This window comes from Bacillus cereus group sp. BceL062 (assembly GCF_051780025.1).
Lineage (GTDB): Bacteria > Bacillota > Bacilli > Bacillales > Bacillaceae_G > Bacillus_A > Bacillus_A toyonensis.
The window spans coordinates 230,687-346,029 of record NZ_JBPWGY010000001.1 but is presented as its reverse complement, the minus strand read 5'-3'; the positions used below and the strand labels follow the sequence as shown (position 1 = coordinate 346,029).

The following is a 115,343-nucleotide window of genomic DNA, read 5'->3' as shown; positions in this document are numbered from 1 at the left end:
AAACCATAAACGCAAGTACAGTCCAAATTTTACGGCTATAATCGCCTTTATCTGCACAATGTGCTTCCAGTAAGTTTAATACATACTGTTTGTCGATTAAATGATCTGTTTTACTTTCGTTTATAATATTTATAGCCCAGTCATGCATTTCATCTTTTAACCAGTGACGAATTGGTACCGGGAATCCAAGTTTTTTACGATCTAACACGTGATCTGGAACAATTCCGCGTGCTGCTTCACGTAAAATAGCTTTCGTAGTTCCGTTAGCAATCTTTAATTCAGTTGGAATTTTAGATGCAACATCGAATACTTCTTTATCTAAGAACGGTACACGAAGTTCTAATGAGTTTGCCATTGTCATTTTATCAGCTTTTAATAAAATGTCACCACGTAACCACGTGAACATGTCAATGTACTGCATTTTACTTACATCATCATAATCTTTAATCTCGTTATACAATGGTTTCGTGATATCCATATAGTTAACACTTTCATTGTAGAACTTCATTAATTCCGCTTTCTCTTCTTCACGGAAGATTTTCGCGTTTCCATAGTAGCGCTCCTCAATTGGCGTACATCCACGCTCTAGGAAGCTCTTTCCTTTAAATCCTTCTTTAAGAGCACCGCTTAATGCTTTTAGAACGCTCTTACCTGGGCTAGGAATGTACGAGAACATTTTTAGTGAGTTTGGCTCACGGTAAATGTTATAACCACCAAATAGCTCGTCTGCGCCTTCCCCTGAAAGAACAACTGTTACATGTTTACGTGCTTCTTTTGCAACGAAGTACAATGGTACAGCTGCTGGATCTGCTAAAGGATCATCCATATGCCAAATAATTTTTGGGAACTCATCCATAAATTCTTTCGCTGAAATAAATACGTTATGGTTTTTAACGCCTAATTTCTCAGCAGTTTCTTTCGCAACATCAACTTCACTGAAACCACGTTGTTCAAAACCAACAGAGAACGTTAAAAGGTTCGGATTCATTTCTCTTGCGATAGAAGCGATAATAGATGAATCGATACCACCAGATAAGAATGAACCTACTGGTACATCACTTCGCATATGTACTTTTACTGAATCGTATAATACATCACGAATTGCTTGGATATGCTCTTCTTTCGTTGCGCTTGAAGCATTGAAATAAGGCTTCCAGTAGCGATGGATTTCCATCTCTTTACCGATTTCCTTTACGAAATAATGACCAGGCTCAATTTTATTAACATCAATTGTTAATGTTTCTGGTTCTGGACCATATTGGTACGTAAAGTAATGTTGTAGTGACGTTGGGTTTACCCCTTTGTCTTCCATTACATGCATAATACTTTTCTTCTCAGATGCGAAGAATGTAGTATCACCTTGTTGCGCGATATATAATGGTTTAATACCAAAGTGGTCACGTGCACCGAAAAGTTTCTTTTCTTCACGATCCCAAATCATAAATGCAAACATACCACGAAGATAGTCTACACATTTTTCTTTCATATGTGCATACAATGCAATGATAACTTCTGTATCAGATTGCGTTGCGAAAGTCGCACCTTTTTCAAGTAACATTTCGCGTAATTCTACATAATTGTAAATTTCACCATTAAAAATAATTACATATCGATCATTTTCATAAGTTAGCGGCTGATGTCCTGCCTCTAAGTCAATGATACTTAAACGGCGGAAGCCAAATTGTACATGTTCATCACGAAAATATCCTTCGTCATCTGGACCGCGGTGGAAAATCATCGTGTTCATATTTTCAAATTGATGTTTTTCTGTTTCTGAAAACTCTCTAGGGTTTTCACATAAACATCCTACAAAACCACACATACTTCTTACCCTCTTTCGGTTTTCATTCTGTTTCTATACTACTATATCAACCCTATTTATACTAGCATAATCAACTCAATATGGCGACCAAAAACTATAAAAAAATCACTCCATTTCACATTTTTAACTTTTTTTTATGAAAACTTGAAAATTAGGCAATCACCTTTCTCCGCTTTTGTCATATGATATTGCAAATTGATTTCTAGGAGGGAATACCATGAGTGAAGAAAAAAAAGATTCTTCTCGTCCACCGGTTCGCAATTATTTAAAGCAAATTGATGATTTTTTTGAGCAAACACCTCTTCGCAATGTAATCGCTGATTTGAATCATTTTTTCCAAAAAGGAAATCGTTTATTAACATTCCCTGTAGATTTATATGAAGTTGATGAAGAACTCGTTGTTACCGCTGAACTACCGGGTATACAAAAAGAGCAAATTCAAATTGAAATACAAACCGAATACTTAAAAGTCTCTGTAAAAGAAGAAATACTTGAAGAGGCAGAAGAACAAACATCTCATAACTATTATCGCCGAGAACGGTCTATTTCAGAAGCCGCAAGAATGATTAAATTGCCTTATTCCATTAATAAAAAAGCAGCGAAAGCTTCCTATCAAAATGGTGTGTTAGAAATTCGTGCACCGAAACTTCCACAACAGCATGACATTTTATCTATAGACTAATGTAAAAAAATAAGGGTGCTACGCACCCTTATTTTTAATCCACTAATCGCTTCATATCACGTATTATATCTTCGTACGGTGTATTACTAATACCGCTATACTTTTTCATTACTTTTCCATTTTGATCAATTAAATAAAATGATGTACCATGTATTACTTGACCGTTCTCTGGCTTATCTACAAGTGATTGGAAATTATCTTTTGAAAACTTTGTAATATCTTCTAACGAATAACCCGTCAATAAATTCCAATTACTAGTATCTTCTGTAAACTTTTGAATGAAAGCTTTCAGATTTTCTGGTTTATCAAGATCTGGATCTACACTAAACGAGACAAACTGAACGTCTAACTTCTCTTCCTTTGCCATCTTCTGTAATTTTGCCATATTAGCAGTCATTGGCGGACAAACTGTTTGACAGTTTGTGAACATAAAATCTGCAACCCATACTTTCCCTTTTAAATCTTTTGTACCAAATTGTTTTCCATCTTGATTTGTGAATTGGAAAGTTTCTAAATCCCAATTTAATGGTTTACGAAGCTTTGAGCCTGATCCACTACATCCAGCGAGTACAAATAGACAAAATACAACCATAAGACCAATTAGTTTTTGATAACGCTTCATTTATAAACCTCTTTTCTCTATCCTAAATTTAAATAGGTTATGCTCATCATAACAAAAGTTAACACTACGAGAAAATTGTTTACTGCATTTGTTCACGAAATCGTACGAATTTACGTATGATACTTCTTAATTTCAAGCGAATTACTAGACAAAATATGTTTTTTCACTATTATTTCTCTAAATCGTATTCGCAAAACAAAGCTCATTGTTAAAATTGTAAATACCTCTCCCTATTTTTTAACAATTAATTAAACATTAATCCATGTTATACACTGTATTCCTTAACAACATTTCGGTACAATACAACTACAACGATTTTAAATGAGGTGATGTTCATGGCAAAGCGCTATGAAAATATGGATAATGTCAGTACAAAAAAATCAATTCGTTCTTTTTTAAGATGGCGTAAAGAACGAAAGCTGAACAAAAAAGACTTTTCTTTTTTAGTAGAACAATCACCTGTTAAACAAAATGCATTTTTGCAAAGCAATGTTGAAAAAACGACAGTCACATGGGTTGGCCATTCTACTTTTCTTATCCAAACGAATGGACTTAATATATTAACAGATCCAGTATGGGCAAATAAATTAAAGTTAGTTCCGAGGCTTACTGAACCAGGTCTTACTATACAAGAACTACCTAAAATTGATATAGTCCTTATTTCACACGGTCATTATGATCATTTAGATTTTTCAACTCTTCGTCAGTTAAATGATGATGTTCTATATCTTGTACCTATCGGATTAAAAAAATTATTTACTCGTAAGAAATTTACGCATGTAGAAGAATATAAATGGTGGGAAAGTACGACGATTAATGAAGTTTCTTTTCACTTCGTACCTGCTCAGCACTGGACGAGAAGATCCTTATTTGACATGAATACATCTCACTGGGGTGGATGGATTATTGATAATGAAACGACTATGGAAACCATTTATTTTTGTGGCGACAGCGGCTATTTCCAAGGTTTCAAAGAGATTGGAAAGCGCTTTTTAATTGATATTGCTCTTATGCCAATTGGCGCTTATGAACCAGAATGGTTTATGAAAGTATCTCATGTTTCCCCTGAAGAAGCAGTGCAAGCTTATTTAGATTTAAACGCGACACATTTTATTCCAATGCATTACGGAGCTTTTGCACTTGCTGATGAAACACCTCGCGAGGCAATAATAAAACTTCGAAGTAATTGGAATTTACGTATGTTACCGTGGGAACAACTGCATGTACTCTTTTTAGGCCAAACTTTTACTTATAATAGCGACACAAATAAAAAACAAGTACAAGAAAAAATCGAAACTTTACAAGTGTAATGTAACTACTTATTTTCTATATCCATCATATAATATAGAAAATCATAAAGGGTGTTTTCTATGAATGAATATTTACAGACTCGCTACATCATTAGCGTGAGCGCCTGTATAGCCCTTCTCATTTCTTACTTTCTATTCACATAAAGTGAAACTTTAATCAGTGGGGGTTGTTCATCATCCCCACTGATTATTAGCCTTCACCAATCGGGCATTTACGGACCGTTGATCTCACACCTAACTTCTTTGCTTTCTCTGAATTTTGAGGTGAGGGTCTTACTGTCCGTTAATGCGGGATAAAAAAGCTACTTGAAAATATATTTTCAAGTAGCTTTTTTATTACTCTGCTAAATACATAAATCCAATTGCACCCGGACCTGTATGAGTACTAATAATAGGCGTTGTATAGAAAATTTCTGATTGAGAAAATCCACTCACTTTTTCCACCGCTGCTTTCATACTTTCAGCTAAAGGAATTGCTTTTGCATGCGGAATCGCAACAGCTTTTACAACTTTTCCTGCTGTATCTTGCTCAAATAACTTAGCTAACGTTTTTACAATTTGGCCTTGACTGCGCACTTTCGTTACAGGGTTATAAACACCGTCTTCAAGGCTAGCAATTGGCTTTATATTAAGTAGCGAACCGATAAACGCTTTTCCTTTACCGATACGTCCACCCTTCACTAAGTTTTCTAATGTATCTACCACTACATATAAACGAGTATTCTTTCTCACTTCATCTACACGTTTTAAAATTTCTTCTAGTGAGCGTCCTTCATTTGCCATTTTTGCAGCTTCTATTACTTGATATGCTAAAGCATGTGTAATAAATTGTGAATCAACAACTGTTACTTTTGTATCAGTCATCGATGCAGCACTATTTGCAGTCGCAACAGTACCACTCATTCCACTTGTCATATGGATAGAAAGTACTTCACTTCCATCTTCACCTAGCTTGTCATACATTTCTACAAATGTACCCATAGCTGGTTGTGATGTTTTTGGTAGTTCCTCTGATTTAATCATTTCTTCAATAAACTCATCAGGTTGTAAATCAACGCGATCTAAATATGTTTGTCCATTTACAGAGATTGATAATGGTAGAACATGAATGTCATACTTCTCGATTACATCTTGTGATAAATCTGCCGTTGAATCTGTTACAATTTTAATTTTTTGCATACTATCCTTCTTCCCTTTCCAATACGCTCTCCTTGTTATTATACTAGCATTCCTAATGCTTTCAACAATTTCGAACGAAATTTCATCAAATTAATTATATTTTTATACCTAAAATAAAAAGACAGAGTATTCCTGACTCTGTCCTGCTCTAATTTATGCGTTTTTTTCAAGGGTATTTGTTTTATATACATTTAAATAATCATTCCACTTCAAACATTTTTGTAAATATTCACGGAAAGAATACGAAAATCTTGGGTGCTTTTGTTTTTGAATTTTTGCAATAAATAATTGAAGACGAGACTGAATTAGAAACGATAATGGATGCTGCGCCTGTAGGACAGGGATTTCGAATATTTTAATACAATCCCCTGTTGAATGAGTGAAATAAAAACTTTTCGTAATCACAATATCAATCCTCTTTTTCATTGGATTTTGAACTTCCTCTACTTTACGCTGTAACACGTTGTTTAAAGTGGAGACTCCTTTGAATACAAAAGTATCCTTAGATGATCCCTTTAGTCCTTATGGTTAGTAGATTTATTCTCTATTCATCTCCACCTAATCCATCCCCCGTCCTAATTATCACGTGAGACGGGAATCTCGTTATCCGTAAATTGCTTAATACATTCAGTATAAACTTATAAAGGTGCAAAGTTTGTCTAAATTTTGGAGATTCTATTATTTTTTTCTTCTTTATATTGTATACGTTTATAGCCATAGTATAACAAATAATTAAAAAAGTGCCTTTATAACGAGGCACTTTTCGACTGTATTTCTTCTTCCCGTTTCTTTTTTCGCTTACTAACAATCTTTGATAAGGCAATACTAATTTCATAAATACAAATAAGCGGTACCGCAACTAAACTATGAGATAAAAAATCTGGCGGTGATATACACGAGGCAATGATAATCAATGCTACGTAAGCATACCTTCTTATTTTTATTAGAAACTCCGCTGTAAGTATGCCAATACTCGTTAAAAACATTACCACTACAGGTAATTCAAAAATCACAGCAAATGGAACTGTTAAATTAAGTACAAAATGAAAATACTTTTCTGTCGTAAACATCGTATTAAACATTTCATTACCTATCGTAGTTAAAAAATGAAATAAAAACGGCATTACAATAAAATATCCAAAACTTAAACCTGCAATAAATAATATAGACAATACCGGTATATACATTACAGTCATCTTTTGTTCATTTGGATGTAAACCTGGTTTTACAAATAACCAAATTTGTATAGCAGCAAAAGGAATTGTACAAACGATAGCAAATACTGTAGCAATCGAGAAAAAAATCCACAATACATCACTTGGACCGAGAACAGTTAATTTCATTGGTAAATCTTTTACAAGCCAAAAATAAATATCCTTCGTAAAAGTAAATCCAATAATTAAAAATAATACAAAGGATAACACTGTATAAATTACTCTTTTGCGAAGTTCAACGATATGTTCTACTACACTCATTTCCCGATCTTCCATCTCGTTCACCACACTTTACTTATCCATTACGAGGAAAATCCATTACATTTTTTCTTTCTTTTCCTTCTCTTGAAATGCGTCATCAGTCAATTCTTTCGTTGATTTTTTGAATTCTTTTAACGTTTCCCCTAAAGCCTTTCCGATTTCCGGCAATTTTTTAGGCCCAAATAATATTAGTACAGCTACTAAGATTAAAATTAACCCTGGAAAGCCAATATTTGAAAACATTTCCCCATCCCCTTTATTAGTAGATTTCTTGTCCTACTATTGCATAATTTTATTTTGTCAAAAAAGTTTGAAAACGTCAACAAATCCATCGTCTTTTGTCAAAAAAATTCAAAAATATAATCAATTATACAAATTTCATTTTCTATTGTCTTTGTGTATGATATGGTAAGAGAAACGACATATTATTTTATCCCGCATTAACGGGCAGTAAGACCCCACCTCAAAATTTAGCGAAAGCAAAGGAGTTAGGTGGGGGGCGGGCTACCCGTAAAAGCCCGATTGGTGAAGGCTAATAATCAATGGGGATGAACACCCCCCCACTGATTAAAGTTTCACTTTATGATAGTAGAAAGGATTTGCATTATGACTGAAAAAATGACACGAATGACACATTTTGTGAAAGAAGAAATTGCAAATGCAATAACACATGGTATCGGTGCCATTTTAAGCATCCCTGCCTTAATTATATTAATTATTCATGCGTCTAAACATGGTACTGCATCTGCTGTTGTTGCATTTACCGTTTATGGTGTAAGCATGTTCTTACTGTACTTGTTTTCAACGTTGCTACATAGCATTCACCATCCAAAAGTAGAAAAATTATTTACTATTTTAGATCACTCAGCCATCTATTTATTAATCGCTGGCACATATACTCCTTTTCTACTCATTACACTTCGTGGACCTTTAGGTTGGACGTTACTCGCAATTATATGGACACTTGCAATTGGCGGTATTGTCTTCAAAATTTTCTTTGTACGCCGTTTTATAAAAGCATCAACTTTATGTTACATCATTATGGGCTGGCTCATAATCGTTGCTATTAAACCACTTTACGAAAATCTAACTGGACATGGTTTTTCACTACTTTTAGCAGGTGGCATTTTATATTCAGTCGGGGCAATCTTCTTCCTTTGGGAAAAGCTACCTTTCAACCATGCCATTTGGCACCTCTTCGTTTTAGGCGGTAGTGCAATGATGTTCTTCTGTGTACTCTTTTACGTCTTACCTGCAGCGTAATAAAAAAGGTTTCAGCTTGATGAAAGCTGAAACCTTTTTTTTTACTTATGTAATTGTGATGCGATAACATCCTGTGTATGCTTCGTTAATTCTTTAATATCCATATTCGCATACTCTTCAGGTGTAATCGGCTTAGAAATCGTTACTGTTGCATGAGCTGGTTTCATACGATTTCCATTCGCTTCAAACATTTTATATGTACCATCTAACGTTACAGGTAAGATTGCTACACCAGATTTTACTGCTAGGTGAAAACTACCAGCTTTAAACTCTCCAATTTCGCCACCCTTACTTCTCGTTCCTTCAGGGAAAATTACGATAGAATGTCCATTCTTTAATAGTTCAATTCCATCTTTAATCGCTTGAAGAGATTGACGACGATCATTACGAACCATAAATACACAATTCATAAGTTCCATCCAAGTTGGTACAACTGGAAACTTCTTAATCTCTGCCTTTGAAACGAATCCAATTGGTTTATTTAAGTAACCTAGTAAAACAGGAATATCCATATTACTTTGATGATTACTTACAACTAGTACCGGCTTGTCTTTCGGAACATTTTCAAGCCCTTTTACTTCTACTGCCCCACCAGCAACACGTACCATTTTTTTACCAAACCAATTTGTCGTTTTATACACAGCATTATCTTTTTCTTGAGGTGACATCGTATTTACTTGTTTTTTAAGACGCCACATTCTCGGTGTAATCGCAATTACAATTAAAATTAAATAAAAGATTTTAAAAAACGTTTGAATCATACAGAACCCCCACCTATTATCATTCCGACCTTCATTATACTAGACAAACGAAGGAAAAAGAAGAAAAAATGTCCAAACAACAAGTGTTTGGACATTTTTAAGTATTCTATATTAGAAACGTTTTGCTAATTCACGTGCGTTAGCAATTGCTGCTTCTTTAATTTCTTGTGCTTTTTCAGGATTAGCATTCATACCTTCAACTGCAATATATTCAGTTTCATTTACACCAATGAATCCTAATACTGTTTTCAAGTGATTACGACCGAAGTCTACAGCTGCGTATGCTCCTTCAGAATAAACGCCACCTGTTGCTTGAATGTGAAGTGCTTTTTTGCCTTCTAATAAGCCAACTGGACCATTTTCAGTATATTTGAATGTTTTACCTGCGATTGCTAAGTTATCTAAGTATGCTTTTACTACTGGTGGATAGCTAAAGTTCCACATTGGAGTTACGAATACATAACGATCTGCATGCATAAATGTTTCTAAGTTTGTGTTCATTGCTGCAACTTTTTGTTGTTGAACTTCTGTTAAAGTTTCAAAGCCTTCACCTGCTGCAAATTTACCCCAAGCAGCAAATACATCTGCATCAATTGCTGGTACAGTCGTATTGAATAAATCAACTGTTACAACTTCGTCTTGTGGATGCTCGTTTTTATAAGCTTCGATGAAAGCTTCTCCTACTGCCATTCCGAAAGAACCTTCTGCTGAATTTGGATTTGCTGTGATAAATAGTACTTTTGTCATTGTATTCTCTCCCTTTAATTTTATCTTTAATTTGAGATTTATAATTCGAAAGTAAATAACTTACCTTATGTAAGTATAATACAAAATCTCTCGCTTCATGTCAATAAAAAATAGCTACTTTTTTTTCGTAAGTTAATAAGTTGTTTTGTAATTTATAAATTATATATTTCCATTTAAAATGTTAACTAAATAAAAAACTACCTCCATATTTCATGGAGATAGTCCTTCATCAACCTTTATTTTTGAAAAATATGTTTCACTTTTTCAGCTGGAATGTTACTTCCACCTCTACCTTTTACATCTTCAATCATCATTGTAATGACCATATCAGGTGCATTTAAATCAAATGCAGCGAACCAGCCTAGTTCTTTTCCTTCGGCCTCTTTAGATACTTTTAGTTCCGCTGTACCTGTTTTTCCAGCAAGGGTCATACCATCAATTTTAGCAATTTTCCCTGTACCATCCGGATCATTAATTACTTTAGTCATAGCAGTTTTTAATATATCCTGATTTCCTTTTGAAATGACATTTTCTTTCCAAGCTTTTGGTTGTTTATCTGTTTTAATGATATATGGTGACGGAATTGTTCCATCATTTACAATTGGCGCATATGTTAAAGCTAGATGAAGAGGAGTCATTAACACTTGTCCTTGACCATATCCTGTATCTGCCATTTGAATATCATTTTTAATACCATCATTTGCGATTTTAGAAGCTGGGAATCCATATTCAATTGGTAATTTCTCATCGAATCCGAATTTTTTCGCTTCACTCATAAATTTATCTTTTCCGATTTTCAAAGCTTCTTGTGCGAAGTAAATATTATCCGAATATTTCATTGCCTTATCCAAATCAATCGGATTTGCATCTTTCACACGTGTTACGTAATAATTGCCCCAAGAAGAATCTTTTGTCCATTTCAATCCTTCAATTTTCAATTCTTCTTTTGGATCAATCGTTTTCGTTTCAAGACCGATTGCAGCTGTAATTGGCTTAAATACAGAACCTGGTACCGATAATTGTGTAAATCGGTTCGTCATCGGTTTTTTCGGATCATTATTCCAAGCTTCACGTTGTGCTTTCGATGTTCCTCGTGCAATTAAATTAGGATCATATGCTGGACTACTTACGAGTGCAATTGTTTCTCCACTTTTCGGATTAATTGCCGCACTTGAACCAGCTTCGCCCTTCATTTCATTATACGTTTTTTCTTGAACAGCACTATCGATAGTTAAAGTTACATTTTCTCCATCAACAGCTTCTGTTTTTGCTAAATTTTTAATTTCTTTTCCTTGTGCATCTTCTACAAAGACACGGCCACCTTTTTTACCGCGTAGCTTTTCTTCCAATACTTGCTCTAATCCAGCTTTACCAACTGGCTCATCAGCTTGGTAGCCTTTCTTTTGTAGCGTTTTTAAATCTTCAGCATTTATCTTTCCGATATAACCAGTTAGATGAGCTGCCGCTTCCCCTAACGGATATGTACGAACATTTACAGGTTTTGTTGCAACACCAGGTAAATCAATATACGTATTTTGCGTTGCCCCTTCAGGTAAAATTCCAATTGGTACAAGATACCCTGGTTTTACCCATTTAGCAGTTAGTTTTTGATCAATTTCTTCTACAGACATATTTAACAACTTAGCTACTGCTTCTTTCGTTTGCGGAGCAGTTTCATCTAATTTTTCTGGAACGATTCCGATCTCAGAAGCTTTCCCATTCGTCGCAAGACCTTTTCCATTACGATCGTATATTTCACCACGTTTTGGCTCTGTCGTTTGCATACGCACTTTACTATCTTTTGTCATGCCAGGGAAAATGAAATCAGGTGTCCAATCTATTTTCCAAGATTCTTTATCTCCATCTTTTTCTTTCACCATTTTTGCTTCATGACCAAAAGTGATTTTACCACCAACTGTATCCATGCTTACTTTAAAAGGAACAGGGCCTTCATCTTTTTTATCTTCTTTTACTTCCCCTGTTTCTACCTTTAAGTCTTTCACTTCAATACCAGAATAAATTTTTTCATATTTCTCAGTAAACTCTTTCTTGGAAATATCTTTTTTTGCATTTTCTGATAATTGATCGTACATATCTGCAAATTTTTGTTTATTCCATGATTTCACATATGTATCAAACGCTTCTTGTGGTTTTTCTTCTTTACCACATCCAACTAACATGAATGTTAAGCAAAGAAAAAGAATCCCCCATATTTTTCTCAACTGATTCTCCTCCTCTTTCTATATTAATACTTTTGAAAATTTTAGCATTTTTCACATGCTACCTTTCATTATAGCACTATTGAATACCATCTATAAACTTACATTTATAAATACAAATAAAAAAAATTGATGCGAATACTCACATCAATTTTTATTATTATTGTTGTTTCTCGTATACATGGTAATAATACGTATACGGATTTTTTTCATCCGTTAAACCTTTTTCTACAAAAATCTCTTTCCAATTTGTCATATCCATTTCTGGGAAGAATGTGTCTCCTTCAAATGCGTGGTGGATTTTTGTTATATATAACTTGTCTACATACGGTAAAAAGAGATCATAAATTTGCGCTCCGCCAAAAATAAAAATCTCTTCTTCATTTTTACATAGTTCAAACACTTCTTCTACAGTATGAGCTACTTCGCAGCCTTCTACATGATACCCTTCATTACGAGTTACAATAATATTACGTCTTCCAGGCAATGGTCTACCAATTGCTTCATAGTTCTTTCTCCCCATAATAAGTGGGTGACCCATCGTCGTTTTCTTTACATACTGTAATTCACTCGGTAAACGCCAAGGTAAGTTATTATCTTTACCAATTACTCTATTCTCGTCCATTGCGACCATAAATGAAACAATCATCTTGTCATCTCCTCTACAATTACACTGCAACCGGTGCTTTAATCGCTGGGTGTGGATCATATCCTTCAATCGTTAAATCTTCCATCTCAAAATCAAACACAGATTTCACATCTGGATTTAATGTAAGTTTCGGGAACGGACGTGGTTCACGTGCCAATTGTTTTTCTACTTGTTCAAAATGATTCGTATAAATATGCGCATCTCCAATTGTATGAACAAATTCTCCTACTTCAAGACCACATTCATGTGCAATTAAATGTGTTAGTAGTGAATAACTTGCGATGTTAAATGGAATTCCAAGGAAGATGTCGCCACTTCTTTGATATAGCTGACAAGAAAGTTTTCCGTCCGCTACATAAAACTGGAATAGCGTATGACAAGGCGGTAATGCCATACTCGGTACGTCTTCAGGATTCCAAGCAGAAACGATTAAGCGACGTGAATCTGGCGTTTTTTTAATCATTTCAATTACATCTTTTAGTTGATCCAGTGTTTCACCAGCCGTCGTTTTCCAAGCACGCCATTGCTTGCCATATACGTCTCCTAAGTAGCCATATTTATTCGAAAAATCATCATCTTCTAAAACATTCTTTTTAAATAGGTCCATTTGCTCATCATATTGCACTTTAAATTCCTCATCTTGTTGTGAGCGAAGACCGAAATCTGTCATATCAGGCCCAGTATACTCGTCACTTTCTACCCAGCTCTTAAATGCCCATTCATTCCAAATGTTATTATTATGCTGCAATAAATAGCGAATGTTTGTATCACCTTTCATAAACCAAAGTAGTTCACTTGCTACAAGGCGAAATGGTACTCTCTTTGTGGTTAATAAAGGAAATCCTTTACTCAGATCAAAACGCATTTGATATCCAAATACAGATACAGTTCCTGTCCCTGTACGATCTTCTTTCTTCGTACCGTGCTCCATTACATGGCGGCATAAATTTAAGTATTCATATTCAGCATGTTTCATATGTAGAAAAACCTTCTTTCAATCTTATATGAAATTTATCATAACATGAAAAACAACAAATTTAATAATCTTGATAAATAAAAATTATTTTCAGTAATTCTTACAAAATTATTAACTTTCCATATTTAAAAAGGTTTTCATTTTCTATTACCGAAAGTATAGTGCGGTAGGACAAAATTTAAATTTGGAGGTTAGAATTATGTCTAAAATTGAAACTCCTGTTATGACTTCGTTACAAACTACGGTTGAAAAAATGATGAAGGATTTAAAAGTTCCTGGTGCTGCTGTAGCTGTTATAAAAGACGGTGAAGTTATTATTTCAGAAGGTTTCGGCTATCGAAATATAGAAACAAAAGAGGCTGTTACACCGAGCACCCGGTTCGCAATCGGTTCCTCAACGAAAGCTTTTGGCACACTTTCATTAAGCTTGTTAGCACAGCAAAAAAAGTTTAATTGGGATACTCCTGTCCAGTCTTATATACCTAACTTCTCTTTATGTGAACTACTTGCTACCTCACAAGTTACAGGACGGGATTTAGCCTCTCACCGCACTGGAGTGAGTCGTCATGATGCTCTTTGGTACAGCTCTTCCTTATCTCGAAAAGATCTCGTTGAAAAAATAAAACATTTACCACTTGATGCACCGTTCCGAACAGCATTTTTATATAACAACTTAATGTATGCGACAATTAGCTGCATTGTTGAAAACATTACAAATCAAACGTGGGAGCAATACGCTACAGAACATATTTTAGAACCTTTAAATATGAGGCATACAAACTTCTCTGTTACAGATTCACAAATTACAGAGGATTATGCTTTACCTTACATTGAAAAAGACGGTGAAATAAAAGAAGTTCCATTCCGTAACATCGATACAGTTGGCGCTGCTGGGTGTATTAATTCTACAATTGAAGATATGGTAAATTGGGTACTTCTTCACTTAAACAAAGGAAAGTTTGGAGATCATGAATTAATCTCCTCTGAATTATTACAACAAATGTATACACCACACAATTCAATTCCAGATCAACCAGTTCTATCACTCCCTGAATCTCCATTAAATAGTTACGGCCTCGGTTGGTTTATTAGCGCTTATCGTGGTAACAAAGTGATTCATCATGGCGGTAATATTGATGGATTTTCGGCACTTGTTTCATTCATGCCAAAAGAAAATGTAGGTCTTGTCATTTTAACGAATGCTGGAGGCACATTACTTCCTACTTATCTTGCTAACCAAATTTATGACGAGCTACTTGAATTAGAAGGCATCGATTGGCATAAACGTGCTGTAGAAGATACTGAAAAAATGAAGGAAATGATGAAAGAAGCAACTGAATCCCTTCCTGAGCAAATTAAAGGGACTACACCTTCTCACAAATTAGAGGATTATACTGGTACTTTCGAACATCCTGCATACGGAACATTACAAGTATACAAGCGAGATGATTCATTATTTGTGCAATTCATGGAAATGGACATTCAATTAACACATCATCATTACGACATCTTCTCTGCAAAAGTTGACTTATTCCGAATGAAAATGAGTTTATTATTCGCTTATGAAATGAGTGTGAGTGGTGAATTTCCATCCCTTCAGTTACATGTGCCAGCTACGTTAAGTACTCAGCCGCTTATATTTAAGAAAATTAAATAAGTATTTTGATGGTAAAAAATAAAGATAGGTGCGAATTACACCTATCTTTTCTATTTCATATCAATCTTATCTGATTGAAACCAAATCGGCTTCGATAACTCAAAGTTATTATGATCCTCTAAAACTATAGTAAGACGCTCTAACGTATCATCTAACATATGCGGTGCTGCTCGTAATGTCCAGACAACTGATGAGAAAACTGTCATGCCGACGTACACCGCATATAATTTCCAGAACTCCTCTGGTATTCTCCTATTAAAGTATCCTTCTATTTGTCCGATTGAATACGGAATACTAATGTCTCTTGCAAATAGTGCAATTTTTACAAAATCATGAAGTGGGTCGCCCCAGTCATAACCATTAAAATCAACAACACCTACATATTTCCCATCCCGCACAATTATATTTTCTAAATGAAAATCATCGTGTTGAAATCGATTTGGGCGGTTTTGTACATACATTTCATTTTCATCTATAAACTTAATGATTTTATCATCATTTTTTATTTTTATTCCGCATGTTTTGTATGCCTCTAAATATTTTCGATGTTTTTTCATGGCTCTTTCATACCATGGAAGTATACCCTTAGGAGCTTCATATGTATGCATTTTTGCTAAATCTCTTCCTGCTTCTATACCAATATCATATTGTTCTTTTAGTGTATATGTAGGCAACAATTTTTTCGCATCTTCTCCTTCTATATACGAAAAAACACCGTAGCATAAACCTTCTTCTTCCAACAAACCCATTTCAATTGGCCTTTGTGCTTGCACACTACGTTTTTGCATTTCATTTAAAACTTGAAACTCTATTTTCTTTCTTTCAAACTCTTTTATATCGCCTGTCCGTAACAAATACTTTTCATCTTTAATAGTCGTAATGATATATTTTTTATCAGGTGAGAAACCTTTAGAAATTTCTTCAATATTTGCTGCATCCTTTACTATTTGTATATTGTTTTGCCGTGCTGCAATTGTCTTCATGTTTATTCCCCTTACATTTCTACATTTGGTGTATACGCTACTTCTATAATAAATCCATTCGGATCGTAAAAATCAACCGTATAGTATCCGTCCGAATAATGATTCATTTCTATCGGACCACGTATTACCTTCACTTTTGTACTAGCAAGAAAATCTGCTACTTCATCAACTATTTCTCTACGAGTAGCTTGATAACAAATATGTCTAGGCCCTAAAGTCCTTACAATTTCCCCGTCCACCTCTTTAAAATATATTTCACTTTCTCCCGTACTATATGCTACTTCATTTAACTTTCTCCATCCAATTATCGAAAACAATTTATCATAAAAAGAAATAGACTCCTCTAAATTCGCGACCCAAAATTCAATATGATGAATACCTGCTCGAAGTGTATTCATATTAAGAATGTGCCCCTTGTACGACTTGTACAATTTCCATAGGCGTATGAACCATATAATCTGGTGCATCTTTTTTCACTGTTTCAATGACATCATATCCCCAAGATACCCAAATTACGTTCACACCAGCTTTTTTACACGCTGCTACATCTCGCTGTTCATCACCGACATATAACATTTCTTGCTCTGTTATTTTTTTTGATTTTAAAAACCTTTTTATCATTTTGTCTTTACCGAACAAATTTTTAGAACAATACACTTCTTGAATATTTTCGATACCATTATTATGTAAAAACGCCCGAATATGCTCTTCTGAGTTAGAGGATATGACGGCAATCCCGTAGCCTTTTTTATGTAATTCATCTAATACATCCTTCATCCCATGGAACAAAACGAGATCTTTTATAGCTGGTTGATATAATTTATAAAACTCTAACGCTAATATCGGTAGTTTATACAGTGGTACATCGAGTTGCTTACATCTCTCGGGCATCGTTAATTTACGTAAATGCTCAATTTCTTCTTCCCTTACTGTTTTATAACCATGCTTTTCAGCTATTTGATTATAGATCGGTACAAATATATTTTGTGAATCTACTAATGTGCCATCAAAGTCAAAAACAATATATTTTTGCATTTCCATACTCCCTTTTCTTCTTTTTTCCTAAACATATGTTATTCAACAACATAGTTGTCTTACCCTTTTATCAACAAAAAAAGAACAAGATTTTCTCTTGTTCTTTTTAAGAAAGCCATTTTGGCGGTACATTCGTATTCCAGTAAATATTTCCTAGTTCATGATGTCCAGAGTATCCATCATCAAAACGATGATAATGGAAATTGAAATAATAACCATCTTGCGGTGGATGATCTCTTCTTACATGAAATCGTAGTAAGTCATTTCCAGATTTCGTATCGTAAACGTGAAAAATCTTTTCATTATTTCCACCAGCGGGTTTCTGAGAAATCGATAATGATTGCAACGACTCCTCTGGAACATCATTTGCAAGCTCAGCAATTGCCTCTTCAATTTTCGGTAATATTACATCTTTAAACTCATCTTCAATTACTGGACCAATTTTAGTTCCAAACTTTTGCATCGACTGCTTCTCTGCTTCTTGCATTGCATAAGTAATAAAAGTATCGGTGGTTAACCTGTCATTCGTTTCTTCATATGTATAGGACGTACTCTCCAAATTTTGTTGCCCAGCTGTACTCGTAGGCTTGTCCGCAGCTTTGGCATTATCAAGCAATATGGAAGGAGGCGTCACTAAACCAAATGTAAATACGGTAATTAATGCGACTAAGGTTTTTCTAAACCAATTTGGCATTTATGTTCCCTCCCCTTTCACTCATTATATTTTATCCCGCATTAACGGGTAAGTAAGACCCCCACCACCTCAAAATTCAGTGAAGGCAAAGAAGTTAGGCAGGGGATCAACTGCCCGTAAAAGCCCGATTGGTGAAGGCTAATAATCAGTGGGGATGAAGAAAACCCCCACTGATTAAAGTTTCACTTTATATAACGGTTGTTTCTTCTATTATACAAAATGATTGTAATTTTTGCACTTTACAATTTTGTTAACGTTCACATATTTTTCACTTGAATATGAAATTGTAAGATTTCATACAATAAAATACAACAACAATAAGGAGGCGACCAAATGACTTTAGATGTCATGTATTCCGCCGCAAGCATACTCGTTTTAGTATATTTTATTTATCAATGTGTGACAGATTAGAAAAAGAGCCATTTTCGGCTCTTTTTCTATGGTAAAAATACAATCCAACCAATCCATACTATAAAAATAATCCCGGCAATTACAGCTGGTAATAAATAAAAATGAAGAAGTATAACTATCTATATATCATTATAAAATATTTATTTTCATAGCAGGAAAAAACATTTTTTAACAGAATATTAAATGTTTGATTACATTTTATTGGAGTGAATAATATGTCTTTTCAAATTCGTGAAGCGACGGTAGATGATATAGATGCACTTTGTTCTTTAACGAAAGAATTAAAAGGTTCCTCTATTTCCTATGAAGATATGAACAACCGCTTGCAATTCGTACAAATGAGTCCTTTTGATTTTTTATATGTTTATGTGGAAGAAGAAACTATATTTGGATTACTCGGGTTTCGTATACGCGAAAATTTAGAAGATGTAACTCGTTATGGAGAAATTTCAATTATTAGCGTCGATTCTACAATACGGCGGAAAGGCATTGGACAGGTGTTAATGGATTATGCAGAACAATTAGCAAAGAAGCATCATTGCATTGGAACATGGCTAGTTAGTGGAACAAAAAGAGTAGAAGCACATCCTTTTTACAAAAAATTAGGTTATGAAGTAAATGGATATCGATTTGTAAAACATTTTTAAACTACTTTTTACTTGAAGGGACTATAAATATGACAAACATTAAAGCAATTTTCATTGATCGTGACGGTACAATTGGCGGCGACACTACAATACATTACCCTGGTTCTTTTACATTATTCCCCTTTACAAAAGCAGCTCTGCAAAAAATAAAAGCTCAAAATATAAAAATTTTCTCTTTCACAAATCAACCAGGTATCGCGGATGGAATAGCGACTGTAGCTGATTTTGTACAAGAATTAAAAGGTTTCGGTTTTGATGATATTTACGTTTGTCCTCACAAACATGGTGATGGTTGTGAATGCCGTAAACCAAGTACAGGCATGCTTCTAAAAGCAGCGGAAAAACATGGGCTTGATTTAACACAATGTGCTGTAGTTGGTGATCGTTGGACTGATATTGTGGCAGGTGAAAAAGTGAATGCGACAACAATATTAGTACGAACAGGCGCTGGATACGATGCTTTACATACGTACCGAGACAGGTGGGCACATATTGAGCCAAACTACATTGCAGAAAACTTTGAAGATGCAACAAACTGGATATTAAATCAACTATAATACAATTTAAAAGAGACGTTTTCATTTTGAAAACGTCTCTTTTAATCTTACATTTTTTAAAATGTTAATTCATAATGGAAATAACGATTATCTCTTAAATAACCATTTTCAGCGTATAATCGCTGTGCTGATAAATTATCAATCTCTGTTTGTAATTTTACACCTTTTGCGCCATTTTCTAATGCGAATTTTTTAGCAGCTTCTAATAATTTTTTACCTGTTCCAGTTCCGCGCTTCGCGGCTTGTACAAACAGATCATTTAAAATCCATAATTCTTTCATTGAAATGGAAGAAAATGATGGATATAGTTGCGTGAATCCAATATATTCACCGTCTTCAACTGCTACGAAAATAACGGATTCTTTTCTCTCGATACGATTTTGTAAAAATACTTTTGCACCATCTAAATCGGAATCTTGTCGGTAAAACATACGATAGTTATTAAAAACTGATGCTAGTCCATCTAAATCTGCAATTGTTGCCTCATATATTCTCATTTTACTCCATTCCCCTTCCAATACTGTCTCATTATATCCGTTACCCATTTAGGCTGTAGAATTTCTTCTTTCGGCATAAACTCTTTCATTACCGGCTTTATATCCAATATAGGGGTGCCATCAATAGCATCTAATCCCTCAACAATAATTGATTTACCGTCTCTTTTTATCACTTTTACAATTGTTACACCTAAGCGATTCGGGCGATTTTTCCCGCGCTGTGCAAAAATGCCTACTTTAGGATAATCATTATTATTTCTAGGATGTCTAGCAACATATTGAATTTGTTCATCCGTTACTTTATGAAAATAAAAAACAACTTCAATATGAGAAAATTCTTCAATCCCTTGTATACTTTCCTCTGTATACAATTCAGTTAAAGTAATACAGGATCTTACTTCTCCCCATTCGTCATCTTTTATTTCCTTTCTTTCATTATGTACAAATGCGATTGGTTGAACTGAAAACATACGCATCCCCCTTAAATGTAACCACTTACATTATAAAATATTTTCTGAATGTTTTCCACATACACGAACTAAGTTTACATAATATAATTATAATCTATTTTCTAAAGCCACATTTACTGCTTCCATTGCATGTATAAAAGTTGTATCAAATATCGGAACTAATACGTCTTCCTGCTTTATTAATAATCCTATTTCTGTACAACCTAAAATTATTCCCTGTGCTCCTTTTTGCACTAGCTCTTCTATGACTCTTTTATAATATTCTCTAGATTGCGATGTTATTTTTCCTAAACATAATTCTGTATAAATTATTTCATTTAATTTTTCTCTATTTTTTTCTACTGGCACTATTACTTTTATATTATTCTCTTCTATACGTGACTTATAGAAATCTTGCTCCATTGTATATTTCGTTCCAAGTAGACCAATCGTTTGAATACCTTTTCTTTTAATTTCTTTTGCAGTAGTATCAGCAATATGTAATACGGGGATGTTAATATTCTCTTTTATTTTCTCCACTACTTTATGCATTGTATTTGTGCAAATGATTATAAAATCTGCTCCTCCCTTCTGCAATGAATACGCCGCATTCCCTAATACTTCTCCTGCTCCATCCCAATCCCCGTTAGACTGGAATCGTTCAATCTCTTCAAAATCCACACTATTAATCAAACATTTTGCTGAGTGTAATCCTCCTAATTTACTTTTTATCTCTTCATTTAAAATTCGATAATATTCCGAAGTCGATTCCCAACTCATACCACCTATAAGCCCTATCGTTTTCATATATAACACACCTACCTAAACTTTTTTCTAAACTAATAACAATGTTTTATTATGTATATTATACACAATAAAACAAGACTTTAAGTTTATAATATAAAGTCTTGTTTTAACTATTTCCAAGGAAATTTTATGTGAATATTCTGAAATTAACTCCCTAATGTTTTTATAGAATTTTCATATTGATAATTAAAACATTGTCGATACAACTGTTTAATTTCATTATAAGAAGGAACTCGCGGATTATTTCCTGGGCTACCACTTTCAATTGCATCTGAGGCCATTTTTGAAATAGCATTTTCAAATTCAACCTCACCGATTCCGTATTCTTTTAAATTTGGAATACGAAGATCAAAACAAAGTTTTTTTATTTCCCTCAGCGTATAATCGGCTACTTCTTCATCACAATAGGAATACATATCTTTATTTAAACAACGTCCAATTTCCGCTAGTCTTTTTGTTGCACTCACTTTTGTATATTCTAAAACTGTGGGTAATAGTATTGCATTTGATATACCATGTGGTACATGAAATAACGCCCCTACTGGTCTTGACATTCCATGAACTAATGTAACAGATGCATTTGAGAATGCAATTCCAGCTTGTAATGAAGCGATCATCATTGCTTCCCTTGCTTCCATATTACCTCCATCTTCATATACAATACGTAAATATTTCATAATACTTTCAATAGCCGAAAGAGCAAGTACATCTGTAAGTGGTTGAGAAAATTTAGAAATATATGCTTCAATTGCATGGCATAATGCATCTATACCTGTCGCTGCCGTAATATGAGGTGGTACCGAACTTGTTAATATCGGGTCAATAATCGCTACTTGCGGGGTAAAACTCGGATGCTTCATCATCATTTTTACATCTGTTTTTTTATTCGTAATTACTGCTACACTTGTTACTTCTGACCCAGTACCTGAAGTTGTTGGAATTGCAATGAGTGGTAGTGGATCATTTTCTATTTCAACATCTTTTTGGACGTAATATTCAATTGCTCCACCATTAGTATATAACACCGCTACTGCTTTCGCAGCATCAATACAACTTCCACCACCAATACCGATAATAAAATCACACTTCCCTTCTTTACAAATCGTTAACGCTTCTAATACGTGTAAATTTGTAGGCTCAGCATTCACTTTATTATATGTAATAACAGTAATCCCTTTCTTATTTAGCTGTTTTATGCACCTTTCAACATACCCTAATTTCTCCATAATTGTATCAGTAACTATAAAAGCTCTTTTCCCAAACTTCTTTGATTGTTCCCCCAGCTTTTCAATCGAATTTCTTCCATATAGTACAGACTTCGGCATACGAAACTCAGCAACTTCTTGCAAATACTCCACCCCTTCTTACCCTTATTAATGTTTAGTTTATAAAATATCAACTAAATAAACCTTTACAATTCATATAGTATCTATTTTTAATAAATTCCTGTAATAGTATAGAATGCGATAACTAAAAACACAGCAAGCGTTTTCAAAACTGTAATAGCAAATATATCTTTATATGACTGTTTATGTGTTAAACCTGTTACTGTAAGAATAGTAATAATAGCCCCGTTATGTGGTAATGTATCCATTCCTCCTGATGCCATTGATACGATACGGTGCATAACTTCTAATGGGATATCAAATTGATTGGCTGCTGCAATAAATTTATCCCCCATCGCACTTAAAACAATCCCCATTCCTCCTGATGCAGAACCTGTAATACCGGCTAAAATATTCGTCGTTACCGCTCCATTCACTAAAGGATTTGTGAACGTTGCAGAAATGCCATCTCTCATAATTGCAAAACCTGGAAGTGCTGCAATGACACCACCGAAACCAAATTCTGCTCCAGTGTTCATTGTTGCAAGTAGTGCTCCACCAATACTTGTATTCAATCCAGCTTGAAATCCTGTTACTACCCGTCTCCAGTATAATAAAAGAGTTGTTAAAATCCCTATTATAAGTGCCAATTCTACAGACCATATTCCAACTACCGCACTCAATTCTACTTTTCCAAATGCTTTCATACCAATTGCTGAAAAGTCAAAACCGTTCGGATACCACTTCGGTATCATAATAGTAAACACTTTATTCATTACACCTACTAAAATAAGTGGTATAAAAGCAATAAGTTGTTGTGCCCTCGTAATTTCTAAACTATTTAACAGCGGTATTTCTTTCTGCTCTAATTCCAAAGATGCTGCCATTTCAGTATTCCCATCGTTAAAACCAAAATATCCTTCACCTGCTGCTTTTGCCTTCTTACGCCTACTCTCTAAATATAATAAACCTAACGTGAGTACAAAAATTGCCCCTACAATACCAAGTATCGGTGCAGCATAAATATCCGTTTTAAAAAATGTTGTAGGTATTACATTTTGAATTTGTGGTGATCCAGGGAGCGCATCCATTGTAAATGTTACTGCTCCAAGGACAATTGTTCCAGGTATTAAGCGTTTTGGAATATTAGCTTGTCGAAAAAGCTTAGCTGCAAACGGAAATATAGCAAATACCACTACATATACACTAACACCACTATATGTTAAAATAGCACCCATTAAAACAATCGCTAAAATTGTACGTTTTTCTCCAACCAACTCTACAATCGTCTTTGCAATAGAATCAGCAATTCCTGACATTTCTACTACTTTCCCAAAAATTGCTCCAAGTAAAAACACCGGGAAATATAGTTTAATAAACCCTACCATTTTCTCCATAAAAATATTAGAAAAGAAAGGTAATACAAAACTAGGTTCTGTCAAAAATACCGCAAATAATGCAAAAATTGGTGCAAATAAAATAACAGAAAACCCTCTATAAGCTACAAACATAAGTAAGCTAAGTGCTAATAATATAATAACTAGCTCCAATTATACCCCTCCTTTAAACTGAAAATTCAATCTTTTATTGATAAACTTCTACTAATCTTTCATTTCTGACATCCCTCCTCTAATTCATACAAATTTTTCATACTAAAATGTCTAATTATACATATTCGATTACATATGAAAAATCCCTTTAAACAGAAACGATTTCATCGTCATACGTTATAAAGGGATTGTTAGTCTCTATTTTTATTTTTTTATTAAACTATTTTCTATACAAAAATGGTGTAGTTCTTCTATATCCTTCGCTATATGAGTCGAACTAACTTCAATCAACTCATTTTCACTACCATAGCCATATAAAACACCAATTGAAGCAATTCCATTATGATTTGCACCTATTATATCGTGCTTTCTATCTCCAATCATAACAACTTCCTCTTTATTAAGTCCTTCATTCTGAAGTAAAATATGTGCAATTATTTCTTCTTTTTTTATTCTTGTTCCATTTAAATTACTTCCAATGATATCTTCAAAATAATTCGTTAGTTGAAAATGCTCTATTACTTGTCTAGCAAAAATAGTAGGCTTTGAAGTAGCTATAAATAAACGATTTCCGTTATCTTTTAATTGTTTTAGGAGATTTGGAATACCCTCGTATACACTATTCTCCAACAACCCACGTTGCTTTAAATATTCCCTGAAATAAAAAACAGCTCGTTCAACTTCTCCTTCATTCATATTATATCTCTCTACGAATGATTGCTGAATAGGAGGACCAATAAATGAATCTAACTCACTTATATGTAATTCTTCAATTCCAACCTTTTCTAACGCGTACAAAACTGAATTTACAATCCCCTTTTTAGGATCCGTTACTGTTCCATCTAAATCAAATAAAAATGTTGTATACATATTTAATCCCCCACTCATCCTACTTTACATGTAATACTAAAGGTTTTTTTACTACTCTACCTCTACTATACTACCATTATTTGTTTTTTCAAAAAAATCACTTTTTCTATGTTACATAGTTTCGGTTACATTAGACGGATAGATATGATAAAGTAAGAAAGTTGCAATTAATTCAATAGAAACTGGTGAAACAAATGTCAATTACGTTAATTTTTATAATGGCTTTCACAATTGTCATCCACGCAGTCGAAACTAGTTCTTATAGTATTCGATTAGCTGGTGTTCGTTTAAAAAAGATTGTCGTTGCCTTATCTGTCGTAGGAATGGTATTACTTATTTCAAGAACTTCAAATTTACTACAAGCCTTTTTAATTGGCGGGATTGTCGATGAAGCAAAACGAGATGCTTCTATTAATTTAGAGCATACTATACGACTTGTACTATTATCTGCTTCCATAGGTACCTTACTTGCGATTATTCTTTATCCAACTTTGACAAAACTATTTGGATATGTCATTCAAAACTTTGAAACAGATGGTTCTTTCATTCGAATGATGAAAACAAATAACATTCAAAAATTAAAGTACACAAAAAAATATGTGCGCTTTCCAAGATTTGAAATGATTCATAGATTGCGTATCGGTGGTATCCCAAAGCGTATTATGCTTATTAACATGTTTGCTACTGCAATTTATACAGCAGGTGTTCTTTCTGCCCTTTATGCTTCTTTTCTAAATCCAGATTACGCAACAAATGCAAGTACAGCTTCTGGCCTTGTGAATGGTTTTGCTACTATTTTATTAACAGTATTGCTCGATCCACGCATTGCTCTATTAACAGAGCGTGCTTTACAATCAGAAAATGGTGCTGAATCTATGAGTAAAATGTATGGTTGGTTAATGATATCTAGACTTCTCGGTACTTTACTCGCACAACTGTTGTTCGTACCAGGTGCTTACTGGATTTTATGGATTATTGAACTGATGCATTAATTTACTAGGAAGGTGAATTTATCAATGAAGATACAAACAGAACAAGATGTAATTCGCTTAATAGAAAACGACAAATGGATGATGAACGTATTACACATAGCAAAATCACTAGAGCTACCTGATTGGTGGATTTGCGCCGGTTTTGTTCGTTCTAAACTTTGGGATACTTTGCATAACTACGAAGTAAGAACTGCTACACCGGACGTTGATGTCATCTATTTTGATCCATTACATAAAGACGAGACATATGAACAATCCGTAGAGAAAACACTAACAAATATGGATGCTTCTATACCTTGGTCGGTTAAAAATCAAGCTCGTATGCATGTGGTGAACAACATGCCACCATATTCTTCTTCTGTTGATGCTATTTCTAAATTCCCTGAAACAGCAACGGCTTTAGGGGTTACATTAGACGAAAAAAACAATGTTATATTAACAGCTCCGTGCGGTATTGAAGATGTTCTTTCATTACAAGTGAGACCAACAGCTCATTTTCTCGAATCAAAAGGACGTATACATATGTACAAAAACAGAGTTATTAAAAAGAATTGGCAAAGTAAATGGCCTAACATAACAATCACATATCCAGAAATTTAAAAAGGGTGCTTCTCATTAATAGAAGCACCCTTTTCTTCATTTCAAAAAATACATGACTGTTTCTGCGAATCTATCTGCTTCCTCATAATGAGGTGAATGACCGCTCTCTTCAAATGCAATATACTTGCCGTTTCGAGCATCTTTATTAAATATTTCAATTTGTTTTTCACACGTTACTACATCATGTTTTCCTACAAGTAATAACATTGGATTTTGTACATCTTTTATTTTGGATAATAATGATGTATGACATGCGCCTTCTAATTTTAATCTATCAAAATGAATCTTGGAGCGTTTTGAAAATATTTCCCACTCTTGATCACTGTATAAACTCTCATCTGTCCTATCTTCCTTATTATTGTAAATCTCCATTCTTTTTTCTTCTAATTCATCGCTTAATCTTATATAAGCTTCAAGCAACTCTTCGGAACTAGCATTGCTAGATGAATAAGCGATGGACTCTTCTGCTACTTCTTCTTTTCCATACTTTTTTAATAAATCCCCTGTCTTTTGTAACAAAGCTCTACTTGTTAATGCAAAATCGAAAGTTGGTCCTTCAAATATTATTTTCTCTATTGAACTTGGATATATCAATGCATATAACAATGCTACATATCCACCGAAAGAATGTCCAATTACAGACCACTTCTCAATTTGCAATACTTTTTTTAGTTCTTCACAATCTTCAATCAAATCATTTAATCCAAAAGCTTCGTCCTCAAGAATTTCTTCTGAGCGACAAACACCTCTTTGATCTATCATAATTACATATAAAGAATCTTTTAAACGTTCCGCTTGATGAAATGAAAAATCATAACAGCTCTCTCCTGGACCGCCGTGCAAGTATAATACAGGCTCACTTTTAGGGTTTCCATGCGCTTCAACATATAACTTCTTCCCTCTAATGTCCATGTATTTCCCTGCTTCTATCAAATTCGCCTTTATAATCATCACCTTCTTTTTTACTGTATATTATAACATTTAATGTTAAATAATTCCTATTACATTTAAAAAGACGATGATGATGGCAAGTGGCGCTACAAACCGAAGTAAAAATGCCCAACAAATAAATACTTTCTTTCCGTAATTTCCACCTACAAAAAATTCTGCTTCTAGCACCTTCTTTTCCATTTTGAATGATACGAAAATACTAATAAATAGCGCTCCTAGTGGCATTAATATATTACTAGATAAAAAGTCTACCGCATCAAAAATATTCTTACCAAAAATCGTAATATCACTCCATACTCCAAATGATAACGCAGATGGTATACCTACTAAGAAAATACAGAAACCAATGATCCATGATAGTTTCGTTCTTCTTTCTTGTTCACCATTTGCTAATGCTGAAACAACCGTCTCTAGTAGAGAAAACGCCGATGTTAATGTGGCAAATGTAAATAGCGCAAGAAATACCGTTAAGAACAATCCGCCAAATGGAATTTGACTAAATACAGATGGTAATACGATAAATAGCAATCCAGGCCCTTCCGTCGGCTCCATTCCTAATGAAAATACTGCTGGAAAAATTGCAAGACCTGCAAATAAAGAAACGAATAAATTCAATCCAACAATTGTTATTGCTGATTTTGGTAAACTTTCTTTTTTATTTAAATAGGAACTATACGTAACCATAATTGATATTCCGATACTAATCGCAAAGAACGATTGGCCCATTGCGAACAAAATACTTTCTGAAGTAATCTTTGAGAAATCTGGTTGTAAGAAAAACTTCACACCTTGCATTGCATTATCCAATGTTAATGAACGAATAATAAGGGCGACAAATAAAACGAACAATGCTGGTAACATATATTTACTTGCTTTTTCAATTCCGTTTTGTACACCTTTTGATACAACCCATATCGTAATGAACATAAAAGCGAAATGTCCAGTAATAGCCCAAGCGGGATTTCCAATTGTTTCAGTAAATAATGCACCGTAATTTTGTCCCGGAATAATAAGTTGTCCAGTTACTCCTCTAAATAAATAAATCAATACCCATCCACCTACAACACTATAAAACGAAAGTAATATAAAACACGTTCCAACGCCAAGGCGTCCAATCCAGTGCCACCCTGTATTTGGTGCAATACTTTTAAATGCGCCAACTGCTTGTTTCTGTGTACTGCGTCCAATCATAAATTCAGCTATTAATAGCGGGAGACCAATTAATACAGTAAATAATATAAAGATTAAAAAGAATGCTCCTCCCCCGCTCTTCCCAGCGATATAAGGAAACTTCCATATTGCGCCTAATCCAATTGCTGATCCTGCTGCAGCCATTATAAATCCTAATTTCGAAGTCCATTGCTCCGTCTGTTTCATCTTATTTTCCTCCTAATTAAATCTTTTTATATAAATAATTTAATTTTATATACCTATCCGAATAAACCCTCCATTTCTTTTTCTATAAAATAAAAAATGGCTCAGCATCTCTTTATAAAAAGAGACGCTAAGCCATTTACTTAACGCGGTACCACCCTTATTGATTCCATTATGAATCCACCTTAGTAGTAATCGTTTGATTACAAACCTAATATCGAAGGTTAACCGTTAAGATTTACTAAGAATGTGATTCCTTTCCACCTTACTGCTCCTAGGCGAGTTCAGGATGTCATTTGACTATGTCGCACCAACCCATAGCTCTCTGCACAAATACATGACCTTACTACTCCTATTCAACACATTTTAATATTTAGAATATATTTTCTTTTGAAATTAATATGAAGTATATCGGTTATATTTATAACTGTCAAGGTATATATTAATTTTTTTGTCGAAAAGTTTTTTTATAAACTTTCAATGTAAAAATAAAAGAACATAAAAAAAGAATCCTCGCGATAATCGCGAAGGTTCTTTTTTATGGTGTAAGACGTGTACAATCTCTCGGAAAAGCACTCGCCTCTCGTACGTTCGTTAATTCTAAAAATTTATATACAATCCTTTCTAACCCAATACCGAAACCGCCATGCGGTGGACAACCGTATCGGAATGTATTTAAATAAGATTGAAATTTCTCTAGGTGTAATCCTTTTTCTTTAAAAGATGCGAGTAATAGATCATAATTATGAATTCGCTGTGCTCCTGATGTTATTTCTAATCCTTTATATAGTAAGTCGAACGAATCAGTAATAGATGGATTCTCGTTATTCGGCATCGTATACATCGGTCTCGCTTCTTTCGGATAATGTGTAATGAAAACAAATTCACTATTATATGTTTCTTTCACATATTTCCCTAGTAACTTTTCACCTTCTGTATCTAAATCTCCAATCGGTGATTCTTTTCGATACTTACTTTTCAAAATCTCTTGTGCTTCTGACAATGTAATTTTCGGTATTTCAGTAATGACAGGTACTTCTATTTGTAATTGTTGTAGTTCTTTCTCACATGTTTCTCCTACTTGCTGAAACATATATCGTAAAGCATCTGTTTCTAATTGCATCACTTCATGAAAATCATCGATAAATCCAAGCTCTACGTCTAACGATATATATTCATTCAAATGACGGGAAGAGTTGTGATGTTCCGCTCTGTAAACAGGTGCAATTTCAAAAACACGTTCTAATCCTCCCGCTACCATCATTTGTTTATAAAACTGTGGTGATTGAGCTAAATAAGCTTCTTTTTGGAAATATGGAAGCTTAAAAACATTCGCTCCTCCTTCTGCCCCTTGCGAAACAATTTTCGGCGTAAATATACGTATGAAATCGTTCTCTGTTAAATAGTCACTAAAACTTTGAGCGAGTGTAGCCTTCACTTTAAATATCGCCGCGGTTCGCTCATGTCTTAACGATAATACTCGTTCATTCAATAGTTGATCTAAACCAACTTGTAATTTCTTTTTATTTAATTCAAATGGAAGTTGTTCTGCACCATTTAATACTTTCACTTCATGAGCAAGTACTTCAACCCCTAATTCTGTTTTCGAAGTCTCTACAATTTCACCAACTATTTGGACGACACTTTCTACATCAACTTTGTATCCAGCTAACTCGTTTTCTAATACACATTGAATAACTCCCGTTCGGTCCCGTAATAATAAAAAACTAACATTACCTAGATGACGGATCTTTTTTACCCACCCTTGTAAGAGTACCACTTTTCCAACATGCTCTGTACTCGCTTGAGTGAGTGAACGCTTCATTATTTGCCCCATTATATTTCCCTCCAATAGTTTTCATTTTATTTACGTTATTGTTGTCATCGTCGTCATCCACGTTCACTCACCTCCTTTCAAAGAATACAAAAATCCGCCCCTAGAAATAGGGACGGATTTTTTCCGCGGTACCACCCAAATTGTCACAATGACCATCTTAGCCCTGATAACGGTAGGTACCGTTTGCTTTTACTAATAATCACGTTCAAAGCAACACTCACAGGTGTCTTTCCATCATGCCGTATCGCAATCTTCCCAGCAACCGATTGCTCTCTGTAGACCTTTGCATCATGTACTTTTCCTGATCATCACTTTTTATATTTACAGAGTATTCTATCTCTTTATTTTATAAAACGCAAGCCTTTTTATTTAAGATTCTTCATCTACCGTTATATATGCGTATTTCTCATGTTCTATTATTATTTTCCCCTTTAGATTTACACTAGTCTTTTTCATGCTCTATACATTTTCCATTTTATTACATATTTTCTGTATTTCCCACGCATATTAATAGCAAATTTGTAGCGGAGGTGTACATATGAAAAAAGCGATTAGTTTTTTTCTCTTATTATTATGCATAGTTGTAGTTAATGAAGCGTATGCTTATACCCCAAAATCTTTACCGGTTTCTCAAAATTCAAATCAATGGCAAGTGAATATTGATGAAGTGAAAAAAACGAGTAAAAAATTGTTGCAACCTAAAAAAGGTGTATTTCAAACATATTATTTCTCTGTAAAAAATCTCGGAAAAAGCGAAGTGTATAACGTACAAGTTGAAGTCTTCCGCAACGAGCCAAATACAAAAACGAAATATGAACTCTTTTCCCTAAAGGAAAGTCGTTTAGCAAGCAACAAAACTGGATTTGAACATGCTAACTTACCTATTTCTGCAAAAGCAGATGAGGTTGACGTAATTATTACGTGGCAAGAACACCCTTTCCGCTCGATGCGAAACGGTCAAAAAGTTGAGTCTAGAAAATTTAAAGAGCATTTTGTTTTTAAAGAATCTAAAAAGTAAATGAGGATGCGGATGTATTCACATTATCATTGATATTACTTTATTTACTAGTACCAGTTCTTATGTAAATTAAAAAGTCGTGGCTTATAAACGCCACGACTTTTTATATTAATTCGTACTAATTCCTCTTGCTGCCCAAATACGATCGATATCAGCAGCATGTTGTCCGCCATATAGAAGAGCATCCGCTTGCTTAATTGCTTTTGCACCATCACGGAATTTAGAGTTTGGCGTTAATGACCAATGTGATTGTAAAATAATTTTTGTTGCTACATCACGGCCAAAAGCTTGTGCCATTTCGTATTGTCCTTGAGCCCAAATTTCCCCATCATCATGTACTTCATTTGTAATATCTTTCGGATATACTTTATTCGTATCTAATCGGCGTAAGCATGTTGGATCCGAACTAGAATAAGCTGTCGCATCCCATTCTCCAACACATGCTTTTCCGTACCCTGTAGTCGACACTGCATCTTCATACGTAGCACCTAAGAAATCACCAAATCCTTCTCCCATTGCTCCGCCTTCTGGTGAGCTACCGAATCCAGGCACTTGATTGTCTTGAATCGAATGGCCGTATTCATGCGCGATAATACCAGCATCTTCTGCATCATCAACTCCACCAGTACCGAAAGTTAAAGCTTTCGTTGATGGAGAATAGAATGAGTTATCATCCGTTGTACCATTAACATTTACTTTAATCGAACGGTTATTAATATTTTTAAAGCCTAGTCCTTGAATATAGCGCTGCAATGTATCAATATGATAATACGACATAACATCTTCAAAGCTATCATTTGCACGTGTATAGTTAAATTGTAAGTTTGTAGATTTCGTCTTCGCTTTTGAAGAAATCGTTACATACTCTCCAATTAAAAATCCTGTTCCATCTAAACCTTTTAACGTAACAGTTTTCAGTTGATTCGTTAGTGCTGTTGAATCTGCATCGTTACTATCTTTTAATCCTGTTTTACTACCACTAGATACGACAGGATTAGGTAAAAATACTTTTCCTGTTCCTTCTGCTTTTCGGTTTATATCAACCTTTTTAATTAACTTTCCATTTTCCGCATCAATGAATGTTTCCCATGCACCGAATGGATTATTAGAATGGACTACCACTTTATATACTGGAAGAGCGACACCTTCTTCAACAATATATCCGAATTCTTTTTCTGTAGGAGCCCATAAATTTTGCTCACTCGCTTCTCCAACATACGCCATTGATTTTTGTATTGCATCTTTTTCACTAATTTTTGTCGATACTTCCTTCACACCTGTAACAGGTTGATAATCAGAAACAGCAAGTACTCCTTTTCCCTCTCCGTTAAGAGTAACCGTAATTTGTTTTGAAAATACAGGCGCACCATTTACTACTTGTTGGAACCTAACATATGAAGCTACTGACGTTTCTGTTGTAGAAATATATTGCAAGTCTGAAAGGTCGGGCTTTAATCCATACTGATTGGCATTCCCTTTTAAATATTCAACAGCTTTTTTCTGTGGTGAATAAGCTTCTACCTTTACTTGCTTTTTTTCCAATGCGGAAACTGTAGAAATCGTCCCCATTACTAATGGTACAGTCATTGCCATTGCCACCATTTTTTTGTTTAACATAAAATCACTCCCCCTAATAAATTGAAACCTTTACCCCATTCCTATAAGGCTATTACTGTCCACAAGTAACGAAATAAAGTGAATCTACGAGTAATTCTATACGAGCAATTCTATTACCTTTACATTTTGGGTAAGTGAAATTTTCTCAATATTTATGTGTAAAACGAGAAAAATACTGTAGAAATATATTTTTTCTTTAAAGTGATGTGTAAAAAAATAGGCTGTTTTTTACCTAACGTTAGGTTTAAAATATTATTAATGAATGATATGATTTATATAATCTCATGTTTTATTAGGAGGATTTATTATGAGTAAAAGTGAAGAAACATTCTCTGCCATTATGGAGGTGAGTTACCGCTTATTCGCTGAATACGGTATTGCTAAAACAACTTATTCGATGATTGCTGAGGAGGTTGGTATCGCAAAACCATCTATATATTACTACTTTAAGTCTAAAGATGCATTAATTGAAAGTATCTTTACTGAATTATGTAAAGCTATGCAGTTTTCTTCCTTCTTCCATACAGAAGAGTTTACGAAAGAAAATTTTATTGAGAAATGTGTTGAAATTGGATTCACAATAATTGATGAACAACAGGGTGATCCTTATTTTAATCGTGTGTTGCAAGAATATGGATTACTCTCTTCAAGAAATGATATGTATAAAGATAGATTACTAACTGTACAAAAAGAATATTTATATGGATTTGAATCACTCCTTACAAAAGCAAATGAACTTCAATTAATCGAAAATAAAAATCTAGTTTCAAAAGCTCATATGTTAGCATTAGTGCTTGATAATGTAGGGAATTTTATGATGTTACATGTGGATATAGATTATAAACAAATATGGATTGAAGCTGTAAACAGTATTTTTGAAAGAAGGGATTGAATTGAATACTAAAAAACGAATTATCGGCTTAGATTTTGCTAGAGCTTTAGCGATGTTTGGTATGCTGCTTGTTAATTTTATGGTTATAACAGGTGCAGAACGAAATGGTCCCCCATTTTTAATAACTTTCATGTCACTTTTTGAAGGTAGAGCTTCTGCCTTGTTTGTTATACTTGCTGGAATTGGCATATCTTTCATGACTAGATCATCTGTTGCTAGCAATGAAAAAATTAAAATTTCTAATAGCCGAAAAATCATCTGGAAACGGGCACTATTCTTATTTATTTTAGGATTACTTTTATACGTAATGGAGTGGACTGGGGATATATTACACTACTACGGTGTTTACCTTTTCGTTGCTGCATTACTCATTACAGTACGAAAAAAAGCATTACTATTGCTATCTATTATTATCCTACTCTTCGCACAATCTCTTCAGCTTACTTTCAATACTTTCGAAGGTTGGGGAGGCCATACTCCATTTATAAACTATGTAGACTTCTGGACAGTAAACGGTTTTCTTCGCAATCTATTCTTTAATGGTTATCACCCTTTTTTCCCTTGGTTTTCGTTCTTCTTAATCGGGATGATAATTGGCAGATTAGATCTTCATAATAAAAGGATTAGAGATAGGTTGCTCTTGCTCGGTATTACATTCACCATACTGATAGAACTTTTATCAAAGGGGCTCACGCACTACTTTATTCCACACATTGGCAAAGAAGCTGCTACATTTTTGTTTAATACAGGACCCATTTTACCAAATATATTATATATTTTATCTGCTACAGGATCCGCTATTGCTATATTAATAATTTGCCTCTATATCACTGAAAAATATGAAAATAATTGGTTTGTTACTTCCATTATTCAAACAGGTCAATTAACATTAACTCATTATGTAAGTCATGTATTTATCGGGATTGGAACATTAATTCTATTCAATAGAATGGAACATCAAACACTACTTTTCGTTTTATTATTTGCTACTGGATTTTTCATTTTGAGCATTTTATTTAGTGTGCTATGGAGAAAAAAATTTGCTAGAGGCCCTATTGAATGGATTATGCGAAAATTTGCCGGATAAAGTGAAACTTTAATTCGTGGGGGTTTTGTCCCCCCACCGATTATTAACCTACAAATAGCGGGATAATCTCCCCTCATACAAAAAAGGAAGTTGGAATGATTCCAACTTCCTTTTTTCTTTAATTAGCCTTCCTTAATTTAATTCGGATTTTTGCCTCCCCTAAAGAAAGCTCGTCGTCTTCATTCGTTAAGTGACCAAATGTAAATTGCTTGACGAGTAAGTTTTCTTCCAATAGATGTTTATGATTCGTTAACGTTTGCTGTAGTTCTTCCTCTGCATCAAGAATCACATCAACTCGTAAGTTAACTGGTAAATTCAACTGCTTACGATATTCTTGAACCGCACGAATGAATTCACGTGCTACTCCTTCTTGTAACAACTCTTCTGTTACATTCGTATCTAACATAACCGTATATTGTCCGTTAGTTGTATTAGAGAATCCTGATTTCGCGACTTTCTCTACTAATACATCTTCAGCCGTTACGACTACCTCTTCTCCTGATACAGCTTCATATACCGCTTTTTCAGTTGCAACAAAGTTCTGTACTTCTTCTTGTGATAATTGTTTTAACCAGCCGTTTACTGCATTCACATTTTTACCGAACTTCGGCCCTGCTGTTTTAAAATTCAACTTTAATTGATATGATGTATACTTCGTTTCATCCAGTTCAACATGGAATACTTTCACATTTAACTCATCCATTACGATATCACGATAAGATTTCCAATCGATATCATTCTCTTTATGCTCAAGTAATACAAGCTCTGCTAGCGGCTGTTTTACTTTTAAAGAATGCTGATTACGGTTACTTCTTCCAAGTTCAACGACTTGTAAAACTGCATCCATTTCCGCTTCTAATCTCAGCTGAATTAGTGATTCGTTTACAACTGGATAATCTTCTAAATGAACGCTTCTACCTTCTAAATTTAGATGAATATCTTCAGCAACAAACGGTGTAAATGGCGCAATCAATTTGCTAATTGTTACAAGCACTTCATGAAGTGTCTCATACGCAGCTGCCTTTTCAGCGTTCATACCAGATTCCCAGAAACGATTACGTGAGCGTCTTACATACCAGTTACTCACTTCATCTACAAGTGCTGCAATTTCACGAGCTGCATTCGTAAATTGATACTCATCAAGTGCAGTTCTCACTTTTTTCGTTGTACTATACAATCTTGATAATACCCATTCGTCTAATTTTGTAAGCTTTACATCATACGTTTCTTTCGGATTATACTCATCTAAATTTGCATATAAAACGTAGAAGCTATACACATTGACTAACGTATCTACAAATTTAGATTTTGCTTCTAGTACTGTTCTTTCAGAAAAACGCTTCGCATTCCACGGAGCACTATCAACAAGTAAAGCCCATCTTAGCGCATCTGCACCAAACTTCTCTACTAAATCAACTGGATCTAGTGCATTTCCTTTGCTTTTAGACATTTTCTGCCCTTCTTCATCTAAAACATGCCCTAGTGATAACACTCGTTTATACGGTACTTTTCCTGTATATAGTGCTGATACTGCTAATAAACTATAAAACCAGCCGCGTGTTTGATCAATTCCTTCTGCAATAACATCCGCTGGAAACTGCTCTTCAAATAACCCTTTATTTTCAAATGGGTAATGATATTGTGCAAATGGCATAGAACCACTATCAAACCAAACATCGATTACTTCTGGTGTGCGATTCATTGTGCCTCCGCATTTCCCGCAGCAGACTTGCACTTCATCTACATAGGGCTTATGCAATTCTAAATCTTCAGGTGTATCTTTCTTACTATGCTTTCTTAATTCAGCAATGCTTTTCGGTACGAACTGATGATCGCAACTTTCGCATTCCCATACGTTTAATGGTGTTCCCCAATATCTATTTCGGCTAATATTCCAGTCAACCATATTTTCTAAAAACTTACCAAAACGTCCATGTTTCATATGATCTGGATACCAAGTAACAGAATCATTATTTTTTAAAAATGTATCTTTAATTGCAGTTGTTCGGATTAACCAACTTTCTCCTGCATAATACAGAAGTGGTGAATCACAACGCCAGCAATGCGGGTAACTATGTTCATATTTTTCTTTATGATATAGCAAACCTTCCTTCGCCAAATAACGAACGATATCAACGTCACAATCTTTTACAAATTTACCTTTCAAAAATGGTACTGCTTCTGTATACTCACCTTTTCCATCTACAACATGTAGGAACGACAATCCTTCACTTTGAACAACTCTATAATCATCTTCCCCATATGCTGGAGCAATATGAACGAGTCCAGTACCACTATCTGCCGTTACAAAATCCGCTGCAATAACACGGTAACCATTTGTCACTTCTTTCATTGGAAATGGTGCTGTGTAAAATGTATTTACTAATTCTTCACCTTTATGAACAGATAATACTTCATAGTTTTCTTTTAATACTTCTTGTACACGTTCTTTCGCAACAATGTATACATGACCTTCTTGTTTCGCTTTAACGTATTCCATATTTGAATGTACAGCAAGTGCAACATTTGCTGGAAGTGTCCATGGTGTTGTCGTCCAACCTAAGAAATACTCATTTTCACTATTTTCCACTTTAAACTTAACTGTTGCACTTAAATCTTTTACTGTTTTATACCCTTGTGCAACTTCATGTGAACTGAGAGAGGTTTGACAGCTTGGGCAGTACGGTGAAACTCTATGCCCTTTATATAACAAGCCTTTTTCATGAATCGTCCCTAAAATATGCCATACACTTTCGATATATGGATTTTCTAAAGTAACGTATGGATCATCCATATCTACCCAATAACCGATACTTTCAGTGAACTCACGCCACTGCTTTTCATATGTGAATACACTCTCTTTACACTTCTTAATAAATGGCTCAATTCCGTACTCTTCGATTTCATGTTTACCAGAAATACCAAGTTGCTTCTCAACACCTAATTCTACAGGTAAACCGTGTGTATCCCATCCTGCTTTTCTTACTACTTTATAACCGGCCATCGTTTTATATCTTGCTACTACATCTTTAATTGCCCGACCAAGTGCATGGCCGACGTGTGGTAAACCGTTCGCCGTTGGTGGTCCTTCATAAAACACAAACGATTGCGCGCCTTCTCGATTCTGAATTGATTGTTCAAAAATGCTTTGTTCGTTCCACTGCTTACGAATACGTGTTTCTCTCCCTACAGCTGACTCTTTTACATCTACTTTCTTCATCTACAATCACTCCTTTGAATGTTTTAAAAGCACACAAAAAACCCGCCCCTATGAAGTAGGGACGGGTTTACCCGCGTTACCACCCTAATTCTATTAGCTTTTCACTAATAGCGCTTAGCAACGTACTAACATACGCGTTCTTTGTAACGGTAGACATCCGTCCGGGCCTACTTACTTTCAGCCTCGGCTCCTCGGAGATGATTTTCAAATAACGTCTGAACACCGGCTTTCAGCACTTTACCGGCTCTCTGGGGAACAGTTCATTATTTTACTCTTTCTCGTCTTCAGATTTGTATACTTTGTTAAAAGCTATTTTATGCCATTTAACAATAAATTGTCAACTAATTCAAAATATTTTTTATTTATATCCTTTTTTCACTACTTATATACATATACAATTACTTTTCAAACTCTCTCAGTCTTGCTAAATCTTCATCTTCTTCGATAAGTTCAGCAAAAAATCCAGATTCATCCTCAAGAAGTACATGTTCAAGCTCTTCTTTCGCCTCTGCATTTCTATTTAATAACGCTAAATAACAAGCATGATCATATCTTGCTAACAGATCACTCGTATCCATTGTTACTACTTCACTTGTTATTTTTTCTGCCTTTATCGTTTGGCCGGCACTATGATATGAAGATGCTAATGAAAGAAGAATTGCCGTATCATTTGGATGATGTATAGAAGCATCTTCTAATAACTGAATTGCCTCTTCATATCTCTCTTGACTTTGGTATATTTCTCCTAAAGCAAGGAATCCTCTACTTACAAACGGTGTTTTCTTCGTTAATTGTAAGCATATTTTTTCTGCTTTTCCTTCTTCCCCAACTTTCAAGAATACTTGCGCTTGTATAAGAAGCGTATCATAATCATCCGGTAGCTCTCGAACTAATTGCTTCATTAACTCTAGAGCATCTTGTAACAAATCTTCGTCCTCACACTCAATGAAAAGATTTACAAGTTGCTTCGCTACCTCATAATCCCATTTATTTTCTAACGATGTTTGCAGAACATCTATCGCTTCTTTATTCATCGATACATTTTCGTAAAATAATCCAAATCGTTGTGCTGCCATACTATTTTTGGGATTTAACTTTAATGAGATTTCATATAACTCAATGATTGTTGTAACCATTGAAATTTCTTTTGCCCGGTTTTTCATACGATAAAAAGCTCTCGTAAATATAGATTTTTTCGGTTGTTCATTTTGTTGACGTTCAATCCATCTTTCCGTAACCGCAGCTGCTGCATACATGAATGCTGTACTTCTTTCTGCTTTTTTCACTTTTAATGTATGAAGAAAATCCCGGATGTTAGACAATTTCTTATGTTGTTCTACCGCTTTTACATAAACATCAAATATACGTTCATTATTTACATCTTTTTGTATTACTTTCATTGCAACTTCAATCGCTTTTGCATCTCTTTTTTTCACTAATACTTTTGCATAATGATATAGAACTTCTGCATGCTCACTATCTAATTGTAGCGCTTCTTCAATCTGTGCTTGTTCTTTATCTATTTCATCCATCGCTCCATACACATATGCAATCGCATCTAATCGCCATATTTCAGGTACTTCGTCCACTAATTGTTCTAGCTCAGTCAGCAACTCTTTCTGAAGATTCATTTCTACTGAAAGCTGTGCCAAATATTCCATATTAATATGCAACGGCTCTTCTTTCATCGCCTGAACCATATGACTTTGTTCTTTAGAACGGTTTTCTTCTTTTTCGTATATTTCCGCAAGCTGTAAATGTACACCGACGAAAGTCCCATCAAGCTCTAAACATGTTTCATACGCTTGTTTTGCTTCCGTCAATTGTCCTAATGCCATAAGTGTTTCACCAATTCGGTAATACGGTAATGCCGTTTTCTTTTGTTCTATCGCCTTATTATATCTTTTCATCGCTTGGCCATACTGTCCAATAGATTCATGTAAAATACCTGCATAACAACTGTATTCACTTACTTCATTTCTTTCTTTTTGTAACGTTCTTAAGAATGCTATACCTCGTTGTACAAATACAGTTCCTTTAATTCGATTCACATATTCATCTAACGCACTTGCTACATTATATTCACTCTGCTTTATACCACTCTCTAACTTAGACAATGCTACTTTAAACCCATCTTCATTTCCACCAAGTTCAACCTCTGCATCCCATAAAACCATTCCTGCATTCATAAGGAAATCTTGGCTCTTTTCAATTTGTGTTTCGAGACCAAGAATATATTCTTTCGCTTCATCATATCGCTCTTTTGCCATATAAACTTGCGTAAGTCCGAAATGAGAATAAACATCTTCATTATCTTCTTCTAAAGCACGCTTATATAATGTTTCTGCTTCTTCCAGACTATCATTTTGAAAATGATAATCACCTAATCTTACATATAGAGACGCCTTATCATCACAATTCTCAATACCTTTTAATAAAATTTCTTTTGTGCTTTTCTCATCCTTCAAATCAGATTCATAGATTTCTGAAAGTTTCGAATAAATGTAAGGCGCATTACTATCTAACTGAATCGCCACTTTAAGTCCTTTTATCGCTAAATGTAATTTCCCTAATTGATGCGCACATCTCGCTCGTTCATACCATACATGCGCCTCATTTTTATATTCTCTTAACAAATTATTAAAGATTTCATATGCTTCTTCATATCTTTCTAAATCTATTAATATTAAACCGTGATTCGTTAAAGTGAACCTTTCTGGACTACGTTCTACAGCTACTTGAGAAAACTGCAACGCATTTTCAGATTGATCGATATACATATAAGATAACGCGAGGAAACTCCAGGCGATCGGCTGATCTGCGTCCAATTGTAATGAGGAACGAAAACTTGAAATCGCTTCTATATAACTTTCCTGTTCAAATGCATATCTTCCATTTATCAAATGATATAAAGCACGATTATTTTTCTTCTCAACACTTGCCAGCATTTGCTCAGCTTTCTCCATTTCTTGAAGACGAATAAAGCACTGTGCACCATGCAATTTAACAAAATCCGAGTTCGGAAACTTTTCCATTAACTTTTCTATACAATATAAAATAAATTCTTTATCTACTTCAACATCTAAATGTTTCATCGTATATAACCACGTATTCGGATTATCACTCGTCTCTTTTAAAAATTGTACTAAGTTATTAATTCCCTCTTTATCTTGTTCATCTAAATGATCTGTAAGAGAGAAAATGGATTTAAAATAATGATTCTCTTCTTCACTTAAAAATGCTAGTTGTTCCTTCTTTTCTTTCGGAACAAACGTGATCGCCAAACAACCTGTATAACGATATTTCTCTTGCAATTTACTATATTCCACAAGAACTGGTTCTATAAAGTTTGGATCTTGAACATAAAAAGCTTGTAACGTATCATCATATCCTGATAGCACTTGCACATGTGAAGCATGTTCGATGTCTATACTTAATAAAACGGGGATCTTTCGGTCGAGTAATATCTTATAAATTTCCTCATTCCCTTTAAAATAACGATATTCATAGCCTAATTCTTCAATATAAGAGACCGTATCGGAAAACTTTGAGCCTGTCATATCAAAAATAAACTCTGCTATTTCATCTTGTGTACGTTTTTCTCCCCATAGCTGCAACATCATTTCTAAACTTGTCGGAACACAATAATTATCCTTTTGTACAATTGGAACTATCGGCAGGTGAACCTTTTTTCCACCTGGATTTTTTTCTAAATTATGATATAAAGAGCCTTTTAAACTTTTTTCTTCTTTTAATAACTGTTGTAAATCTACAAGTTTATTCATTTTGTACAACGCTTCTGCACGTAAATGTACAAAGTAAGTTTCATAAGCATGATAAGGAAGCGTACTATTAATATTATCTATTACCTCTAACATCTCTTCATATTTCGCTAAATCTAATAAATACTTTACCTTTTCAAAATGAAAATATGGTACTTGTAGAAACTTTACAATCGCATCATCGATTAACTGTAATGCACGTTTTTGTTCCCCTTTATTCGCATATAACTGTGATAATAAGTAGGTAGATAGTTCTTCACAATCTTTATGCTGCTTTCCAGCTAAAAATTGTTCTTCTGCTTTCTCCCATTCACCTGTATGCATATAGACGTAGCCCCATTTATCAAAGACCGCACGTGTACTGTACTCCTCTGCTTTTTGCATATAAATGAGCGCTTCTTCATTTCGTTTCATTTCTAATAAACATCGTACTAAAGTAAAATATGTTTTCGCTAAAAAATCGTCATCTATTTCTTCTTTATCTGCCTCTTCTAAAGAGTCTTTTAACAACTGTTCTGCTTCAAGGATTTTTCGCTCATCAATTAACTCATCACAATATAAAGAGAGCGTTCTCATATTTGGGAATTTTTTATAAGCGTAGCGAATGAGGAATGAACTGTATTGGTGCATAAGCCCTTCATCAGTAAGGCGAATTAATATATCAAACTCCTTATGTGAAGGAATATTAGCAAGCCAAGTCTTCACATAGGATAAAGTATTCTTTTCTTTTATATATGAAATTTCATTATTTATTTCCTGTAATCCATCTACAAATCTCTTGTCTTTCAAACAAGCTTCTAACTGCTTAAAATCTAGCATGCATTCACCTCGAATATTTATTTAAACTGCTACTTGCTTAGATTTTACACATCATATTGTAGGTATTCAACTAAAATCTCCTATAATGGATAGTATTATTTAATATTATTCGAATTTATAACAAAATATAGTAAAAATGATTGTTTTTCTTCGTATTTTGTTTAATTATATGGAATAACGTGAATTGAGGATCTTATCTTTTCAAGGCCAAAATCAGTACATGAAATTATATCCGCGATAATTCAAATATATCAGCGCTTCTTTCGTTTTATCGGTGATTTTCAAAATATATCGACCGATTCTTAAAATATATCAGCGATTATACGGTGAATATCGACTTATCGATAAAAAATGTCAATCCTCAATAAATCGCTACTTTTTAACATTCTATGTCACCAAATGTAATTTTCATATTCGGAGCATATACTAAAGATGAATGTATATGGAGCGCTTTAAAAAATCGTAGTTCTGCTTCATATTGAGCTAATGCTTTATCATATGTTAATCCTCTTATCATTAAACGTTCTATAAATTGCTGTTTATCACCCGGGTTGTCCGCAATCCCCTCTTCTCTTAATGAATGGTACAAACCGTGTTTATCATTGTGATGCATACTAGAGTCTAAAAAGTTCACTTTATCGCTCACTCTACACTCAATATTTTTCACACCTAATTTACTTAAATACATCGGTATTTTCATGCCAATATTTCCATCTTTACCGTTTCTCTGCGCGTCTTTTTCAAATAACTTCTGCAAAGCACCTAGTTTAATAATTTCCGATTGATTCTCTCCATCTAAGACATATGAAGACATATTTGAAATCCAATGTGGTTCAAAACAGATTATTTTACCACCTTTTTTAATTGCATGTATCATTTTTTCTAACATCATTTTTGGAGTATTCATATGTAATAAGAAAGCATGACAGATTGCTATATCGTATTTATCGTTCAGTTCAATTTCTGTAGCATCTCCTTCAAGAAATTCCGAATCATACGGAAGTAAACGAAACAACTCTCTCGCTTCAGCTAATAATGTTTCTCCACTATCAATACCGGTATACTTTGATCCTTTTGGAAGTAATGGCATTAATATTAGGCCTAAATAACCATATCCACAACCGTAATCAACGATATGTACAGGCTTAGTAATCTTCCAAACTGTATTTACTAAAAAGCTTACATAATCGTCGTTGTAATATAAATCTCTCGTGTTTTTTAAATATGTTAGTTTATTGTTCCAATCATACGTTTCCAACATCTAACGCCTCCTTTTATATACAAAACTAAAGTTCTCTATATAATAGCCGTATTCCTACACTTTTCTTAAAATTTCAAAGCAAAAAAGCTAGTGTATTTTTAATAATACACTAGCTTTTTATTTGGAAGAAAAATTTAACAAGTACAATCACAATCAAAACAATCCGTACAGTCTAAATCGTCACAATCTGCTTTTCTCTTTCTTTTGTTTCTTTTAAGATAATAATACAGTAGCCCAAACAATAGTATACAAATAACAAAAGCTATTATTGCTTCTGTATACTTATTTTGAGTCATAAAACCAATTCCACTTCCGCCTGAAATAAAAATTAGAATTAAGTAAATCCAGAACATCTATATAAATACCTCCATTACTATATATCTTAAGATAATATCCATATAACACTAGATGAAATGAATAATCCCATACCATTACCGCTTAATACACCAGTAGTTATTCTTAGCAAATTTGAGCTACTTCTCCATTTCCACTTTTGGGTGAACCCATCGATAAGTAACGGAATTTGAGCGAAAAATGATAGTATGATTGCCAAAAGAAATGAAGGTGTCATATAAAAATAAATTGGAAACATTAAAATACCAATAAGCATGCCTGTACAACGCGCACATAAAGGTATGTACTTTTGTAGTTTAAAAAACTCCTATCTAATCTTCTATGACAAGGAATTTGTAAAATAAAAGTTCGAATCAATATGAATCACCCTCTCTAAAAAGATTTTAATTGATTTTGCAAAAAAATTATATATCCAATAAAAACAAACCAGGTTTATACTAGACCCAGTTTGTCAGTTTACTACTATGTTACATCTCCTCAGGTGCCTCCACCCCAAGTAAACGTAATCCTTCTTTTAATACAACCGTCACAGCATAAACCAATGCGAGTCTGCTGTCTTTCTCTTCGCTCTCTTCTAATATACGCACATTTCCATAATATTTATTAAACGCTTGCGCTACATCTAATACATATTTCGAAATAATCGATGGCTCATTTTTATTGAAAGCTGCTTCAATTACTTGAGGGAATTTATTAAGTAATTTTACGACACTCCAGCTATGATCATCTTTTAAAGCAAACGTACATGTTTCAAATTCTACACTTTCTTTTCTTAAAATAGAGCAAGCACGTGCATGTGTGTACTGTACATATGGTCCTGTTTCTCCTTCGAATTTCAGCATATTTTCTAATGAGAATTCGATATTATGCATACGCTCGTTTTTCAAATCGTGGAAGATGACTGCTCCTACACCGACTTGCTTTGCTACTTCTTCTTTCTGTTTTAAGTTTGGATTTTTCTCTTCAATATTTTGTTTTGCAAGTTCGATTGCTTCCTCAAGTACTTCTTCGAGTAAAATTACTCTTCCTTTACGTGTCGACATTTTTTTACCATCTTTTAAAATGAACCCAAACGGTACATGTTCCATGCCGTCAACCCAAGTATAGCCAAGCTTTTTTAATACAGTGAAAAATTGATTGAAGTGTAAACTTTGTTCTGGGCCAACTACGTATAATGCTTTATCAAATGTATATGTGTTTTGACGATATATCGCTGCCGTTAAGTCACGTGTTGCGTAAATAGTCGCACCATCGGATTTTCTAATTAAGCAAGGCGGCATTCCCTCTTCTTCTAAATTAACGACTAATGCGCCTTCTGACTCTTCAAGCAAATCATGCTCCTCTAAAATCCCAATGAAATCTTCCATTAAGTTATTATAAAAAGCTTCTCCTTGAAAATTAGTAAATTCTACACCGAGAAGTTCATAAATTCGAGAAAATTCTTTTAAGGATTCGTGACGGAACCAATTCCAAAGCTCAACAGCTTCTTCATCACCTTCTTCTAATTTCTTAAACCAAGCACGCCCTTCTTCTTCTAGTTCTTCGTCGCCTTTTACCTCTTCATGGAATTGAACGTATAACTTAAATAATTCACGGATTGGATCCTCTTTAACTACTGCTTCATTTCCCCATTTTTTATAAGCAGTAATTAACTTTCCAAACTGTGTTCCCCAATCCCCAATATAATTAATTCCTACAACTTCATAGCCACATTTTTCAGCGATATGTTTCAGTGAATTTCCAATCATTGTAGAACGTAAATGCCCCATCGAAAAAGGTTTTGCAATATTTGGAGATGAGTAATCAATAACTACTGTTTTTTCACATCCAAAGTAGTTTTGACCGTATTCTTCTTTCTGAGCTAAAATCGTTTTTAATACAGCATCACTTACAGTTTCACGATTGAAAAATACATTTACATAAGGACCAACAGCCTCTACTTTCGTAAAGAACGGATCATTTACTTTCTCCGCAATTTCCTTTGCTATAATAGCTGGTGATTTTTTATATTGCTTCGCTAGTGAAAAACATGGGAACGCTGCATCTCCGAATTCATCTTGTTTCGGTGTTTCGATTAAATCTAAAATTTGATTTTGCGTTAATTCATTTACAAAAATATTTGATAAACTTTTCGCAAACTGTGTTTTATATTCCATACTACAACCTCCTTATTTTTTTAAACACAAAAAACTCGTCTCTATATAAGAGACGAGTTTTAACCCGTGGTACCACCCTTGTTGTTCATTACGAACCACTTTCCCGTTTATAACGAGGACAGGGGACCTCGGCTTACTCTACTATTCGTTCAAGAAGCGTCTCCGAAGTGCGCTTCATCTTTTTCTTCCGCACTAGGCTCACACCATCCCTAGCTCGCTTTCCTTCTGAAAAAGACTACTCTCTTCATCACAGACAGTATATTTAATTAATTATTGCTTATTATACATCTTTTCAAACAATTAGCAAGGGTCAATTACGCCAAAATGAAACTTTGCACTTTTTCTTTTGTATACGTGAAAATTATGTTTTTCAAATCTAGTACTACGGAAATGGTCTTTCAGAACGACACGCTTTCTCGCCACACGCTTCGCTTCCGCAATTGTTTCATCAGTAATATCATGATACAAAGCGAAGTGTTTTAATCCTTTAATTCCATCTGATTCTATGACAGTTTCTTCAAACATCGGATCAAGGTAAACAACGTCATAACTATTATCCTCACATTGCGTTAAAAAAGCGAAATGCTCTGTTTGCTTTACATGGATTCTTTGCATTGCCTTATCGATTTCAGCAACTGATGAAGACCATGTTTGCAAACCTTTTTCCATTATGTAAGCCATATATTCGTTACCTTCAAGTCCTGTTACCTTTCCACTTTCACCAACAATATAGCTAGCTACAATACTATCTGATGCCATGCCGAGCGTACAATCTAGCACTGTCATTCCTCTCGCTAATTGGGCAGCTTGTACAAACGGATCGTGTTCTCCGCGCATTAACCTTTTCACACGAAACATTGCTGAGTTTGGATGAAAGAAAAACGACTCTTCCGTACCTTCAGGGTAAATAGCTAATCGGTTCTTCCCTACGACAAGCACATCCTGTTCATATTTCTCATGCAGTTTGTGCACAGGTATATCATTGCGTATAACGAAAGAACTATTTAATTCTGTCGCTATTTTTTTTGCATAAGATGTCATTTCTTTATTTGTTCGTCCTGCTGTTGTTACTATCATTATGTCACCTCTATATAAAGAAAAGAGGGAGATTTACTCTCCCCCTTCTTTAGCAATTCTTTTCGAAAGCTTGTTCTAAGTTCGTAATAATTTCGTCCATAGTTGCACCTTCAATTTCATGACGGTGAATGAAGTGAACAACTTCTTTTCCTTTTAATAATGCCATAGATGGTGAAGATGGAGGGATTTCTCCGAAGTATTCACGCATTTTTGCAGTAGCATCTTTATCTTGACCTGCAAATACAGTTACAAGATGGTCAGGTTGTTTTTCAGCACGAACAACTGCTTGGCCTGCTGATGGACGCGCTAAACCAGCTGCACAACCACAAACTGAGTTTACAACTACTAAAGTTGTACCTGATGCATTCTCCATAAATTCTGTAACAGATTCTTCTGTAGTTAATTCTTCAAATCCAGAACGCACTAATTCTTGACGCATTGGAATTACCATTTGGCGCATGTATTCTTCATAAGCATTTGACATCTTATATCTCTCCTTCAACTTTCATTCCAAATTCATCATATCACGCTCTATTAATAGGTGCAAAAGAAAGATAGTGACGTTTTCATTTTTTTGAAGGGATTTCACAAACCCCACCGCGGCAATGCCCGACTGGGACAAGTTTTCTATTGTTAGCGATATAATCGTATACTTTGCTTCCAAACCCAAGTACGATAGATAATTTTATAAAAGGCACTGCAAACCAATAAGATGGAACGGCCTTCACTAATACGTTTATGCTATGAATTCCGTCATACCATTTATTATTTTTAAAAATATACATCCTTTCTTCCATCTTACTTTGTAGTTCTTGAGAAAGCTCATACTTCTTAACTACATCATCATCTCGAAATGAAACAAATGTCATTTTACCCTTTTTATCTAATTTCTTCGTACGCTCTGCCACTGCAGTACACATCGGACACCAACTATCATAGAAAACAATCATATATTATTCCCCTTTACGAGATTCCGTCATTTGTTTCCATACAGAACCTTTCGCTTCTTCGCCACCTTCAATACGCTCTAATGCAAGACGAGCTTGCATCGCTACTTCAAACTCTGGATCATCTTGCGCTGCTTTTAATGCCGGAATCGCACTTTCATCTCCAAGTTCAAATAAGAACATAGCTGCACGCCAGCGTACTAATTTACTTGGGTCTTTCAGCGATTTAATCATAACGAACATCGCTGCTGGGTCACCTACGTCTGATAAGCAGTCCCCTGCAGTACGACGAACACTTACTGAACGATCTAATAACGCTTTATATAATAACGGTAATACTTCATCACCTTTTACCATACCTAAATAAGCTGTTGCTATGCGGCGGATAGATACTTTTTCATCGTCTAACGCCATTTTCAACACTAGAATATCCTCTTCAGTAGGATCCATTTGCTCTAAAGCTGCAAAACGGTTTTTCCAGTCAGAGTCTTTCATCATCTCTTCTGTTACTTTATATGGCTCACGCTTTTGAATCGTTACTTCAACTGCCCCAGCCTGATCTAATAATTCTTTAACTGTTTCATTTACACGTTCTTCTGAATAAGCAGCAACAATTTCTTCTACTACTTCTTTCCCGATTTCTTCAAAATTACCGTAACGTGTACTTTGCTCTACCCATTTACGCTCTTTCACAACGTTAGGTGCAGACATTTGCACTTTCATGATTGATTCTTTAAAACGATCAGGTAAACCAACACGCTCTTCCGTCGTTCCATCTGTTAACTTCACTTGCATCGGAATTGTAAAGAACATTTGAATAAATACTTTCACTTCTCCAAAGTGAGAAAGTTGCTGTTCTTCGCTTTCTTCTACTACTTCTTCACCGAAAACGGCACGAACTTGTTGTAATAAAACTTTCCAATCATACTTCGCATTACGCTCGACTGCTAAAAAGTCTGCTACATGATACACACCTTTAATGCCTTCAATTTTCAAAATTTCTTGTACTTGCACCGGTGCTTGTTCTACATTTTCATTTGTATAATTATTACGTGCTCCTGATGGTAGTACTTCATTCAAAATAACTTTCATTGTATTTGGACTTGGCGTCGGTTCAATTGCTTTAATTTTCACGTAAAATAACTCTCCTTTATTGCTTGTTCTTAGCTGTATTGTAACATGTTATCACTCTATACTCCTACTCGGATGCTTAATTTCACTACTTTCTCCCCGCTACCATACTATTTCATTCCTTTTTTACATTTCAAATTAGGAACGAAATTTTAAAACCGTTCGCTTCCGATAAGTTTTATTTTAAGGAGAGAATTTGTTATCTTTTCCCTACATAAAAAGAGGTATCTATATCCTAGTTAGATCATTCATTTTAAAGTGAAGTGCAGTTAATAAATAAAGCTCTGGAGGATACTACTAAAAAAGAAGAACGATTTATATATAAAAACGTTCATACGAATGCGCTCTGAGGGACTTGTTGTTGGAGAATTGATTTCTGAAGACATTTTGATTGTGAATGTTCCGAAAGATGAATTAATGGAATTGCTTAGAGTGATAGAAAGAAAAAAGGCGAACCCTTTATGAGATTAAGGGGTGCGCCTTTTTTTGTTACCGATAATTTCACATTATGTCAACTATATTTGTATATGATATACATCATCATGGTGTTAGCAAGCAAAAGTATATTCTTCATTTCTGAAAACAGTAGATGGAAGATTGTGACCTTCTGAGTCTGCTAAGAAAGAATACACAAGAACATCCTCAACATCATCTTTATTTCCTCTAATGATGACGTCAAGAAAATCTTCTATATGGAATTCTGGAGTAAACAACACAATCTTAGATGTTCTGTTTGGTCCTAAAGAAACAATAGTACGAGAGATTTCAACTAATTCATTTTGCGTTGGGAAAAAAGTGTTTGGACTTCTCTTAACAATTACCGTCACATTACTAGTATGACAGCGTGAATCATTGTTTAACATAATATTGAGAGCAGTTGGAATAATACCATTCTCAGAAACCGGAACTCGAAAAACCCCAGTAGATTTATGAGCCATATAATCACATCCTTTCAAAATAAAATATTCTTAACAATATAGTAGATGCAAGAAAAGTTCATTTTGATAGGGGCAAATTATGTGATTAATATGCACATAATTATCTTCAATATTAATAAATCAATGATTCAAAAGATTAACAAGTACCGTGAAAAATGTGGAATAGAACCAATCTAATAATCCCACTTCAATGAGTAACCATTTCCAGAGGAATCTTTCAATATTCAGTATAAAAAATTTTAAATTAATAATTTTCGTTAGCGTGTTTTTCTTCAAAATTGCTGACAGTACCCCTTCTTTAAATTTATTAAAATACTTTCCACAATTTTTTCCGAAGCTATTACTTAAAATCCCCTTTTATTACGATGCCCCCTTCCTCCTTCTCTCCAAAAAGGTAATACTCTCAATCACAACTTCAGTTCTATATATTTTCTTTCCTTTTTCATCATCGTAATTATTCGTATGAATACGCCCTGTAATTCCAACAAGTGATCCCTTCGTACAATATTCTGTTACATTTTCAGCTGCTCTTCGCCAAACGACACAATTTATAAAATCTGCTTGTTGTTCACCTAAACTATTTCGAAATACTCTATTCACTGCAACACATATTCGTGCATAAGCGACGCCTTGTTTTGTGTAGTATAATTCTGGATCCTTTGTCAATCTACCGATTAATACAACTCGATTCATCATAAGTTATACCACCTCGCATGTTTTTCTTCATTGTAAAGAAAAATGTGTGAAGGGTAAAAAGGATAAAATTATATATTTCTAAAGTAAAAAGGATTACTTTGCATATAAAAAAGCAAAAAAAAAACCTACATATTATGAACATGTAAGGTTTCAAGATATATTATATTTCACTGCAAGAGATGTAATACCCTCCGCGAGCCATCTTTATTTCAGCGTTAAACAATGCATCGTCTAAGTAGAATGTAATCGGTTTAACTTTACTCTCAAATTTTAGTAGTTCATTACATTCAGTTGCATACCCTTCAATGGCTGAAATAATGCATTCTGCTGACGGATATGTTAAAGCATCATCTAGTTCTATGAAAAAACTTTTAGAAAATAGTTTTTTCATAATCCCTTTCTTCTCTTTCATCATATTCCATCCCCTTCCATTCAAACTTCTAACATCCACATTATACCATTCATTCAATTTATCTTTGAAAATAAAAAAATCCTGCACATTTCATGCAGGATTTTTTCATTAGTCATTTTTCGTAAAGTAAGAAACGAAACGAAGAATTTCTAAGTATAACCATACTAGAGTCATCATTAGACCCATTGCACTGTACCATTCCATATATTTTGGAGCTTGGCTACGTGCACCGCTTTCGATTAAATCGAAATCTAGTAATAAATTTAATGCAGCAACTACAATAACAACCGCACTAATGATAATACCGATTGTACCGCCCTGGTGAATATATGGAACAGTTACACCGAACATATTTAATAAGAATACGATTAAATACATAACCATAATTCCCATTGTCGCTGCAATTACACCCGTACGGAATTTATCAGTTACCTTTACAACGCGTGTTGCATATAAAACTAACATTGCAAATAGAATTGAAATTGTAAGTAATACAGCGTTTAAAACGATAGAATCGCCAAATTTCATTGTATAAACTGCTGAAATACTTCCTAATACAACTCCTTCTACCGCCGCATAAATTGGCGCCCCAATTGGTGCCATTCGCGGGAAGAAGATAGATGCAAATGCGATGATTGCCGCAATTACTAATGCACCAATTAACACTGGCATTTTCATCGTACCCTGCATCATCTGTATGTATGAATAGACAGACGTTGCAAGTAGCAAGATAAGCATGATAAACGTTTTGCCTACTGTTCCGCCAATAGTCATCGCAGAAGCGCTTGCTCCCTCTTTACGAAATGCCTCTTTTTTCAACATTGGATTAGATGTTCTCATTTTTTCCCTCCTAAAATAGGTTCTACCAATAGTGTAAAGTTTTTCTCTTTACTTTTCAATATATGCAGCTTGTTTTTATTTTAATCCTTCAACGATATCTGATAGTTCACTCCATCTTTCCATCGTTTTTTCTAGCTCTTCTTCTGTTTTCTGCTGTGCTTCAGATAATTCTTGTGCCTTTGTGAAGTCAGATCCAACTTTCGCAAGTTCTTCTCCAATTGACTCAATTTTCTCTTCTAGTTCGGCAATTGTATCTTCAATTGTTTCCCATTCACGCTGCTCATTGTACGAAAGTTTACGTTTACGTTGTTGTTTTGGAGCTGCTTCTACTACTTTTTTCTCTTTTTGAACTTCCGCTTTCTCAATAAGTTCTTTCGTTTTTTCCATTTCTAAATAATCTGTATAACTACCTAGGAACTCACGCACTTCTCCTCCGCCAGTAAAGATGAACAGTTCATCTACTACTTTATCTAAGAAGTAACGGTCATGCGATACAGTTAAAACGACACCTGGGAAATCTTCTAAATAATCTTCTAGTACTGTTAATGTTTGTGTATCTAGATCATTCGTAGGTTCATCAAGTAATAGTACGTTTGGTTCCCCCATTAAAATACGTAATAAATATAAACGTCTTCTTTCACCACCAGATAGTTTACCAAGCGGTGTACCATGTGAATGCGTCGGGAATAAGAAACGTTCTAACATTTGAGATGCACCAATTACTTTTCCATCTGTTGTATGAATAACTTCTGCAATCTCTTTAATGTATTCAATCATACGCTGATTTAAATTCATCTCTTCATTTTCTTGCGTATAATAAGCAACTTTTACAGTTTGTCCTACTTCAACTTCACCACTATCAGGAGATAACTTGCCTGCAAGCATATTTAATAGAGAAGATTTCCCGCTTCCATTCGCCCCAATAATTCCGATACGATCGCCTGGTTTCACAATATGATTAAAATTATGTAATACCGTCTTATCGCCAAATTTTTTCGTTACATCTTTTAACTCAAGTACTTTCTTTCCTAAACGACTTCCACTTAGTGCAATATCAACTGACTGTTTTGCAGCTGGCCCTTCTTGTTCCTTTAACTCATCAAAACGCTGAATACGCGCCTTTTGTTTCGTAGAACGGGCTTTTGCACCACGGCGAATCCAAGCAAGTTCACGACGATATAAATTTTGGCGTTTAGATTCTTGTGCCAATTCTTGCTCTTCACGAAGTGCTTTCGCTTCTAAAAATGTACTATAGTTTCCTTCGTAGCTATATAGTTTACCATTATCTAATTCAAAAATACGATTCGTCACACGATCTAAGAAATAACGATCATGGGTTACAAGTAATACCGCCCCTGTATATCTTGCTAAATATTCTTCTAACCATTCAACTGTCTCATGGTCAAGATGGTTCGTAGGCTCGTCTAAAATTAATAAATCAGGTGTTTCAATAAAACATTGTGCCATTGCGATACGTTTTTTCTGTCCACCAGATAAATTCCCAACAGTTGCAGTGAAATCTGTAATTCCTAATTTCGTTAGAAGAGATTTCGCATTTGCATTTGCTTCCCATGCACTCATTGCATCCATACGTTGCTGCACTGCAAATAATTGTTCCTGTACTTTTTCATTACTTGGATCTTTTTCAATATTTAATAGTGCTTTTTCATAATCACGAAGAAGACGAATTAAAGGTGTATCACCATGGAACACTTGCTCTAATACTGTTAGTTTTTCATCAAACTCTGGTTGCTGTGATAAATAACTAATGGTATATCCGCGTGAATGCGTCATTTCACCTGTATCAGGAGTTTCTAACCCTGCAATAATTTTTAATAATGTTGATTTACCAGTACCGTTTACACCAATAATTCCGACACGTTGTCCTTCTGTAATACTACATGATAATCCATCAAATAACGGTTTTTCTCCGTATGATTTCGATAAGTTCTCCACAGTTAACATTTTCATATTTGTGCATTCCACTCTTTCATAAATTGTTCTATAAACTGTTCCATATAACGATGACGAACTTCAGCTTCTTGTTTTGCTGCGTTCGTATTCATTAAGTCTTTTAATTTTAAAAGTTTTTCATAAAAATGATTTAAAGATGGATCGTTATTTTTTCTATACTCTTCTTTCGTCATTACTTCACGCGGCGGAATTGTTGGATCATACATTAATCTCCCTTTCGCTCCGCCATATGCAAATGTACGTGCAATCCCAATTGCTCCAAGGGCATCTAAACGGTCTGCATCTTGAACAATTTTCCCTTCAACTGACTCAACTGCGCCGCCATGCCCACCCTTATAAGACATATTGGCGATGATATGAAGAATATGTTTACTTTCTTCCTCATCTACATGTAACTCTTCTAACCAATCAGAAACTTTTTTCATTCCTGCTTCTTCACTTTCATTTAACTTTTCATCTGCCACATCGTGAAGTAATGCTGCCATTTCAATTATAAAACGATTTCCTCCTTCTTGCTCGGATAAAGAAATCGCCAGTTTATGTACGCGCTCAATATGATACCAATCATGCCCACTCGCATCTTTTTCTAAAATATTTTTTACAAAAGTAATTGTTTTTTTAATCTTTTCTTGTTTTGTCATTTTATCTTCACCCAGTTTCTTATTGTAACACGCCCGCCTTTTTTCATCACATATTTTCTTGTCCGCCCATACACTAGGTGGTAGGCATCATCATGAAGGAGGAATAAACATGTTCTATAATAATCAACCGCCTTATCCACAACAACCATTTTACCCTCAGCAACCGGAACAAAGATATACAGAACAATATGAGGAACAAGAATTACAACAGCCAGAACAACAATACGAACAAAATCCATACGCTACACCGCAAGCTCAAGAACAACAAAATCCATACGACACACGTTCAAATTATGAATATCCTCAAAATCCATATGCAGCACCGCAAACTCAAGAACAACAAAATCCATATGACACACGTCCAAATTATGAATATCCTCAAAATCCATATGCAGCACCGCAAACTCAAGAACAACAAAATCCATATGCAGCACCGCAAACTCAAGAACAACAAAATCCATATGTAACTCAGCCACAACAACCACAATACCAACAACAAATGTATCAACCCAACTACGACGCACGTGTCTCACCACCTAAACCACCAACAATTGATCCAATGCAACCACAAATTTTACCACCAGGTCCGACTTTAGATATTACACAACCACAAATTTTACCACCTGGTCCTATTACAGAACCGACTCAACAACAAATTCAACAAGTTGTCGGTACACAATTTTTACCTTTAAAGAAACCTGTATTAGATTTCGTAAAACCTTGGGTAGATTATGGTTTAAATGAAGCGAAACATACTTCACATAAACACGCTTTAACAGAAGTCGCTGCGATTATGTTTTTAGTTGGAAAAGGATATAACCCAACAATTGCTCATTATATCGTAGAATCTTGGGAGAAGAATGAGCAATTTTAGAATTGTTCATTTTATATTATATAAAACTACAAAAGTGTCACAAGTGCCTGTCATACAAGCATTTGCGACACTTTTTATTAACTACACTAATGCTTATTACTAAAAATTCAACTTTAAAATATAAATAAAAAAAGAAAAGGACGATTTCTATCGCACTTTTCAAATCACATCCTATAAAGGCACTCTATTAGGATCTTCTCTTTCTAGGACCTACAATTAATTTAATTGCTGTTCTTTCTTGATTATTGATAGAAATCTCTTGAAATGCTGGAACAAAAGCCAAATCAACACCACTTGGAGCAACAAATCCTCTTGCAATCGCAATTGCTTTAATTGCTTGATTTAAAGAACCTGCCCCAATTACTTGGATTTCCACATTGCCATTTGCTCTTAGTACACCTGCTATTGCACCTGCAACTGAATTTGGACTTGATTTTGAAGATACCTTTAATATATTTTCCATGTAAGTTGCTCCCTCTATTATTTAATAGCTCTTTCGTTACAGTTTTAAATATTTCAACGTATCTTTAACTATTATTCACACCAAAAGCAAACAATGCTTCCTATGTAAATGAATTCGATACCTTTCGTCTTCTTCCTGCCCAACTGCACAAATAAAAAGTAACGAATAAAAACTCTAATATACAAATGTTTAAATAGGAACAATTCGCTAAACGACAACATTATCGCACCCAAAAATAACAATGCTACTTTTTCAGGTGCAATTCGTATAATAAGCGTTTCATCAATACTTCAATTTATTTAGAACTTCAGTTCATTTTTCTACCAAATTATTAATTTTTTCATCTTCAAAAATCGTTATACATATTATTCTAATAAACTACATTTCACCATTTGAGTGCTTTATATTTCAAATCTACCACCTTATACAGGACAGGCATACATGCCAATAGTAATTCATTTACATATACTACTATGCATCTTACATTTATTAATCATTAGGAGGTAATATATTGGGTTCATACTATCGTTCTTCAAGCTCGTATAAAAGATGTTCCTGTCATTCTTCTTCCAGTTCATCTAAAAAATGTTCCTGCCACGATTCACATAAACCATCAAAGCCAGCTTACGGTACTTTCTGGCAAACTGAGTTTATAACTGTTCCTTTTGGTGGTTCTTTCCCATTCAATCACGCTGGGCCAAAAGCAGGAGGAGTTTCTTTACTAAATCCGACTACTATACATTTTAGTCAAGCTGGTGACTATAGAGTTTCTTTCATTTCAAGTATTAACACTACTTTAAATCCAGTATTTCCACATATTCCAGTCATAACTATATTTTTAAATAACAATCCACTTGCTAATAGTCAAGGTGATTTCGCTCTTCAAATGAATACTTCATCAAATAACGAATGCCTTCAACTAGTTGGTGAAACTATTGTTACGGTACCAGCTAATTCCACTCTTCAACTCAAAAATAATAGTGCATTTAATAATCAAAGTATTGTAACTTGTGATAATGGAATAAACTCAGTTGAATTAACAGTTACAAAACTAAGTTAATAATACTCCATCAGATTTAGATGCTATTTCAGCATCTTTTTTTATAAAGTTTTGTTTTTTCCGCTTCCTATCATCTCTTTTATAGAACGTAAACCCCTATTTCATTATTCTGTTAACCTAATACATAAAAAAAATTGCCGTCCCCTTCTAACATAAGGTTTCGGCAATTTCATATCAAAACCTATTTACTTTTACTTCTCCACATAAACCGACTTAACAATCGTACGATTATAAGGTTGTCCTTCTTTATTCATCCCTTTTATATCCATCGTAACGTTATATACCCCTGGTTGCTTTATGTCCTTCAAAGCACCTGTAAATGTATTTGTATTAACATTTTGTAATTCATTAAATTCAGAGACTAGCTTCCCTTCTTTATTAACAACTCTTACTGTTATGGAAAGATCTCCTTTCATTTCAGGTGCCGCAGGTGATTTTTTCAGTTTATACTCTGATTTGTTTATTTTGACTTTTGTTGGCATTTGAAGAACGAATGGCGCGCCACTTTTGTGATCGCTTACAATTAAGTATGCATCTTTCGACTGCTTCGCCATCATTTTAACTCTCCATTCTCCTACGTCCATTTTGTCAAATTTAAATGTACTAATTGTTGCCCCATTAAAGAAAGATTCACCTTCACCAGTAGTTATCGTACTATCTTTATTTGTATACACTTTTCCTTTTGGAGATATTAGTTGTATTTCTACATCAGAAGCAGCTGTTAATACAGAAACTATTCCTTCTGCCTTTTTATCAACCGCCACAGCTTGCTCTATCCACTGATTTTGTGGCAATTCTCCCCCTAAAATATTTTGATTAGAAGTTGTATTTAATTGCTCTATATTTTCTTCTGAACTATTACTTGGTGCTACTAAAGGTGGCACGCCTACATTTGCAGTACGTAAATATGGTTCAATTCGTGCGAAAACAGCTGATCCTTTTCGTATATTGTCATGATCAAATTTAGAATCTGTAAATAAATGTGTGCCATATGGTAGCTTAGCACTCCATTCATTTACTAATCCATCATTCGAGCCGTACGATGACAAATATAATCCGCCCATAGATAACGCAGAAAATACTGGTCCCCAGCTAGTCCCAGTAGCCGTATAGTAACGGTTTAATTTAACTGCTGGATTATTATCTATCGTTGAACGAAATTTTGCCATTTCCCCTATCTGTAACGCGTACGTACCATCATCTTTTTGACCTAATATAGAAGCAAGCCAACCTGCCCACCAACTATATGATAAATCCGCTAAATTTGAGCCGTGATGTGGTGTCGCAAGTGTAATAACATTCCCAACAAATCGATTCGCACCATATCCAACTAATGCCGCTTGTGTATCTATACCACCTTTACTATGCGCTACAATAGTAACCTTTTTACCGAAATGATTATATATTTCTTCCAGTTTTTGTGCTAACAATTTTCCGTTGTCCCACTGACTAGCCGATCCTTTCCCTGCCGCATCATATAATTGAATAAATACCGTTTGATATCCCGCTTTCAAAGCATAGTCATACATATCATTTATATCGTGATATACAGTCTTTCCATACCAACTATCCGCATTACCATTTCTGCCTTGTACAAAGAGAATTGGAGGCTTATTCTCATCATAATTAGTTGGTTTTTGTCCTAAAAACCAATCGCCAGGTGTAAATACTTCTGTATCAGGAAACCCCTTTCCAAGCTCTTTTACAACTTCTGCCCTTACATTTGTGCTAATCGATGGAGCCATGATAAAAAATATAATTAGTAAGGCAACACATCTTCTCATTAATCGCATGTTACTCCCCCCACTTTTTTTGAAAGAAGGTGCTCTTTGTAATAATTTATATTTTCTCCCTTAATAATAGCTAATCTTTTTATTTGAAAAAGATGTTAGCCCTATATTCAGGTGATTACTCGTACACCCTCTTCCTTAACTCACGTTATTCTCTTCGTTTCCATCTCTTCCTTTTGAGTAAACACGACAAAAAAATTTCTCAATAATTGTTAACTTCACTACATCAAGATGTTTTTCAAATCATGATTGTTTATATAAAGCATACAAATCTTGAAAAAATTTTAGTAAAAAAACATTTTATTACTAATTAGTTATTTAAAAACATAATGAAGATATGTATTTTCTTTTCATTACATACAAACGAATTTAAAAGGAGCTTGTATTGTAAGACTTTCCTATGACTAAATATTTAACTGAAATTTCAAAATATAAAATCATATTTCCAGAAACATATATTATGATAATTTTCGCAGACTTGAATTAAGTTTTTAGAAGTACTAACCTATCGGTAAGCAGAAGAAAATTCTGTAAAAAGAAAGGAGAATGCTTTATGATGACCAATTTACAAAAGGAATTTTTTAAACGATTAAAAATTCCCGCAAAAGAACTAACATTTGATGATTTAGATGAAGTCCTCTTAAAAATGGGAATGATTTTCCCCTATGAAAATCTTGATATTATGGCTGGTACTATTAAAAACATTTCAAAAAATAACTTAGTAGAAAAGTTACTTATTCAAAAACGAGGCGGTCTTTGTTATGAATTAAATTCCTTATTGTATTACTTTTTAATTGATTGTGGGTTTCAAGTATACAAAGTAGCTGGTACTGTATACGATCTTTACGATAATAAATGGAAACCTGATGATGGTCATGTCATTATCATTTTAAGTCATGATCATACAGATTATATTGTGGATGCAGGTTTTGCATCTCATCTCCCTTTACATCCAGTCCCTTTTAATGGCGAAATCATATCTTCTCAAACGGGAGAATATCGAATTTACAAACGAAATACCCGAAAAGGTACACATATTTTAGAAATGCGAAAAGGCGCAAACGGCGAATCTACAAGTTTCTTACAATCTGAACCTTCAAACGAATGGAAAATAGGCTATGCTTTCACTATAGATCCAATAGATGAGAAAAAAGTGAATAACATTCAAAAAGTAATTGTAGAGCATAACGAATCGCCTTTTAATAAAGGGGCTATCACTTGTAAATTAACTGATTATGGTCACATATCATTAACGAAAAAAAATTATACAGAAACCTTTAAAGGCACAAAAAATAAACGACCAATAGGTTCTAAAGAATATGCTCGCATTCTTCGTGAATCTTTTGGAATCACTCAAGAGAAATATGTAGGAAAAATATTAGAAAGAGGCTAGTTGATTAAAAATATTTCATAATAAAGCAGATTCTATATATAGAATCTGCTTTATTTTATAATTTTTTATAGCGTAATTCCTTATCAGTGTTACTCTTTTAAAAGACTAGTATTATTAAGCATTTCTTTTTGTGCCATGTATTACTTACATTTCAATTATATACTCATCATCATATTTATCGTATTGTAGCCCTGCTCCTATTTTTGATTCCGTAACTTGATCCCTTAAAAACGGTGCGGCTTCCATTTTGCTAGTTGCAATTTCAATTCCATATTTTTTCGTTAAATGAGCTAACTCTATTAAAAACCACTCTCTTCGCAATGAAACTGGAATATCTAATGTTCTTCTTTTCATATATAATAGCACCTCTTTTATTTTCATAACTTAAAAGAATATCACTTATCAAAACTATCGTTCATCACAAACGCCAATGAAACATTATAGTATATGCATGTCCATTTTAAACGTGCTAATATAAAACACCATTATAGTTTACATAAAATAATTATGTAATAGTAGAAAGAGGAGGCTTGTCCTCCTCTTTCTACTATAGAGATTTAAATTAAGAACATCTTGGTACACCAAAAGCTAAAAATAATGCTGCTACTCCTGCTGTAATCGGTACTTTTAACGTAATTACATCGTCTACCTTCGTTACTAAAAAGTACGCATTACCTTCTTGTAATATACAATTCACTAACAATTGAAATTCCATTCAAATCTCCTCCTTTCAATCGATATACTATAATTTATGAAATCTCTTTAAAAAAGTAATAGGAAATATATACATTTTTCCTTATATGCAAATTAATTGTTTAAATGTCTATTAAAAATATCAATTTTCGAAATTTATATAAAACGTGTATTATCCAATAAGTTCCTATATAATCAATAGAGAAAATCTTACAAATAGAGGTATGAAAATGGCTATTTTGAGTAATATTGGTGGCGTATTACTTCTATTTGCTTTTATTCTTTTAATCTTATGTATCCTTTTCCTTCTTTAAGAAAAATGGAAAAACAAAACAATATGGTCGTCCTACCGTTATCCTTTTTATAATTTCTATTGTATTAATAATGACCGGTACAACAAAATCTGAACACCCAGTTATCGAATTTTTTACTTTGGCGTTGTATATCTTCCAACTCATTAAAGATTGGAATAACACTTTCTAATTTCTTTTTATCGATACGTTCATTTACAAGGTCCCGTCCTAACATTGAAATGAATGTACCAATTATAACCGCTTGTGCTGGTTTAGCTAATTTGGCTTTATCCATCCTTCATCCCTCCAAAATAAAAAGCACCCGAATGGACGCTTTTTCATTAAGTATTACATTTGCATTTCAATCATGGTAAATGAAGTTTTATTCTTCTTTCAATCACCTAATCTTATTTACATTTATCTGTTTCAGCAATATTAAGTAACTAAAAGAAGAGCAAAACCCTTCTCCGTTTATACAATGTAAATTGCAATTGAATGTGAAATGAAGAACAACCATTCATCCAGTCTGCAACCATCGCCACCAGTTATGAAGATCCATTTTCAGAGGAATTTTATGAGCAATGTTTTCGTCCACTTCTCACAATACAAATATATCACGTTAACTCCAAAACGACCGGCACATTTACTGCAAAAAAGCGGTCACGAATCTGCCACCTTTCTTTAATTGATTGTAGCTCTTATTCTATTAAGTAATGAATCTTTTAATTCCCTCTCATCTTTCCAAACAATATGGCTATATTGTCTAGTATCAAAATGCAGATTTGCTAAGTCATTTTCCCTGCAAGTCCATATTACAGGTTTACCAAGTCCCATTGCATATCCGGCTTCAAAATAGACTTCACCTCTATGTTCAGTAAAATCTGCAATTATAAATTTACTTCGTCTTATTTTAACTATAATCTCATCATCGATTTTGTTATTGTGTTCCACTTTATCAATTCGAATAGGCTCATAACCTGCTTCTTTTACAGCCGTTGCAATTGCATTCTTATATAGACTATCCATTTTTGGACTAAACGACATAGCGACAAACACCTGCTTAGTATCCGCTTCTCTTCCCTTTTCTAATTCTGCAATACGATTCCACCCTTTTGCTGTAACTGTAATATGTGCAGGAAAATCTGCTGCAGATAGCTTAGATATCTCAATTAATTCGTCCTGAAATAATTGGTTCGCTATATATTTCATTTCCAACAAATGAACACTCTGTACAAAAAATAGAGATTTATCTGATTCACGAATATATAATGGGTCACCTGGAAATTTTGACAATTTAGCTAAGTTTATTAATGACTCATCCAATCTATCAGAAGCACTATCTGGATATTCACTTAATAGATCCGCTAAAAGATAAATAGGATACGGAAATTCTGAAAGATTTTCATCTGGTCGATTAAGAAAAATCATTATTTTTCCCACCCCTCTAATGTTTCTCTTTCTTAAAATTGCAGAAAGTTTTCTCTTCTGCTCTACATTTAATTCGATTCTCGCTTCTTCAATCATGGAAAATGTGCCACAATTCTCACATTTATATTGCTCTGCACGTCCCCCTCCCACTCCTACTAATTGGGGTTCCTCAATAGAGTTTTGACAAACTGGACATCTTTCCCTCATCACAACCACCACTTTCTTGTTTATAGCATAATATTAACATATAAATAATTGACTTACCCTTATCTTATATTGTGTGTAACTGATTCTATCACTGAATCCCTTGCTATCATTAATTTTATTTAACTTTCTCTTTTGAGTTACACAGTACAAAATTTATGAGTAACTGTATAGGGAGGGATACCACCAGCATTTTTCAAAATAACCTACGCTATGCGGAAACATAAAATAAAGCTGCCCATATGGACAGCTTATTTACATAATTCTCGTTATTGGGAGTTGCTTTTTGTTTTATTTTTTCTCACTAATTTTAAGCCGTTTTACATTTATGAAGAATGCGCTCCCAATTGTGAATATAACGGAAGAGATATACATTGTTATACCTGAATATTCATTATTGAATATTGTAGTATTAAGTAAATTAATAAACATCATCAATATAAGTGATATGTACAATCCATTAATATACTTCACTTATGCCCCCCCTTACTTTTTTCTTTTCCCTTTCATCCCTTTTTTCGGCAACTCCTATGTAATAAATAGTGGCTTCTAAAGGTATTATTCAGAACTTCATTTTCCCTATTTTACCATTTAAAAGAGGCGACATGTTGTTTGATTTTAGTTGTATATTATATACATGTAAGGTTAACATAACGTCTCATTATTGGAAGTGAAATGTGCTTATACATCCAGGCTGTTGATGATAGCTAATATTTGATGATCTGTCCATTTTCCATTAATCTTTACATTTTCTTTAGCTATACCTTCTTTTTTAAATCCTACTTTTTCTAATACACGAATAGATGCTATATTGCTAGGCATAGCTCCTGCTTCAATTCTATGTAGTTTTAATTCTCTAAATGCAAAGTCTACAACAAGTCGAAGAGCCTCTGTTGTATAGCCCCTTGAATTATGCTCCCTATCTAAGGTAAACCCCGTATAACAGCTTTGGGCCGGATCCCTAGCAATTTGAGTTAATGAAATGTCTCCGATAAGTTTATCTGTTGCTTTTAAAAAGATTCCAAAAGCGTAAACTTGATCTTCAGCTTTCTTTTTTAATGCTCGTTCAATGCGTATTTTTTGATGTTCTTCTGTATAAAAGACTTCTGGGAGTAATGGACAAACTCGTTGAAAAAATTCGCGATTTCTAGAGTGTAAGTTAGCTAACTCGCTCGCGTCAGAAATTTTGTAAAGTCGAAGATATATTTGCTGTCCTACGATTTTCATAAAAAACCTCCGATATCCTTTTAATACAATTTTATTCTCGTCAAATCTTATAAATTCCTTTTTTATATTATATTCATGTTAAGCTAACATGACGTCTCATTATCGATAACAAGGAAAGGTGGCCCATCCTCTGATAAAGGAATTTCCTTTTTTTGTTCTACAGATTTATGCATTATTTTATACATTCCTATCCTGACGCAGTTTTTCGGGTTCTCTTTTGTTACCGAATTATCCAAAAAACTGTATAATTTTTGTATGCTCTTAGCATGGGGGTTTTCAAAAACGATGACGGTACCCCTAGATTTAAAAAGAAAAAAGCAATGATTCGATTTCAAACCTAGTCATTGCTTTATCTATTGCATCTTGATTTACACCTATATAACGTAACATGACCTTCTCTGAAGAGTGATTGAATATCTCTATGATTAATGTGCTATGTTTTTCGTTTGCATGTACATATGGTACCCTTACGTCTTTCTTAGCGTATGTGTTCTATTTCATCTAAACTAAACTCTGCTGCGGCTATACTTAATATCTTATATGCCATACTACGAACGATAGGACGATTGTTTCATTGTCTACTTTGTAATAGGTATTCATGATCTTCTCTTTCTTCTATAAACCATTTCAGTTCTCTTTTTAATACTGCAGTATTTTGAATACGTTTTTGTTTTCCTGTTTTCTTTTCCTTCATAGAGATATGACTCCTTTTTACATCTCCTACCTTCAATTTTAAAATGTCAGAGATTCTCAAGCCTGTATTCATTCCCATAATGAATAAAATATAATTTCGTGCACACTTCTCCTTAAAATACTCTTTTAGCTGCTGTATTTCTTCTGGATCACGTATCTGCTAAACAAAATTCATTATTCATTACCTCCAGTTTCTTCAGTCTCATATACTTCTAATCTAAGAGCAAAAGCTAATTTATAAAAAGCACTAGATCTATTTCGTCTATACGTACGCTCACTCATACCAACATTTGCTAAAGCAATATCTTCTGCTGGCTTCCCTACCATATTTGTTGGACCATGATATCTTACCTCGCTAGATGCTGTAACCTTCATCTCATTTCTAATCATCCCAAATTGTCTATAAATACGAACATTTTCAAGAATCTCTTCTAAACGAGCCTGCGTTGCTTTGCGATCAATTTTAGGTAAAAAAGTTAATTGCGCCATATATAAAAACACCCCTTATATATTTTGTTAATAAAAACAAAAAAGCGGACACCGAACTACAGAGCAATATTACTAATGCTCTTATAGTTCGATGTCCGCTGATTCTTCCAGTAGGACTATATTTATAGATATTGTTATATCATTTTCTCATATTTTAGTGATTTTCTTATTAGAAAAAGATTATTTTGTAACAAATTTATAAAATCCATCTTCATTGAGCACTTTATATCTAAAAGGATTAATCATGAAAATTTTGGAATACATATTACTTAGATTGGTTGGATTGCATTATTCAGAACATGGTGGGCTATATTCTTTCATTGAGTTTTTTTAAATCTCAACATCCATTATAATTGTTAAAGAAAACTTTTTAGATCAAGTAGCATATTATACTAGATAAGGATATATTCCACAAAATTTTGAAAGGAGGACTCTTTATGAATACAACTTTAATTTCCCATTTCTACAATGAAGAGTATCTACTCCCATGGTGGTTAATGCACCACACAAAATTATTTGATCATGGTATTCTTATTAATCGTGGGTCTACTGATCGCTCGGTTGAAATATGTAAATTATTTGCACCTCATTGGGAAATCCGTGATTCAAAAGTATTAGAGTTTGATGCCGTATTAGTTGATCAAGAAGTAATGAACATAGAAAAAGAAATTACGGGCTGGAAAATGGTGTTGAATACCACTGAATTCCTTTGCTGTTCTAATAAAGAAGAGTTTTTTTCATCACTTACTAAATTAAAAAGAAAAATGTATTCCATTAGAACTATTTTAATGGTAGATGACCCTATGCATGCCTACACTAAACCGAGATATGGAATTCCACTCGTCAAACAACGTTTTCATGGAATAGTAATTCAGCCTGTGCCTCTTACCATTTATAGCGGCGGTAGATTAATTCACAATTATTCCCATGGTAACTATTCAGTAGGAAGACATAACTCGTTCTATTCGTTTACTATTTACAAGTATCCTGCTTTCATTTTAAAGTTCTTTTACAGTCCATGGAACAGCGCTATGAAGGACCGAAAACTACAGATTGGTCCTACTCTTTCTAAACATAGCACCCAGAATGGTTTGGGTACTCACCATCTTGTAACACTAGCTAAATTAGAAGAAAATTACATACACTACGCAAACTTAACTAGCGATCTTCGATTAATGCCAGAATATCAATTGTTATTTCCAGATTTATGTTTTCCAAATTAATTATTGTATCTATAAATCAACACAATCCATAATTATTCAAATAACTTTTCATGGCTTATTTTCATATATTCAGTATTCCCTCCATACAATAAGAAAAGTATACAAAGTGAATGGAGGTTAAATGTGCTTATCACAAATATTTATGATTTTATAGCCAAGTACGGGCGTCCCCCTCACTTTCACAAAGATTTCCCTTTAATCTTATTTTGGAGCCAAAAAAGCGGCTGCACTTCACTCGCATATTGGTTCTTTTATCACATTAATTTGTTTAAAGAAGTTGTAAAATATAGCCCATTTGTTCATAACTATGAATTTGAAATTTATAAAAATTCCATACCATATTTCACTGATTTAGCCAACGCATTACAAGCAAAAGAAAAAGACACGTATAAATTGGTAAGAAACCCTTTCAAAAGAGCTGTAAGTTCCTTTATTTCTCTTATACCAGCGCCATATTACGAATCCACTGAGTGGAAGCCAATCCGTCGTTATCTTTATGGTGATGAATCTTGCAATAAAAAGATTTCCTTTAAACTGTATTTATATTATTTAAAAGCGCATGCACCAAATTTTGAAGGTGTAAACCCACACTTCACACCTCAATATATACAAGGAGAAGAAGAGTTCGTTACAAATTACATTTACCTTGAAAAATTCTCTACCCATCTGTCTGTCTTAGAAGATAAACATTGTTTAAAAAAATCTCCATTAAACGGATTAATAAACTCGTGGCATCACCAAAGTAATCTAGCAAATTACAAAGGTAACTATGCAGATGGTGATATTACAGATCCCTTATTCCCAAGGCATCCGACCTATGATAGTTTTTATGATGAAGAAACGATTCAATTAGTTGAAGATATCTTCAAAGAAGATTTCACTACTTACAAATATCCCTCAACATTACTTTAAAATATAAACATTTTCCTTATCATAAATTCATAATTATTACAGAGAAACTTAAGCCACCTACTTAAATTTCCTCATAATACTCCTGCAAATTGAAGTTGGGCACTATTCTAATAGTGCTCTTTTTAATGAATTTCAATTTTCAAAATATCCCTATTAAGTCCCCCTCCGAAATAACTATTTTGTTCGACTTTCTATTAAGCTCTTTTTTTAATAAACCTTACAAATTCGTAATACTATTGTCACCTAAATAGATAGTTAATTGGTTAATTCTGGTTTAATATAACAGACTGTTAGATTGATTAAATAAAACATTATTGATAGGTGTGACACTTGATGGCAAGAAAATTATTACGCTACGTAATTGTAAGTATATTTTTTCTAACTATTCCGATTATCTTTATACATTTTGTATCGTCTCAATCCATTCCAAAAGAATACAGTGAAGAATGGCCAGCAGTAAAAAAAACTGCTGCACTAGTTACAATTGGTTACTTTAAAAAAGAGAAGACTCTTGATATTGTAATTGAAAAAGTTGAGCCTCCGAAAGAATATAGAACACATGAGATTTACCTATTCGGACACGTTGCTGACGATAAAAAACAAAAGATTTCTGCTATTGTAAATTTTAGTGAGAACTATTCAATTAGAGATACATCTGAAGATTTATTTTAAGTCAAAGAGTATTTAACTTATGTTAGATGCTCTTTTAGCTAAAATCACGCTTTTGTTAAGAGCCACGCATCCATTTCTTAGGTGAAAAACTTTTATAGAAGCCCTTTTTTTGGACAAATTTACCGGATTAATTAACAGAAATTTCGTGTTATTATTAACTTGTTGAATAACCCAATACATTTAACAATGCTCTTGACTGCATACTTAGTATGCAACCATCCATCCAAATACCTTAGCTAATACGTCCCCAAAATCGTTGTTATTGCTAGGGTATCTTTTTAGATGCCCTGTGTGCAGGGCTTTTTTATTTCAGTGATAATGCTCTTTTTCCCATATAATTATCGATGCTTGTAGTCCCATTTCTTAACAAATTTCAAATTTGATTATATTAACTTTATTTTTCGCTCTTCCATACGAATTATTTTTCCATTTTGATATACAAATGATTGTTCACCAAATCCACCTTGAGGTGATTCTATTAGTTGGACCTGACCATTTTTAACAACATATATTCCGTTTATTCTCAAAACTGACACATAATAAGTGATTTATATCACCACATTGATTTTAATATATTGCTATTCTTGGTTTAGTTATCACATTAAACTTTATGGAGGCATTCATATGGAACATACATTTACTGAAACTTCTATTGTCGGTGAGATTGTTACACAATTTCCGAAAGCTAGTGACCTTTTTAAATCATATAGAATAGATTTTTGTTGTGGTGGTAATAAACCACTTATTGATGCAATTAATGAAAGAAATTTATCAGCAACAGAAGTACTTACAGAGTTAAATACGCTTTATCATAATACGAAACGATTAAATGAATCTGAAATTGATTTGAAAAATACTTCTTATCGTGAATTGATTGATTATGTTATAAATAAGCACCATCGCTATTTAAATGAAGAGTTGCCACAATTAAGTCCGTATGTAACGAAAGTATTACGCGTCCATGGAGCAAGTCAGCCTCATTTAGCTCAAATTCATAAGCTATTTCATGAACTTAAGATGGAATTAGAACAGCATTTAATTAAAGAAGAAACAGAAGATTTCCCATTAATTTTAGAATTCGAACAACATCCAACTGATGAAACCTATGCAAAATTACGTAAAGTGGTGGATGAGTTGGAGAATGAACATAACCACGCTGGCAATATTATTAAAGAACTTCGTAAAGTGACAAATGACTTTACTCCTCCAGAAGGAGCTTGTGGCACTTATCGACTTGTTTACCAACGTCTTGAAGCTCTAGAATCTGATTTATTTGAGCATATACATTTAGAAAATAACATTTTATTTCCACGTGCAATTACGAAAGCATAGATAAAGCACAGGACATGAGTATACATGCTCATGTCCTGCTTTTTCATTGTGTAAGAAATAGTCACACTTCCCCCATCATTTCATTGGGTAGCTTACTATTATTTAATTAGGTGCGGGTCTCTTCACTCCCCCACCTACCCATATAAAAATTCCCTTTCACTTATCTCTCCACATAAATCCGAATTTTAACAATTTGTGAATCATTATTAAGATGTGATAAATATCACATCTCCCTCTTTTTTTATTTTCTATAATAGAAACATAATATACTTTGTTCAGTATTTCACATAAAAGGGGAAATGAATATGAAAAAACGTTTAGTTATGATCGGAAATGGTATGGCTGGAATACGCTGTATGGAAGAAATATTAAAACATGATAGTGATTTATATGAGATTACTATTTTTGGCGACGAACCGCATCCAAACTACAACCGTATTATGCTATCTCATGTTTTACAAGGCAAAACAAATATACAAGATATCATTATGAATGAATATAGTTGGTACGAAAGAAACGAAATAACATTATATACAAATGAAAAAGTTCAAAGTATTGACCGAGAAGAAAAAATCATTGTCACAGAAAAGAATCGTACTCTTACATACGACAAACTCATTATCGCAACAGGTTCTAGTGCTTTTATTTTACCTGTTGAAGGTTCTACCCTTCCTGGTGTGACAGGATTTCGGACAATTGAAGATACACAATTTATGATTGATACTGCTAAAGATAAGAAAAAAGCCGTTGTCATCGGTGGTGGATTACTTGGTTTAGAAGCAGCAAGAGGTCTTATTGACTTAGGAATGGACGTACATGTTGTTCATTTAATGTCGAGCTTAATGGAGCAACAACTAGATGCCAAAGCAGCCTCTCTCCTTCGTGAAGATTTAGAAGCACAAGGCATGAAATTTCTCATGGAAAAGAAAACGGTAAAAATTCTTGGTACAGACCATGTTGAGGGCATTCAATTTGAAGATGGTGAAGTTGTAGATTGTGATTTAATTGTAATGGCTGTCGGAATACGCCCGAATACGCAAATAGCAAAAGATGCTAGTTTAATTGTAAATCGCGGTATTGTAGTCAACGACTATATGCTAACAAATGATGAATCCATTTATGCCGTTGGCGAATGTGCAGAGCATGACGGTATCGCCTATGGCCTTGTTGCTCCTCTTTATGAACAAGGTGCAATATTAGCAAAACATATAACGAATTTACAAACTGATGGATATACGGGCAGTATCGTCGGTACGCAATTAAAAGTTGCAGGTTGTGATTTATTCTCTGCTGGCCAAATCTATGAAGATGATCAAACGAAAGCAATATCCATCTTTGATGAATGTAAACGTTCCTATAAAAAAGTATTAATTCGCGACAATAAAGTCGTCGGTATCGTTTTATATGGTGACACAGCTGATGGTACACGCCTCTTTAGTATGTTAAGGAAAGAAGAAGATATACAACAATATACACCAGCTTCCCTTCTTCACAAGGCTGGTGTAGAAAGTGAACTTAACGTTGCTACAATGAGTGCGGATGACACGATTTGTGGATGTAATGGTGTTACGAAAGGCACAATCGTACATGCCATTTTAGAACATGAATTAACTACTTTTGAAGAAGTAAAAGGCTGCACGAAAGCCGCAGGATCTTGTGGTAAATGTCGTCCGCTTGTAGAACAAGTTTTATCTCATACACTTGGAGATGCTTTTAATGCCTCAGCGCAATCTGCCGGTATGTGTGGATGTACACCTTTATCACGTGATGAAGTCGTAGAAGCGATTCATGAGAAAGGTTTAAAATCGCCAAAAGAAGTACGAAATGTACTCGGTTTTGCACATGAAGACGGATGTTCGAAATGTCGTCCTGCTTTAAATTACTATTTACGTATGGCGATTCCAGAAGAATATGAAGATGATAAATCATCCCGTTACGTTAATGAAAGAATGAATGGTAACATTCAGCATGATGGTACATTCTCTGTTATTCCACGTATGTACGGAGGCGTTACAACTGCAGATGATTTAATGAAAATTGCTGAAGTTGCGAAAAAGTATGATGTTCCTCTTGTGAAAATTACAGGCGCAAGTCGCATCGGTTTATATGGTGTTAAGAAAGAAGATTTACCTAACGTATGGGCTGACTTACATATGACTTCTGGATATGCGTATTCAAAATCACTTCGTAATGTAAAATCGTGTGTTGGTTCTCGTTTCTGTCGTTTCGGTACGAAAGATTCATTAGGGCTTGGTATGTTACTCGAACAATCATTAGAAATGGTAGATACACCTCATAAAATGAAAATGGGTGTAACGGGCTGCCCACGTAACTGTGCGGAAGTACTTACGAAAGATTTTGGCGTTGTTTGTGTCGAAAATGGATATCAACTATATATCGGCGGAAATGGTGGTACGGAAGTGTGTGAAGCTGATTTTGTAATGATTGTCCCTACTGAAAATGATGTTCTTCGCATCGCTACAGCTTACATGCAATATTATCGTGAAACTGGTATTTACGGAGAACGCACTGCCTACTGGACAGAACGATTAGGCTTCGATCATATAAAAGAAATACTGCAAGATACAAATATGGTCACTAAGTTAAATGAGCGTTTCCAAACAGCTCGTAGCACATATACGGAAGCATGGGGACAAGCACTAGAAACGAATTCATTAAAAGCGATGTATGAAGTAGAAACTGTAAAATAAGGAGCGTGCAGTACATGTTACAAACGAAAGAAAAAATAAAAATTATGCGTGCGGAAGACCTTCCTATTCAAATTGGTAAAGAGGTGCAAATGAAAGGTACGTCTATCGCCCTATTCCGCCTTTCAAATGGCGATATTCGCGCTGTAGAAAATCGTTGTCCTCATAAAAACGGTCCATTAGCTGAAGGAATTGTATCTGGAGAATTCGTCTTTTGTCCACTACATGATTGGAAAATCTCACTAATAACAGGTGAAGTTCAAAAACCTGATGACGGCTGTATTCAAACATACGAAGTAGAAGTTATTGATGGTGACATTTATATAAACATGTAATTTTCGAAAGGAAGCCTCCCCTGGCTTCCTTTTAAATAAAAATAGATGAGGTGCGAATATGAACGGATATGTATATTTAGTTGGTGCAGGACCAGGTGATGAAGGGCTTATTACAAAAAAAGCGATAGACTGCTTAAAGGGTGCAGATATCGTCTTATATGACCGCTTATTAAATCCTAGCTTTCTTCATTATACAAAAGAAACATGCGAACTTATTTATTGCGGAAAAATGCCGAAAAATCATACTATGCGACAAGAAATGATTAACGCCCACCTCCTTCAATTTGCGAAAGAAGGAAAAACCGTTGTACGCTTAAAAGGTGGAGATCCCTCTATTTTTGGTCGTGTTGGTGAAGAAGCAGAAACTTTAGCATCTGCGAACATTCCGTATGAAATTGTACCAGGTATTACATCTAGCATCGCCGCTAGTAGCTATGCAGGTATCCCCCTCACCCACCGTAACTACAGTAATAGCGTCACTTTACTAACTGGACATGCAAAAGGTCCTTTAACCGATTATGGAAAATATAATTCATCCCACAATAGCGACACAATCGCCTACTACATGGGTATAAAAAACTTACCTACCATTTGTGAAAACTTACTACAAGCAGGAAAAAAAGAAGATACACCCGTAGCAGTCATTGAATGGGGTACAACTGGGAAACAGCGCGTTGTCACAGGGACTCTAGCAACCATTGTTCATAACGTCAAAACCGAAAATATTTCTAACCCTTCCATGACGATTGTTGGTGATGTCGTTTCCTTACGTAATCAAATCGCTTGGAAAGAACGTAAACCATTACATGGTAAAAAAGTTTTATTTGCATCTGCAACAAATAAAACAAGTGTAATGAAGCAAAGGTTACAAGAAACCGGTGCAGAAATATATCAAATTCCAACTTTCAAAAAGGAAGAATATACATTAACACTTGAACAAATCAATGAAATTTTCAACGTTGATCGACTTGTTTTTTGTTCAGCTGAAAGTGTAGAAATCTTGATGCAATCATGTAGTAAATACCAGAAAGATATTCGTTCCTTACAGGCAGAGCTGCAGCACATGAACGTTGTCACTCAAGAAAAACTTATGCAATATGGGCTACTAAGTAAACAAACAAAGTTCTCTTCCGATACAACTGTTTATTTAGGAAGAAATATTAACCGAATTGCTTTTATTCAAGAGAAAATTGGTGCTGGTTCCTATATGATGACTCATGAGTATACAATTGATCATCGTTTCGATGAAGTCCATTCTCGTATACTTTCTGAATTCTCATGGGATAGCATTGTGTTTGAAGGGCGTGCCTCAATTGATACATTTATAGCAGAAATAAAACGCCTTGGCTTTATCGATATTGTTACTCTCCCATTCTCGTATACTGATGTTCAAACTTTACACTATGCGAATAAAGTCGGATTCCATAATGTAGATGAGCAATTACAAAACATTATTATGAAGAAAGACATGGTGAGACAATGAAAGGAATTGTATATGTTGGACACGGGAGCCGTCTCCAAGAAGGCAATGAACAATTTATTCACTTTATTCAATCTGTCATGAAAGAACGTAACGAAAGAATTCAAAAAATAGCTTTTCTAGAACTAACAACACCTACCATTTCGGATGCAGTTACAGAAACAATACTAGAGGGAGCAACTGAAATAATGATTGTACCTGTTTTATTATTTGCAGCAGCTCACTATAAACGTGATATTCCTCTTGAAATAGAACAAATACAAAAGAAATACCCACATATAACATTTTCAGTTGTACCACCTTTTAGTACGCATCCACATATGGTTGAACTTGTAGCGAAAAGAATACGTGAATCTATTCCAATGCAAGGTAGTAGTATTTTACTCGTAGGAAGAGGCAGTAGTGACCCTCAGCCGATACATGAGTTACAAAAAATCGGAGCAGCTGTCGAACGAAAACTCAGTATGCCAGTATCGTGCTCCTTTTTAACGAAAGGAACTCCCTCTTTTACTGCTGAGCTCAAGACTATAACATCGGCCGCATCCCATGTATATGTCATGCCGTACCTTCTCTTTACCGGATTATTGCTTCAAAAAATCAAATTGCATACAAAAAAATACGATCACGTTACGACTTGTAACTGCCTGAAGTTTGATACATATATGAAGTTGGCATTATTAGAGCGAATGGAGGAATGTGTGTATGTATAGCATGTACCCTCTTATGTTTAATCTACATAATAAAGTGGTCGTTATCATTGGTGGAGGTAAAATCGCATATCGAAAAGCGTCTGGATTAAAAGATACAGGCGCTTTCGTCACCGTTATTAGCCCCGAGATCTGCGAGGAAATGAAAGAACTTCCCTATATTACTTGGAAGCAAAAAACTTTTAGTAATGATGACATTAAAGATGCTCATCTTATTTATGCAGCTACAAATCATCATGCTATAAATATGATGGTCAAACAGGTCGCCCATGATTTTCAGTGGGTTAACGTTGTAAGTGATGGTACAGAATCATCGTTTCACACACCTGGTGTCATTCGAAATGATGAATATGTTGTCACTATTTCAACTTCAGGTAAGGACCCATCGTTTACGAAGCGTTTGAAACTAGAGTTAACCTCTGTCCTTCCTAATCTTATAAAAAAACTTTCTCGTACACACAAATTATAATCTATTTCTTAGCTAAAATAGTAATTACCTTTGGACAAACGTTTTTTAGAAGCGTTTGTTCTTTTTGTTTTGGTTTCTTTTTTGAAACTGCACAAGCAATCTGCGAAGAAAATGAATGGTGTCGGCAACTTGTAAACAAGTAAATGTTATGATAACTGCAACATTACGAGCAACTCTTTCAATTCATTTTTTACATTGGATATTCATTCAACCAAATTAGCGCTTGTTCATAATCATCAAAAAATTTCACAGATTCTTTCGTATTGGATTGTTGTAAATAATTCAGTATCTCCCCTTCTTCAAGAAGAAATGCAATTGCCTTACTATGATTCAAAATGGTTTCATTGAAGAACTTATCCTTCCATACTTTTTGAACAGAAAAATGATTTGGCGTGTATCCTTTTCTATCTACCAATAATTTGTATTTCCGCCCCTCAGAAATAAATTGCTGACAAACCTGCTCAAAATCATTAAACCATTCATACACATCCTCTGTTTTAATCTGACCAATTAGATGGGTAACAATCAAATCTCCTGAAACTGTTGTGCTGATATTCTGTTTACTCAACTTGGAATCATCTCCCTTTGTTACAATTATGCGGGAAATTCTTATAAAATCAATAAAGATAAAATTCTTAAGTAATAAAACAACATTATTTACGAAAAGGCCCTTGTTATACATAAGACAATTCATTCTTGTTTGTTTAAGTAGAAAAAAGGATGCCTCTACTAGGCACCCTTTTTCTCTATTAATTATTCTTTAACATCACTAACAGCTTCTCTTGGCTATACATCCACACTGTAATGATTAAACAAGCAAGCGCTACTTCTGATAACGCCATAAATCCGATTGCATAATGACCTGTCAGTTGGAATAGTAATGTTAAAATTAATGGCGGGAAGAACCCTCCTAGTCCGCCTAAAGCTGACACAACACCATTTACAATCCCTGCTTGCTCAGAGAAGTACATTGGCACAAGCTTGAAGATTGTACCATTGCCAATACCTGCACAAAATGCGACTAGTAAGCAACCAAATGTGTATACATTCATGCTTGGCATAAATGATAAAATAATACCTGAAAGTGTTAAACCGATAAATACGAAGATTAATATTTTAAATGGGTTAAACTTATCACCGAGCCAACCACCAATCGGGCGCATAATTGTTGCGAGTACGATGAATCCTGCAGTTCGCATACCGGCATCTACTTTCTCTAATCCGAAGTGAGATACTAAAAAGTTTGGTAAGTATACGGTAAATGCGACAAATGATCCGAAAGTTAAAAAGTAAAAGATACATAAAAACCAAAGTTTTTCATTTTTATATACACCTTTTATTTGTTCCATTAATGGTGTATTCACCTTTTTCTCTTTACGATCGCCTAATAAAAAGTTCATAAGTGCAAATGCTGCAAGTAAAACTAAATAACATTGTACTGTCGTTCTCCAGCCAACTGAAGTTGCAATAACAGGTGCTAAAAATGAAGTAATTGCTGTTCCAGCGTTACCCACTCCGTAAATACCATTTACAAAACCGTGGCTCTCTTTTGGAAAGTACTTTGGTAAAGAAGTTACTCCTACAGAGAATACAGCACCACCAATCCCTACAAATAAGCCACCAATAATTAAATCCATCATAGAATTGGCAACACTAATGTAAAAGACAGGGAATAATAAAAGAATAAAACTAATAAAGAATAATTTTCTTGCTCCGTAACGATTCGTCCAATAACCAATTGGAATGCGAAGAATAGAACCTAAAATAACCGGTACTGCTGTTACCATAGAAATTTGTCCCGCAGTTAATGGAATATCTGCTTTAATATAAGGCATTAATGATGATAAAATGACCCATACCATAAAACCGATAACTAGGTTAGAAGTTTGTAAACTTAATTGAAAATTAGGACTTTTCATCCTGTTCCCTCCTATGTATGCATAGTTATATTCATTCTCTCCAACCTAATCACGTCCTAACATGATTAGGTTGAAAAGAATCAACCACCACTTACTGGCGGAATCATTGCTACGACATCGCCAGTTTGAATGATGTCATCCTCATTTGCGTATTCTTCATTTACGGCGACCATTATCTCGTTTGAAATTGCTACATTGTATTTCTTAATCAGAACTTCCTTTAGTTCAGAAACTGAAATATTTTCACAATCTATTTGCAAGACCGACTTACTTGCTTCTTCTTGCAAATGTGCAAATAATAGTACTTCAATCATGTTCTCATCTCCTTTTCAGGCTCGCCATTACCATATGCTATTTTCTCTAACTGATCCCCTATCCATGACTCACCATCTTCCCAAAACTCTTTCTTCCAAATCGGAACAATTTGTTTTATACGCTCCATAATATATTCATTCGCCTCATAGGCCGCTTTCCGGTGTGGTGTAGAAACAGCAACAACAACAGCAAGATCAGAAATTTGTAATGTACCAATGCGATGTGTAATTGCCACATATGTCCCAGGCCACTTCGCTTCTACTTCAGCACCAATTTTCTCAAGCTGTTTTTCCGCCATTGTCTTATAAGCTACATACTCTAAATAAAGCGTGCGACGTCCTTTCGTAAATTCTCTGACAGTACCAATAAAAATAGTAACTGCACCGCACTCACGGCGAATTACTTTACTTGTAACATCTTCAATTAAAATAGGAGTATCAATTACTTCATAATACGTATGTGTCATCTTGCACCTCTTATCTTTGTATAAATTAGCAATCTATTTTTCTGTTACTTGTATGATCGAAGCGGCTCTTCCCACGGCCACTCACTTCCGGCGCTTGATTCTAATAACAGTATCGAAACTGTTATTCCTGCTTCAAATCCTCTCGTTCCTCCCGGCAGAACGATACATGCATTCGCTTCTGCAAGTGAAGAAATTGCGCTAGATTTATCTAAACCGACTGGTGTAACTTGTAATTGGCCATCTACAAGTTCTACATTCCCTCTTACAAAACGAGTAAACGGATTTGCTTTCGGAAAGTCTTTCTGTAAAATTGCTTCTGCTCGATATAAGTGCGGATCTTTCCTGTGCAAGTATGTTCCAATGACTGGTCGAACATATAATTCACATCCGACATAACAAGCAGAAGGATTACCAGATAGACCAAATAATAGTTTTCCTTCTAGCTCAGCGACAGTTGTCACGCTTCCTGGTCGCATCGCTATTTTATTGAAAAGTACATTTGCTTGTAATCTCTCATAAATAGCAGGTAAATAGTCATAGTCTCCTACTGAAACGCCACCAGTTGTAATTAATATATCAACTTCTTTTATCGCTTTTTTTACAGTGTTATAACACGTCTCAAAATCGTCAGCGAATTGTCCATAATACTGTACAACTCCGCCCGCTCGTTCAATTTGAGCAGCGATCATATAGGAGTTACTATTTCGAATCTTCCCTTCTTTCAGTTGTTCATGTACTTCGAGTAGTTCACTCCCTGTCGTTACAATTCCAATAACCGGCTGTCTTACAACATGCACGGAACTATAACCAAACGTAGCAAGCAGTGCCGCTACTCCAGGGTTAATAGAAGTCCCTTTTTTCACAAGTATGGCATTTTTTTTTACATCTTCTCCTTGAAAAGAAATGTTATCACCAGAAGTGAAAGAGCGTTTTAATTTCATATAAGTCTTTTCGTTTTCTTCAAACCCTTCCGTTAGTTCTAACATAACAACAGTATTACATCCCGCTGGAATTGCGGCTCCTGTCATAATACGTACAGCTTGAAATGCTTTTACTTCCTCTTTAAAAACAAAACCTGCTCCAATTTCATCTATCACTTCAAACTGAATTGGGTTACTGCTACTTGCTTCTTTTGTATCTTCTGCTCGAATCGCAAATCCGTCGTACGGAGAGCGATCAAAATGCGGAACATCATGATCTGCAACAACATCTTCTCCGAGGATTCTTCCGTAACTTTCTGTAAGAGAAACCTTTTCCATTTCACCTTGATAGGCATATTCCATTACACGTGCAACTGCTTCTGCCACTGAGATTGGTGTACGTTTTTCTAACATTCTTTTTCACCTCGTTTTGATAAGAAGAAACTCTCTTTCTGTTCATCCTATATATTTTGCGTATAACCGTTTTGCCATTTTCATATCATTAGTCCCATGAATAAACGCTCTGCCGTCTGTAAATAACACAAAACGATATTCATCTACTAGAAAGGATAGTAAATATGGAGTTTTTTTGACATTCACACTTTTTTGTAAGCGCTTTTGAATTTCTTCTAAATTAAGAATTCTCTTTATTCCTGGACGGATTTGAACTGTATTCCGCCCGCATAGCACTTCCGTTTTCATCTGCGCTTCAAATGTTAAACTTGGATACGTGCGTACATTCCCACAAGATGGACATGTACTTTTTTTCTGCCTATTTACTTTTAATGAGAGATATTGATTGTTCCAAATATCAAATGATAACATTGTTCCTCTTAACGCCTCAAAATCATCCACCAATATTTTCATTGCTTCTGTTACTTGGTGAGCAACAACCATTTGTACCGCTGGCTGAATGATTCCGGCTGTATCGCATGTTGCACCGCCCATAGGATGATTCATTAAGCAGCGAAAACATGGTGTTTCTCCAGGAAGAATCGTATACGTTACACCGTAACTTCCAATGCATCCACCGTATATCCAAGGTATATTTTCTTTTTGTGAAATATCATTTATAAGTAGGCGCGTATCGAAATTATCAGTCGCATCTACTATAAGGTCTGCTTCTTTTGTTAACTCTTCCATTTCTTGCATTGTAACATCCGTTACAACAGGTACAATTTCTACTTCAGAATTAATTTTTCTTAAATGCTCTGCCGCTGCAATTGCTTTCGGTTTACACTGCTGTGCATCTTCTTCTGTATATAACTGTTGTCTTTGTAAATTACTCCATTCAACGTAGTCACGGTCAGCAATTGTCAATTTTCCAATTCCCATCCTAACGAGCGCTTCTGCATTCGCAGCTCCTAGTGCACCCGCACCGATTAGGAGCACATGCTTTTCTTTTATTTTTCTTTGTCCCATTTCACCAATTCCAGAAAACAATACTTGCCTTGAATAACGCTCTTGCATAGGGAACCCTCCTTTCGTTATCCACCAATGTAAGACATTTCTACTTTTGGACGTTTATTTGCACTTTCAGCTGTTCTTTCATCTGAATACTGATCTTTTCTAAACTCCCATGTATGTTGTAGAATTTTTAATAGTGATGCATCAGAAATATTTTCTCGAAGAAGCGTCCGCAAATCCGTTCCTTTCGTTCCAAATAGGCATGTAAAAAACTTTCCGTCTGCCGAAATACGAGCTCTCGTACAAGAAGAACAAAATGACTCAGAAACAGAAGTAATAAAGCCAACTTCTGCATTGCTCCCTACATATCGATACACTTTAGCTACTTCTCCAAAGTAACGAGGCTGGGCGGGCTCAATCGGATATACACGATTAATTTTCTCTATTAATTGTTCCTTCGTAATGACTTGTTCAAAGTTCCAGCCGTTCGTACTGCCCACATCCATAAACTCGATAAAACGTAGCTGAATTTCTTGTTCTTTAAAATACTGAGCCATAGGAAGAATCTGACTATCATTCATCCCTTTTTTTACGACCATATTTACTTTTACTTCTAATCCAGCTGCCTTTGCTGCTTCAATTCCTTTCAATACAGGTTTTGTACTTACATTTCGTCCATTAATTTTTTTGAAGACGTGATCCTCTAACGCATCTAAACTAATATTTACACGTTTTAATCCCGCTTCTTTTAACGCCTTAGCTTGTTTTGCTAAATGAATACCGTTTGTTGTGAGTCCAATATCCGTTAAGCCTTCTAGCTTTGCAAGCCTTGCAATTAACTTTGGTAAATCTTTACGCAATAAAGGTTCACCGCCAGTAAGTCTAATTTTATTGACTCCCATACTTATAAATAATCTAGCTAATCTTTCTATTTCATCGAATGTTAATAAAAACTCTTCCTGTAAAAAAGCATAATCAGATCCGAACACTTCGGCTGGCATACAGTATGTACACCTAAAATTACAACGATCAATAACTGAAATACGTAAATCTTGAAGTGGCCGCTCTAACGAATCCCTCATCTTCTCGTGCATCCATATCCCTTCTTTTCTACTGCAATCCTTAGTAGGTTTCATATTTTTTATTTGCCTTTATTATAAAAAAGAAGCTACATATTCAATGTGACTTTTCTCACATTACTTTCCCCATTCAAAAATTCTTCACAAATCCGTTCGAATTTTGTTCACATCTTTAGTCTCATCTACTTTACATATTGAATTTTTTTTGGTTATCTTTTCAACTAAAAACTTATACTCATCTACCCCTTTACTTCCATTAACTCTTAAAACATATTAATTTATTTTCCCTTACGGTAATTGAAATTTCACTTTTTTTTAAATAGCTCTTGCATTTTCATCATACTTACACTCAAAATAGGAAATGTATTGCTTATAAGAAGAAAGGTGATCGCTGTGGCAAACAGTATGACATTATCTCAAGATTTAAAGGAATTACTTGCATCTGTTGAGTATAAAATGCAGATTAAAAAAGGAAGTTTTATTTTTCAAGAAGGTATGGAAGCAACAGAACTCTATATCATCCACTCTGGAAAAGTACAAATTAGTAAACTTAGTGCTGACGGACAAGAATTAACACTTCGGATTTGTTCGCAATATGACATTATTGGAGAATTAACATTGTTCACGGACAATGCGAAGTATTTATTAAATTCAAAATGCCTTGAAGATGTTGAAGTAGGCGTTATAAAGCGTGAAGCGTTAGAAAAAGCATTACTCCAAAAACCAGCTCTTGTATTTGAATTTATGAAATGGATTAGTGAACATTTAAGAAGAATGCAAACGAAGTTCCGAGATTTAGTATTACACGGCAAAAAAGGTGCCCTATATTCTACTCTTATACGAATGACAAATAGTTACGGTGTATTAAAAGAAAATGGTATTCTCATCGATTTACCATTAACGAATCAAGAACTTGCTAATTTCTGTGCAACTTCACGGGAAAGTGTAAATCGCATGTTAAATGAACTAAAAAAGCAAGGTACAATTTCTATTCATAAAGGAAAGATTACAATCCATGATTTACAATTTTTAAAACGTGAAATTGCTTGTGAAGATTGCTCCGCTTCTGTTTGTAGCATTGATTAGCATCTTATTTAGATACTTATACCTACAAAGAAAGCCGAGGTCTCCAATTAGATCTCGGCTTTCTTTATAAATTACTAAACATGTATACCAAAACTATTTTTTCAATCCATTAGGAATACGTCTTCTGTAAATTACATAACTACGGCTTACATATTTAATTGGAGCACTAAATACATGTACCAGTCTAGTGAATGGCCATACTGCGAAAAGCCCCATTCCTGCAAGAATATGAATTTTAAACCATACAGGCACTTCCATCATATATTCAACTTTCGGTTGGAAAATAAAGAGACTTCGGAACCAAGGACCGATCGTTGTACGATAATCAAACCCTTTTGAGTCGATATTTAAAAATGTTGAGGAAAGTCCTGCCAGCATAACGATAAGTAATAAAATAAGCGCAATATAATCTCCCGTTGTACTCGTTGCAATGATACGTTTTACGGTTACACGGCGATACGTTAATATAATTAAGCCGATGATAGAAGCAACACCTGCCGGAAGTCCGAAACTAATTGCTACTACATGATACATATGTTCAGAAACACCTATTGAACGGTATACGGACTCTGGAATTAAAATCCCCATAACATGACCGCCAATTACGAACATGATCCCAAAGTGGAATAATAGACTTCCGGCCCGGAGTATTTTCTTCTCTAATAGTTCACTAGATTTTGATGTCCATCCAAATTGATCATAGTTGTATCTGAAAATATGTCCACCGATAAAGATTGCAAAAATGATATAGGGAAACAACACCCATAGAAATTGATCCATCATTTTGACAACTCTCCTTTCTAATTTGTCTGTACACCCCATGTATCGATAGCGAGGAGAATAGCTGCAAGGATTGGTTCATACATACTATCAGCTTCTTTTAATTGAACGTGCAATGCTTGTATATTTTCCTTGTATTTACTCATAATTGGCTCACTATCTTGCTCATTGGCATTTGCAAAAAACTCAAGCAAAAGCGGTAAATAATCCGGTAGTTCTTTATCTGTTACTTCAAAACCAGATTTTTTATAATGCTGTTTTAACTCTAATAATTCAATACCTCTTTCTCTTTGTTCACCTGTGTTCATATAAGTTAAATACATATTTGTCTTTTTACCAAAATCAAATGTATATACGTAACGATCAATTAATTGATCGTTCGTTTTATCTAGTGCTTGTTTTATAAACGCTGTAAGTTCTGCTTTAACGTCTTCTTGTTCAATTGCTTCAATCTCTTCTTGTACTTCAGTTAAAGCTTCTCCCCACCCAAGTTCCGGATAGGAGAGAAGAAAAGAAGAACAAGAAAAAGCAGTTTGTAAACTTTGTTTCATCATTTTCCGCCCCCTTTATTTAAGAAATTGTCATGCAAGACCCTGGCCCACCTGCGAAGGATAAACCACAGCTTCCTTGTTCACTATATAAATCAGCAACTTGTTCACGGTGAGTGCCCGGAATGACGAAACGATCTTTATATTTCGCGATAGCAAGAAGACGATACATATCTTCTACATCCTGTTTCGTTAAACCAATTTCTTTTAATACTGCTTCATTTGGTTCTTTATTAATTTGCAATGCTCTCATATGCGTCCGCATGACAGCCATTTTTTTCAACGTAAGTCGAATGTGGGATTCATCTCCTGCAGTGAGTAGATTCGCTAAATATTGAATTGGGATACGCATATTATCGATAGCAGGGAAAATCTCTTCTGCTTGCCAGTTACTACCTTTTCCCTCCACCATATTCATAATTGGGCTAAGCGGCGGGATATACCAAACCATTGGCATTGTACGATACTCTGGATGAAGAGGTAGAGCAATTTTCCAATCAATAATCATTTTATAAATTGGCGACTGTTGTGCCGCTTTAATCCACTCTTCAGGAATGCCTTGTTTTTTCGCTTCAGCTGCTACTTCAGGATCATTTGGATCTAGGAAAACAGTAAGCTGAGATTCATATAAATCTTTTTCGTCTTCAACAGAAGCCGCTTCTTTTACTTTGTCAGCGTCATATAGCATTACCCCAATATACCTGATACGTCCTACACATGTTTCCGAACAAATTGTTGGCATACCAGCTTCAATACGCGGGAAACACATTGTACATTTTTCCGATTTATTCGTTTGCCAGTTAAAATACACTTTTTTATATGGACAAGACGATACGCAAAATCTCCATGCACGACATGCATTTTGATCGACAAGAACAATCCCATCTTCTTCACGTTTATACATCGCACCCGATGGACAAGACGATACGCAAGATGGATTCATACAATGTTCGCATATGCGTGGTAAATACATCATAAAGACATTTTCAAAATCTGTTTTAATTTCTTCTTCCATTTTCTTTACGTTCGGATCTTGCAATCCTGTTATATGTCCACCAGCTAAATCATCTTCCCAGTTTGGACCCCATTCAATTTTGTCGATAAATTCGCCTGTAATTGCTGATTTCGGACGAGCAACTGGTTGATGCTTACGCTGCGGGCTATTTGTTAATGTTTCATAATCATAGTTCCAAGGTTCAAAGTAATCGTCGATGGTTGGTTGATCTGGATTGTGGAAAATATTCATAAGGCGTTTCATTTTCGAACCTGATTTCAGCTGAATTTCACCATTTCTCAATTCCCAGCCGCCTTTATATTTCTCTTGATCTTCCCATTGTTTCGGATAACCAATTCCAGGTTTCGTTTCTACGTTATTGAAGTACATATATTCAGCACCCGGACGATTTGTCCAGGTGTTTTTGCATGTTACGCTACAAGTATGGCAGCCGATGCATTTATCCAGGTTCATTACCATTCCGACTTGTGCTTTAATCTTCAAGCCAATCTACCTCCTTCAGTTTACGGATTACAACATTTAAGTCACGCTGATTCCCAGTCGGACCATAGTAGTTAAATCCATAGCTTAATTGGCCATATCCACCAATCATATGTGTTGGTTTAACATGAATACGGGTTGGACTATTATGTGTTCCCCCGCGGGTGCTTGTTAATTTCGTACCAGGCACGTTAATGTGGCGATCTTGTGCATGGTGCATAAATGCCATCCCTCTCGGTATACGGTGCGTTACGACAGCACGTGCTACAACAACACCGTTACGGTTAAAGCACTCGATCCAATCATTATCTGCAACGCCAGCTTCATTCGCATCATCTTTATTCATCCAAACAGTTGGACCACCTCTAAATAGCGTCAACATCGGTAATGAATCGAAGTACATACTATGAATCGACCACTTATTATGCGGTGTTAAATAGTTTAGTGTTATTTCTTTTCCTTCTACTTCGGGACGTGATTTTCGGAACGGTTTATGTTGCAGAATTGGTTTAAATGTTGCCATCGTTTCACCGAATTCTTTCATCATGTCATGATCTAAGTAGAAAGATTGTCGACCCGTTATCGTTCTCCAAGGAATAAGACGTTCCACATTTGTTGTAAATGGTGAATAACGGCGTCCACCTTTTTCAGAACCTGTAAAGGCTGGAGAAGTAATTACTGTTTTCGGCTGTGCTGTAATTTGTTCGAATGTGAAGCATTCTTCTTCACGTTCTTCTGCTAAATCACGCAGTTTTAAATCCGTTTGTTTTTCAAGTGCTTCCCATGCTTTTACAGCCATATGACCGTTTGTTGTCGAAGAAAGCGTTAATACCGCCTCAGCAGCATTGATTGCTTCTTTTATATCTGGGCAACCTTTCGCAATAGAATCCGTTCGAACAACTCCTAATTTGCTCTTTAATTGCTCATACTCTTTTTCTGCTGACCAAGAAATACCTTTCGTACCAATTGGTTGTTTTCCAGCATTTGGTCCTAGTGCAGTCATCTTGTCATAAATCGTTTTATAATCCCTTTCGACAACATGAATTTGTGGCATCGTTTTACCCGGTATTGGTTCACACTCACCTTTACTCCAGTCTTTAATCTTGCCAAGTGGTTGCGCTAATTCTTGCGGTGTATCGTGAAGAAGTGGTGTTGCAACGACTTCTTTCATTGGTTCAAGATCGATTTTCTTCGCTAAATTTGACACAGCTTTAGAAAGAGCGGTGAAAATATCCCAATCAGAGCGTGCTTCCCACGGTGAACCGATTGCTGGATTAAATGGATGTACAAATGGATGCATATCCGTACTGCTTAAATCATGCTTTTCATACCAAGTTGAAGCAGGTAAGACGATGTCAGAATAGAGCGCTGTTCCAGCCATACGGAAATCTAAATTAATGAGTAGATCAAGCTTCCCTTCTGGCGCTTCTTCATGCCACTTAATTTCTTCTGGTCGCAACGAATCACTATCATCATTCATTAATCCATTTGTTGTGCCTAATAAATGTTTTAAGAAATATTCGTGGCCTTTACCAGAACTTGAAATTAAGTTGGCACGCCATACGAATAAGTTGCGCGGGAAGTTGTTTTTATTATCTGGATCTTCAATCGCAAATTTTAGTTCTTTTTCTTTTAGTTTTTGTGCAACGTATTTTCCGATTTCTTCTTGCGTTGTTGCACCAGCAGCAACAGCTTCTTTATATAATTCAATTCCATTTTTCTCGAATGTTGGATAAGAAGGTAACCAGCCAAGTCGTGCCGCTAATACGTTGTAATCACCGTGATGTTGATAACGAGAGTTGCCCTCAATTGGTGATGCTAAATGTCCAACCGGTGTATCTTCATAACGCCATTGATCTGTTACGAAATAGAAGAAAGATGTACCATTTTGTAATTTCGGTGGCCCTTGCCAATCTTTTGCCATCGCGATTGTTTGCCATCCTTCTGCTGGTCGTAATTTTTCTTGACCGACATAATGCGCCCAACCGCCACCGTTTACGCCTTGTGCTCCAACGAGAAGAACAAGGTTTAAAACTGCGCGATAAATCGTATCAGAATTAAACCAATGGTTAATACCGGCCCCTACAATAATCATCGAGCGCCCATCCGTATCAACTGCGTTTTGTGCAAACTCACGAGCAATTTGAATAATAAGCTCTCGTTTCACTCCTGTCATTTTCTCTTGCCATGCAGGTGTAAATGGTACATCATCATTGAAGTCTTTCGGCTCTTGTCCGCCGAGCCCTCGGTTCACACCGTAATTTGCCAACGTTAAGTCGTATACAGTTGTAACGAACACTTCGCCTTCTTCTGTCATAATTTTTTTCACTGGAATTGTACGTTCCAATACTTTATTTCCCTCATCTGAGAAGTACGGAATTTGTACCGTTCCCACAGCGTCTTCCATTCCAAGTAAAGAAAGACGTGGATCAATCTTTTCACCTGTTTGTTCATCTTCTAAACGTAAATTCCATTTCTTTTCATTATCCCAACGTGACCCCATTGTGCCGTGAGGTGTTGCAAAATCTTTCGTGTTCTCGTTCCAAAGAACAGGCTTCCATTCTCCTAACTTTGTTTCTCGTCCAATATCAGTAGCATTTAAGAAACGATCAGCGACGAATTGATCTCCTTTTTGTTTCAATGTGACAAAGAAAGGAAAATCAGTATATTGCTTCGCATACTTTGTGAAGTATTCCACTTGATTATCTACGTAAAATTCTTGTAAAATCACATGCCCCATTGCCATCGCAAGTGCACCGTCTGTACCTTGTTTCACACTAATCCAATCATCCGCAAATTTTGTAGACTCAGCGAAGTCAGGACTGACAGAAACAACTTTCGTTCCTTTATATCGAACTTCGGCTAAAAAGTGTGCATCTGGCGTTCTCGTCATCGGTACATTTGAACCCCATGTCATAATGTAACCAGAGTTATACCAATCGCTACTTTCTGGTACATCTGTTTGATCACCCCAAATTTGCGGAGAAGCTGGTGGTAAATCCGCGTACCAATCATAGAAGCTAAGCATCGGCCCGCCCATAAGTTGCATAAAGCGGCTACCCGCTGCATGACTTAACATCGACATAGCTGGAATTGGTGAAAAACCAACATTTCGGTCTGGGCCGTATTTAATGATTGTGTAAAGTAACGAAGCAGAAACGAGTTGTAATACTTCATCCCAATTCGCACGAATAAATCCACCTTTACCACGCGCCTGCTTATACTTACGTGCTTTTTCAGGGTTTTCCACAATACTTTTCCAAGCATCTAGTGGTGAATCATTATTTTGTAATTCTTCTTGCCACATACTCCAAAGAACACCACGTACATACGGATATTTCACACGAAGTGGACTATAAATGTACCAAGAAAAACTCGCTCCACGCGGACATCCTCGTGGTTCAAAATCCGGCATATCAGGTCCTGTCGTTGGATAGTTAAGCTCTTGCCCTTCCCAAGTTACAATTCCATCTTTCACATAAATGTTCCAACTACATGAACCAGTGCAGTTCACGCCGTGTGTAGAACGAATTACTTTATCATGCTGCCAGCGTTTTCTGTACACATTTTCCCATTCACGATCTTCATATGTTTCTTGTGTATGATTATCGTTATAACGATCTATTGGTGAAAAATATTTTAAACGTCTCATTAGTGCTGAAGGTTTCTTCTTCATCATGTTCACTCCTTTAATACGTCTCTCTTACATACCCTTACTATAAAAGAGGTTGTAAAATACAGATGTGACATTTCGCACAGTTCAAGAGATTGTCATAAATTCATTTGGAAACCGGTTTACGGGGAAACATTTATAAATAAAGATTATTTTGTTTTGTTGTGAAGATTTCGGTCAGCCGTGAGCTTATTAGGAAAATAGCATTTTGAGGATTCACCTTTTTTTGCATAAGAAAAAACGCAGGAGAGATTCCTACGTTTTTATATAAAGTGAAACTTTAATCAGTGGAGGTTTTGTTCGTCCCCCACTGATTATCAGCCCACAAATAGCGAGATATAACTATAAATCATTATTTACGGTATTGCTCTTAGTTACGGAAACAATTATACTAAATGTTATCCGCGCATATAATCTGAATATTCATAAAATTACGAGTGGGATTTCCTTTTTGGACATAGAAATTATAAAGTATATCACCATGATTTTTTAACATTTACGTTTTTTCCTATGTATATAAGTTCTCAATATGAACTTATATACACCATTCCTACTTACCTCTTAGATTACTAATATACTGCACTAAAATGAAGGAACTCCTTTTCTTTTACATAAAAATGAATTAGAAAAGATAATGAAATTAGGAGGATTACGATGCCCCATCTTGATTCATTACATCCCATTGTAGAAAAAATAATCAACAATATTGAAAAATTAATGGTCGGAAAACGAAAAGAAACGATTTTAACCATGACAGCTCTTTTAGCTGAAGGTCATGTACTATTAGAAGATGTTCCTGGCGTTGGGAAAACAATGCTAGTACGCACTCTTTCTAAATCAATTGACGCCGATTACAAGCGCATTCAATTCACACCTGATTTACTGCCGTCAGATGTTACAGGTGTTTCTATTTACAATCCAAAAGAGCTCCAATTTGAGTTCAAGCCTGGACCAATCATGGGGAATTTTATACTTGCTGATGAAATTAATCGTACATCTCCAAAGACACAATCTGCCTTACTTGAAAGTATGGAAGAAGGCACTATCACAATAGATGGCATTACAAGATCGTTACCAAAACCTTTCTTTGTCATGGCTACACAAAATCCGGTCGAATATGAGGGAACATATCCTTTACCAGAAGCCCAGCTCGATCGTTTCTTGTTGAAGTTAAAAATGGGATACCCGACACCAGAAGAAGAATTTGAAATTTTAAATCGGATGGAAAAAACAAATCCACTCTCCCATTTGCAAGCTATTACAACAATAGAAGAATTACTTTATTTACAACAGAGCGTACGGGAAATAAGCATGGACAAAGCAATCAAGCATTACATTGTAAAGCTTGTTAATCAGACTCGTTCTTATAGTTCTATACAGCTTGGTGCAAGTCCACGTGGCTCGATTGCTTTAATGAAAGCTTCACAAGCCTATGCATTCATCCATGGCAGAAATTATGTTATTCCCGACGATGTTAAATTTTTAGCTCCTTACGTATTGGCTCACAGACTCATTCTAAAAATGGAAGCAAAATTTGAAGGAATTACAGGAGAACAAGTTATCGCAAAAATCGTTGCACGAACTACCGTACCTACTCAAAGGAAGATGAACCTTTGATGAAACGGATACTACGAGCACTCTATCATTTTACTAAGTTATCCCTCATTCCGTTATGCCTAGTCTTAATATTTGTATACGCTATGCTTCAAGGAGGATTTGTAAGTTGGTTTTTGTTTTACAGTATGATTCCTATTGGTCTTTATTCACTACTGCTCCCCTTCTATGCTTTACGGAACGCCAAGGTAAAACGAAGAACAAATCAAGACGAATATGTAGCAGGAGAACCATTTTTAAGCACGATTACAATAAAAAGAAGTTTTCCATTTCCCTTACTTTATTTAATTATAGAAGATGAACTGCCATTACAATTCACAAACTGTAAACAAACGAAAGTAAATAAGGTAATACTCTTTCCAGGATTGAAACGAAATATTTCGTTTCAATATGCAATTGACACAATACCTAGAGGAGAGCACACTTTTTCAAGCGTACGTGTCAAAACTGGTGATTTATTCGGTATGATGGAGAAAGAAGTAACTTTTTCAGTTCCAGATACATTTTTAGTCTACCCTCAGTATGTAGATATAACATATCGACAAATGGAAAATCATTTCGAACAAGGAGCACTTTCAGCAAATATAAATTTAGTAAAAGACTCTACCATTTCTGTCGGTGTGAGAGACTATAAACCTGGTGACCGCTTTTCATGGATTGATTGGAAAGCAACTGCACGAACAAACAACATTATGACGAAGGAGTTTGAACAACAGCGCAGCCATAATATTATGATATTCATGGACAGAACCCCATCCCCTCTATTCGAATCAGTCGTCACATTTACTGCCTCTATTGTCAGGTCTGTCTTGAAGCAAAATTCACCGGCGTCATTCGTATCTGTCGGAAAAGAACGAACTTTTTTCCCTTTAGACAATGGAGATAGTCAGTTACATCAAATCTTTTGTCATTTAGCGAAAGTACAAGCAGATAGTGTATTCCCGCTATCCCAGAGTGTAGAAATGGAATTAAGAAAAATTTATGAGCCCGTCACGATTATACTCGTGACAAGCGATCTTTCTCCCGATATTCAAAAGGCGGCTGACTGTGCTGCTATAAAAAATAGAAAATTAATGGTGTTTGTCGTGAAAGAAAAAGCAAATCAACTCTCACATCGAGAACTCAGTATTCTAGAAACTCTACAAAAACGAAAAATATTTGTAAATGTGGTTTATGGAAACCAGTATACAAACGTGTTTTTTGAGGTGAGCAAATGATAACATTACAGGCAAAAAAACAATTGGATATGACTAAATTTTTCATGCATGCATGCGCATTTCTACTTTTATTAGAATGGCTAAGACCCCTTATAGGTATTACAAACGTAGGTAGATTAGATATTTTTGTAATATTTATAGGGATTTGCTTCACTCTCTCTTTTTTTCAAACAAGGTGGCAAATTCCTATAAAGACCATCACGATTTTATTCATCATTCATTTCCTATATTATAAAAATGCTTTTATAAATCCATCTTGGCTAACGAAATTTTTTACTGATATTTCTCAAAATTCCTCCCTGTTGCTCCAGGGGAATTTGCTAGATATTTCTCCAGTTTTTCCAACAGTTTTATTTTTTCTATCCTTTTGGTTTTTGAGTTCTTTCATCTCTTTTTGGATGATTCATAAAAAACGTGGATTGTTATTTCTTGTATTGACTATTATTTATATCACAACTTTTCATAACTTACATTTATACAATGCAAACTTCGCTATTATTCGTACTGTTGTCATCGGCTTTTTTATGCTTAGTCTTCTTCGCATAGAACGAATAAAAGAGATGGAATACTTACAAAATTATGCTAGAGAAATCTCAAAATTACTTAGACCTCTTACAATATTTATTGTATTGTCAGCAACCATCGCATACTTTGCTCCAAAATTCGGCCCTCAATGGCCAAACCCAATGAATTTTTTAAAATTCAACACATCCGAAGCAAGTAAAAAACAAGAAGTTTCTACAATTGGGTATGGTTTAGATGACTCGAGATTAGGTGGTCCTTTTCAGGCTGATCCTACAATTGTTTTCACAGCACAAACGCAAAACAAACAATATTGGAGAGTAGAAACGAAAGATTTTTATACAGGAAAAGGCTGGGAAGTTTCTGAAAATCAAAAAAAGATTTCTTTTAAAAGTAAAAACGACGTCGTGAGCTGGTACGAACAAAATACAAAAACGGAGACAACAAAGGCAACAATAAACATGCAAAAAAGTTATCCGCATCTTACCTATCCAGCAGGGTTAATATCAGTTGAGGCTTCCTCAGATGTATCATACAGCGTTGACCCATTTTCCGAAAAAATCTATACAATGCACGGAGACTCCTCTACTACTTTACATTCATATAAAGTAACGTATGAGATCCCGGAATTTCCCATAGAAAACTTGAAAGCTGTAAACACGAATGAAGGTCAAGAAACAAATCCTTATTTCATGACAAAGTACACACAACTTCCCGAATCATTACCACAGCGAGTAAAAGACTTGGCTGTCAATCTTACAAATGATAAAGACAACCGGTATGATAAAGTATTAGCTATTGAAAATTACTTCGCAGACAACTCTTTTACATACGAATCAACGAATGTCTTGTACCCTGCCAAAAGTCAAGATTATGTAGATCAATTCCTTTTCGATACAAAAAGCGGCTACTGTAATAATTTTTCGACGTCTATGATCGTGTTACTTCGTTCTGCTGGGATTCCTGCTCGCTGGGTAAAAGGTTATACAGAAGGAACTCTTGACAATACACTTGCCTCTGCAGAAGGTCAGGATATTTATAAAATCACGAACGATAACGCACACTCTTGGGTCGAAGTATATTTCCCAGGATACGGATGGATTCCATTCGAACCAACAAAAGGATTTACCAATCCCTATAATTTTATAAATAATACGCCTGCTTCTATTTCACAAAATAGCGAAGCAAATAATTCTAATAACCAGCAAATACATCAACGAAATAATGAAGCAAAACTTAAAAGTTTAATAGAAAATACAGAAGAAGCCTCTACTAAAAAGGTCACAAATTCTAAAACTAGTTTTTCTTGGTGGTACGTATTCCTCTCTACGATACCAATTAGTATCATCGGATACATTCTCTTCACTACTAGAATGAAATGGATTACATTTTTTATTATTCTTTTCTATAAATACCGAAAAGATGATGTTGTTTATCAAAAAGCTTACGGCGCACTTTTAAAACAATTTGCGAGAATCGGCATACCACGGAGGGAAAGTCAAACATTCCGAGAATACGCTCTTCACATCGATACACTTTACAACTCGGCTCATATGCAACAACTTACTTTCAGTTATGAAAACGCTATGTATCAAAAAGGACAATCCACAGCCGAATGGAAAAAATCTGTACACTTATGGGAAGTGCTTATGAAAAAAGCAGCTTCTCTTCCTAAATCAAATGAATTCGATACAATGATTTAATCTTAATCATGTGAGTTTAAAGAAAATACCTCAAAGAGCAACTTTGTTCTTTGAGGTATTTTTTAATAACTATAATAAAAGATAACAAACTCCTAATTATTCCCCAAGTACCTTCTCAATCTCAACCTCTAAATCAACTGGCTTCGTTTGCGGCGCAAAACGCCCTACTACTTTCCCATCTTTTCCAATTAAAAACTTCGTAAAATTCCATTTCACTGCTTTCATACCGAGTAAACCTGGCGCTTGTTCTGTCATGTATGTATACAGAGGATGAGCCTTATCACCTTTCACATCAACCTTTGCAAACATCGGGAAGTTTACACCGTAGTTTAATTCACAAAAACTAGTAATGTCCGCTTCTGTACCTGGTTCTTGTCCTCCAAATTGATTACAAGGGAAACCGAGTATTTCTAGTCCTTGGTCTTTATATTTATCATATACTTCTTGTAATCCTTTATACTGTGGTGTAAATCCACATTTACTAGCTACATTTACAATAAGAAGTGCTTTTCCTTTGTAATCTTTTAAAGATTTATCTTCACCTGTTATTGTTTTAGCTGAAAAATCATAAACTGTCATTGTTCCTACCCCTCTCTATACTATTATTCTATGTTTATACTATACTACATTCGTGAATATACAGCTTCTATTACATACTTACACACCGAAATGATAACGCTTTATTTATGTTCGAAAATTCGACACAAACTACTAGACTTTTAGAATGGAAAGTTTTACAATTGAATTGTGAACAAAATGTGACAGTTTATATTCTATTATAATAGAAAAGGATGGTGTTCATTATGAAAACTGCACAACCTGAAACGATTTCAAATCGCGAGTTTTATTTCGTACTATATATGATGTTATTGTATGTTACTGGTTGGGTAATCGATGTAAATGGTTTATTTTTAAGCTCCTACTTTAATTTAGCAGGAGAGATTACGCTTCCGATCGTTGGTGGCATTGTTGGACTGTTCGTTATGTCTATCAATAAAGAACAAACGAAATAAAAACACTTTAAAAAGGCAGAAGACGAGCTTTCGTTTTCTGTCTTTTTTCTTTTTAGCGTATAATAGATACATACCATATATAAGGAGTGATAAGTATGAAAAAAGTAGAACAATTATCTTCTCACCTATATCTTATTGATGATTACGACTTACAACATAATGAACGAACAGGTACGTACGTTTTATTAGGTGACGATATTACTTTAATTGAAACTTGTGCAGCCCCTTCTCTTCCGTATATTTTAGAAGGCTTACAACAATTACATATTGATTTAAACGATGTAAAAAACATTATCGTAACACACGTTCATTTAGATCACGCCGGGGCTGCTGGTTTAATGATGGAAAAGTGCCCAAATGCTACCTTATATGTGCATTCTCGCGGCGCTCGTCATATGATTGATCCAACAAAACTCATTTTAGGCGCAAAAGCTGTATACAAAGAAGATTTCAATAAACTGTTTGATCCAATTCTTCCTATAGAAGAAGAACGTGTTCGTATTGTACAAAATGGTGATACGTTAAAAATTGCTGAAGACCGTACACTTACATTTTACGATACACCTGGGCATGCTAAGCACCATATTAGCATTCACGATTCATTAACAAACGGCATTTTTACTGGCGATACAATTGGCATTTATTATAGAGAACTCGCAGACGTTGGTATAGAACTATATCTCCCATCAACGTCTCCTTCACAATTCCAACCAGATGCGATGATTGCTTCAAAAAATCACATTCAAAGTATGAATGTAGATACTATTTATTTCGGTCATTACGGTGCATCATCCAATGTTACAGAAGTATATAACCAGCTTGAACATTGGCTACCTATTTTCGTTCATACTGGTAAAAAGGTCTTTGAACAGTATAATGATTTCGATGAAGCAACTAAAGCTTTACAAACTGCATTAATGGATAAGATTTCTTCTCACCTTACAAAATTAAACGTTCCATCAGATCATTCCATTTATAACATTTTACATCTAGATATGGAAATTAGCGCGATGGGCATTATTGATTATTTCACGAAGCAGGAAAAAGCAAACTCCACTATTAACTAACAGTAAAAGAAGAGATATACAACAGTAGTTATTGTATATCTCTTCTTTGAATATATTTTTAGTAAAGGATGGTGGAATGGAATGCAAAAAGTAATGCTATACCTCTGCTTTACATTATTTATCGTCTTATTATTATTTGTTGGAGTAAAAATTCAATTTTATTTAGATACAGACGCGCAGGTGAACTTTAACGTTTATCCAAGATTATTCTACTTTACACTCTTCCCTCTTATAGTTGGTATTTTATTACGGTTCCTTCAATCTATTAATTACGCAACGAGTAAACAAAACTGGAGCTTTCAGCCGGATAAATTTATTGCTATTACAGTGCCTACACTATTCATTTCCTTTTCCCCTGCATTACTCTTTTCACCACTTGGCGAATACTTACCTTATTTAGCTAATATCATTCTTATAAATACAACTTTTGTTACGATTATTAGTTTAATAGCTGGTTATTCACTATTAGATTGTTTTATACAAAAAGATACTGCAAATATGAAAAAATATAATTGATAACCAATTTTTAAGTGTTGCTGATTAGGACATTTTGTTTATAAGTGCGCTATTATTTGTAAAAATCGCCATAAATGAAAAGGGGAATTCTGTTAAAATAAAGTTGGTCGTATATTATGTCAAAATGCATTTTAACCAAGGAGATTTATTATGTATAAATTAGGGGCTTTCTCTTTTCTAACGGTTATCGCAAGTATATTTTCTTTCTTTATCCTTAGAGGACCTAATGCGAATTTAACGTTAATTATTGTGATTCTAAGTATACTTTCATTACTCGGTATTATTTTTGCAATCGCATCAAAAAATTGGTTATTCGGAATAGTTGGTACTGCATTAAATGGCGTAATATTATTAGTTGTATACTTCCTATTGCTAGCAAAAGGCATAGGTGGTTAATATATTTACGTTTCAATAAGAAAAGCTCAGAGCTTAGACTCTGAGCTTTTTTACTTATCTCACCTTTTCGTCTACATACTCCATAAACTGCTCCGCTTTCATAAATTTTTCTTTATATGCCTCAGGTACTTCTTCTAGTTTTATTGCACCGGTTGATTTTGTCTTCACTCGTACTATTTCATGTGTCATTAAAGCTTCCATATAGCGATCAAACTCTTCTTGCGTTAATACTTCTCTACTTGATTTATGACCATTTAATTTATCAAAGTATGGTTGAAGGCCCATACTTACCTTTTTCATTTCTTCTCTTTTTGCTGGTGATAATGCATCATAATCAATATTACCGTTCGAATCCCCGTACGCAAGCTTTGCATTTGTTAATTTCTTTAGTTCTTTTGTAAACTCTTCATATTCTTTCGCATCCATTTCATCTTTCGCTTCTGATAATTTTGCATTAAAACGCATATACGCTTCTAACGTCCTCGCTCCGGCGTGTTTTTTTAAATTCTCAAAAGATCCGTATATACCATCCGCCATAATAGATTGATACGCAAAACCAGTCGTCGGGATTAAAAGAGCTGCTGCAAGTACTCCTGCGATAAGGCGTTTTTTTCTCTTACTTCCACCACGCTTCATTTTTATTTGAACGATTACTTTTTCTTTCAACTCCGGCGGGGCAACAATCCTCTTGGCTTCTTCTTGTGAATAACCGTGTAAATATCTTAAGATAATAACTTGTTTCAATTTATACGGTAATTTATGAATGAGTTCGATTAGTTTTTGGTTTGATATTTTACTTACCAGATCGTTAGAAAAATCAATTTGTACTGGTTTTCTTTGCTCTTCTGCCTTTTTTATAATTCGTAGTCGCATCCACCTCTTTCTTCTATAAGAGTGAATTTGTTTAATCGCAAGTCCAATTAACCAAGGACGAAATGGCTTCTCACTATCATACTTACGAAGCGTTTCATATAGTTGTATGTATACTTCTTGAACGACATCATCTACATCTGTTTTATCTTCTATTAAAAAATGTGCTGTTTTATATACTTCTTGAATCGTTACATCATACAATTCGCTATACGCTTCTTTATTGCCTGATAAAGTTAATCGAATTAAATGCAAGTAATCTATTTCACCCTTCATATTCCAGCCCTCCTTTGTCTTACACTTTATATTGGCAAGTAATTCATATTTCGTTCGATTTTTTTAAAGTTTTTTATATAAATTAATATAATGATTCACTGAGTTCATAAGTTTCACTTATAACCTTGCATAACTATTATATAATTTTCCAATTTCTAATGACGCTTTAAAATGATTTATATAGTCAAATTTAGGAGGATATATGATGAAAGCTATCGTTGTAACGTCGTTCGGTGGTCCGGAAGTGATGAAATATACTGATGTGGATATGCCGACTATTTCAGACAATCAGGTGTTAATTCTTGTTGTTGCTACTAGTGTTAATTTTGCCGATATTAAATCACGTTATGGCAAAAAAGGAAATAAAACATTCCCTTTTATTCCAGGGATAGATGCCACTGGTATTGTAGAACGAGTCGGTTCTCAAGTTAAAAATATTCATCCTGGACAGCGTGTCATTGCTTTTCCTCAAAATGGATCTTACGCAGAATATATTGTTGCAAATGAAAACCTTACTTTCGTTTTACCTAATGAAGTTAATTTCCAAACTGCAGCCGCTTGCCCTATCATATCTTTTACAAGCTATAATTTACTCGCAAATGTTGCAAGGCTTCAACAAGGTGAATCTGTACTCATTCATGCAGCTGCTGGCGGAATTGGCACTACTGCTATTCAACTTGCAAAACTATTAGGGGCTGAAAAAGTTATCGGTACTGTCGGAAGTGAAGCAAAAAAAGAAATTGCTTTAGACGCTGGAGCTGATTGTGTTATATGTCATCAAGATGAAGATTTTGTAGAGAAGGTCAATGAGCTGACAAATGGCGAAGGGGTTGATGTAATTTTAGATTCTATTTCTGGAACGGTTTCGGAAAGAAGTTTAAAATGTCTTGCTTATTACGGACGCCTCGTTCATTTCGGCAATGCGAGCGGTGAAATTGGCAATTTCAAAACGAAAGACTTACACGCAAGTTGCCGTTCTATACTCGGATTCAGCTTCGGCACTACACGGAAAAAACGTCCTGAATTACTCCAAGAAACTGCAAATGAAGTTTTCCGTTATTTGCGTGATGGAAGTTTGCAAATTAAGGCTACAAAATCTTTTCCCTTTATAGATGCAGGGAAAGCACATGAATGGGTCGAAAGTAGAAAAAGTACAGGGAAAGTAATACTAAACGTTCAGTCCTCTTCCTGAAATGAATACTTGAAACAGAGGTGACATTCATGGGATCAAGAATTATGCATGTGATTATCGCTAACGGTATTGCTGAGAAACTATGTATTCAAGATAAAACTTCTTTCTTACTTGGAGCTGTAGCCCCTGATGCTGTTCATTCAAAAAAAGAAAAAGGCACCTCACATTTTTATGCCGGTACAACGAAGAACTATACGAGAAGAATAGATTATGATTCATTTATTCATAAATATGAAGAATATATAGATTCCCCATTTATTTTAGGCTATTACACCCACCTCATTGCCGACGATAATTGGCTACAAGGCTTTTTTCTACCTTGGCTAAAAAATCGAATAGAAAATGACGAAACTATCGCACCTATGTACTATAACGATTTTAAATTGTTAAATGCAAAGTTGCTTCATCATTACGACAAAGAACGACAGCTATTCTCTCTTCTTAATCAAGAGGCTCACATTGTGGATATCACAGAAGTTTCTAAAGAAAATGTTTTAGCTTTTCGAACATACCTTTTTGAAGATATGTTGTATCCAGAGCAACATTTGCATGAAGAATTACAGGTGTTCACGTTTAATCAAATTGTCGGTTATATTGAAACCGCTATTGAGAAAGGCGCTTTTTATATCGAACAACTGTCGAATAAAAAGTCCACTTCAAATATTTAATCCCCCTCATTTTATACGAGGGGGATTTTTCCATAACATCATTATTTGTTCTTTTCCATAACCGCAAAATAATTCCCTTCACTATCAGCAAAGTTAAACACTTTACCAGAAGGCATAGTTACCATTTCGCCAACTGTAACTTTTTTATTTGTTAAATCTGTATATAATTGATCAAGATTTTCTGAGAAGAACATTAAGGATGGTGTACCAAGATTCAATTCTGGGCTCATTTTCGAAATAACTTCTTTATTATGTAGTATGATACTCGTTTCTGCATCTTGAGTTGGAGCGATTTCAATCCATCTCATCCCTTGCTTGTTATCTTCCTCTGCTACTACATGAAACCCTACCTTTTCCGTCCAAAAATTTACTGCCTCATCTTGATTATTTACATATAACATAATTTGTCCGACTTTATGAATCATTTGTATTCCTCCTAATGGTTTTTATATTCTATGTAGGTTTCTACAAGTGCTATTGTTATTCCTTTTGAGTTGATATGTACTTCTTTACAAAATTTATCGACTTACTCGTTCACTACTTTACCAATGAACAAAATAAGACGTAACTACAAATAGTTACGTCTTTCCCATTATTTATCTAGGCTTTTTCTTCCCAGTAAATGCTGGTTTCTTTTTCTTCGGTGCTTTCGGTTTCGTTTCTACAAATGATCCGTTGAACATTTCTTGCTTCGTAAACACAATACCTAATTTTTTCGCAAATTGAAGTAATTTACGCTCTTCTTGTTCTGTTACAAGAGACACGACCGTTCCTTCTTTGCCCATACGTCCAGTACGTCCTGAGCGGTGAATGTATTGGTCTACAGTGTCAGGTAACTCTAAATGAATTACATGTGTTAAATCATCAATATCTATTCCACGTGCTGCAATATCAGTAGCAAGTAGAATTTCTAATTTTCCGCCGCGGAAAGCACGCATCGTCGCTTCACGTTCTTGCTTACTTGCCTCTGCATGAAGAGCTGCTGCTTTCATTTTACGGAATTTCAATTTCTGAGTAATTTCATCTAAACGGAATGGGTCATTTAAGAAAGCAACTGCTTTTACATCGCCCATATGCATAATTCTTCTTACGTAATCATTTTTTTCGCGTCGCTCACAAATGATATACGTATGCTCAACTAAGCTTTTTGACTCTGCACGTGTTACACGTACTAATTGTGGTTCAACTGCTAAATCACGTGCTGCATCTTCTGCTGCTTTTGTCATTGTCGCTGAGAAGAATACTAATTGACGATCGCGCATCGTTGATTTAATTACATCCTGTGCAGCACCCATCATCTTTTGTTTCACTATTTGATCGAACTCATCAAATACAATCGTTTTCACTTCATGCATCTTTAGCTTTTTCATACGAATTAATTCTAAAATACGTCCTGGTGAACCAACAATTACTTTCGGGTGTTTCTTCAATTTTTCCACTTGGCGCTTAATATCTGCACCACCAATTAAAGATGCACCTGAAATATCAGTTCCTGCTGTAAATTTTTGAACCTCTTCATGAATTTGCATGACAAGTTCACGCGTTGGAGCTAAAATAACAACTTGTGGCTGTTTTACTTCAGGATTAATTTTATGTAAAAGTGGTAATAAGTACGCTAATGTTTTTCCTGTTCCAGTTGGAGATTCAGCTATAACGTCTTGTCCTTCTAAAATAGTTGGAATCGCTTGTTTTTGAATTTCAGTTAATTCTTTAAAACCAGCCTTCTCCCAAGCTTGTTGTAAAAATGGTTGCATATCTTTTATCATTTGTTTTTCTCCTTTATCTCTATTTTTGAAGAAAATGCTGTATTGTTCGCACCGTTTCTATCATGTGTGAAATAACAGCTATTAAATCATCAACATGGTCTTCTGTAATCGCTTTTTGAAATAGAACCTCTACCTTATTATGATATGAAATCGCTTGCTTATTATATTCGTATGAAACTTTTTGCATAATCATTCTTTCTTTTCCCCATATAGAACGCATGAAAGTTTCAATTTCTTCGCATACTCCTTCTGGCTGTTCTATCGGGAATGAAAATGCTAACTTCATTTCACATCCTGGTGTAAACTGAGGCACTTCTAGTATTTCACCAGACAAGTTCTTTGCATCCACAGATAATGAAAATGTCGCTTCTACTAATGGTTCGAACGGTTCTGTTAACTGAAACGAGATATGATATATACGACTTAATGAAGCAAGGTCCATCATATCTTTTCGATCTGTTACAAGAATATCACCATGTAAGTCAAAATCATAAACAGCACCTTCTACGATTACTTTTAAATTGTCAAAAGCAGTTGGATCAAACATAATTTCCTCCAAAAAACAGGCGCCTTTCGATGGAAAGGCGCCACTTGATGTATATATAGTTTACAGATAAACGAGATGAATTACAACCTTTTAGAATAAACCTACTGCTTTTCCATCTTCATTTACATCCATTTGCAGTGCTGCTGGTTGTTTTGGAAGACCTGGCATAGTTAACATTGTTCCTGTTAATGCAACGATAAACCCTGCACCGATAGATGGTTTTAATTCACGAATTGTTACGATAAAGTCAGATGGACGACCTAACTTTGTTGCATCGTCAGAAAGAGAGTATTGTGTTTTCGCCATACAAATTGGTAGGTTACTCCAACCTTCTCCTTCGTATTGAGCTAATTGCTTACGTGCTTTCGGAGCAAAATCAATATCTTTTGCGCCATATACTTTTTGAGCAATTGTACGAATTTTTTCTTCTAATGGTAATTCTAATTCATAAAGTGGCGCGTAGTTATTTCCACCTTTTTCGATCTCTTTTAGTACTTTTTCAGCAAGGTCAACTCCACCTTGGCCACCCTTCTCCCAAACTTCTGTTAAGGATACTGCATAGCCACGCTCATTGCACCATTCTTGTAAGTATGTAACTTCTGCATCTGTATCTGTAATGAATTTATTAATTGCAATTACGAAAGGTACACCGAAGCTTTGAATTGTTTCAACATGCTTCTGTAAGTTCTCCATACCTTTTGCTAATGCATCTACATTTTCTTCTTTTAATCGATCTTTTGCTATGCCGCCATGCATTTTAAGCGCACGAATAGTCGCAACAATAACAACTGCTTCTGGTTTAATGCCAGCTGCACGAGCTTTAATATCTAAAAACTTCTCTGCGCCTAAATCTGCGCCGAATCCAGCTTCTGTAATAACATAATCACCTAATTTTGCTGCCATTGTTGTAGCGATAACACTGTTACAACCGTGAGCGATATTCGCAAATGGTCCGCCATGAATGATAGCTGGTGTATTTTCTAACGTTTGTACTAAGTTTGGTTTTAATGCGTCTTTTAGTAGTAATGTTAACGCACCTTCTACACCTAAATCTTTAACCGTTACAGGTTGATTTGCAAAGTTATAAGCAACTACGATGCGAGATAAACGTGCTTTTAAATCTTGAATATCTGTTGCAAGACAGAATACGGCCATAATTTCAGATGCTACTGTAATATCAAAACCGTCTTCACGTGGTACACCTTGAACTGGTCCACCAAGACCAATTACGACGTTACGAAGGGCACGATCATTTAAGTCAACACAGCGTTTCCAAACGATTTTACGCGTATCAATTCCAAGTGTGTTTCCTTGTTGGATATGATTATCAATAAACGCCGCTAACGCGTTATTCGCAGTTGTAATTGCGTGAATATCTCCAGTAAAGTGAAGGTTAATGTCTTCCATTGGTACAACCTGTGAAAAACCACCACCTGCTGCTCCGCCTTTTAGTCCCATCGTTGGTCCAAGAGATGGTTCGCGAAGTGCAATTACTGTTTTCTTACCAATTTTATTAAAAGCTTGACCTAAACCAACTGTTACTGTTGATTTACCTTCTCCAGCTGGAGTTGGGTTAATCGCTGTTACTAAAACAACTTTACCGTCTTTCTCATCCTGTAAGCGCTTAAAAATATCAAGAGATAACTTACCTTTATAATGCCCGTATGGCTCTAATTCATCTTCTAAAATATTTAAGTCAGCTGCAATTTCTTGAATCTTCTTCATACTCGCTTCTTGTGCGATTTCAATATCGGATTTAACTGTTGTAGTAGTTGTCATATACCCTAGTCCCCCTTTAATTGGTTCTGATGATATTGTATCAGTTTTTTGTATTTTCTGCACTTATTTACCTCCTAAAAATTCTTTCATTTCTTTATACGTTTTTTAACATAAATACCCATAAGAATGTTAAGGATTGTTGTAACTCTGTAGGTAGTTGACCTAGCATCTTTTCATTTACTCCGCGCTTATATACACCAATGCCATCTACAACTTCAAAACCTTGTTCTTTCGCTAACTGTTCAAATTCCCAAGGCATCATCGTATTACAAACAACGTCTTTGCCGTATAAACGAGGATAACTGTTCTCTCGAGGCTTTGCTGTCGGTCCTAAAATTGCAATACATGCGTATCCATCTTTCTTTAAAACACGTTTTATTTCATTTAATGCTTGTAATGGATTCTCAGTCCATTCTAAAGAGTTAATGGCCATAATCGCTTTAAATTGTTCATTTTCAAATGGTAAAGCGGAAAGATCTCCTTTCACAAAAGATAAATTTGAATCTTCCCCACGTTCTTTACCTTTTTGAATCATAATTTCCGATAAATCTACTCCAACTGCTTTATAGCCAACGCGACTTAATTTATATGTACCGTATCCATCACCACAGCCAACATCTAACACTTGAGCTTCTTTCTCCACGTACTGTTCAAAAAATGGAATAATTGTACTCCTGCTCCCGCTATCCCACATTTCCTGACTATTTTGATTCCAATATTCCGCACTACTATCCCACTTCTTCTCTGCTGATTCATGCCAATTGAATTTCGTCATACATTCCCCTACCTTCACGTATTATCATTCAATTCATTCTACATCATTTTCCAAAATCCCTGTTTATCTTCATAAGGAGATAGAGTGAAACTTTAATTAGTGGCGGTTTTATTCGTTCCCACTGATTATTAGCCCACACCAATCGAGCTTTTACAGGCAACCCGGCTCCTACATAACTTCTTTACTCTAGTCGAATTTTGAAATAGAAGTTTTACTGCCCGCAAATAGCGGGATAAGTAAGATAACAACGAAATCTATTTTCTCCATTTTTTGCTTTACTTGGGTTTAACTCATACTCATGCTCTTCTCATTTTGAAAGATACTATAGATACACCCAATTGAAAGAGAGGGATGTACATGCGAAGAAAGAGAAATCATCATTTTAAAAGTGGTGAAAAAAATGAAGAGTATGCAGCTGAAATATCTCCAGCCGGCATTCCAATTAGACATGAGCGCAAAGAAATTGCAAATGAAATAGAAGGTACAAATACCGGAGCAATGATAGGCTATGTCGCATTATTTCTTTCGTTATTCTCAATTGCTTTTTATCCAGTTACACTTGGTTCTCTTGCGATTTTAGTTGGTTTATTAGCTGTTAATTTCGGAGCAAGAACACTTGGATATACAGCAATTGGTTTTGGTAGTTTTTCTGTTTTATTTACTTTACTCTATCCGCTTGCTTTGTCAGCGTTTTAAAAAAACACACCAAGTTATACTTGGTGTGTTCATTCATGATACAACATAATATGACCGCATCCACAACAGTGCTTTGCTGTAATTTCTTGAAAGACCGGATAATTCTCTTCATCCCTATGTTCAATAAATACTTTTTCAAATCGATACATGTTTGGCGCATATGCCCAATCTTGTTTCGTACGAGCGTACAACGTTGAGGAAAAAAACTCCTCACCACCGCAAACGATGCATGTATTCTTCATCACTACCCCTCCTATGCTTGTCTTACTTCATCTATATGAACATAAGCATAAAAAAAAGACCTTCTATTACTAGAAAGTCTTTTCTGAAACAAAAAGAAATGTACCAAACATCCCTACTCCGCTATATTCTTTCGTAACACCAGCTTCTGTTTTAAACGTTTGCTTTACAGTCATAAAGAATACACCATTTCGTGCATCTGTACTTTCAAATTGTAGCTTTTCTTTTTTACCATCTACATTTTGTGTGCATTCAAAACTACTCTCATCACATTTCAACGCATACTTATCCTCTACATACGAATTAAAATCTGATTCTTTCGGACACGTAATAAGCAATATCGCCACGAGAATAATACTTACAATACCCACAATTGTATAATATTTCTTCATTTGTTCTCCTTTCAAATGACAAGAAAACTTGACTTCATGCGCCAAGTTTTCTTAGTCAACAACCCATTGCCACTCTTGTTCTTTCTTATCAAAAATGAGCCAACCTGTTTCTGTTGCTTCCTCTTTCAATTCATCGATATTATCTAGTACCTCATCCGTACTTTCATACGAACCAACTACATATACCGGAATTTCAAGACCTCTTCTTGACTCAATTTTCCCTGCTAAATCAATATAAAGACCATCTTCCATTAATGGAATAAGCCCCATAATCACTTCTTTTGAAATTGCTGGGAAAATTTTTGATTTTTGGAAGAAAGAAAAACGTTTCTTACCGAAAGCACCGAGTTTATAAGGAATGACTTTACTTAACATTCCAACAAAATCAGCAATTCTACGGTAATATACTTTGTTGTACCAACCGTCATCATGTGAAAAATAAACAAATCTATTTTTCAACAACGGAAAGAATGTTCTTGCAAGTGGTTCTTTTTTGTGAGCCAAATATAACAGTTCTGCAATTTCTTTTGGCTCTAATTCATCTAAATCGCTTGCATCATCAAAATCTACCCAACAAAATTCATCAAATTCATCAATCTCTGCTTGAATTAGCTTATGTATATTTTCTTCCTCAACATATTCAAATAAAGTATGATAATGAAAATCCGTCCATTCAAAGTTATGCTTCAAAAGCAAAACTTGATGAAGCGGTGAAGGGATGTTACTTGCAAACTCTTTAAACGTAATTCCTGATGTAATAAAACAATGACCTCGACGATTACCATTAATATATATCATATTCTTTACTTGGTCAGATCCTCCAGACAAAGCACCTAGCCACCTTCGTTTTATATGTTTCAATTCTATAGCATATTTTAACATGAAAAATTTTAGAAACATAGAAAAAACTTCAAAAACTATTTACAATTTCATGTGTTTTATTACATAGTGATTACAAGAAAAAACGCCTGCTCATAAGCAGGCGTTTTTAAAGGATTTCATCCGGGTTTTGAGGATGATGATTTCCCTCTTTCTTTTCATCTTTTTGGAACATCGATTGAATTTTATCAATTGTTTGTGGAGCTAATTCAATCATTTTTTCTGCTAAATGTGTCGCATTTTGTAAATGAAGAATATTTACTCCATCTTTATTCACCACAAGAAATGCTACTGGTGTAATAGAAACACCACCCGCGCTACCGCCACCAAATGCAGGGTTACCGTTCGCTCTTTGTCCATCATTCGTTTGGAAATCAGAACCTCCTGCTCCAAAACCGAACGCTACTTTAGAAACCGTTAACACCACACCACCGTCAGCCGTTTGAACAGGCTCCCCAACAATCGTATTCACATCGACCATTTCTTTTAAATTTTCCATTGCTGCTTTCATTAACCCTTGAATTGGATGATCCACCGTTCATAACCTCCTTTGTCATATCTTTCCTAGTTTTTCCGAAAGTTTGTGAACTAAACATAAAATTTTATATTGATTTCAAAAAACTTAAGTTGTAATATTTAGAAAAATAAAAAAAGAGGTCGATTCGTTATGATGCGAAAATTAACAAAGAAAGATCATGAACAAGTATTCGCTTACCTAAAAGAAGAAGCAGCCATTAACTTATTTATTATTGGAGATATTGAAGCTTTCGGTTATGATACAGATTTTCAAGAATTATGGGGAGTATTTGAAGAGAACGGAACATTAAAATCGATTTTACTTCGCTTTCACGATACATTTATACCGTATAGTAAAGAAGAGTTTGTGGTTACTGACTATGAGGCACTTCTTTCCGCATATAAGCCGCTTAAACTCTCTGGCAAGTCAACTATTGTAGAAAGATTTGAAACTACTCCAAGTGTACAACTAGGCGCCAAAAATGAAATGTATTTTTGCGAATGCCAAGATGACAACAACTTACCTAGCACACCAATTCATGAAACAATTAAACTTGCCTCACTCGATGATATAGAACGAATTATGAAATTACGAAGTGGCATCGCTGAATTCCCGACTGCAAATGAATCTGAAAAAATGTTAAGGCAAGCTATCGATACAAATACAGGACGTACATATTATATTGAAAAAGACGGTGCAATCATCGCATCCGCCTCAACTTCCGCTGAAAATTCATTATCTGCCATGGTTAAACAGGCGAGTTGAAGCTACCGAGGCAGGACAAGCCTCACAAGGTTGAACTGAATGGTTATCTATGACAGAAACAATATTCTCACAAGAGACCACTTTCTAGGTTACTCACAAGTAGCCTATGGAAGTGGTCTTTTTGTGCGTACTCAAGGAGGAAACTAAATGGCACTACTCAGATTTATGATTAAGGATTACCTAGAAGATAAAGAACTCAGTGGGCTAGCTCCTAGGACCATACAGAGCTACGGAGATACACTCAATGAGTTTTCTCACTGGCTCACTACCGAGAAGGAAATCATTAACATCGAGGATATTACTCCACAGGTTATAAAGAGCTACCTCCTCTACTGTTCCAAGGAGAGAGGAAACGCTGTAGTTACTCGCAATGGTAAACTCCAGCACTTGAAGACATTCTTTAGGTACCTAGAAGATGAGGACGTTATAGAGATCCGTAGCAATCCCACTAACAAAATTAAGCCTGCAAAGACGGACAAGACTATCAAGGTGTACTCCGATGAACAAATAAAGCAGATGCTTAGATACTACAGGAGGATGCGCTCTCGAGAAAATACGTTGTATAGCTACAGAGGTCATACCGTAATAGTCGTCCTCGCTGGTACAGGCATAAGACTAGGCGAGCTGGTATCAATGAGGTGGGATTCTGTGGATCTACTCAATAAAACTATCACTATCTTTGGGAAGAATCGCAAGAGCCTGTCTACTCCATTAACAGATAAGGTGGCTCGGGAGTTGTACGAGTGGAGATTATTCTGCGAGAAGTACTACATTAAGTTGCCTGCTCATCTGTTTAATGACCACAGAGGTAACCCACTCACAGTGAATGCTGTCAAGTTAATGTTCACCAGGCTGTCAGTTCGTATGGGATTCAAAACTACAGCTCACATGTTTAGACATACCTATGCGAGTAACTGTTTAAGAGCTGGCATGGACATATACACCTTGAGTAAGCTGATGCATCACTCCCAGATAAGAACTACTGAGGTTTACCTACATGCTTTCGGTAACTCGTTAGCTGAATCCAACGATAAGTATAACCCACTCAATAGGTTCGACCTATAAGTAAACACAAAAGAGCCCTGCTCTAGTTTGGCGGCCAGACAGGACTCTTTCACAAAATAACTATGGAGCTATTTGCTTATATTGTACTACCCTAAGATACACTCTGCAAGTAGCTCCTATTAAGGAGAATATACAATATGAAGGAACTACGAAAATATCAATCTTTTAATTCAATTAATGAGATGGACAATTCTATTAGTGAATACCTGTCAGTGTACAAACTTAAAGAGTCAGAATACACAGTACTATGGAAGCTTGCTTGTTACTCATGCAAATTCATAGGAGTCAGCTACCTTAAAGTAGACTCTTTAGCTAACCTCACGGGATACTCTAAACGCACTATACAGCGTGCTCTTAAGGGTTTATCTGAGCTAGGAATCATTACTCGCATCAACCAATTTAAGCCTATTAAAGGTGGCTATAGCGCTTCAATAACAGTAATCAATCCCTATGAGAGTCACCTCGCTAAGTCACCTTGCGAGGAAGCTGTAGAGCCTACTCCTGAGTGCACTGAGAAGTCTCCGTCTCATACAGATACAATTACTTACAAAACTAAAATCTCTAAAGATAATACATACGTAAACGAGTTAGGCATAGACCACTTAGTAGCTGCTGGTGTTCCTACTGAGTTCGCTAGCTTGGCTATCTCCTACTTTGATGCAACTAAGGTGTACAAACTGTGGAGTCGTGTTCAATTGGCTGCTCGAAAGTATGCACCTGATCTAGTTGATACTGCAGAGGTGGCCATCTCAGGTTTACGAGCTAGTGTGCTTGCTAGCAAGGCTAAACGTGTACGTGATTTCAATGGTTACTTCTATGGAGTTCTGGCTCAGAAATTATCTACTGCTCAGCGATCTCTTAAGTGCAAACTTTTCAACTTTCTTCAGTAGCATTACTGTAGGTAATAATCCCTCCTATCTGGTTGTTGTCCTATAGCTCTTTAACACAGGAGGTATCTCTATTTAGCTATGCCCGATTGGTTACTAGGGTGGCATTGCATCTGGTTCTTGTACGATTATCCAATTTAGGATAGTCCTGAGTAGGTTGTACCTGCAGAGCAGGCAACTGATTAGGTATATGCTCGATTGAATGCCATATGATGTAAAATAACATCTCCATTTTCGAATCACTCCATAAAAAAATCTCCAGATTCTCCTGTGCGGAGTTTTATTAGTACCCTTATGTTTGCACCTAAACAAGTTATACCATTTGTAATGAGCTTGTACGAACTCTAAAGAGTTTTACACTTATTCGAGCTTTCTTTGGTAACCAAAAAGAGGTAGCTAACATAATTGGCTGTAAGGATAAACTGTGAGGCAAAGAAAGGGATTTAAAAAAAATTTTAAAAAAAATATTGACGGTTCTAGAACTTTTAATTAATATGTAATTAAGCCACTCAGGGAATGGGGTGAACATGGCAATTGGAAAGTAAGCAACAAAAGTTTTACGGTAAAGTCAAAGACTTTTACGAACTGGAGTCCATCGAGGATGCTAAGAGGTTTTATACAGCTTTTAATCAACTCAACAAGATCAACACTGTAGATAAAGCTAATAAGATCGATAAAATGTTAACTCGTATGTATGCTGGTAAGAAGTTAACTGACTAACCTAAAACTACACAAAACAAAATAGCCCTACTCGGTAGTTATACTTTGGCGAGTATACCGAACAAGGCTACGCAATTCAGTCGAACCTATAAGGCTCTTTCCTCCCTATGGTATCACGAGCAGGAATAGCTGTAAAGGTTCGACCTCACAGGAGGCGAATAAGTTGAAACTTAAAAATTGGGTTAAATCAACCTTAGTAGCTGGCAGCAGCATAAGCTTTCTTTACGCAGTCGGTTACATCGTTTCACTCATGATTGTACACCTGTAAGCATGACCTATCTCGTGTAAACAAATAAAAACTAAAGGGAGAGATTTTTTATGACAACAAATACTATTCAACCAACTAATTTAGATATCGCTATGGAGGAGATCGATACTCTAGTATCCAACTTCCAAGACTCACTATCTCGCATTACTAATAAAGTTTGCACAGTAGATACATTCCAACTAGACCTTACGTATGTAGTTATCTTACGAGCTGGCAAAATCTCTAAAACTCTTAGTTTTATTTTAAACGAAATAACTGAGGAGGAATGTCAATGAAAAAGCGAATAGTTGTTTTCCTGTCCAGCATTATCCTGCTGAGTGCCTGCAACAGTTCTACAATCTCCGAAGAAGAATACAACTCCCTAGAGGAAGGGATGACACTCTCAGAGGTTGCAGACCTGGTGGGCGGAAAAGGAGAGCGCACCAACTCTAACGGCTACATAGACGTAACCTACGATGGTGACGGAGAGGAAACTGGTGAGATTGACTTTGCAGTAATGATATTCGAGAAGGGTAAACTACTGGGGTGGGATCGAAAAGATAATAACTAAGGGGGAAGAAACTAAAATCTCTATGCCACTCCCCCTCGGGCTGGCTCTCATTGAGTCGGCTCTTTTGTGTTCTTCCTCAGGCTTAACATTATGATAATTGAAATTATTTTTCCACACTCATGCTCGCTCTACATTAACTTCTGCTTTATTTATTTTGGAAATCAGTATAAGATTCAACTCCTAGTACCACCTTCACACAAACCAATACGCCCCCTCACCTATTTATTCTCTCTATAAAGCTACACCCTAAAAAGTGACCACCCTATAGTTATGATTCTCGAGGCATAACAAAAGAGGTGAGAACCCTTAGAAATAGGTCGCCACCTCTATAGGAAACATAACACGAGTTGTAATACAACCTAGCAGGAATCCCTTAAAAAAATTATCAGGCTTATTGATTTCTTTTCTTCCCAACAAAACGTTACTTTACCCCTATGCTTTCCATAAATTACAACAGATCTATCAACACACCAAATTTATTAATAAATTCTCGATTTGCTTTTTCCTGTTCCTTTTTGAGGAGATTACTATTATACCTAGTAGAAAAAAGATTTACTATTTCACTTAATCTCCAGTTAGAAAAAGATGTATTCTTAATATCAACTCTATTCTTTTTAATCATAATCGTTTGTTTAATAACACCTAAAAGTTTTATATTTTCCTGCGTAAAATAAATATCTCCATATATACTATGATCATTAATCGTTTGCTCTATAACGTAACAATAATATTTTACTTTTTTGTTATCTAATTCAAGTAATTTAGATAACACGAGTAATAGGTAACCTTCGACAATTTTTCTATTACTTTTATCATTGTCTTTTATTTGAAGATATAAGGTTGCCAACTTAGCAGCAACTATCAAACAAGCAAAGTATATTGAATTGTTATTATAGTTATTTAAGAAGTATAACGCTCTCCCTTTCTTATTTTCTTGCATTATTAATAGTAATAAATTACTAAGTGGCATCCCTATCAAAGATAGATCTTCTTCATTATATTTTTTAAGTTCCCGACCTACCTCATAATACTTTATATCCCTTGTAAAATAATCTCCTATATCAAAGGACATCATTCTAAGAGACTCAAAATATTCAAAAACTCTTTTTGATTTTTCTAAGTCGTCAAATTTTGTATTTTTATCAATCAAATTATAATAATCAATCATAAAGTCCCCATATAAAGGATATAAATATAACATATCTTTTAACTTTCCTAACCGTGTGTAAGAAAAATCATTATTTAATTTAAAATATCCATATTTCATTGTGAACCTTATGGAATTTAGTAATATATCTTTATTCTGTTCAAAAACCACTTTACTTTCCGCAACAGAAATCCTAATAAATATTTTTCTTAAAAGTAGATTGATTTGAGCAGAAGATAAATACACTTCGTGCGAAATAAACAAAGCTATCATTTTATTATATTGATTAATTGAATCTGTATATAATTCTTTTTTAATTAACTCTTCAATTGCAGTGACCCACATTAGAATAATATCAGATTCATATATAGTCTCAGTATAATTTTCTTGAACCTTATATTTATGATTTACCAACGATAAATTAGTGATTTTCTCATATACATAAAGATTCCTTTTATATTCTACATCTCCTCGAAGAATTTTTTCTATAGTGTCTTCATTTAAATTATACAGATATTCTGAAAAACGCACCCCAGACTTCCATACTATTCTAGGTTTACATACTAACTTTGTATTCTCTCGGTTATATATACTAACAATCTTATTAGCACTTAATTTTTGGCTATTAGAGTAGAAAATGATTTTTATAATTAATAAAGTTAATAAAGATAAAGTAATTAAGAACACATATAAAATTGCACTAGAAGAGCTATCATTAATATATAGCGTAATATTTATAAACAGGAAGAAAAAGACAGAAAGACTTATAAATTTAATGTTCCCTAAGATAGATCTGGCAAATACAATTTGATAAATAGATGTTCCGAGAATTTTTTCCTTTTTCAGATTTATTATCAATGAAAATAAAGACAAAATAATAAACGTAACACTTATTTGTGAAAATAAAAATTGTCGATTTAGTTCTTGATTTACATTAGGTAAACGACTTAAAATACTCCCTATCCATTCCAAATTTAAAATCTTTAATTGCTGTAATAATGCCAAAGTTATAAATAAAACTACTCCTATTTCTATAAATTTAATAAAGCTATTTAATGAATAGATTAGAGGAAACTTCATCTTCCCTTCAACTTTATAATACTTTATTTGACAAGCCTTTTTCATCTTCCTCATTCTATAATTGAAACTTTGAATTTTCCCCAGCTTATTTCCCTCGCTTTCTCATAAAAAATACTTAATTTAGATTCTTTTCTTGTCTTTCTCTTAAAGAACTTATCTCAATTTAATACTAATTATGGCAGTTATCCTCTTTTCAAACAATGACAAACTTCTCTGTATGGTCTTTTCCCTTCTCATTAGTATAACCTACTATAACTTTATAAGTCTTCACCTATTCCCT

Annotated in this window: 112 protein-coding genes, 4 pseudogenes and 4 other annotated features (1 of these 120 cut by a window edge); of the genes and pseudogenes, 41 read left to right on the top strand and 75 right to left on the bottom strand. The window is 34.9% G+C overall.

Annotation, left to right across the window (positions count from 1 at the left end; translation table 11 throughout):
• On the bottom strand, nt 1–1,822 hold the 5' portion of the coding sequence (asnB, locus tag ACS2MN_RS01735) for an asparagine synthase (glutamine-hydrolyzing) (protein ID WP_000333815.1). Its footprint begins 80 nt before the window's first position; the window shows 1,822 of its 1,902 coding nt (coding positions 1–1,822); the start codon lies at nt 1,820–1,822; its stop codon lies beyond the left edge, outside the window.
• A gap of 217 nt (nt 1,823–2,039) precedes the next feature.
• Here asnB and ACS2MN_RS01730 point away from each other — a divergent pair, with 217 nt between their 5' ends.
• A complete protein-coding gene (locus tag ACS2MN_RS01730) occupies nt 2,040–2,504 on the top strand; it encodes an Hsp20/alpha crystallin family protein (protein WP_001288081.1) in 465 nt (154 codons plus the stop codon).
• A gap of 34 nt (nt 2,505–2,538) precedes the next feature.
• Here ACS2MN_RS01730 and ACS2MN_RS01725 read toward each other — a convergent pair whose 3' ends face one another.
• Nucleotides 2,539–3,126 carry an SCO family protein gene (locus ACS2MN_RS01725; RefSeq protein ID WP_000833349.1) on the bottom strand — a complete coding sequence of 196 codons (588 nt, stop codon included), beginning with the start codon at nt 3,124–3,126 and terminating at the stop codon, nt 2,539–2,541.
• A 335-nt stretch (nt 3,127–3,461) separates the two neighbouring features.
• On the opposite strand from ACS2MN_RS01725, the gene ACS2MN_RS01720 reads away from it, so the two are divergent.
• Nucleotides 3,462–4,436, top strand: coding sequence for an MBL fold metallo-hydrolase (locus ACS2MN_RS01720; protein WP_097861106.1), 975 nt, complete (start codon nt 3,462–3,464; stop codon nt 4,434–4,436).
• Between the two features lie 336 nt (nt 4,437–4,772).
• Here ACS2MN_RS01720 and ACS2MN_RS01715 read toward each other — a convergent pair whose 3' ends face one another.
• The 4 genes from ACS2MN_RS01715 to ACS2MN_RS01700 form a co-directional block, all read right to left on the bottom strand.
• Nucleotides 4,773–5,615, bottom strand: a complete 843-nt coding sequence (locus tag ACS2MN_RS01715) for a DegV family protein (protein WP_001169474.1) — start codon at nt 5,613–5,615, stop codon at nt 4,773–4,775.
• Between the two features lie 153 nt (nt 5,616–5,768).
• Nucleotides 5,769–6,020: a DUF2535 family protein gene (locus ACS2MN_RS01710; protein ID WP_000629011.1), complete on the bottom strand. Its 252-nt coding sequence runs from the start codon at nt 6,018–6,020 to the stop codon at nt 5,769–5,771.
• A gap of 341 nt (nt 6,021–6,361) precedes the next feature.
• Nucleotides 6,362–7,105 carry a twin-arginine translocase subunit TatC gene (gene tatC, locus ACS2MN_RS01705; protein WP_000390131.1) on the bottom strand — a complete coding sequence of 248 codons (744 nt, stop codon included), beginning with the start codon at nt 7,103–7,105 and terminating at the stop codon, nt 6,362–6,364.
• A gap of 42 nt (nt 7,106–7,147) precedes the next feature.
• Nucleotides 7,148–7,333 (bottom strand): twin-arginine translocase TatA/TatE family subunit, encoded by a 186-nt coding sequence (locus ACS2MN_RS01700; protein WP_000492443.1) that lies wholly within the window; start codon nt 7,331–7,333, stop codon nt 7,148–7,150.
• Between the two features lie 363 nt (nt 7,334–7,696).
• Between ACS2MN_RS01700 and trhA the strand changes: the two genes are divergently transcribed.
• Nucleotides 7,697–8,353 (top strand): PAQR family membrane homeostasis protein TrhA, encoded by a 657-nt coding sequence (gene trhA, locus ACS2MN_RS01695; protein ID WP_000136879.1) that lies wholly within the window; start codon nt 7,697–7,699, stop codon nt 8,351–8,353.
• Nucleotides 8,354–8,394: 41 nt separating this feature from the next.
• Here the strand turns inward: trhA and ACS2MN_RS01690 are convergent, their stop codons facing one another.
• From ACS2MN_RS01690 to ACS2MN_RS01670, 5 genes are all read right to left on the bottom strand, one after another.
• Nucleotides 8,395–9,114, bottom strand: a complete 720-nt coding sequence (locus ACS2MN_RS01690) for a lysophospholipid acyltransferase family protein (protein WP_000616564.1) — start codon at nt 9,112–9,114, stop codon at nt 8,395–8,397.
• 111 nt (nt 9,115–9,225) lie between these two features.
• Nucleotides 9,226–9,861, bottom strand: coding sequence for an FMN-dependent NADH-azoreductase (locus ACS2MN_RS01685; protein ID WP_000170037.1), 636 nt, complete (start codon nt 9,859–9,861; stop codon nt 9,226–9,228).
• A gap of 236 nt (nt 9,862–10,097) precedes the next feature.
• On the bottom strand, nt 10,098–12,083 hold the full coding sequence (gene pbpC, locus ACS2MN_RS01680; RefSeq protein ID WP_001227253.1) for a penicillin-binding protein 3: 1,986 nt from the start codon (nt 12,081–12,083) through the stop codon (nt 10,098–10,100).
• 157 nt (nt 12,084–12,240) lie between these two features.
• Nucleotides 12,241–12,729 carry a dihydrofolate reductase gene (locus ACS2MN_RS01675; RefSeq protein ID WP_000637202.1) on the bottom strand — a complete coding sequence of 163 codons (489 nt, stop codon included), beginning with the start codon at nt 12,727–12,729 and terminating at the stop codon, nt 12,241–12,243.
• A 19-nt stretch (nt 12,730–12,748) separates the two neighbouring features.
• Nucleotides 12,749–13,705, bottom strand: a complete 957-nt coding sequence (locus ACS2MN_RS01670; protein ID WP_000679621.1) for a thymidylate synthase — start codon at nt 13,703–13,705, stop codon at nt 12,749–12,751.
• Between the two features lie 199 nt (nt 13,706–13,904).
• On the opposite strand from ACS2MN_RS01670, the gene ACS2MN_RS01665 reads away from it, so the two are divergent.
• The gene (locus ACS2MN_RS01665) at nt 13,905–15,362 is read left to right on the top strand and encodes a serine hydrolase (protein ID WP_000034325.1); all 1,458 of its coding nucleotides are present in this window, start codon (nt 13,905–13,907) and stop codon (nt 15,360–15,362) included.
• Between the two features lie 50 nt (nt 15,363–15,412).
• Here ACS2MN_RS01665 and ACS2MN_RS01660 read toward each other — a convergent pair whose 3' ends face one another.
• The 4 genes from ACS2MN_RS01660 to ACS2MN_RS01645 all read right to left on the bottom strand — a co-directional run bounded on the left by ACS2MN_RS01660 (nt 15,413) and on the right by ACS2MN_RS01645 (nt 18,074).
• Entirely contained in the window at nt 15,413–16,345 is a 933-nt protein-coding gene (locus tag ACS2MN_RS01660) for an aminoglycoside phosphotransferase family protein (RefSeq protein ID WP_346994248.1), read from the bottom strand.
• Between the two features lie 11 nt (nt 16,346–16,356).
• Nucleotides 16,357–16,743, bottom strand: coding sequence for a VOC family protein (locus tag ACS2MN_RS01655; RefSeq protein ID WP_001094652.1), 387 nt, complete (start codon nt 16,741–16,743; stop codon nt 16,357–16,359).
• Between the two features lies 1 nt (nt 16,744).
• A complete protein-coding gene (locus ACS2MN_RS01650; RefSeq protein ID WP_001174984.1) occupies nt 16,745–17,380 on the bottom strand; it encodes an HAD family hydrolase in 636 nt (211 codons plus the stop codon).
• A gap of 106 nt (nt 17,381–17,486) precedes the next feature.
• A complete protein-coding gene (locus tag ACS2MN_RS01645; protein ID WP_001134417.1) occupies nt 17,487–18,074 on the bottom strand; it encodes a YpjP family protein in 588 nt (195 codons plus the stop codon).
• A gap of 626 nt (nt 18,075–18,700) precedes the next feature.
• Between ACS2MN_RS01645 and ACS2MN_RS01640 the strand changes: the two genes are divergently transcribed.
• Both ACS2MN_RS01640 and ACS2MN_RS01635 read left to right on the top strand, forming a co-directional pair.
• A complete protein-coding gene (locus tag ACS2MN_RS01640) occupies nt 18,701–19,132 on the top strand; it encodes a GNAT family N-acetyltransferase (protein ID WP_000009794.1) in 432 nt (143 codons plus the stop codon).
• Nucleotides 19,133–19,161: 29 nt separating this feature from the next.
• Nucleotides 19,162–19,689: an HAD-IIIA family hydrolase gene (locus tag ACS2MN_RS01635; protein ID WP_000181775.1), complete on the top strand. Its 528-nt coding sequence runs from the start codon at nt 19,162–19,164 to the stop codon at nt 19,687–19,689.
• A 56-nt stretch (nt 19,690–19,745) separates the two neighbouring features.
• Here the strand turns inward: ACS2MN_RS01635 and ACS2MN_RS01630 are convergent, their stop codons facing one another.
• From ACS2MN_RS01630 to ACS2MN_RS01605, 6 genes are all read right to left on the bottom strand, one after another.
• Nucleotides 19,746–20,186 carry a GNAT family N-acetyltransferase gene (locus ACS2MN_RS01630; protein ID WP_001223858.1) on the bottom strand — a complete coding sequence of 147 codons (441 nt, stop codon included), beginning with the start codon at nt 20,184–20,186 and terminating at the stop codon, nt 19,746–19,748.
• Nucleotides 20,183–20,656: an SAM-dependent methyltransferase gene (locus tag ACS2MN_RS01625; protein WP_000493241.1), complete on the bottom strand. Its 474-nt coding sequence runs from the start codon at nt 20,654–20,656 to the stop codon at nt 20,183–20,185. Before ACS2MN_RS01625 ends, ACS2MN_RS01630 begins: the two co-directional genes overlap by 4 nt.
• A gap of 87 nt (nt 20,657–20,743) precedes the next feature.
• A complete protein-coding gene (locus tag ACS2MN_RS01620; protein WP_000848585.1) occupies nt 20,744–21,442 on the bottom strand; it encodes an aspartate/glutamate racemase family protein in 699 nt (232 codons plus the stop codon).
• A gap of 146 nt (nt 21,443–21,588) precedes the next feature.
• Nucleotides 21,589–22,791 carry an iron-containing alcohol dehydrogenase gene (locus tag ACS2MN_RS01615; protein WP_001158490.1) on the bottom strand — a complete coding sequence of 401 codons (1,203 nt, stop codon included), beginning with the start codon at nt 22,789–22,791 and terminating at the stop codon, nt 21,589–21,591.
• A gap of 86 nt (nt 22,792–22,877) precedes the next feature.
• Nucleotides 22,878–24,317: a GntP family permease gene (locus ACS2MN_RS01610; RefSeq protein WP_000424323.1), complete on the bottom strand. Its 1,440-nt coding sequence runs from the start codon at nt 24,315–24,317 to the stop codon at nt 22,878–22,880.
• Between the two features lie 204 nt (nt 24,318–24,521).
• Nucleotides 24,522–25,187, bottom strand: coding sequence for an HAD family hydrolase (locus tag ACS2MN_RS01605; RefSeq protein ID WP_000288767.1), 666 nt, complete (start codon nt 25,185–25,187; stop codon nt 24,522–24,524).
• 194 nt (nt 25,188–25,381) lie between these two features.
• Here ACS2MN_RS01605 and ACS2MN_RS01600 point away from each other — a divergent pair, with 194 nt between their 5' ends.
• Together ACS2MN_RS01600 and ACS2MN_RS01595 are read left to right on the top strand one after the other, a co-directional pair.
• The gene (locus ACS2MN_RS01600; protein ID WP_000028917.1) at nt 25,382–26,179 is read left to right on the top strand and encodes a lipid II flippase family protein; all 798 of its coding nucleotides are present in this window, start codon (nt 25,382–25,384) and stop codon (nt 26,177–26,179) included.
• Nucleotides 26,180–26,203: 24 nt separating this feature from the next.
• Nucleotides 26,204–26,779: a nucleotidyltransferase family protein gene (locus ACS2MN_RS01595; protein ID WP_000701725.1), complete on the top strand. Its 576-nt coding sequence runs from the start codon at nt 26,204–26,206 to the stop codon at nt 26,777–26,779.
• A 36-nt stretch (nt 26,780–26,815) separates the two neighbouring features.
• On the opposite strand, the gene ACS2MN_RS01590 is transcribed toward ACS2MN_RS01595, so the two are convergent.
• From ACS2MN_RS01590 to aspS, 3 genes are all read right to left on the bottom strand, one after another.
• Nucleotides 26,816–27,730, bottom strand: a complete 915-nt coding sequence (locus ACS2MN_RS01590; protein WP_000584211.1) for an alpha/beta fold hydrolase — start codon at nt 27,728–27,730, stop codon at nt 26,816–26,818.
• A 36-nt stretch (nt 27,731–27,766) separates the two neighbouring features.
• Nucleotides 27,767–29,107, bottom strand: coding sequence for a sodium-dependent transporter (locus tag ACS2MN_RS01585; RefSeq protein WP_346994250.1), 1,341 nt, complete (start codon nt 29,105–29,107; stop codon nt 27,767–27,769).
• Between the two features lie 117 nt (nt 29,108–29,224).
• Nucleotides 29,225–29,473, bottom strand: a binding site (T-box leader).
• 169 nt (nt 29,474–29,642) lie between these two features.
• Nucleotides 29,643–30,941, bottom strand: a complete 1,299-nt coding sequence (gene aspS, locus ACS2MN_RS01580) for an aspartate--tRNA(Asn) ligase (RefSeq protein WP_346994251.1) — start codon at nt 30,939–30,941, stop codon at nt 29,643–29,645.
• Between the two features lie 105 nt (nt 30,942–31,046).
• Nucleotides 31,047–31,259: a binding site (T-box leader), on the bottom strand.
• Between the two features lie 220 nt (nt 31,260–31,479).
• Between aspS and ACS2MN_RS01575 the strand changes: the two genes are divergently transcribed.
• Nucleotides 31,480–31,959, top strand: a complete 480-nt coding sequence (locus ACS2MN_RS01575) for a hypothetical protein (protein WP_103592023.1) — start codon at nt 31,480–31,482, stop codon at nt 31,957–31,959.
• Between the two features lie 108 nt (nt 31,960–32,067).
• Here the strand turns inward: ACS2MN_RS01575 and ACS2MN_RS01570 are convergent, their stop codons facing one another.
• Nucleotides 32,068–33,576: a M36 family metallopeptidase gene (locus ACS2MN_RS01570; RefSeq protein ID WP_198130562.1), complete on the bottom strand. Its 1,509-nt coding sequence runs from the start codon at nt 33,574–33,576 to the stop codon at nt 32,068–32,070.
• A gap of 307 nt (nt 33,577–33,883) precedes the next feature.
• On the opposite strand from ACS2MN_RS01570, the gene ACS2MN_RS01565 reads away from it, so the two are divergent.
• Nucleotides 33,884–34,468 (top strand): TetR/AcrR family transcriptional regulator, encoded by a 585-nt coding sequence (locus ACS2MN_RS01565; RefSeq protein ID WP_000045214.1) that lies wholly within the window; start codon nt 33,884–33,886, stop codon nt 34,466–34,468.
• Nucleotide 34,469: 1 nt separating this feature from the next.
• Complete coding sequence (locus tag ACS2MN_RS01560) at nt 34,470–35,555, top strand: DUF418 domain-containing protein (protein ID WP_001093120.1); 1,086 nt, start codon at nt 34,470–34,472, stop codon at nt 35,553–35,555.
• Nucleotides 35,556–35,673: 118 nt separating this feature from the next.
• On the opposite strand, the gene ileS is transcribed toward ACS2MN_RS01560, so the two are convergent.
• The 16 genes and pseudogenes from ileS to ACS2MN_RS01480 form a co-directional block, all read right to left on the bottom strand.
• Nucleotides 35,674–38,775, bottom strand: a complete 3,102-nt coding sequence (gene ileS / locus ACS2MN_RS01555; RefSeq protein ID WP_346994253.1) for an isoleucine--tRNA ligase — start codon at nt 38,773–38,775, stop codon at nt 35,674–35,676.
• A 54-nt stretch (nt 38,776–38,829) separates the two neighbouring features.
• Nucleotides 38,830–39,069: a binding site (T-box leader), on the bottom strand.
• Nucleotides 39,070–39,173: 104 nt separating this feature from the next.
• On the bottom strand, nt 39,174–43,376 hold the full coding sequence (locus ACS2MN_RS01550) for a tetratricopeptide repeat protein (protein ID WP_346994254.1): 4,203 nt from the start codon (nt 43,374–43,376) through the stop codon (nt 39,174–39,176).
• A gap of 379 nt (nt 43,377–43,755) precedes the next feature.
• Nucleotides 43,756–44,637 (bottom strand): class I SAM-dependent methyltransferase, encoded by an 882-nt coding sequence (locus ACS2MN_RS01545; RefSeq protein WP_000894997.1) that lies wholly within the window; start codon nt 44,635–44,637, stop codon nt 43,756–43,758.
• A gap of 134 nt (nt 44,638–44,771) precedes the next feature.
• Nucleotides 44,772–44,990, bottom strand: coding sequence for a hypothetical protein (locus tag ACS2MN_RS01540; RefSeq protein WP_000498604.1), 219 nt, complete (start codon nt 44,988–44,990; stop codon nt 44,772–44,774).
• A 29-nt stretch (nt 44,991–45,019) separates the two neighbouring features.
• Nucleotides 45,020–45,348 (bottom strand): annotated as a pseudogene (locus ACS2MN_RS01535) (DUF2085 domain-containing protein).
• Between the two features lie 110 nt (nt 45,349–45,458).
• Nucleotides 45,459–47,147: an arginine--tRNA ligase gene (gene argS / locus ACS2MN_RS01530; RefSeq protein ID WP_000456034.1), complete on the bottom strand. Its 1,689-nt coding sequence runs from the start codon at nt 47,145–47,147 to the stop codon at nt 45,459–45,461.
• A 45-nt stretch (nt 47,148–47,192) separates the two neighbouring features.
• Nucleotides 47,193–47,407, bottom strand: a binding site (T-box leader).
• Between the two features lie 40 nt (nt 47,408–47,447).
• The gene (locus ACS2MN_RS01525) at nt 47,448–48,224 is read right to left on the bottom strand and encodes a class I SAM-dependent methyltransferase (RefSeq protein ID WP_198130567.1); all 777 of its coding nucleotides are present in this window, start codon (nt 48,222–48,224) and stop codon (nt 47,448–47,450) included.
• 49 nt (nt 48,225–48,273) lie between these two features.
• Nucleotides 48,274–48,708, bottom strand: a complete 435-nt coding sequence (locus ACS2MN_RS01520) for a BrxA/BrxB family bacilliredoxin (protein WP_000063715.1) — start codon at nt 48,706–48,708, stop codon at nt 48,274–48,276.
• Between the two features lie 82 nt (nt 48,709–48,790).
• Nucleotides 48,791–49,174, bottom strand: coding sequence for a thiol-disulfide oxidoreductase DCC family protein (locus tag ACS2MN_RS01515; RefSeq protein WP_000634895.1), 384 nt, complete (start codon nt 49,172–49,174; stop codon nt 48,791–48,793).
• Nucleotides 49,175–49,177: 3 nt separating this feature from the next.
• Nucleotides 49,178–50,305, bottom strand: coding sequence for a conserved virulence factor C family protein (locus tag ACS2MN_RS01510; protein ID WP_000692598.1), 1,128 nt, complete (start codon nt 50,303–50,305; stop codon nt 49,178–49,180).
• Between the two features lie 545 nt (nt 50,306–50,850).
• Entirely contained in the window at nt 50,851–51,240 is a 390-nt protein-coding gene (locus ACS2MN_RS01505) for a hypothetical protein (protein ID WP_000940649.1), read from the bottom strand.
• A gap of 360 nt (nt 51,241–51,600) precedes the next feature.
• Nucleotides 51,601–51,936, bottom strand: a complete 336-nt coding sequence (locus ACS2MN_RS01500; protein WP_000982004.1) for a single-stranded DNA-binding protein — start codon at nt 51,934–51,936, stop codon at nt 51,601–51,603.
• A gap of 160 nt (nt 51,937–52,096) precedes the next feature.
• Nucleotides 52,097–52,351: a DUF4318 domain-containing protein gene (locus ACS2MN_RS01495; protein WP_000975119.1), complete on the bottom strand. Its 255-nt coding sequence runs from the start codon at nt 52,349–52,351 to the stop codon at nt 52,097–52,099.
• 105 nt (nt 52,352–52,456) lie between these two features.
• A complete protein-coding gene (locus ACS2MN_RS01490; protein WP_001260657.1) occupies nt 52,457–53,188 on the bottom strand; it encodes a Bax inhibitor-1/YccA family protein in 732 nt (243 codons plus the stop codon).
• A 75-nt stretch (nt 53,189–53,263) separates the two neighbouring features.
• The gene (locus tag ACS2MN_RS01485; RefSeq protein WP_000783187.1) at nt 53,264–55,159 is read right to left on the bottom strand and encodes an ABC-F family ATP-binding cassette domain-containing protein; all 1,896 of its coding nucleotides are present in this window, start codon (nt 55,157–55,159) and stop codon (nt 53,264–53,266) included.
• On the bottom strand, nt 55,156–55,803 hold the full coding sequence (locus ACS2MN_RS01480) for an HD domain-containing protein (RefSeq protein WP_000165952.1): 648 nt from the start codon (nt 55,801–55,803) through the stop codon (nt 55,156–55,158). Before ACS2MN_RS01480 ends, ACS2MN_RS01485 begins: the two co-directional genes overlap by 4 nt.
• A 109-nt stretch (nt 55,804–55,912) precedes the next feature.
• On the opposite strand from ACS2MN_RS01480, the gene ACS2MN_RS01475 reads away from it, so the two are divergent.
• A complete protein-coding gene (locus ACS2MN_RS01475; RefSeq protein WP_346994258.1) occupies nt 55,913–56,677 on the top strand; it encodes a hypothetical protein in 765 nt (254 codons plus the stop codon).
• A 187-nt stretch (nt 56,678–56,864) separates the two neighbouring features.
• Here the strand turns inward: ACS2MN_RS01475 and ACS2MN_RS01470 are convergent, their stop codons facing one another.
• Entirely contained in the window at nt 56,865–57,140 is a 276-nt protein-coding gene (locus ACS2MN_RS01470; protein ID WP_000427795.1) for a stage V sporulation protein S, read from the bottom strand.
• Between the two features lie 511 nt (nt 57,141–57,651).
• On the opposite strand from ACS2MN_RS01470, the gene ACS2MN_RS01465 reads away from it, so the two are divergent.
• Complete coding sequence (locus tag ACS2MN_RS01465; RefSeq protein ID WP_000536169.1) at nt 57,652–58,200, top strand: hypothetical protein; 549 nt, start codon at nt 57,652–57,654, stop codon at nt 58,198–58,200.
• A gap of 191 nt (nt 58,201–58,391) precedes the next feature.
• Here ACS2MN_RS01465 and ACS2MN_RS01460 read toward each other — a convergent pair whose 3' ends face one another.
• The gene (locus ACS2MN_RS01460) at nt 58,392–59,993 is read right to left on the bottom strand and encodes an esterase/lipase family protein (RefSeq protein WP_087950082.1); all 1,602 of its coding nucleotides are present in this window, start codon (nt 59,991–59,993) and stop codon (nt 58,392–58,394) included.
• 550 nt (nt 59,994–60,543) lie between these two features.
• Between ACS2MN_RS01460 and ACS2MN_RS01455 the strand changes: the two genes are divergently transcribed.
• A complete protein-coding gene (locus ACS2MN_RS01455) occupies nt 60,544–61,383 on the top strand; it encodes an arylamine N-acetyltransferase family protein (protein ID WP_000988912.1) in 840 nt (279 codons plus the stop codon).
• A 144-nt stretch (nt 61,384–61,527) separates the two neighbouring features.
• Here the strand turns inward: ACS2MN_RS01455 and ACS2MN_RS01450 are convergent, their stop codons facing one another.
• Entirely contained in the window at nt 61,528–61,737 is a 210-nt protein-coding gene (locus ACS2MN_RS01450) for a hypothetical protein (protein WP_000830258.1), read from the bottom strand.
• 208 nt (nt 61,738–61,945) lie between these two features.
• Nucleotides 61,946–62,098, bottom strand: a complete 153-nt coding sequence (exsG, locus tag ACS2MN_RS01445; RefSeq protein ID WP_000395673.1) for an exosporium protein ExsG — start codon at nt 62,096–62,098, stop codon at nt 61,946–61,948.
• A gap of 208 nt (nt 62,099–62,306) precedes the next feature.
• Between exsG and ACS2MN_RS01440 the strand changes: the two are divergent.
• Nucleotides 62,307–62,535 (top strand): annotated as a pseudogene (locus ACS2MN_RS01440) (excalibur calcium-binding domain-containing protein); the annotation flags it as partial.
• Here ACS2MN_RS01440 and ACS2MN_RS01435 read toward each other — a convergent pair.
• From ACS2MN_RS01435 to ACS2MN_RS01410, 6 genes and pseudogenes are all read right to left on the bottom strand, one after another.
• On the bottom strand, nt 62,455–62,664 hold the full coding sequence (locus tag ACS2MN_RS01435) for a hypothetical protein (protein ID WP_000356389.1): 210 nt from the start codon (nt 62,662–62,664) through the stop codon (nt 62,455–62,457). The pseudogene ACS2MN_RS01440 and the gene ACS2MN_RS01435 sit on opposite strands and share 81 nt — an antisense overlap.
• A gap of 386 nt (nt 62,665–63,050) precedes the next feature.
• A complete protein-coding gene (locus ACS2MN_RS01430) occupies nt 63,051–64,004 on the bottom strand; it encodes a hypothetical protein (protein ID WP_088056021.1) in 954 nt (317 codons plus the stop codon).
• Nucleotides 64,005–64,292: 288 nt separating this feature from the next.
• Nucleotides 64,293–64,475 (bottom strand): hypothetical protein, encoded by a 183-nt coding sequence (locus tag ACS2MN_RS01425; protein WP_000875170.1) that lies wholly within the window; start codon nt 64,473–64,475, stop codon nt 64,293–64,295.
• Between the two features lie 207 nt (nt 64,476–64,682).
• Entirely contained in the window at nt 64,683–65,228 is a 546-nt protein-coding gene (locus ACS2MN_RS01420) for a GNAT family N-acetyltransferase (protein WP_000706289.1), read from the bottom strand.
• 303 nt (nt 65,229–65,531) lie between these two features.
• Nucleotides 65,532–66,078 (bottom strand): annotated as a pseudogene (locus tag ACS2MN_RS01415) (tyrosine-type recombinase/integrase).
• Nucleotides 66,079–66,095: 17 nt separating this feature from the next.
• Nucleotides 66,096–66,410 carry a hypothetical protein gene (locus ACS2MN_RS01410; RefSeq protein ID WP_000068012.1) on the bottom strand — a complete coding sequence of 105 codons (315 nt, stop codon included), beginning with the start codon at nt 66,408–66,410 and terminating at the stop codon, nt 66,096–66,098.
• Between the two features lie 437 nt (nt 66,411–66,847).
• Between ACS2MN_RS01410 and ACS2MN_RS01405 the strand changes: the two genes are divergently transcribed.
• The 3 genes from ACS2MN_RS01405 to ACS2MN_RS01395 all read left to right on the top strand — a co-directional run bounded on the left by ACS2MN_RS01405 (nt 66,848) and on the right by ACS2MN_RS01395 (nt 69,217).
• The gene (locus ACS2MN_RS01405; protein WP_001098391.1) at nt 66,848–67,633 is read left to right on the top strand and encodes a glycosyltransferase family 2 protein; all 786 of its coding nucleotides are present in this window, start codon (nt 66,848–66,850) and stop codon (nt 67,631–67,633) included.
• Between the two features lie 123 nt (nt 67,634–67,756).
• Nucleotides 67,757–68,545, top strand: a complete 789-nt coding sequence (locus ACS2MN_RS01400) for a sulfotransferase family 2 domain-containing protein (protein ID WP_000909243.1) — start codon at nt 67,757–67,759, stop codon at nt 68,543–68,545.
• Between the two features lie 333 nt (nt 68,546–68,878).
• Nucleotides 68,879–69,217, top strand: coding sequence for a hypothetical protein (locus ACS2MN_RS01395; protein ID WP_000101561.1), 339 nt, complete (start codon nt 68,879–68,881; stop codon nt 69,215–69,217).
• Between the two features lie 383 nt (nt 69,218–69,600).
• On the opposite strand, the gene ACS2MN_RS01390 is transcribed toward ACS2MN_RS01395, so the two are convergent.
• Nucleotides 69,601–69,765, bottom strand: coding sequence for a DUF3954 domain-containing protein (locus ACS2MN_RS01390; protein ID WP_103592026.1), 165 nt, complete (start codon nt 69,763–69,765; stop codon nt 69,601–69,603).
• A gap of 76 nt (nt 69,766–69,841) precedes the next feature.
• Between ACS2MN_RS01390 and ric the strand changes: the two genes are divergently transcribed.
• The 6 genes from ric to ACS2MN_RS01360 all read left to right on the top strand — a co-directional run bounded on the left by ric (nt 69,842) and on the right by ACS2MN_RS01360 (nt 76,248).
• A complete protein-coding gene (gene ric / locus ACS2MN_RS01385; RefSeq protein WP_098710249.1) occupies nt 69,842–70,549 on the top strand; it encodes an iron-sulfur cluster repair di-iron protein in 708 nt (235 codons plus the stop codon).
• A 305-nt stretch (nt 70,550–70,854) separates the two neighbouring features.
• Nucleotides 70,855–73,260, top strand: a complete 2,406-nt coding sequence (gene nirB, locus ACS2MN_RS01380) for an NADPH-nitrite reductase large subunit (RefSeq protein WP_098710248.1) — start codon at nt 70,855–70,857, stop codon at nt 73,258–73,260.
• A gap of 14 nt (nt 73,261–73,274) precedes the next feature.
• On the top strand, nt 73,275–73,592 hold the full coding sequence (nirD, locus tag ACS2MN_RS01375; protein WP_000942185.1) for a nitrite reductase small subunit NirD: 318 nt from the start codon (nt 73,275–73,277) through the stop codon (nt 73,590–73,592).
• Between the two features lie 58 nt (nt 73,593–73,650).
• On the top strand, nt 73,651–75,075 hold the full coding sequence (locus tag ACS2MN_RS01370; RefSeq protein WP_087950089.1) for a uroporphyrin-III C-methyltransferase: 1,425 nt from the start codon (nt 73,651–73,653) through the stop codon (nt 75,073–75,075).
• Complete coding sequence (locus ACS2MN_RS01365) at nt 75,072–75,782, top strand: sirohydrochlorin chelatase (protein WP_000676459.1); 711 nt, start codon at nt 75,072–75,074, stop codon at nt 75,780–75,782. Before ACS2MN_RS01370 ends, ACS2MN_RS01365 begins: the two co-directional genes overlap by 4 nt.
• Nucleotides 75,775–76,248 carry a precorrin-2 dehydrogenase gene (locus ACS2MN_RS01360; protein ID WP_000287166.1) on the top strand — a complete coding sequence of 158 codons (474 nt, stop codon included), beginning with the start codon at nt 75,775–75,777 and terminating at the stop codon, nt 76,246–76,248. The genes ACS2MN_RS01365 and ACS2MN_RS01360 overlap by 8 nt, the downstream gene beginning before the upstream one ends.
• A gap of 190 nt (nt 76,249–76,438) precedes the next feature.
• Here the strand turns inward: ACS2MN_RS01360 and ACS2MN_RS01355 are convergent, their stop codons facing one another.
• From ACS2MN_RS01355 to moaA, 7 genes are all read right to left on the bottom strand, one after another.
• Nucleotides 76,439–76,942, bottom strand: a complete 504-nt coding sequence (locus ACS2MN_RS01355) for an STAS/SEC14 domain-containing protein (RefSeq protein ID WP_371399468.1) — start codon at nt 76,940–76,942, stop codon at nt 76,439–76,441.
• Between the two features lie 55 nt (nt 76,943–76,997).
• Entirely contained in the window at nt 76,998–78,167 is a 1,170-nt protein-coding gene (gene narK, locus ACS2MN_RS01350) for a nitrate transporter NarK (protein ID WP_015000425.1), read from the bottom strand.
• An 80-nt stretch (nt 78,168–78,247) separates the two neighbouring features.
• Nucleotides 78,248–78,481: a molybdopterin converting factor subunit 1 gene (gene moaD, locus ACS2MN_RS01345; protein WP_000573668.1), complete on the bottom strand. Its 234-nt coding sequence runs from the start codon at nt 78,479–78,481 to the stop codon at nt 78,248–78,250.
• Nucleotides 78,478–78,948, bottom strand: a complete 471-nt coding sequence (locus tag ACS2MN_RS01340) for a molybdenum cofactor biosynthesis protein MoaE (protein WP_098710247.1) — start codon at nt 78,946–78,948, stop codon at nt 78,478–78,480. Before ACS2MN_RS01340 ends, moaD begins: the two co-directional genes overlap by 4 nt.
• A gap of 44 nt (nt 78,949–78,992) precedes the next feature.
• Nucleotides 78,993–80,282 (bottom strand): molybdopterin molybdotransferase MoeA, encoded by a 1,290-nt coding sequence (locus ACS2MN_RS01335; RefSeq protein ID WP_346994262.1) that lies wholly within the window; start codon nt 80,280–80,282, stop codon nt 78,993–78,995.
• A gap of 42 nt (nt 80,283–80,324) precedes the next feature.
• Nucleotides 80,325–81,338, bottom strand: a complete 1,014-nt coding sequence (locus tag ACS2MN_RS01330; RefSeq protein ID WP_001158120.1) for a molybdopterin-synthase adenylyltransferase MoeB — start codon at nt 81,336–81,338, stop codon at nt 80,325–80,327.
• A 17-nt stretch (nt 81,339–81,355) separates the two neighbouring features.
• Nucleotides 81,356–82,369: a GTP 3',8-cyclase MoaA gene (moaA, locus tag ACS2MN_RS01325; protein WP_000544627.1), complete on the bottom strand. Its 1,014-nt coding sequence runs from the start codon at nt 82,367–82,369 to the stop codon at nt 81,356–81,358.
• A 378-nt stretch (nt 82,370–82,747) separates the two neighbouring features.
• Here moaA and ACS2MN_RS01320 point away from each other — a divergent pair, with 378 nt between their 5' ends.
• Nucleotides 82,748–83,440, top strand: a complete 693-nt coding sequence (locus ACS2MN_RS01320) for a Crp/Fnr family transcriptional regulator (RefSeq protein ID WP_000013869.1) — start codon at nt 82,748–82,750, stop codon at nt 83,438–83,440.
• Nucleotides 83,441–83,533: 93 nt separating this feature from the next.
• On the opposite strand, the gene narI is transcribed toward ACS2MN_RS01320, so the two are convergent.
• Genes narI through ACS2MN_RS01300 form a run of 4 tightly spaced genes read right to left on the bottom strand, consistent with a single transcriptional unit; the run spans nt 83,534 to nt 89,942 of the window.
• Nucleotides 83,534–84,223 carry a respiratory nitrate reductase subunit gamma gene (narI, locus tag ACS2MN_RS01315; protein ID WP_000969187.1) on the bottom strand — a complete coding sequence of 230 codons (690 nt, stop codon included), beginning with the start codon at nt 84,221–84,223 and terminating at the stop codon, nt 83,534–83,536.
• A gap of 17 nt (nt 84,224–84,240) precedes the next feature.
• Nucleotides 84,241–84,771: a nitrate reductase molybdenum cofactor assembly chaperone gene (gene narJ, locus ACS2MN_RS01310; protein WP_043322922.1), complete on the bottom strand. Its 531-nt coding sequence runs from the start codon at nt 84,769–84,771 to the stop codon at nt 84,241–84,243.
• Between the two features lie 19 nt (nt 84,772–84,790).
• Nucleotides 84,791–86,266 (bottom strand): nitrate reductase subunit beta, encoded by a 1,476-nt coding sequence (narH, locus tag ACS2MN_RS01305; protein ID WP_346994263.1) that lies wholly within the window; start codon nt 86,264–86,266, stop codon nt 84,791–84,793.
• The gene (locus ACS2MN_RS01300; RefSeq protein ID WP_015000422.1) at nt 86,256–89,942 is read right to left on the bottom strand and encodes a nitrate reductase subunit alpha; all 3,687 of its coding nucleotides are present in this window, start codon (nt 89,940–89,942) and stop codon (nt 86,256–86,258) included. Before ACS2MN_RS01300 ends, narH begins: the two co-directional genes overlap by 11 nt.
• Nucleotides 89,943–90,590: 648 nt before the next feature.
• On the opposite strand from ACS2MN_RS01300, the gene ACS2MN_RS01295 reads away from it, so the two are divergent.
• The 3 genes from ACS2MN_RS01295 to ACS2MN_RS01285 are packed head-to-tail and all read left to right on the top strand — an operon-like array spanning nt 90,591 to nt 94,992.
• Entirely contained in the window at nt 90,591–91,553 is a 963-nt protein-coding gene (locus ACS2MN_RS01295; protein ID WP_001120282.1) for an AAA family ATPase, read from the top strand.
• Nucleotides 91,553–92,767, top strand: coding sequence for a DUF58 domain-containing protein (locus tag ACS2MN_RS01290; RefSeq protein WP_346994329.1), 1,215 nt, complete (start codon nt 91,553–91,555; stop codon nt 92,765–92,767). Before ACS2MN_RS01295 ends, ACS2MN_RS01290 begins: the two co-directional genes overlap by 1 nt.
• Nucleotides 92,764–94,992: a transglutaminase TgpA family protein gene (locus tag ACS2MN_RS01285; protein ID WP_346994264.1), complete on the top strand. Its 2,229-nt coding sequence runs from the start codon at nt 92,764–92,766 to the stop codon at nt 94,990–94,992. Before ACS2MN_RS01290 ends, ACS2MN_RS01285 begins: the two co-directional genes overlap by 4 nt.
• 96 nt (nt 94,993–95,088) lie before the next feature.
• On the opposite strand, the gene bsaA is transcribed toward ACS2MN_RS01285, so the two are convergent.
• Entirely contained in the window at nt 95,089–95,571 is a 483-nt protein-coding gene (bsaA, locus tag ACS2MN_RS01280) for a glutathione peroxidase (protein WP_000219431.1), read from the bottom strand.
• 224 nt (nt 95,572–95,795) lie between these two features.
• On the opposite strand from bsaA, the gene ACS2MN_RS01275 reads away from it, so the two are divergent.
• The 4 genes from ACS2MN_RS01275 (at nt 95,796) to ACS2MN_RS01260 (ending at nt 97,984) form a co-directional block, all read left to right on the top strand.
• Complete coding sequence (locus ACS2MN_RS01275; RefSeq protein ID WP_000844989.1) at nt 95,796–96,005, top strand: DUF3925 family protein; 210 nt, start codon at nt 95,796–95,798, stop codon at nt 96,003–96,005.
• Between the two features lie 95 nt (nt 96,006–96,100).
• On the top strand, nt 96,101–97,072 hold the full coding sequence (locus ACS2MN_RS01270; protein ID WP_346994265.1) for an MBL fold metallo-hydrolase: 972 nt from the start codon (nt 96,101–96,103) through the stop codon (nt 97,070–97,072).
• Nucleotides 97,073–97,153: 81 nt separating this feature from the next.
• Entirely contained in the window at nt 97,154–97,588 is a 435-nt protein-coding gene (locus ACS2MN_RS01265) for a hypothetical protein (protein WP_001174537.1), read from the top strand.
• 150 nt (nt 97,589–97,738) lie between these two features.
• Nucleotides 97,739–97,984 (top strand): hypothetical protein, encoded by a 246-nt coding sequence (locus ACS2MN_RS01260; RefSeq protein WP_000277246.1) that lies wholly within the window; start codon nt 97,739–97,741, stop codon nt 97,982–97,984.
• A 54-nt stretch (nt 97,985–98,038) separates the two neighbouring features.
• Here ACS2MN_RS01260 and ACS2MN_RS01255 read toward each other — a convergent pair whose 3' ends face one another.
• Nucleotides 98,039–99,130, bottom strand: a complete 1,092-nt coding sequence (locus ACS2MN_RS01255) for a DUF3600 domain-containing protein (protein ID WP_438894649.1) — start codon at nt 99,128–99,130, stop codon at nt 98,039–98,041.
• Nucleotides 99,131–99,335: 205 nt separating this feature from the next.
• Here ACS2MN_RS01255 and ACS2MN_RS01250 point away from each other — a divergent pair, with 205 nt between their 5' ends.
• Both ACS2MN_RS01250 and ACS2MN_RS01245 read left to right on the top strand, forming a co-directional pair.
• Nucleotides 99,336–100,322 (top strand): quinone oxidoreductase family protein, encoded by a 987-nt coding sequence (locus tag ACS2MN_RS01250; protein ID WP_346994267.1) that lies wholly within the window; start codon nt 99,336–99,338, stop codon nt 100,320–100,322.
• Nucleotides 100,323–100,351: 29 nt separating this feature from the next.
• Nucleotides 100,352–100,990, top strand: a complete 639-nt coding sequence (locus ACS2MN_RS01245; protein WP_346994269.1) for a zinc dependent phospholipase C family protein — start codon at nt 100,352–100,354, stop codon at nt 100,988–100,990.
• 41 nt (nt 100,991–101,031) lie between these two features.
• Here ACS2MN_RS01245 and ACS2MN_RS01240 read toward each other — a convergent pair whose 3' ends face one another.
• From ACS2MN_RS01240 to ACS2MN_RS01220, 5 genes are all read right to left on the bottom strand, one after another.
• Nucleotides 101,032–101,415 carry a VOC family protein gene (locus ACS2MN_RS01240; RefSeq protein ID WP_000581483.1) on the bottom strand — a complete coding sequence of 128 codons (384 nt, stop codon included), beginning with the start codon at nt 101,413–101,415 and terminating at the stop codon, nt 101,032–101,034.
• A gap of 171 nt (nt 101,416–101,586) precedes the next feature.
• Nucleotides 101,587–102,756 carry a DEAD/DEAH box helicase gene (locus ACS2MN_RS01235; RefSeq protein ID WP_000588603.1) on the bottom strand — a complete coding sequence of 390 codons (1,170 nt, stop codon included), beginning with the start codon at nt 102,754–102,756 and terminating at the stop codon, nt 101,587–101,589.
• A gap of 19 nt (nt 102,757–102,775) precedes the next feature.
• Nucleotides 102,776–103,303 (bottom strand): hypothetical protein, encoded by a 528-nt coding sequence (locus ACS2MN_RS01230; protein WP_000460213.1) that lies wholly within the window; start codon nt 103,301–103,303, stop codon nt 102,776–102,778.
• Between the two features lie 90 nt (nt 103,304–103,393).
• The gene (locus ACS2MN_RS01225; RefSeq protein ID WP_088056086.1) at nt 103,394–105,082 is read right to left on the bottom strand and encodes a formate--tetrahydrofolate ligase; all 1,689 of its coding nucleotides are present in this window, start codon (nt 105,080–105,082) and stop codon (nt 103,394–103,396) included.
• Nucleotides 105,083–105,176: 94 nt separating this feature from the next.
• The gene (locus ACS2MN_RS01220) at nt 105,177–105,857 is read right to left on the bottom strand and encodes a class I SAM-dependent methyltransferase (protein WP_000160055.1); all 681 of its coding nucleotides are present in this window, start codon (nt 105,855–105,857) and stop codon (nt 105,177–105,179) included.
• A 357-nt stretch (nt 105,858–106,214) separates the two neighbouring features.
• On the opposite strand from ACS2MN_RS01220, the gene ACS2MN_RS01215 reads away from it, so the two are divergent.
• Entirely contained in the window at nt 106,215–106,553 is a 339-nt protein-coding gene (locus ACS2MN_RS01215; protein ID WP_001253195.1) for a hypothetical protein, read from the top strand.
• Nucleotides 106,554–106,582: 29 nt separating this feature from the next.
• On the opposite strand, the gene ACS2MN_RS01210 is transcribed toward ACS2MN_RS01215, so the two are convergent.
• The 4 genes from ACS2MN_RS01210 to ytfJ all read right to left on the bottom strand — a co-directional run bounded on the left by ACS2MN_RS01210 (nt 106,583) and on the right by ytfJ (nt 108,599).
• On the bottom strand, nt 106,583–106,795 hold the full coding sequence (locus tag ACS2MN_RS01210; RefSeq protein ID WP_000798747.1) for a hypothetical protein: 213 nt from the start codon (nt 106,793–106,795) through the stop codon (nt 106,583–106,585).
• Between the two features lie 69 nt (nt 106,796–106,864).
• A complete protein-coding gene (locus tag ACS2MN_RS01205; protein ID WP_000761187.1) occupies nt 106,865–107,185 on the bottom strand; it encodes a hypothetical protein in 321 nt (106 codons plus the stop codon).
• Nucleotides 107,186–107,236: 51 nt separating this feature from the next.
• Complete coding sequence (locus ACS2MN_RS01200; RefSeq protein WP_000014090.1) at nt 107,237–108,013, bottom strand: oxalate:formate antiporter; 777 nt, start codon at nt 108,011–108,013, stop codon at nt 107,237–107,239.
• Nucleotides 108,014–108,173: 160 nt separating this feature from the next.
• Nucleotides 108,174–108,599, bottom strand: a complete 426-nt coding sequence (gene ytfJ / locus ACS2MN_RS01195) for a GerW family sporulation protein (protein WP_000349987.1) — start codon at nt 108,597–108,599, stop codon at nt 108,174–108,176.
• A 132-nt stretch (nt 108,600–108,731) separates the two neighbouring features.
• Here ytfJ and ACS2MN_RS01190 point away from each other — a divergent pair.
• The 6 genes and pseudogenes from ACS2MN_RS01190 to ACS2MN_RS01165 all read left to right on the top strand — a co-directional run.
• Nucleotides 108,732–109,331, top strand: a pseudogene (locus ACS2MN_RS01190) (GNAT family N-acetyltransferase); the annotation flags it as partial.
• Nucleotides 109,332–109,493: 162 nt separating this feature from the next.
• Complete coding sequence (locus ACS2MN_RS01185; RefSeq protein ID WP_438894648.1) at nt 109,494–110,411, top strand: tyrosine-type recombinase/integrase; 918 nt, start codon at nt 109,494–109,496, stop codon at nt 110,409–110,411.
• A gap of 137 nt (nt 110,412–110,548) precedes the next feature.
• Nucleotides 110,549–111,301: a helix-turn-helix domain-containing protein gene (locus ACS2MN_RS01180; RefSeq protein ID WP_346994272.1), complete on the top strand. Its 753-nt coding sequence runs from the start codon at nt 110,549–110,551 to the stop codon at nt 111,299–111,301.
• A 531-nt stretch (nt 111,302–111,832) separates the two neighbouring features.
• Nucleotides 111,833–112,018: a hypothetical protein gene (locus tag ACS2MN_RS01175; RefSeq protein ID WP_000444252.1), complete on the top strand. Its 186-nt coding sequence runs from the start codon at nt 111,833–111,835 to the stop codon at nt 112,016–112,018.
• Between the two features lie 318 nt (nt 112,019–112,336).
• Nucleotides 112,337–112,561: a hypothetical protein gene (locus ACS2MN_RS01170; protein WP_346994273.1), complete on the top strand. Its 225-nt coding sequence runs from the start codon at nt 112,337–112,339 to the stop codon at nt 112,559–112,561.
• Entirely contained in the window at nt 112,558–112,836 is a 279-nt protein-coding gene (locus ACS2MN_RS01165; protein WP_346994274.1) for a hypothetical protein, read from the top strand. Before ACS2MN_RS01170 ends, ACS2MN_RS01165 begins: the two co-directional genes overlap by 4 nt.
• Before the next feature lie 448 nt (nt 112,837–113,284).
• On the opposite strand, the gene ACS2MN_RS01160 is transcribed toward ACS2MN_RS01165, so the two are convergent.
• Nucleotides 113,285–115,108, bottom strand: coding sequence for a hypothetical protein (locus ACS2MN_RS01160; RefSeq protein WP_346994275.1), 1,824 nt, complete (start codon nt 115,106–115,108; stop codon nt 113,285–113,287).
• Nucleotides 115,109–115,343 lie beyond the last annotated feature (235 nt).

Bases quoted from the DNA above. Each gene is read 5' to 3' on its own strand.
- ACS2MN_RS01730 (WP_001288081.1), top strand. From the start codon at position 2,040: ATGAGTGAAGAAAAAAAAGATTCTTCTCGTCCACCGGTTCGCAATTAT.
- ACS2MN_RS01725 (WP_000833349.1), bottom strand. From the start codon at position 3,126: ATGAAGCGTTATCAAAAACTAATTGGTCTTATGGTTGTATTTTGTCTA.
- ACS2MN_RS01720 (WP_097861106.1), top strand. From the start codon at position 3,462: ATGGCAAAGCGCTATGAAAATATGGATAATGTCAGTACAAAAAAATCA.
- ACS2MN_RS01715 (WP_001169474.1), bottom strand. From the start codon at position 5,615: ATGCAAAAAATTAAAATTGTAACAGATTCAACGGCAGATTTATCACAA.
- tatC (WP_000390131.1), bottom strand. From the start codon at position 7,105: ATGGAAGATCGGGAAATGAGTGTAGTAGAACATATCGTTGAACTTCGC.
- ACS2MN_RS01700 (WP_000492443.1), bottom strand. From the start codon at position 7,333: ATGTTTTCAAATATTGGCTTTCCAGGGTTAATTTTAATCTTAGTAGCT.
- trhA (WP_000136879.1), top strand. From the start codon at position 7,697: ATGACTGAAAAAATGACACGAATGACACATTTTGTGAAAGAAGAAATT.
- ACS2MN_RS01690 (WP_000616564.1), bottom strand. From the start codon at position 9,114: ATGATTCAAACGTTTTTTAAAATCTTTTATTTAATTTTAATTGTAATT.
- ACS2MN_RS01685 (WP_000170037.1), bottom strand. From the start codon at position 9,861: ATGACAAAAGTACTATTTATCACAGCAAATCCAAATTCAGCAGAAGGT.
- ACS2MN_RS01675 (WP_000637202.1), bottom strand. From the start codon at position 12,729: ATGATTGTTTCATTTATGGTCGCAATGGACGAGAATAGAGTAATTGGT.
- ACS2MN_RS01670 (WP_000679621.1), bottom strand. From the start codon at position 13,705: ATGAAACATGCTGAATATGAATACTTAAATTTATGCCGCCATGTAATG.
- ACS2MN_RS01665 (WP_000034325.1), top strand. From the start codon at position 13,905: ATGTCTAAAATTGAAACTCCTGTTATGACTTCGTTACAAACTACGGTT.
- ACS2MN_RS01660 (WP_346994248.1), bottom strand. From the start codon at position 16,345: ATGAAGACAATTGCAGCACGGCAAAACAATATACAAATAGTAAAGGAT.
- ACS2MN_RS01655 (WP_001094652.1), bottom strand. From the start codon at position 16,743: ATGAATACACTTCGAGCAGGTATTCATCATATTGAATTTTGGGTCGCG.
- ACS2MN_RS01650 (WP_001174984.1), bottom strand. From the start codon at position 17,380: ATGCAAAAATATATTGTTTTTGACTTTGATGGCACATTAGTAGATTCA.
- ACS2MN_RS01645 (WP_001134417.1), bottom strand. From the start codon at position 18,074: ATGCCAAATTGGTTTAGAAAAACCTTAGTCGCATTAATTACCGTATTT.
- ACS2MN_RS01640 (WP_000009794.1), top strand. From the start codon at position 18,701: ATGTCTTTTCAAATTCGTGAAGCGACGGTAGATGATATAGATGCACTT.
- ACS2MN_RS01635 (WP_000181775.1), top strand. From the start codon at position 19,162: ATGACAAACATTAAAGCAATTTTCATTGATCGTGACGGTACAATTGGC.
- ACS2MN_RS01630 (WP_001223858.1), bottom strand. From the start codon at position 20,186: ATGAGAATATATGAGGCAACAATTGCAGATTTAGATGGACTAGCATCA.
- ACS2MN_RS01625 (WP_000493241.1), bottom strand. From the start codon at position 20,656: ATGTTTTCAGTTCAACCAATCGCATTTGTACATAATGAAAGAAAGGAA.
- ACS2MN_RS01620 (WP_000848585.1), bottom strand. From the start codon at position 21,442: ATGAAAACGATAGGGCTTATAGGTGGTATGAGTTGGGAATCGACTTCG.
- ACS2MN_RS01605 (WP_000288767.1), bottom strand. From the start codon at position 25,187: ATGTATACAACATTTTTATTTGATTTAGATGGAACAGTAACGGATCCT.
- ACS2MN_RS01600 (WP_000028917.1), top strand. From the start codon at position 25,382: ATGTCAATTACGTTAATTTTTATAATGGCTTTCACAATTGTCATCCAC.
- ACS2MN_RS01595 (WP_000701725.1), top strand. From the start codon at position 26,204: ATGAAGATACAAACAGAACAAGATGTAATTCGCTTAATAGAAAACGAC.
- ACS2MN_RS01590 (WP_000584211.1), bottom strand. From the start codon at position 27,730: ATGATTATAAAGGCGAATTTGATAGAAGCAGGGAAATACATGGACATT.
- ACS2MN_RS01585 (WP_346994250.1), bottom strand. From the start codon at position 29,107: ATGAAACAGACGGAGCAATGGACTTCGAAATTAGGATTTATAATGGCT.
- aspS (WP_346994251.1), bottom strand. From the start codon at position 30,941: ATGGGGCAAATAATGAAGCGTTCACTCACTCAAGCGAGTACAGAGCAT.
- ACS2MN_RS01575 (WP_103592023.1), top strand. From the start codon at position 31,480: ATGAAAAAAGCGATTAGTTTTTTTCTCTTATTATTATGCATAGTTGTA.
- ACS2MN_RS01570 (WP_198130562.1), bottom strand. From the start codon at position 33,576: ATGTTAAACAAAAAAATGGTGGCAATGGCAATGACTGTACCATTAGTA.
- ACS2MN_RS01565 (WP_000045214.1), top strand. From the start codon at position 33,884: ATGAGTAAAAGTGAAGAAACATTCTCTGCCATTATGGAGGTGAGTTAC.
- ileS (WP_346994253.1), bottom strand. From the start codon at position 38,775: ATGAAGAAAGTAGATGTAAAAGAGTCAGCTGTAGGGAGAGAAACACGT.
- ACS2MN_RS01550 (WP_346994254.1), bottom strand. From the start codon at position 43,376: ATGCTAGATTTTAAGCAGTTAGAAGCTTGTTTGAAAGACAAGAGATTT.
- ACS2MN_RS01545 (WP_000894997.1), bottom strand. From the start codon at position 44,637: ATGTTGGAAACGTATGATTGGAACAATAAACTAACATATTTAAAAAAC.
- ACS2MN_RS01540 (WP_000498604.1), bottom strand. From the start codon at position 44,990: ATGTTCTGGATTTACTTAATTCTAATTTTTATTTCAGGCGGAAGTGGA.
- argS (WP_000456034.1), bottom strand. From the start codon at position 47,147: ATGGAATATAAAACACAGTTTGCGAAAAGTTTATCAAATATTTTTGTA.
- ACS2MN_RS01525 (WP_198130567.1), bottom strand. From the start codon at position 48,224: ATGATAGTAACAACAGCAGGACGAACAAATAAAGAAATGACATCTTAT.
- ACS2MN_RS01520 (WP_000063715.1), bottom strand. From the start codon at position 48,708: ATGTCAAATGCTTATGAAGAATACATGCGCCAAATGGTAATTCCAATG.
- ACS2MN_RS01515 (WP_000634895.1), bottom strand. From the start codon at position 49,174: ATGATTGTTTTCTATGATAGTTGGTGTCCGATGTGTACTGCAGTGGCA.
- ACS2MN_RS01505 (WP_000940649.1), bottom strand. From the start codon at position 51,240: ATGGCTCATAAATCTACTGGGGTTTTTCGAGTTCCGGTTTCTGAGAAT.
- ACS2MN_RS01500 (WP_000982004.1), bottom strand. From the start codon at position 51,936: ATGATGAATCGAGTTGTATTAATCGGTAGATTGACAAAGGATCCAGAA.
- ACS2MN_RS01495 (WP_000975119.1), bottom strand. From the start codon at position 52,351: ATGATGAAAGAGAAGAAAGGGATTATGAAAAAACTATTTTCTAAAAGT.
- ACS2MN_RS01490 (WP_001260657.1), bottom strand. From the start codon at position 53,188: ATGAGAACATCTAATCCAATGTTGAAAAAAGAGGCATTTCGTAAAGAG.
- ACS2MN_RS01485 (WP_000783187.1), bottom strand. From the start codon at position 55,159: ATGAAAATGTTAACTGTGGAGAACTTATCGAAATCATACGGAGAAAAA.
- ACS2MN_RS01480 (WP_000165952.1), bottom strand. From the start codon at position 55,803: ATGACAAAACAAGAAAAGATTAAAAAAACAATTACTTTTGTAAAAAAT.
- ACS2MN_RS01475 (WP_346994258.1), top strand. From the start codon at position 55,913: ATGTTCTATAATAATCAACCGCCTTATCCACAACAACCATTTTACCCT.
- ACS2MN_RS01470 (WP_000427795.1), bottom strand. From the start codon at position 57,140: ATGGAAAATATATTAAAGGTATCTTCAAAATCAAGTCCAAATTCAGTT.
- ACS2MN_RS01460 (WP_087950082.1), bottom strand. From the start codon at position 59,993: ATGCGATTAATGAGAAGATGTGTTGCCTTACTAATTATATTTTTTATC.
- ACS2MN_RS01455 (WP_000988912.1), top strand. From the start codon at position 60,544: ATGATGACCAATTTACAAAAGGAATTTTTTAAACGATTAAAAATTCCC.
- ACS2MN_RS01450 (WP_000830258.1), bottom strand. From the start codon at position 61,737: ATGAAAAGAAGAACATTAGATATTCCAGTTTCATTGCGAAGAGAGTGG.
- exsG (WP_000395673.1), bottom strand. From the start codon at position 62,098: ATGGAATTTCAATTGTTAGTGAATTGTATATTACAAGAAGGTAATGCG.
- ACS2MN_RS01435 (WP_000356389.1), bottom strand. From the start codon at position 62,664: ATGGATAAAGCCAAATTAGCTAAACCAGCACAAGCGGTTATAATTGGT.
- ACS2MN_RS01430 (WP_088056021.1), bottom strand. From the start codon at position 64,004: ATGAGGGAAAGATGTCCAGTTTGTCAAAACTCTATTGAGGAACCCCAA.
- ACS2MN_RS01420 (WP_000706289.1), bottom strand. From the start codon at position 65,228: ATGAAAATCGTAGGACAGCAAATATATCTTCGACTTTACAAAATTTCT.
- ACS2MN_RS01410 (WP_000068012.1), bottom strand. From the start codon at position 66,410: ATGGCGCAATTAACTTTTTTACCTAAAATTGATCGCAAAGCAACGCAG.
- ACS2MN_RS01405 (WP_001098391.1), top strand. From the start codon at position 66,848: ATGAATACAACTTTAATTTCCCATTTCTACAATGAAGAGTATCTACTC.
- ACS2MN_RS01395 (WP_000101561.1), top strand. From the start codon at position 68,879: ATGGCAAGAAAATTATTACGCTACGTAATTGTAAGTATATTTTTTCTA.
- ric (WP_098710249.1), top strand. From the start codon at position 69,842: ATGGAACATACATTTACTGAAACTTCTATTGTCGGTGAGATTGTTACA.
- nirB (WP_098710248.1), top strand. From the start codon at position 70,855: ATGAAAAAACGTTTAGTTATGATCGGAAATGGTATGGCTGGAATACGC.
- nirD (WP_000942185.1), top strand. From the start codon at position 73,275: ATGTTACAAACGAAAGAAAAAATAAAAATTATGCGTGCGGAAGACCTT.
- ACS2MN_RS01370 (WP_087950089.1), top strand. From the start codon at position 73,651: ATGAACGGATATGTATATTTAGTTGGTGCAGGACCAGGTGATGAAGGG.
- ACS2MN_RS01365 (WP_000676459.1), top strand. From the start codon at position 75,072: ATGAAAGGAATTGTATATGTTGGACACGGGAGCCGTCTCCAAGAAGGC.
- ACS2MN_RS01360 (WP_000287166.1), top strand. From the start codon at position 75,775: ATGTATAGCATGTACCCTCTTATGTTTAATCTACATAATAAAGTGGTC.
- ACS2MN_RS01355 (WP_371399468.1), bottom strand. From the start codon at position 76,942: ATGAATTGTCTTATGTATAACAAGGGCCTTTTCGTAAATAATGTTGTT.
- narK (WP_015000425.1), bottom strand. From the start codon at position 78,167: ATGAAAAGTCCTAATTTTCAATTAAGTTTACAAACTTCTAACCTAGTT.
- moaD (WP_000573668.1), bottom strand. From the start codon at position 78,481: ATGATTGAAGTACTATTATTTGCACATTTGCAAGAAGAAGCAAGTAAG.
- ACS2MN_RS01340 (WP_098710247.1), bottom strand. From the start codon at position 78,948: ATGACACATACGTATTATGAAGTAATTGATACTCCTATTTTAATTGAA.
- ACS2MN_RS01335 (WP_346994262.1), bottom strand. From the start codon at position 80,282: ATGTTAGAAAAACGTACACCAATCTCAGTGGCAGAAGCAGTTGCACGT.
- ACS2MN_RS01330 (WP_001158120.1), bottom strand. From the start codon at position 81,338: ATGCAAGAGCGTTATTCAAGGCAAGTATTGTTTTCTGGAATTGGTGAA.
- moaA (WP_000544627.1), bottom strand. From the start codon at position 82,369: ATGCACGAGAAGATGAGGGATTCGTTAGAGCGGCCACTTCAAGATTTA.
- narI (WP_000969187.1), bottom strand. From the start codon at position 84,223: ATGATGGATCAATTTCTATGGGTGTTGTTTCCCTATATCATTTTTGCA.
- narJ (WP_043322922.1), bottom strand. From the start codon at position 84,771: ATGAAACAAAGTTTACAAACTGCTTTTTCTTGTTCTTCTTTTCTTCTC.
- ACS2MN_RS01300 (WP_015000422.1), bottom strand. From the start codon at position 89,942: ATGATGAAGAAGAAACCTTCAGCACTAATGAGACGTTTAAAATATTTT.
- ACS2MN_RS01295 (WP_001120282.1), top strand. From the start codon at position 90,591: ATGCCCCATCTTGATTCATTACATCCCATTGTAGAAAAAATAATCAAC.
- ACS2MN_RS01290 (WP_346994329.1), top strand. From the start codon at position 91,553: ATGAAACGGATACTACGAGCACTCTATCATTTTACTAAGTTATCCCTC.
- ACS2MN_RS01285 (WP_346994264.1), top strand. From the start codon at position 92,764: ATGATAACATTACAGGCAAAAAAACAATTGGATATGACTAAATTTTTC.
- bsaA (WP_000219431.1), bottom strand. From the start codon at position 95,571: ATGACAGTTTATGATTTTTCAGCTAAAACAATAACAGGTGAAGATAAA.
- ACS2MN_RS01275 (WP_000844989.1), top strand. From the start codon at position 95,796: ATGAAAACTGCACAACCTGAAACGATTTCAAATCGCGAGTTTTATTTC.
- ACS2MN_RS01270 (WP_346994265.1), top strand. From the start codon at position 96,101: ATGAAAAAAGTAGAACAATTATCTTCTCACCTATATCTTATTGATGAT.
- ACS2MN_RS01265 (WP_001174537.1), top strand. From the start codon at position 97,154: ATGCAAAAAGTAATGCTATACCTCTGCTTTACATTATTTATCGTCTTA.
- ACS2MN_RS01260 (WP_000277246.1), top strand. From the start codon at position 97,739: ATGTATAAATTAGGGGCTTTCTCTTTTCTAACGGTTATCGCAAGTATA.
- ACS2MN_RS01255 (WP_438894649.1), bottom strand. From the start codon at position 99,130: ATGAAGGGTGAAATAGATTACTTGCATTTAATTCGATTAACTTTATCA.
- ACS2MN_RS01250 (WP_346994267.1), top strand. From the start codon at position 99,336: ATGAAAGCTATCGTTGTAACGTCGTTCGGTGGTCCGGAAGTGATGAAA.
- ACS2MN_RS01245 (WP_346994269.1), top strand. From the start codon at position 100,352: ATGGGATCAAGAATTATGCATGTGATTATCGCTAACGGTATTGCTGAG.
- ACS2MN_RS01240 (WP_000581483.1), bottom strand. From the start codon at position 101,415: ATGATTCATAAAGTCGGACAAATTATGTTATATGTAAATAATCAAGAT.
- ACS2MN_RS01235 (WP_000588603.1), bottom strand. From the start codon at position 102,756: ATGATAAAAGATATGCAACCATTTTTACAACAAGCTTGGGAGAAGGCT.
- ACS2MN_RS01230 (WP_000460213.1), bottom strand. From the start codon at position 103,303: ATGTTTGATCCAACTGCTTTTGACAATTTAAAAGTAATCGTAGAAGGT.
- ACS2MN_RS01225 (WP_088056086.1), bottom strand. From the start codon at position 105,082: ATGACAACTACTACAACAGTTAAATCCGATATTGAAATCGCACAAGAA.
- ACS2MN_RS01220 (WP_000160055.1), bottom strand. From the start codon at position 105,857: ATGACGAAATTCAATTGGCATGAATCAGCAGAGAAGAAGTGGGATAGT.
- ACS2MN_RS01215 (WP_001253195.1), top strand. From the start codon at position 106,215: ATGCGAAGAAAGAGAAATCATCATTTTAAAAGTGGTGAAAAAAATGAA.
- ACS2MN_RS01210 (WP_000798747.1), bottom strand. From the start codon at position 106,795: ATGAAGAATACATGCATCGTTTGCGGTGGTGAGGAGTTTTTTTCCTCA.
- ACS2MN_RS01205 (WP_000761187.1), bottom strand. From the start codon at position 107,185: ATGAAGAAATATTATACAATTGTGGGTATTGTAAGTATTATTCTCGTG.
- ACS2MN_RS01185 (WP_438894648.1), top strand. From the start codon at position 109,494: ATGGCACTACTCAGATTTATGATTAAGGATTACCTAGAAGATAAAGAA.
- ACS2MN_RS01180 (WP_346994272.1), top strand. From the start codon at position 110,549: ATGAAGGAACTACGAAAATATCAATCTTTTAATTCAATTAATGAGATG.
- ACS2MN_RS01170 (WP_346994273.1), top strand. From the start codon at position 112,337: ATGACAACAAATACTATTCAACCAACTAATTTAGATATCGCTATGGAG.
- ACS2MN_RS01165 (WP_346994274.1), top strand. From the start codon at position 112,558: ATGAAAAAGCGAATAGTTGTTTTCCTGTCCAGCATTATCCTGCTGAGT.
- ACS2MN_RS01160 (WP_346994275.1), bottom strand. From the start codon at position 115,108: ATGAAAAAGGCTTGTCAAATAAAGTATTATAAAGTTGAAGGGAAGATG.